Origin of the sequence: Pseudomonas nitroreducens TX1 (genome assembly GCF_000313755.1) — a bacterium.
GTDB lineage: Bacteria > Pseudomonadota > Gammaproteobacteria > Pseudomonadales > Pseudomonadaceae > Pseudomonas > Pseudomonas nitroreducens_A.
In genome coordinates, this window is the sequence record NZ_AMZB01000118.1 from 1 (window position 1) to 115,343 (window position 115,343).

Consider the following 115,343-nt stretch of genomic DNA (forward strand, 5'->3'; position numbering starts at 1 on the left):
TTCGAAGAACTTCTGGATGTCGGCAGTCTGGAAAATCTTCACGGTCATGGTGCGATCCTCAAGTCTTGTTCTTGTTGAGTCGTACGGAACGACAATCAGCGGTCGTCGGAATGGATCGAGGACGGATGGCGGCAGAGTCCGTCGACCTCGATGTCCATGTAGGGGAACAGCGGCAGCTGCATCAGGGTGTCGTGCAGCTCCTCGACACTGGCGAGGTCGAACACGCTGTAGTTGGCGTAGTGCCCGGCAATGCGCCACAGGTGGCGCCATTTGCCTTCGCGCTGCAGGCGCTGGGCCAGTTCCTTCTCGTCGGCCTTGAGCTGGGCGGCTTTCGCCGGGTCCATGTCGACCGGCAATTTCACGGTCATCTTCACGTGGAACAGCATCGGGGGCTTCTCCTCTATCGGGCAGTCGGGAAAGGTTGCAAATCAGGTGCGGCGGAAGCGCGCCAGGCGCTCTTCGTCCAGGGTCAGGCCCAGGCCGGGGGTACGCGGTACGTGCAGTTGGAAGTCGCGGTACACCGGCGGATCGGTGACGATTTCCTCGGTGAGCAGCAGCGGACCGAACAGCTCGGTGGCCCAGGTCAGCTTTTCCAGGGTGAGGAAGGCGTGGGCCGAGGCCAGGGTCCCGACCGCACCTTCGAGCATGGTCCCGCCGTACAGCGCGATGCCGGCGGCTTCGGCGATCTGCGCGGTGCGCAGCACGGCGCGCGGGCCGCCGTTCTTGGCGATCTTCAGGGCGAAGATGCTGGCCGCGCCGTCAGCGGCGAGGCTGAAGGCATCGGCCACGCCCTCGATGGATTCGTCGGCCATGATCGGTGCCGGGCTGCGCTGGTTCAGGCGCACCTGGCCGCTGCGGTTGATCCGCGAGATGGGCTGCTCGATCAGGTCGATGCCATTCTCGCCGAGCACCTGGCAGCCACGGATAGCCTGGGATTCGTCCCAGCCCTGGTTGACGTCCACACGCACGCTGGCGCGCTCGCCCAGGGCCTGCTTGATCGCCACCACGTGCTTGAGGTCCTGCTCCAGCGGGTTGGCGCCGATCTTCAGCTTGAAGATGCGGTGACGACGGATGTCCAGCATCTGCTCGGCTTCGGCGATGTCGCGGGCGGTATCGCCGGAGGCCAGGGTCCAGGCCACTTCGAGGCTGTCGCGCACGCGACCGCCGAGCAGTTCGCTGACCGGCAGGCCGAGGCGCTTGCCCTGGGCGTCCAGCAGCGCACTCTCGATGCCCGAACGGGCGAAGGTGTTGCCCTTGATCGCCTTGTCCAGGCGCTGCATGCAGGCGTTGATGTTGCTCGCGTCCTGGCCCTTGAGCAGCGGCGCGAAGTGCGCGTCGAGGTTGGCCTTGATGCTTTCCGGGCTCTCGTTGCCGTAGGCCAGGCCGCCGATGGTGGTGGCTTCACCGATGCCCTCGACGCCGTCGGAGCAGCGCAGGCGGATGATTACCAGCGTCTGCTGCTGCATGGTGTGCATGGCCAGCTTGTGCGGGCGGATGGTCGGCAGGTCGACGATGATCGACTCGATGCGTTCGATGACGGGGCTACTCATGGACGGCGTTCCGGTCTGGGGTTTCATGGGGTGGGTGTCTTTCGATACCCAACAGGTCTTTTCACGGATACAGAAGGATTGCTTCGGGGCCTGCGGAGAGTCCAATATCGTTGCCATCTTGTTGCATACCTTGGAGGTATCATGGAGCTGAGACACCTGCGCTACTTCCGCGAAGTGGCCGGCACCCTCAACTTCACCCGCGCTGCCGAGCGCCTGCACATCGCCCAGCCACCGCTGAGCCGGCAGATCCAGCAGCTCGAGGAACTGCTCGGCGTACCCTTGCTGGAACGCGGCCGGCCGTTGCGCCTGACCGATGCCGGGCGCTACTTCCATGAGCAGACCGGCACCCTGCTTTCGCAGCTGGAAAGCATCTGCGAGAGCACCCGGCGCATCGGCCGTGGCGAGCGCCAGTGGTTCGGCATCGGCTTCGCACCCTCGACGCTGTATGACGGGCTGCCCGAATTGATCCGCGAACTGCGCGGCGACGCCGGGCTGGAGCTGGGCCTGCAGGAAATGACCACGGTGCAACAGGTCGAGGCACTGAAAAGCGGGCGCATCGACATTGGATTCGGGCGCATCCGCATCGACGATGCGGCCATTACCCAGCAGGTATTGCGCGAGGAGCCCATGGTTGCCGTGCTCCCGGCCGGGCATCGCCTGCTCGGCGCGCCGCTGAGCCTTGGGCAACTGGCCGGCGAGGACTTCGTGCTCTACCCCGCCAACCCGCGTCCCAGCTACGCCGACCATGTGCTGGCGCTGTTCGCCAATCACGGCCTGAGCGTGCGCGTGACCCAGTGGACCAACGAGCTGCAGACCGCCATCGGGCTGGTCGCCGCCGGCCTGGGCGTGGCGCTGGTGCCGGCATCGGTGCAGCAACAGCACCGCGCCGACATCGGCTACGCCACGCTGACCGACGCCGAGGCGGTCTCGCCGATCATCCTCAGCCAGCGCCGCGGCGACGTCAGCGCGCCGCTGCAACACTGCCTGAGACTGATCGGCGCGCAGCTGCCGTAAGGGCATCATCGCGGCGCCTCAGCCCAGGTCGCCGCCACCCACCGGCAGGGTCACACCGGTGATGTAGCTGGCCTCGTCGGAAGCGAGGAAGAGGATCGCGCCGACCTGTTCGTCGATGCTGCCGTAGCGCTTCATCAGGCTGCTGTCGATGGTCTGGTCGACGATCTGCTGGTACCAGAGCTTCTCCTGCTCGCTCTGCTGCGCCGCGTTGCGCGGGATGCGCCGTGGCGGCGCTTCGGTGCCGCCGGGTGCGGTGGCGTTCACCCGTACGCCGCGCTCGGCGGTCTCGAAGGCCAGGCAGGCTGTCAGCGCGTTCACCCCGCCCTTCGCCGCACCGTAGGGCACGCGGTTAACGCCACGGGTGGCGATGGACGAAACGTTGACGATGGCACCGGCGCCCTGCTCCAGCATCGGCACCAGTGCCGCGCGGCAGCACCAGAGCGTGGGGAACAGCGAGCGCCGCACCTCGGCCTCGATCTCCTCTTCGGCGTAGTGCTCGAAGGGTTTCGCCCAGATGGTGCCACCGACGTTGTTGATGAGGATATCGAGGCGGCCGAAGCGCGCGAGCGCCTGGTCGACCACGCGCTGGCAGTCGGCGAAACGCTCCAGGTCGGCAGTCAGGGTCAGCACCTCGCCGTGCTGGCCGAGGGCGTCCTGCAGTTCGTGGACGATCTCGGAGCGGTCCACGGCGATGACCCTGGCACCCTCTTCCACCAACCGCTCGGCGACGCGCCGACCGATACCCTGGGCGGCGCCGGTGACGAGGGCGATCTTGTTGTCGAAACGGGACATGACGTTCTCCTGTCAGTGCGCGGCCACGAGCCCGCCCGAAGGCTTCTCGCTGCCGCGGATGAGGGCCACGGCGACCAGCGCCAGCAGCAGGGGAGCGGCCAGCGCCAGGTAGAAACCGGCAACGCCGCCCCATTCGAGGAAGGTTCCGCCCAGGGCCGAACCGATGATGGCGCCCACCCGGCCCAGGCCGATGGCCCAGCCGGTGGCGGTGGCGCGCAGGCGGGTCGGGTAGGCGGAAACCACCAGGTAGTTGAGGGCGATCTGTTGCCCGCCGATACCCAGGCCCGCGGCCCCTACCAGCAGGAACACCAGCACCCAGTTGTCACCACTGAGCGACAGGCCGAGGCTGACCAGCACGCCCAGCGCAAACAGGCCGAGCAGCACGTTGCGGGTATTCAGGCGCGGCAGCAGGATCGACAGCGGGATGGCGCAAAGGATGAACACCGCGTTGACCGTGACGGTGCCCAGCGGCGCCTGCTCCACCGGCAGGCCGGCGGTCTTCAGCACGGTGGGCAGCCAGGAGAGGAACATGAACCAGGCCACCCAGTTGAACAGGTAGGTCAGCCAGACCGCGAGGGTGTTGCGCGCCAGCCCAGGGCCGAAAAGAGCGCGAACGCTGGTGCGGGTAGCGGCTTCCGGTACGCTGAAGCGCACGTCGTCGGCGAGCGCCCGCGAACTGATCCGCGCAAGAATGCGGCGTACCTGCGCCGTCTCGCCCGAGCGGGTGGCGAGGAACTGCAGCGACTCAGGTAGTGCAAAGTACAGCCCCACCAGCAGCACCAGCGGCAGCAGCCCACCGGCAAGGAAAATGCCCTGCCAGCCGATCAGCGGCATGACCTGGGCGGCGAGCAACCCGCCCAGCATGGCACCCGCCGGCAGGCCCAGCAGGATGCCGGTGACGATGGCACCGCGCAGGCGCGCCGGGCCGTACTCGGAGGCCAGCGCCAGCAGTACGGGCGTGGCACCGCCCATGCCGAGGCCGGCCAGGAAGCGCAGCACGAGGATCTGCTCGGCAGTGGTGGCGAAGGCCGTGGCCAGCGTGGCGAGGGCGAACAGCGCAACCGCGCCCATGACAGTGGGACGACGGCCGAAGCGGTCGCCGAACAGGCCCAGCGCCATGGCACCCAGGGCCATGCCGACGATGCCGGCGCTGAGGATGGGCGCCAGGCCGCCGGCAGACAGCTTCAGGCTCTCGATGATCGCCGGCCCCGTGTAGGCAATGGCCTGGGTATCGAAGCCATCGAAGATGGCGACCAGGAAACACAGGGCGAATACGCGCCATTGGAAGGAACTCAAGGCAGCGTGATCTATCACGTCGGGTATGTTGCACGTCTGGCTCATGTGGGTCTCCGCTGCGAGGACTACCCCTCGCTGATTGTTGTTATGCAGGCCCTGCCAGGGGCCCTGCCCGGAGGCTAGGGCGCGGTGGCGCAGAGGAAAAATACTTTGTCGGCATGCCTGCATACCCGCCGGGTATGCAGGCGTGATCCGGGCTCAGGCGGCGCTCGCCGCAAACTTCTCGTAATAGAAATTCGCCGGGGTGATGCCCTGCGCGCGGATGTACTGGCTGACCGCCTCGACCATCGGCGGCGGGCCGCAGAGGTAGAGGTCCACCTCGCCGTCGTTCAGGTGCGCGGGCTCGATGTGCTGGGTGACATAGCCCTTGCGCGGGTAATTGCTCTCCGGGCTGGCCACGCAGGCGCTCCAGGTGAAGTTGGGAATGCGCGCGGCGAAGGCTTCCAAGCGATCCATTTCCACCAGGTCGAAGTCGTGGGTGACGCCGTAGATCAGGTGCAGCGGATGCTCGCTGCCCCGTTCGGCGATCTGCTCCAGCATCGCTGTGAAGGGCGCCAGGCCCGTACCGCCGGCCAGCAGCAACAGCGGCCGCTTGATCTCGCGCAGGTAGAAGCTGCCCAGCGGGCCGGCCAGGGTCATGGCGTCGCCGGCCTTGGCCAGGCCGGTGAGGAAGCTGCTCATCAGCCCGCCCGGAACGTTGCGGATCAGGAAGCTGACTTCGCCGCCCTTCTGCAGCGAGCTGAAGGAATAGGCGCGGGTCTGTTCGCTGCCGGGCACCTGCAGATTGACGTACTGCCCGGGCAGGAAGGCCAGCTTGCTCAGGGCTTCGCCCTTGATCGACAACGAAATGGTGCTCTCGGACAGCTGGCGCACCGCGCTGATGCTGGCCTCGAAACTGGCCTGGGCGGTCTTGCAGACCTGCGAGGACGCCGGCACGCGCACCACGCAGTCGCTCTGCGCGCGCATCTGGCAGGTGAGCACGTAGCCCTGCGCGGCTTCATCTTCGGTCAGCGCGTCCTCGATGTAGTCCTGGCCCAGGTCGTAGCGACCGGCTTCGGCGAAGCACTTGCAGGTGCCGCAGGCGCCATCGCGGCAATCCAGCGGGATATTGATGCCCTGGCGGTAGGCGGCGTCGGCCACGGTCTCGCTGGGGCTGGCGTCGATGAAGCGGGTAACGCCGTCTTCGAAGTTGAGGGCGATCTTGTGGTTCATGGCGTGCACCTCGGCACCGCGCAGGCGGCGACGCGCGCGGCGAATCCACGCGCGCGACGCACTGCCCTGCCGGCTTGATCAGATGTGATAGATGTCGATGACTTGCCGTACGTAGTCGTTCTTCAACACGACCTTCTTCGCCTTCACCAACGGCTGCTCGCCACGCACGTCGAGGGTGTAGAAGCTGGTGCCGAAGTAGCTGTCGACCGTCTTGTAGCGGAAGCTCAGGGTGTGCCAGTTGAAGCGCACCTGGCACAGGCCGTTTTCCTCGCCCAGCACCTCGATGTTGCTCAGGTTGTGCGAGGTGCGGGTGTCCGGGAGAGTCGCGCTGGAGCGCTCGGTCTTGATGCGGAACACGCGGTCTTCCAGGCCGCCACGGCTGCCGTACCAGATCAGCGAGATTTCCCGCTGCGGGTCTTCGGTGAGCTGGTCGCGGTCATCCCAGGCGGGCATCCAGAAGGTGGCGTCGGCGGCGTACAGTTCCAGCCAGGCGTCCCAGTCCTTGTCATCCAGGTAGCGGGCTTCGCGGTAGAGGAAGTCGCGGACGGTCTCGTAGCGGCTCATCACACGCCCTCCTCTTTCAGCGCGATGCGCTTGGCCTGCTCGGCGGCCAGTGCGTCGATCATCGTTTGTTGCCAGTACTGGTGCTGCAGTACGAACAGGCCTTCATCCTCGGTGCGCACGCCGGAGAGCGCAGGCGCCAGGTCGATTTCCCGTGCCGCATCGTCGGCGCCCTGCACCCAGTGCTTCGCCCCGCGCGACATGTCGTTCCAGCCGCCGGCGCTGCCCTGGTAGGCCTGCTGGCAGGAGCGGAATTCCTCCAGGTCGTCCGGCGTGGCCATGCCGCTGACGTTGAAGAAGTCTTCGTACTGGCGGATACGCTGGGCGCGCGCCTCGCTGCTCTCCCCTTTGGGCGCGATGCAGTAGATGGTGATTTCGGTGCGGTTGACGTCGATGGGCCGGGCGATGCGGATCTGCGAGCTGAACTGGTCCATCAGGTAGACGTTGGGGTACAGGCAGAGGTTGCGCGAGTTCTCGATCATCCAGTCGGCGCGGGCCTGGCCATGGTCGCGGGCCAGTTCTTCGCGACGCTCGAAGGCCGGGCGCGCCTCGGGGTTGGCCCAGCGAGTCCAGAGCAGCAGGTGGCCGTGGTCGAAGGAGTAGAAACCGCCGCCCTGCTTGGCCCAGCCGCCGGCGCTCATGGTCTTCACCTCGCTTCCGGCCTCACGCTGCTGGCGCTGGTTCTGGGTGGCGGCGTAGTTCCAGTGCACGGAGCTGACGTGGTAGCCGTCGGCACCGTTCTCGGCGGTTAGCTTCCAGTTGCCTTCATAGATGTAGCTGGAGGAACCGCGCAGCACTTCCAGGCCTTCGGGGGACTGGTCGACGATCATGTCGATGATCTTCGCCGACTCGCCCAGGTGCTCCACCAGCGGCTTGACGTCGGCCTTCAGGCTGCCGAAGAGGAAGCCGCGATAGGACTCGAAGCGCGCGACTTTCGTGAGGTCGTGGGAGCCTTCGCAGTTGAAGCCTTCCGGGTAGCCGGCCTCGGCCGGGTCCTTGACCTTGAGCAGCTTGCCGGAGTTGTTGAAGGTCCAGCCGTGGAAGGGGCAGGTATAGCTGGAACGATTGCCGGACTTGTGCCGGCAGAGCATGGCGCCCTTGTGGCTGCAGGCGTTGAGGAAGGCATTGAGCTGGCCTTCCTTGTTACGCGCGATGAAGGCCGACTGGCGGCCGATCATGGTGGTCAGGAAGTCGTTCTTCTCGGGGATCTGGCTTTCATGGGCGAGGTAGACCCAGTTGCCTTCGAAGATGTGTTTCATCTCCAGGTCGAACAGGCGCGGGTCGGTGAACATCTCCCGCCGGCAGCGGTAGACGCCCTTCTCGGGGTCTTCTTCGAGCAGCGAACGCAAGTAGTCGATACCCAGGGACATGGCCGGGGCCTCCGTTGTTATTGTTCAGGCAGGCTCAGGTTATGGCTGGGTTGGCGGGGGCAATATCCGCTTTGTGCAGAGTGCTATCCGTTTTGTGCAGAGGTGTTGGAGAGACGTTACGGCAGCACGCCTTGCCGGCGTTTTTCTTGCTTGCGCTCAGGTATTTCTGCGCCGCTTCTGCGTATGCGCGGACATCTTGTTTCGCCCCCTCGGGCGAGTCACTTTCTCAAACGCGAGAAAGTAACCAAAGCGCTTGCCCCTCCATCCGGTTTTTCGCTTAGGCGAAAAATACCCTCGTTGAATCGAAGTTTCAGGGGCCCGCCGCGAAGGGCCATCCCTGGCCCATCGCGGCTCTCGCGACATCCATGTCGCTCAACCCCCGAAACTCCAATTCAACGAGGCCTCCTGAAAGGGGCGCTCCGGAGTGCGCTGGGACTTTTCTGGAAATCAGTAAAGCGAAGAGCGTGGCGTGCTCTCGTAGGAGCGGACTCCGTCCGCGATTGACTACTCGCCATGCAGGTCTCGGCAGGTCTGAGTCGACTCACCCGCGGCGTTTGAAGGTCTCCGACGGCAGCTCCCCGAACTGCTGCCGATACCCCTCGGCAAACCGCCCAAGGTGCAGGAAGCCGTAGTCCAGCGCCAGCTCGGTCACGCTGCGGACGTTGCAGGCCGGGTCCGCCAGGCAGGCGCGGATGCGCTCCAGCTTGAGACGGCGGATGTACTGGCGCGGTGTGGCGCCGGCATGGCGCTCGAACAGCGCATAGAGCGATCGCAGGCTCATGGACGCCTGCCGCGCCAGGGCCTCGACGTCGATGTCCTCGCGCAGGTGGCCTTCGATGTAGGCTTCGATGCGTTCGAAGGAAGCACTGGCACCCGCGATGGGCTCGCGGCTGACGTTGGTCTTGAGCAGGGTCAGCAGTTTGCTGGCGACTATCTGCTGGTAGTGCTCGTCTACCCGCGCCAGGCGCTCGCCGGCTTCGGACTCCTGGCAGACCATCGACAGCAGGTTGACGAAGCCTTCCAGCTCGCCCAGCCGGTAGCGGTTTTCGGTGAAGCGCACACCGGTGCGCGGAGGGTTCCAGCGCTGCTCGGCGCAGATGGCTTCGAGCAGGGTCACCGGAATCTTCAGGATGAATTTTTCGCAATCGTCCGAGTAGGTCAGGTCGACCGGATCGTCGGGGTTGATCAGCAGCAGCTCGCCCGGTGCCAGGTAGTGCTCCTGGCGCTGGCCGCGCCAGAGGCAGTGGCCGCTGAGGAGAATCTGCAGGTGGAAGATGCTCTCCAGCGCTGGCGAAGTGACGCGCACCGCGCCGCCGTAGCTGATGCGGCACAGGTCGAGGCTGGCGAAACGGCGATGATTGAGGCTGGCCCGGGGATGGCCGTGGGCCGGCAGGCGCAGGTCGTGGGTGCCTACATGCTGGTTGACGTAGCCGGACACCGCATAAGGGTCGGCGCGCTCGAACACGCGGCTGCGCTCGCTCAGCAGGCTTTGCATACAGGCACTCACTCTTGTGTGTGGCCGCGCTCTTCGTCGCGGCTCGTGCGCCCAGTCTATGCCGTGGCCCGGAATACGGGCACGGGCCGGGATGGACGGTCGTGCGGGCACTCCGGCTGCAAGGCAGGCCCGCGAATCGACTTCACCCTAGGGGCAGGCAACGGCAGGCGCAATTCGACTTGTGGCTCAGTGTCCGCCAATCGCACGCTTTCTCTACGCACTCACTGCCAGCAGGTGGTGCCGGTTCCGGTGCCGGTATTGCCACGGGTACCGGCCTGGTCGAGGGTCAGGGTCAGGCACTCCTTGTCGGCGGCCTGGGCGCCCTTGGCCGTGGCGGTCAGGGTGTAGGTGGTGGCAGTGACGTTGGAGATGGTCAGGCTGTAGTACTGCAGGCCGTTGACGTTACCGGTCATGTTCAGCGCGGCAGCGGTGCTGGCATAGGCATTGTTCTGCGAATAGTAGCGCTCCTGGCGGGCGGCCGCCTCGCTGAGCAGCGCCTGCGCTTCGACCCGGTGGCTGCGCAGCACGTAGCGCTGGTAGCTGGGGAATGCGATGGAGGCGAGGATCGCCACTATCACCACCACGATCATCACTTCGATCAGGGTGAAGCCACGCGGGTGTCGCCGGTTGTGTGTCATCGCCTACTCCTTCGCTTGGCGTCAGGGGTTGGCCGGCTGCACCTGCCAGGTGCGCCTGCCGCTCACGCTGCCAAGATTGGTGCTGATGCCGTCCAGTGTGTTGTTGGGGGTGTCCGAGTTGCCCCAGGTGTAGCCGCCGGACAGGGTGATGTCGCCACCACCGGTGATGAAGCCGGAGAGGCTGTCGAAGCGGCCATCGCCATTGAGGTCGAAGACATTGAAGTCGGTACGCCCGCCGCTTTCCGGATTGACCGCGTAGATAGCGCCGGTCAGCCCCGCCGTGCAGGTGCCGGTCTGCGGGGTGATGGTGTTGAAGATCAGGCTGGAGCCGTACAGCGTCATGTCGTAGATCATGCGCTCGCCACCCTGGGTGAAGTCGAAGTACCAGCCCCACTTGGCGACGTTGGCGTCGGCGCTGTTGCCCGAGTTGTCGTACCAGGCCACGGCGCTGGTGCTCAGGTTGTAGGTCGTCACCCCGCCCGTGGTCGAGCGGCTGAGGGTTTGCGCCTGCAGGTTGCTGCGGGTGCGCGAACCGGTCAGCGAGGAGCTGGTGGCTTCGCCGGCGGTCTTGCGATCCCAGATGCCGTAGAGACTCTGCACGCCTGTGGAGGTCTTGTCGGCCGTGACCAGGTAGCGCCCGGTGCCGAAGCTGACGATGTAGCCGATGCCGCTGGGGTGCTCGAGCAGCGAGGGCGCGGCGGTGATCGGCTGGCGCACCCCGTCCGCGTTGCGCGCCACGTACAGCGGGCTGCCGCCGAAGGACAGGGCATAGCGCGACTCGGCCGCGCTGGTGTTGAGCGGGTCGGCCGCGCCAGTGTCGATCAGGTCGAAACGCCAGAGGTTGCCCAGCAGGTCGCCGCCATAGGCGTAGTCGGCAATGCCATCGCTGTTGAGGTCGGCGACGAACAGCCGTGACAGGCCGTTGCCGACGGCATCCAGGCCGCTGGTTTCGGCGGCGGTCAGGCTTGGCGTAGCGGTGATCTTCCTCAGCAGCGCGCCGGTCTGGATGTCGATGATCAGCAGCGAGGCGGTGCTGCTGCCGGTGTCGTAGCCATTGGGTACAAGCGCCGCCCACTTGCCGTTGTGCAGGCGAGCGATGGTCGGGCGTGCGGCGGTGTAGCCCAGGCTGCTGTCGTTGTCGCTGGTGAACTCCCACAGCAACCTGGGCGAGGCCGGGTTGCTGACATCCAGGGCGAAGACCTCGCGCCCGCCGGCGCCCAGGCTGCCGAGCAGGACCTTGTGCCAGTCGGCCCCGTAATAGACATCGGCGACCACCGGGCTGCCGTCGACGAAGTAGCGGTGCTCGGTGCCCTGGTTCTGTCCGTAGTCCGAGGCGGTGAGCGCATTGAGAGCGGGAATCACCGCGCTGGGGATGAAAGCGAAGAGCTCCGCGCCGGTGCTCGCATTGAACGCGTGCAGCATGCCGTCATTGGCGCCGACATAGACGGCACCGGGCCTGCTGGCCTGGGCCGCGGCGTAAGCGGCGTACTGCGTTGTGCCTTCCAGGGCATCGGCGCGCGAGGCGAGGTAATCGCCGCCGCTGACCAGTGCTGGCGAGGAATTGATGATGTCGCCAATGAGCGAGGCTCGGGTGCGGAAGGTGCTGTTCTCTCCGCGCAGGAAGCCGACGCGGACTTGCCCGAGGTTGTCCACCACCCCGGCCACGCTGCGGTTGAGCTGAGCCTGCTGGGTGCTGGTCAGGTTGGCCCAGTTGAACGGGGTGAGCGCGCCGGCCTTGGCGAACAGGATGTTGCGCGCGCTGGGCGCGCCCAGTTGCGCCGAGGCGCGCCAGACGACGCTGCTGGTAGCGCCGCTGCCAGTGCGGGATTTCTGCCGCTTGATCACATCGCCGGTCCAGTCACTGGAGGTGAAGCTGGTGCCGTAGACGTACTGGCCGCTGTCCAGCGATTGCGAGTCGACCGCCACCGCGGTGACCGAACTGTTGAGCTGGAGGATTTCGTCGAACGCCGATTTCAGCTGGGCCGCGAGCTGGCTCGGGTCGCTGACCAGGAAGTAATTGTCCGGCACGCCATCGCCGTCGCGGTCCCAGGTGTTGAGATCGGTCTTGCCGTACTTGGCGGCGTACCACAGCGGGTCCTGGAGCGTGGTCACGGCGGTGGTCGCCGAAGGCGTGAAGTTGCGCAGGTGATAGGCCGGGCGGCTGCCGCTGAGCGCTCCGCTGCTGCCATTGAGACCGGGCAACAGCGCGCAGCTGACCGAGGCGCAATCGCCAGGAGACCGGCCCTCGGGCGTGTCGAGGCGGAAGCGGCTGCTTCCACTGCCGCCCCCGGTGACTTCCAGGTAGACGCCATCCTTGGTGGTACCGGCCATGGTGTAGCCCATGTGCGACTCGTCGCCGGCTACCGAGTATTCGGTCTGGCTGGTCACGTCCACGGTGCCGTCGCTTTTCGCCGTCACGGTGTAGCGCACGATGGCGTCCATGTCGTAGTCGCGGCCCTGGGCAGAGTCGTCGTAGACCACGCGGAAGGTGATGGACGTCAGGTTGCCGGCGCTGTCGCGGGTCAGGGTGTCGATGTAGAAGCCGGTGATCTGGCTGACCACGTTCTGGCTGACGTTCATGCTGAACGGCACCAGGCGCAGGGTGCCCTTGCTGGTCTTGATGCGGATGTTGGGCAGGGTCGAGGACAGGGCAATGGAGAAACTCTGCACCTTGTTCGCACCCGCTGTGGTGAGGGCAGTCTGGCTGCCGAAGTAGGACACCGCCGAAGCAGCATAACTGCCCTGCCGGGTCGGCTCCTCTGCCAGGCCGCGGATGGTCGCGAAGCTGCTGGCGGACTTGGCGGTGGGCGCCGAGTCGTTGGTGCTGCCGGACTGGCCGACGTTCACCGAGGCGGTGCCGCCGACCTCGCGGCTCCAAAGCGTGGCGCCGATGCTGGCAAAATCGAAGCCGATGTCGGTGGTGGGCCGGCTGTCGGTGCCCAGGCTGCTGCCGGGCACGTCGGAGTCGTAGCTGGGGTTGACGTCGCTCATCAGTGTCATGAACGGGCGGGTGCAGGACGGATAGGTGCTGTAGGGGTTGGTCCAGGAGGAGAGGCTGGAAAGGCCCAGGTTGGTATCGGCAGTGCCGGCGGCATAAGCGCTGTTGGGCGCCTTGCCCGCGTAGTAGCGCAGGGTCTCGTAGCTCATCTCGCCCAGGGGATTGCCCCAGTCGACGCACTTGCCGTTGGTCAGCGGGTTGAGGTTGTAGCCGGTGGAGTCGGTGCAGCCGGCGGAGAACACCAGGCGGTCGAGGTTGGCGACTATGCCGCTGTTGTTCACGTAGCAACGGCCGTTGAAACAGCCGGTGCCGGTGGTGGAGTCGGTCAGGAAGCGGCCCGTGGAGCTGCTGTACTCGTTGCTGAAGGATGCCGCCGCCTTGCGCACCACGCCGCCGCGCAGGTTGTTGGTGTAGGTGCCGGTGACGAGGCCGAAGTACATCTTGTCCGCCGAGCCATAGTCGTGCAGCACGCCGGTGGGTTTGTAGGCGCTGCCGTACTGGGTGCAGTTGCTCTCCAGCAGGCCGGCCACGCAGACGCGCACGCGCACGTTGAGGTCGTAGGCCGGGGTGATGCTCGCATCGCTGTTGGTGGTGCTGGTGAGGGTATTGGTGCCCTGGGCCGACTCCCGCGAGACCCAGCCCCAGATGCGGTAGGTGCCCTGCGTCTGCTGGGTGCTGGTGATGATGCGCAACCTGGGGGTTGCCGAACTGTTGTAGGCCCCCAGCGTGCCGCTCCCGATGGAGGTATTGGCGAAGAGCACGTACTTGCCGTTGGTGGGCACGCTGATCGGGGTGTAGTCGGCCAGGCTGTAGCCGTCGCGGGCGACGCTCAGGTACTCCTTGCCCCAGCTGTGCGCATCGTTGGGAATGAAGGCCCGCTCGAGCACGGTGGAGAGCGCCGTGTCGGTGGAGCGGTAGCCCCCGTAGAGCACCTTGCGCAGCACGTCCTGGCGCGACATGGTCAGGTAGTTGAGGTAGTCGCCGCTCCAGCGGCCCGTGGCGCTGGTGCACTTCTTGTTCGCCGTGGTGCTGGACGGGGCGAACGCGCCGCTGGAGGCGTCGTAGATGTAGCACTTGTAGGAGTCGAAATAGCCTGTGTAGTCGATGCCGGGCTTGTAGTAGGTGTCCAGCTGGCCGTCGCCGTCGATGTCGGAGGCGTCGTTGTAGGCCGGGAAATACAGCTTCTGGTCGCGGCCGACCACCAGCATGTTCATCGGCGGCGCGATGTTGCTGACGAACAAGGGCGTCTGCGCAAGCGAAGCCCCCCAGGCCTGGGCACCGGCCAGGCAGGACAACAGCAGGAGCAGCGTCGCGCGCAGCATTCTCATGGAGCAAACCATGGCGTCGGCATCCTTGTACGGCCAGAACGATTCACGGGATCACCAACCCGAAGGTCGAGCGCAGGCACAGCGCATCGGCGCCGCAGGCTTTGCTGGTGGCGATACCCTTGTAGGCCTGCGAGTTGACCTCGTAGTAGTAGGTGCAGCCCACCTGCCCCTTCGACAGATACGAGTTGCCACTGCCGCCGGCGCCGCCCTTGCAGTTATTGGCGATGTAGCGCAGGTACCAGCGCGCGCTGCGCAGCAGGCTGGTATTGCCGTCCATCCCGGAATACAGGTTGGAGCTGCTGAAATTCGTGGTGTAGTTGGTCGCCTGGGCGGTGAAACAGGGCGTAGTGCCGGACGTGCAATTATCCAGCGCACGGTTGCTCTTGCGCAGGCGCCCTTCCCCTTCGCGCAGGGCGGACTCGGCAGCGCTCATCAATCGCTGCTGCTCCAGGCGATTGCCGGTCATGCGCCCCTCCAGCTGCATGCCACGCATGCCGCCCACGGCGGCCAGGGTGATGAGCAACAGCATCACCAGCGCGACGAACAACACCGCGCCGCGCTGTCGGCGGCAGGACTCCCGGGTCATGGCATCAGATTCCTCAACATGCGGGTGCCGCTGACGATGCGCCGCACAGGGCCATCGCCATCGGTGCACACCTGGCTGCCGTACAGGTCCTGCCAACGCTGGCAGGTGGTGGCGGCCAGGCCACCGCTGACCGAGCCGCTACTGGCCAGCAGCAGGGCGTAGCGCAGGCTGCGCACGGTCTGGCCGCTGGCGGGCGTGGCGACGTACTGCGCAACCTGGCGATTGAACTCGTCGCTGCTGCTGTCCACCCCGAAGTCGAAGCGCACCGCCACCACGCTATCCACCAGCGTGGCGCCGTTGCAGGTCAGCTGGCCGTTGCTCAGGGTGAGCTTCTCGACCACGTTGTTGTTCGGGCTGTAGGTGCTGTAGGGCTTGTTCACCCCGGCCTTGGAGCCCAGCGAAGCGCCGGTGCAGTCGACGTCGCTGGTGTCGCGCGGCTGGTAGCGCAGGCAGATCGTGCTCGCATCGACCCGCACCAGCGCCTGGCCAGCGGCGAAGACGCAGCCGTTGCTGGTCTGCGCGGGAAACGCGGCGGTCATCCGCGAGGACGGCAGGCGCCGGTAGCCGGCTTTCGACAGGCGCTCGTCGAGCATCTGCCGGGCATAGCGTGCATTGTCCTGGTTCTGCGCCTGGCCATCGAAATACCGCGAGCGGTTCTGGCCGTCGAGGAACATCTGGGTCACGCCCAGGATCAGGAACAGGCTCAGCCCCATGGCGATCATCAGCTCGATGAGCGTCACACCGCGCTGCCCACCTGCGCTCGGGCCACGCATCTAGGGTGCCTCCCGCAGCACGTAACGGCAGATGGTGTCGTCGCCGGTGGCGCTGGCATCCAGGCACTCGCCCGCCTTTACCCGCCAGGCCAGCTGGATTTCAATGGCCGACCCGCTGCCGCTGCACGTGCTGCTGCCGTTGGTGCGGCAGACATGGAACTCGCTGGCCAGCTCCGCGGCGCCGGGCAGCGCCTGGTTCACCCGCTGTGCCCAGCACGCCAGGCGCTGGCTGGCCGTCAAGGTCGACAGTGACGCGCAACTGCCCGGAGCCGCAGGAAAGGACGCGCCGGCGGCCTTGTAGTAACCCCAACTGGCCGGCGGCACGACCTGTGCCGCACTGCCGTCCTGGGTCGAGTAGATATCCGCGCGCATCATTTCCATCAGCTCGTCCGCCAGTTCCGCGGCGTTGCTTCTGAGCAGGGTGTCCTGTGCGTAGCCGATGGTGCGTGTCTGCATCGCCAGCATGCCAAGCACCCCGACGCAGGTGACCAGCAGGGCCACCAGCACTTCGATCAGGCTGAAGCCCGCCGTACGCCGGCTCATTGCGCAGTCGCTCCCTGCAGGCTGATGTAGCCCGAAGCGGCCACCTTGATGTTGAACGCCTTGCTCGTGCCGCTGCTGGAAATGCCCAGGTCGACCGCCGCGGCGGTGCCATCGGGTTTGAACGACAGGGCATTGGCACTGCTGCTCACGCTGAGGCTGCCGGGCAGGTCCAGGCGCTGGCTCACCGATGTGCTGGTGAGCGAAACACAGGTGCTGGCGCGCACCACCACCCACTGCAGGTTGCCGCTGCTGGGGCAGAGCGTCAGGGTCTGGCGGCTGTTCACCGCATCGGCGCGGGAGGCCTGCAGCAGGCGGAAAAGCGTGGAGGCGGCACTTTGCACCCGGCTGGATTCGATCAGGTAGCGAAAGCCGGGCAAGGCCACACCGGCGAAGATCGCCAGCAGCGCAACAACCACCATCAACTCCACCAGGGAAAAGCCTTCCTGGCGTCCGGGGCCGCGCCGCAGGTTCGGGCGAGAACATGAGCATCCAACTGCACGAAGAAACATGGACTTTTCCAACGATGGTCAGGTGGCCGGGCCCCGTGTGGAGCCCCCCTTTTGGGGTGCCAGGACAAAGATTGGCTATTGGTCCGACAGCAATTTCTTCTCAGAGTTGAATCAACTTCAGCGAAACGATAGGAAATTTCGACCGCTCATTCCCACTCAGCGACCGTTCATCCCATTGACGCCAGAACAACTGACAGTACGTCGTGCTGCATAGCGCCAGAAACGCCCGCTGGCGGGACAGCCGCGACCCTGCATCGCGGCCCCCATCCGGAACGCGTGTCAGGTGGCGTCCGCGTGGCTCACCAGCCCCTTGATCACCACCGCGGCAGTGGCGATGGCGGCGGGCACCATCAGCGCCGTCAGCACCTGCTCGAAATTCCAGCCCAGGCCCAGCAGGGTGGCACCGATCCAGGCACCGAGGATGGCGCCGAAACGGCCGATACCGAGCATCCAGGACACCCCGGTGGCGCGGCCCTGGGTCGGATAGAAGCGCGCCGCCAGCGACGGCATGGCCGACTGCGCGCCGTTCACGCACATGCCGGCGGCCAGTACCAGCGTCGCCAGCAGCGCCACGGTGCCCAGGCTCTGGCCAACGCAGTAGGCGAATATCCCCGCCAGGCAGTAGAAGATCCCAATCACCTTGTGCGGATTGAAGCGGTCCATCGCCCACCCCACCGCCACCGAACTGAGCACCCCGCCAAGCTGGAACAGCGCGCCGATGAAGGCCGCCTGCTCCATGCTCGCGCCGGCGTCGCGCATCAGGGTCGGCAGCCAGCTGGTGAGCAGGTAGACGATCACCAGGCCCATGAAGTAGGTCAGCCACAGCAGCAGTGTTCCCGCGCTGTAGGTGCCGGCGAAGATAACCTTGAACACGTTGCGGCTCTGCACCGTCTTCTGCTCCGGCACGCTGAAGTCCCGCGCGGCGACCACCTCGGCCGGCGCAATGGGCGCCAGCACGCGCTTGACCTTGTCCGCGCCACGATTGCGCACCACCAGGAAACGCGCCGACTCCGGCAGCCAGACCAGCAGCACCACCGCCAGTGCCAGCGGCAGCACGCCGCCGAGCAACAGCAGACTGTGCCAGCCGTAGGCCGGAATCAGCTTGGCGGAGACGAAGCCGCCCGAGGCCATGCCCAGGTTGAAGCCGCAGAACATGCTGGTCACCAGCAGCGACTTGAGGCGCTCGGGGGTGTATTCCGAGAGTAGCGTGGTGGCGTTGGGCATCGCCGCGCCCAGGCCGATGCCGGTCAACAGGCGCAGCGCCATCAGTTGTTCGAGGTTGCTGCTGTAGGCCGAGAGCAGGCTGAACAGGCCGAAGAGGAACACCGCCACCACCAGCACGCCCTTGCGCCCGAAACGGTCCGCCAGCGGGCCGGAACCCAGGGCGCCGAACACCATGCCGATCAGCGCGGCGCTCATCACCGGGCCGAGGCTGGCGCGGTCGATGCCCCAGTCCTGGGTCAGAGCCGGGGCGATGAAGCCCATGGCAGCGGTATCCAGGCCGTCGAGGAAGACGATGAGGAAGCACAGCAGCACGATGCGGTACTGGTACAGCGACAGCGGCTGGGCGTTGATGAAGGACTGAACGTCGAGGGTGCCGGCAGCGGGCACGTATGCGGAACTGGTCATGCGAAAACTTCCTGCGAAGGCGTCGTCGCGGAAAGGCCGGCTGCATCGCCCTGCACTCCCGCAAGCTGGACAGGAATGAGGCGCGAGCCGATGGTCGCACGGACCGGCGGATGGGGCAGGCATACAGGGGCCATGGCCGACGCTCATTGTTGTTATGGCCCGTCCGGCTGGACGGGTCGAGCCACAGTACGAAGAGACGCTCAGCCGTTCAATTCGATAATCGCGCCTGTGGGCGGTTAACGAACGGGATTACGGCACCCTGCCCGTCACTGGTTAGAATGCGCGCGCAACCTGCAGATTCAGAGGAAGAAATGAACGACAACGAACGGAAATCGATCAGCAAATGGTTAGCGCTGATCCTGCGCCACAGCCCGGAAACAGCGGGCCTGACACTGGATGCCAATGGCTGGGTGACCGTCGACGAGCTCCTGCGCAAATCGGCCGACAAGGGGCATCGCTTCGACCGCGGGATGCTCGAAGAGGTCGTGGTCACCAACGACAAGCAGCGCTTCGCTTTGAGTGATGACGGCCTGCGCATCCGTGCCAACCAGGGCCATTCGGTCAACGTCGACCTGCAACTGGAACCTTGCGAGCCGCCGGAAGTGCTCTACCACGGTACGATTCCCGCCTCACTGGCGGCGATCATCCGTGACGGCCTGAAACCGATGAGCCGCCAGCACGTCCACTTGAGCGCCGACCGCGAGACAGCCAATCGTGTTGGCTCGCGTCGCGGCAAGCCGACCCTCCTCGTGGTGCGCAGCGGCCAGATGTGGCGCGACGGCCACCGCTTCTATCGCTCGGCCAATGGCGTGTGGCTGGCGGACGCCGTACCGCCCGCCTATCTGGAACAGCGCTGAGCGAAGCTCAATGGAACAGCCGCGTACCCAGCTCGCGGCTGGCTTCGAGCAGCACCGGCAGAAAGCGCGTTTCCAGCTCCTGGCGCGACACACGGCCAGCATGGGTGCCGACGTTCAGCGCAGCCAGTACCTGGCCGGCGGAATCCTTCAGCGGCACGGCGATGGAACGCAGGCCGACCTCCAGCTCCTGGTCGATGATCACCCACCCCTGCTGGCGAATCTCGGCGATGCTTGCACGAAGCATTTCCGGGGTGTGCACGGTGCGGCTGGTCTTCACCTGCAGGTCGGCGTGGGCCAGGTAGTCCTCGAGCGCGTCGTCGTTCAGCCCCGCGAGCAGGATGCGGCCCATGGAGGTGCAGTAGGCCGGCAGGCGGCTGCCGACGCTCAGGTCCACCGAAATCAGGCGCTGCGGCGTGGCCGAACGGGCGATGTAGAGAATCTCGTCGCCTTCCAGCGTGGCCATCGAGCAGGCCTCGTGCAACTGTTCGCTGAGGCGGTCGAGGATCGGCTGGGCAGTGACCGCCAGCGGTGTCGAGGACAGATAGGCGTGGCCGAGGGTCAGCACCTTGGGCAGCAGCGAATAAGTGCGGCCATCGGAAGTCACATAGCCGAGCTTCATCAGCGTATGCAGGCAACGGCGCACGGCGGCGCGGGGGATCTCGGTACGGTGGCTGATCTGCGCAATGGTCAGGTGACGCTTGCGCTCCTGGAACGCGTGGATCACCGCCAGGCCGCGGGCCAGGGAGGTCATGAAGTTCGGGTCACCGGTGAACGCCTCGATGCGCTTGGCGGGCGAAGCGATGATTGGCGGCGCGAGGGGTGGCAGGCTGGCACGGGGGGCGTCGGTCATTGTTGTTGTCCTGGCAGGCGAATGCCGGGCGATTATCGACACGCACGGGCGATTATCGCAACACGAATGACCGATTATCGAACGGAGCTTAGCGCTTGCCGGGGAGGTCGCCTGCACGGCTCATCCCTCTCCCCCGCCCTGGCTGCGCGCCCCGCTCGGAAGGGAGAGGGAGCCGCCCGTGCCAACGGACGCCATGGTTTCAGCCGATGCCGATCCAGTCCCCTCTCCCTTCAGGGAGAGGGCAAGCCCCCACAGCAGGCTAACGGACGGCGTAGGAGCGGGCTCCGTCCGCGATGGTTTTCCACGCGCACAACGGCGTCGAGGATTCGTTCGCGAGCACGCTCGCTCCTACGAAGAGCGCAACGGTGCCGGCCTGCAGGAGCGAGCTTGCTCGCGAACAACCCAGCACTGGGAATCCTCAGAGCGGCTCCAGCTTCAACTGCCGCAACCGGCTCAGCGTGCGCGAGAAGTCCAACGCTGCCCCACCCGCCGCCAGGTCCTCCAGCGACACCGTGGCGAACAGCTGCAGCTTGAGCTGGCGGTCATAGGCGATGTCGATGAAGTTGAGGAAACGCATGCTCACATCCGGCGGATAGTTCGCCAACGGGCCGAGGCCGCTCACCGCCATGCGCGGGTAATGCTCGATCAGCCACAGGTAGTCACTGGCCGAGCGCGGGCGTTCGAACATTTCGCTGAAATCCATCCACGCACAATGATCGTCGTGGGCGTGCACCTTCAGCGGGTGATGATTGACGCTCAGCACCTCGTCGAACTTCGCGTCCGCCGCCAGTCCCAGCCGAGAGCCGATCAGATCACGGTCATCGGCGCGCGCGGGCCAGAGGAAGCTGCCCCACTCTTCCAGCGATGTGCTGTGCTCGCGGTAGTCCTGCCCGGCATCCACGGAGATCACGTCGAAGCGTTTCTCGATCAGCTCGATGGCCGGGCGGAAGCGCTCGCGGTACAGCGGGTTCGGACAGAGGTTTTCCGGCTCGTAGTTGGACGTACAGACCAGGCCTACGCCTTCATCCACCAGCACCCTCAGCATCCGCCCCAGCAGCATGGCGTCGCCGATGTCGTGCACATGGAATTCGTCGAAGCACAGCAGCCTGGTTTCTTCGGCGATGGCGCGGGCCACGCGCACCAGTGGGTCGGACTGCCCGGTGATCGCCAGCATGCGCGACTGCAGTTCCTGCAGGAAGGCATGGAAGTGCACGCGGCGCTTGGCCTGGGTCGGCGCGGCGGCGAAGAACTGGTCCATGACAAAGCTCTTGCCGCGCCCTACCCCACCCCAGAGGTAGACGCCCGCCACCGGCTTGCGCAGGAAGCCGTGGCGCCCGGCGAGGAAGTCGTCGAGCCAGGTGGCGAGGTGGCCCACCGCTGTGACCTGTGCATCGTCCGCCCGATAGCCGCGCTCATCGAGCGCGGCGGCAAAGTGCCGCCGGACGCGGTCGGCGACCGGTTCGGCGGATGTTTCCTGGAGTCGTGTGTCAGAAGTCAAAGAACACCGTTTCCGCATTTCCCTGGACGCGGATATCAAACCGATAAGCGAGCCTCCCGTCCACCTCGCAACGCTTTGCAATGAGGGTTTGCCGACGTTCGGGCTGCTCGATGCGGTTGAGCACCGGGTCCACCGCGTTCGCCTGCGCCTCGTCTTCGAAGTACAGGCGGGTCTGCAGATGAATGTTGATGCCACGGGCAAACAGCGAGACGTTGACGTGCGGCGCCATGGGAACGCCCGAGGCGTTCTTTACCACTCCGGGCTTGATGGTCCGCACCTGCCACTCACCGGCGTCGAAGGTGGTGGCTGTCCGCCCGAAACCGTTGAAGGGCTTTTCCAGGTCGTAGGCAGCGTCATACACGCCTTCGTGATTTGCCTGCCACAGCTCCAGGAACGAATCGCGGATCAGGTGGCCGTTGCCGTCGTAGACGTGGCCAATCAGCAAAATGTGTTCGCCGGGCGCGCCGGGCTTGGCCATTTCACTCCAGATTTCCTGGTCACGGGTCGGGTTGCCGGCGGCCGCCAGCGCAAGGCCGATGTGCACGTAGGGGCCGGCAGTCTGCGAAGGGGTTTCCGACAGCAGTTCAATGGGCATGGTCGGTCCTCCTCACTTGTTCTCGAAATGGGTCTTGCGCTGGCCGCGCAGCACGATGTCGAAGCGGTAGGCCAGGCAATCCATGGGATTGGCGTTGCCCATGTCCAGCTTGGCGATCAGGGTTTGCACCGCGTCCGGATTGGCGATGGACTTGACGATGGGGCACATCGGGATCAGCGGGTCACCCTCGAAGTACAGCTGGGTTATCAGCCGGGTGGAGATCGACGGGCCGCTGATGGAGAAGTGCACGTGCGCCGGGCGCCAGTCGTTCGGACCGTTGCCCCACGGGTAGGGACCGGGCTTGATGGTGCGGAAGATGTAGCGCCCTTCGCTGTCGGTCAGCGCGCGGCCGACACCGCCGAAGTTCGGGTCCAGCGGCGCCAGGTAGCGGTCGTTCTTGTGGCGATAGCGGCCGCCGGCGTTGGCCTGCCACATCTCCACCAGGGTATGCGGCACGGGCTTGCCGTACTGGTCCATGACCCGGCCGGAAATCAGGATGCGCTCGCCGATCGGCAGGCCACCGTTGTTGAAGTTGAGCAGCAGGTCGTTGTCGTGCTCGCCCATCTTCAGGTGCGAGAAGTCCGGGCCGCTGGTTTCGGAGATCGACTGCGGAATGCTCACCAGCGCCTGGCGCGGGGAGCGGGTGATAGACGTCTTGTAGTCGGGCGTGAGGGCTTTGGGGTGCCAGTTTCGGTCACGAATGACGAAGCGGCTGTTCTCCGCGTCGGACATGTCGGTCTCCTCTTGTTGGATTTATCGGAGCCTGTTGCATCAGGCAGTGCGACGGAGTGTCGCCCGCCCCCGCCCACGCCGAAAATTGAAAAGATGCCCGAAAACCATAACCAAATGGTTATGGATAACTTCCCTCTCGATACGCTTCCCCGACTTCCCGCAGCACCTCCAGGCACCAGTGCGCGCCCAGGGAAAGCGGCAGCGTGGAATTGCTGCACACCCCCACTGAACCGCCCGGTTCCTGTACATCCAGCGGCAATTCGACCATCTCGCCGGAGCGCAGGTCCAGCCGCACCGAATCCAGCGGGGCGATCCACAGCGCATCGCTGCTCAGCACATAACGGCGGCTGAGTACGGTGGACAGGGTTTCCAGGCGGCGGCGCGGCTGGCCCAGGCCGCTCTGCACCAGCAGGCTGTCGGCGGACTTGCGGATGGTGGTACCGGCCAGCGGCAGCACCAGCGGCCAGTCGTCCAGCGCCGAGGGAGGCAGCGGACGCCCCACCAGCGGGTGCCCGGCGCGAGCCACCAGGGTCATGGACTCGCTGTACAGGTGCTCGAAGGCCAGGCCCTGGATCTGCGGGCTTTCGGTCATGCGGCCGACCACCAGGTCCAGCTCACCCACCCGCAGTTGCGAGAGCAGATGCGCACTTGGCCCGGTGACCACACTGACCACCAGCGCCGGGTGGCGCTCGTGCAGGCGCCGCACCGTCTCCGGCATCAGCAGGCTTTCCACGGTGGAAAGCACGCCCAGGCGCACCGTACTGGAGGCGTATTCGCCGCCACGCAGGCTGTTCACCCCGTCACGCAGCGCCTGCACGCACGGGCCGGCATAACGCAGGAAGGCCACCCCCGCCTCGGTCAGGCTGGAGCCGCTCTTGCCGCGCTCGAACAAGCTGGCTTCAAGCAGGTCCTCCAGCTCCCGGAGCGTCTTCGAGATGGCCGGCTGGCTCACCGCCAGGGCGTCCGCCGCGCGGGCCAGGCTGCCCTGCCGCGCCACTTCGAGGAAACACACCAGGTGACGGAACTTGATACGCGAATCGATATTCATGGCAGCTCAGCGCGGCTCGCGGAACGCGCGGGGCGAAACCCCGGCGTAGCGCTTGAAGAATCGGGAAAAGTAGGCCGGTTCGGAGAAGCCCAGGCTGTCCGACACCTGCTGGATGGTCATGGCTGTGTACACCAGGTTGCGCTTGGCCTCCAGCAACAGGCGCTGGTGGATCATCTGCAACGCCGACTGCCCGGCCAGGCGCCGGCACAGTGCATTGAGGTGCGCGGCGCTGATGCCCAGCGCCGCCGCGTAATGCTCGATGGGGCGGTGTTCGCGGAAATCCTGCTCCAGCAGACGGGAGAACGCATGCACATGCTCGACGCCGCGGTCCAACTGGCTGGCTTGCGCACGGGACAACTCGAGCGCCCGGCGGTTGAGCCAGACCAGCAGCATATTGAGCAGCGAGTGCAGCATCAGGTCCCGCCCCGGCGCCTGCTGGGCGTACTCGCGCTCGATGGACTCGAACAACGCATCCAGCTGGCCCTTGCCCGCGCCCACGGTGAAGCACGCCGGCTGCTCCAGTACCGGGCTCTGCAGCAGTCCGCCGAGTTGCTCGGCCAGCGGCAGGCCCATGCTCAGCACCCAGCCCTGCACATCCTCGGCAAAGCGAAAGCCATGCACCGCCAGCGCCGGCGTGACCTGCAGCGAAGCCTCGCGGACCGGCGTTACCCGCCCCTCGACTTCCAGCTCCGCTGCGCCGGACTGCACATAGAGCAGCTGCACCAGATCGCCATGCCGATGCGGGCGGATTTCCCAGTCATGCAGGCGGCTGCGCGAGGCGATGGATTCGCAGTGGATCAGGTCCGGCGTCGGCCATACCGCCGTTTCGCCATACAGGCGGAACACCGGGACCGGCGTGTCAGCTTGTTGTTCGATCACCGCCCACATCCATGAAAAGTCCAAGAAGACTGTTGGAAATTACCTTCAAAGGCCCTGCTCATCCACAAAAAATGCAGGTGACAAAAACAACAGCGCTCTCCAAGGAGCCACCCCATGAAGACACAAGTCGCCATCATCGGCGCCGGCCCTGCGGGCCTTCTGCTTGGCCAGCTGCTGCACAAGGCTGGCATCGACACCGTGATCCTCGAACGCCAAACACCCGACTATGTCCTCGGCCGCATCCGCGCTGGCGTCCTTGAACAGGGCACCGCCGACCTGTTGCGCGAAGCCGGCGCCGGCGCGCGGATGGACGCCGAAGGCCTGCTGCATGACGGCTTCGAACTGGTCCTCAACGGCCGCCGCGAGCGCATCGACCTCAAGACCCTTACCGGCGGCAAGCAGGTGATGGTCTACGGCCAGACCGAAGTCACCCGCGACCTGATGCAGGCCCGCGCGGCCAGCGGTGCGATGAGCGTATACGAAGCGGCCGACGTGGAACTGCACGACGTCACCCGCGAAAAGCCCTACGTCACTTTCACCCACCAAGGCGAACGCGTGCGCCTGGACTGCGACTACATCGCCGGCTGCGACGGCTTCCACGGCGTGGCCCGGCGCAGCATTCCCGCCGAGCGCCTGAAGGTCTTCGAGCGCGTCTATCCGTTTGGCTGGCTTGGCATGCTCAGCGATACCCCGCCGGTCAACCACGAACTCATCTACGCCAGCAGCGAACGCGGCTTCAGCCTGTGCAGCCAGCGCAGCGCTACCCGCAGCCGCTACTACCTGCAGGTGGGGCTGGAAGAGAACGTGGAGGACTGGTCCGACGAGCGCTTCTGGGAGGAGCTCAAGCGCCGCATCCCCGAGGACGCCGCACGCCAGTTGGTCACCGGGCCATCGCTGGAAAAGAGCATCGCCCCGCTGCGCAGCTTCGTCGTCGAGCCACTGCAGTACGGCCGGCTGTTCCTCGTTGGTGACGCGGGCCACATCGTCCCGCCCACCGGCGCCAAGGGCCTGAACCTCGCCGCCAGCGACGTCGACGCGCTGCACCGCATCCTCGTGAAGGTCTACGGCGAAGGCCGCACCGACCTGCTGGAGCAGTATTCGCCCATCGCCCTGCGTCGCATCTGGAAGGCCGAACGCTTCTCCTGGTGGATGACCTCGATGCTGCACCGGTTTCCCGACAGCGACGCCTTCACCCGGCGCATGCTGGAGACCGAGCTGGACTACTTCGTCGGCTCCGAGGCCGGCCGCACGACCATCGCCGAGAACTATGTCGGCCTGCCGCTCGAGGAAGTGGCCTGACGGCGTTTCCGCAAATCCGTAGGACGCATAACGCAACGGCGTTATCCGCCGCTCAGGAGCCGGCGGATCACCTGTTCCAGGTGATTCGCCCTACGGATTTGCAGGAGCAAGCTCGCCCCTACGGAAAAGCCGGATCTATCCTTAACCTCCAGCCACGCCGCTCGCCGCGACACCGCCGGAGGCGACCATCGACCCGGACGAAGCGAACTTCCTCAGCTACCTGCTCGCCGAAGCCGGCGATGGGGACGCGCGCGCCTTCGCCACGCTGTACCGCTGCACCGCCCCGCGCCTCTACCCACTGGCGCTGAAGCTGAAGACCGACCAGACAGCCGCCGACGCACTGCTGGTCGACACCTTCCTCCGCGTCTGGACCGATGCCGACCGCTACCACCCCACGCGCATCGCTGCGCTGGACTGGATGGTTGCCCTGCTCTGCCGACTCGCCGGCCACCCTTCCCCGCCGCCCAGCGACGAACCCTGGCCGGAACTGCCGCCACCGGACGAGCTCTGGCCCGCCATCCACGCGCGCCTCCCCGATGACGAAGACGACAGCCCGGGCCTGCGCTGGCCGCTGATCATCGCCAGCGTGGTCGGCCTGCTGATCGGCGCGGCGATCTGCCTGAGCCTGCTGCTGGAACTGCGCCCTGGGTGATTGCCGAAAAGACGATGGGTATCGCTTCGCTCCACGCCATCCTACAAAGGCGCGTCACTGCGATCCCCGAGGTTTCCGTAGGATGGGTGGAGCGAAGCGATACCCATGCTGCCGCCGCGCCCATTTTCCGTTAACCCGGAAATCCGGAATCCCCTGCCGCGCCCCGTAGCCCGCCATAAAAACCCTGAATTCCGTACGGCATCACCTTGCCAAGCCGCTGCGTACTTGGCATAAACGTCCGATTCTTTTTCGCACATATAACAAGGAAGTTTCGATGCGCATTCTCGGACGCGTCCTACTTGCAGTCCTGCTGCTCCTCTTGCTCGTCGGCGGCGTCATCGCCTGGTATACCGCGCATCCCAATCTCCCCGAATATTCCAGGCCGGAGAAGATGGTCCATCTCGACCAGTGGAGCTCGGCGGACCGAGAAACCTACTACTACACGCCCCAGGGCACCCAGGTGAAAGGCCTGCGCTACGACTGGTTCACCCACCTCGAGCAGCCCTTCAGCAAGGACAAGTTCGCCAGCCCGGAAAACCTCGCGCGCTTCGGCTTCCTCATCGAGCCCGAGCAGATCGGCCGCGACGCCGACGACACCCTGGCCACCAGCGCAAGGAATCCTGGCAACCTGCCGGTCGGCTTCGCCCGCCACCAGGACGGCGAGACCGGCGCCTGGTACCTCGACATCACCTGCTCCGCCTGCCACACCGGAGAGTTGCGCTACAAAGGTGCCGCCGTGCGCATCGACGGTGGCGCGGCCATGCACTCCATCGCCTCGACCGTGCCTACCCTGCGCGGCGGCGCGTTCGGCCAGGCGCTGGGCGCCAGCCTGGCGTCCACCTACTACGTGCCGTGGAAGTTCGACCGCTTCGCCAAGGGCGTGCTGGGCGACCGCTATCCCAAGGGCAAGGCCGCGCTCAAGCGCGACGTGCGCAACGTCCTCGGCACCCTGCTTTCCACCGCCTGGAACGACACCCACCGCGGCCTCTACCCGACCCTGGAAGGCCCCGGCCGCGCCGACGCCTTCGGCCGTATCGCCAACAGCGTCTTCGGTGACGGCATCGATGCCTCCAACTACCGCGTCGCCAACGCCCCGGTGAACTACCCGCAGGTGTGGGACATCTGGAAGTTCGACTGGGTGCAGTGGAACGGCTCCGCCATGCAGCCCATGGCGCGCAACATCGGCGAAGCCCTCGGCGTCGGCGCCACCCTGCGCCTGTTCGAAAGCGACGGCAAACCGGTGATGGGCGATGAGCGCTACGCCTCCAGCGTGCGCCTGCGCGACCTCTACACCCTGGAAGAAACCCTCAAGCAACTGAAACCGCCGGCCTGGCCGAAAGCGGTGTTCGGCGACATCGACCTGAAGAAAGCCTCCCAGGGCCGCGCCCTGTTCCAGGCCAACTGCGTCTACTGCCACGGCCCGCATGTGAAGGAGCCGGGCGCGGCGGACTACATCGCCCCGGCCCGCGTGCCCGAATGGCGCATGAAAATGGTGCCCACCAGCGAGATCGGTACCGACCCGACCACCGCCGACAACATCGCCGACCACACCTTCGACGTGCGCCCGCTCAAGCTCAAGGTCGAAGAACTCACGGCCATGAACGTCCATCTCTACCCCAGGAACGACGTGCCGCTGGACCTCTCGAAGATCTCCGCCGCCAAGGGCCTGGCCTACATCACCGCCTTCGTCGAGCAGCGCGCCTACCGCGACGCGCACATCAGCGAAGCGCAGCAGCAGCAAATGAACGGCTACGGCCTGCCCATCGGCGTACAGGAGCTGCGCGCCTACAAGGCCCGCCCGCTGGACGGCATCTGGGCCACCCCGCCCTTCCTGCACAACGGCTCGGTGCCCAACCTGTTCCAGATGCTCTCTCCGGTGGCCGAGCGCGACGCGCAGTTCTGGGTCGGCAGCTTCGAGTACGACCCCAAGTTCGCCGGCTACCGCACCGAGCGCTTCCCCGGCGGCTTCCTCTACAAGACCAGCGTCACCGGCAACAGCAACCGCGGGCACGAATTCCGCGACGGCTGCCGCAAGGACGGCGTCATCGGCCGCGCCCTGTCGCCGGAAGAGCGCTGGGCGCTGGTGGAATACCTGAAGGTGCTGGGCAACGCCGAGTACGAAAACCAGCTCGACCCGAACGTCCCCACCCCGCCGTGGACGCCCGGGCCGAAGTGCGAATGACCGGCCAGCGCTGAACAGCTTTTCGCTTTTCGTAGGAGCGAGCTTGCTCGCGAACGGATTTTCCGTTGACGCCTGAGCTGGGCGGGTTCGCGAGCAAACTCGCTCCTACAGGTAAAGCTCCGGAGCACCACCGAATCACCGACCCCATCCCCTCTCCCTTCAGGGAGAGGGCTAGGGAGAGGGAAACGCCCCACAGCAAGCCCCCACGGGCCAGGGAACGGAATCCCCTCCACAAAAAGAAAACACCAAAGGACCCCGTGCCATGCGCTCCCTGCTCACCCGAATCTGGCTCTTCCTCGGCAAATGGCTCGGCCGTCTGCTGCTCGCCATCGCCGCCATCGGCCTGCTCGGCTGGGGCCTCGGCAGCCTCTACTACGCCTGGAAATTCTCCGGCCCCGTTTCCGCCCAGGAAGAAATCCCGCCGGGTGAAGCGCAGCTCACCCAGGCCATCATCGAAGACGCCGTGCGCATCGTCGAACAGCACCGCGACAACACCCGCGTGCTGCGTGATGCCCACGCCAAGGCTCACGGCTGCGTGAAGGCCGAAGTCACGGTCGCCAGCGACATTGCCCCCGGCCTGCGCCAGGGCGTGTTCGCCGAGCCCGGCCACAAGTGGGAGGCCATGGTCCGCTTCTCCAACGGCAACGCCTACCCGCAGTTCGACAGCGCCCGCGACGCCCGCGGCATGGCCATCAAACTGCTCGACGTCCCCGGCGCCAAGCTGATGCCCGGCAAAGGGCACGACACCGAGCAGGACTTCGTCATGTTCAACCACCCGGTGTTCTTCGTCCGCGACGTCGCCGAATACCGGCAGAACTTCGCCGCGCAAGCAAGCGGCCAGAAAGTGGCCGCCTTCTTCCCCAGCTGGAAGCCCAGCACCTGGGAAATCCGCCACCTGGTCATCGCCCTGCAGACCCTCGCCCCCGCGCCGGACAGCCCCTTCGAAACCGGCTACAACGGCATCGCGCCGTATAAACTGGGCGAGGCCAACAACATCAAGTTCCGCGTCATCCCGCAGGCCGAAGGCTGCCCGGCTTACCAGCTACCCAAGCTCAACGAGAAGCTGCCCAACTTCCTGCGCACCGCCATGTACCAGCAACTCTCGGTCGACCGCGTCCCCGCCTGCTTCGCCCTGCAAGTGCAGAAACAGGACCCGAGCAAATACATGCCCATCGAAGACACCAGCGTCGAATGGAGCGAATCCGACGCCCCCTTCCAGACCGTCGCCACCGTCACCATCCCGCCCCAGGACTTCGACAGCCGCGAGCAGAACCTCGCCTGCGACAACATCTCCTACAACCCGTGGCACGCCCTGCCGGAGCACCGGCCGATTGGTGGCATTAACCGGTTGCGGAAGGCGGTTTATGAAGCGGTGAGTGTTTATCGGCATCAGAGGAATGGGGTAGGAGGGGAATAACGCTGCAAAGAGATACTCCCGATACAAGAATTCCGCCAAAAAGACACAGAGCAGAGATAAGACAACAAGCCCGCAACGTGCGGGCCTGTTGAATCTGAACCACTTAGAGTTCTTTACAGGCCTCCAATTCGGTCTGCGTTTTCAACTCAGTTTCGATACCTAAGCGATATTTGCAGTAGTCACGTACCACAGCCCGCTCCAGAGGGCTCAATTGATCAAGATGCTTGTCGTCCGCATCACTGGCAAAGAGATTTACGAACTCAATTCGCAATGAAGGATATTTCTTTACAAAGAAGACCCTCCTATTATCTTCGGCCCAACGGGTCTCATAGAAGCCCACATATAGATGAGCCACACACAGCATCACAAGAAAAGCGAAAAGTTTTCTCATGATATTGGCGGAGGAAGTAAATCCATTTTCTTGCGAATATTCTTCACAAGCTCCATAGCGATATTCCCCGGACAAATCTTGCCCTCGGACAGTTGATTAGGGTACTCCCGGTGACCGCCAAAATTCTTGATGACGAATACACTCTTCAATGCAGATATCAGGATCAGCAGAGAAGCTATTTGCGCACCCGGAATGGCGTTTATTGTGCTAACACCAAGAAACTCCAACCTTTTTTTGCAGTAATCGAGCGGTGACCGTAGCGAAGAGAGTCGCTGGGAGAATGTAGGACTGCTCCGAAATCATGCGAAGAAGGCTGTTCAAATCAGCTCCAAAATGCGCAAGGAGGAACTCACGCTTCGTACGGCACTCCTCATACGTCCATGGCGAACTCTTGAACGCCTCAACTCAAGCTCCCTACCCTTCACCTGTTCCGTGAAACCGACGGAGCCGGGATTAGCAGCCCGAAACCCTAGAGACAATCGCCGATCTGTTTCGGCGGCCCAACCATTTGGGCCGTCCACCGGAATGCGGCGTGTTGATTCATGTGGCTGCTGATCCAACATCGTCCGTAGGTGGTCTGCCCGCAGTAGAGATGTGACTGCAATGGACGATTCATCCCTGCCAATCCCACTCCCTTTCCTCCGCAATCGCCGCACCCTGCGCGCCCTGCTGATCGACGATCAGGTCTGGTTCCTCCTCCCCGATTTCTGCCACGTGACGGGTTACCACTACGAAGAACGCCTGGCCATGCGCATGGCCGACGACCAGATTCGCCAGGAGCGGTTGCTGACCGAGGACGGGCTGGAGCTCGACTACGTGCTGATCAGCGAATCCGCCGTGTACCAGGCGCTGGTGCTGTTCAACGTGCCGGACTTCGGTTCGCTGAGGCGCTGGATCAGCGGCACGGTGGTGCCGCAGGTGCGCAGCCAGTTCAAGGCCAGCGGCCCGCGCCATGTGCAATTGCAGTTCGAGCGGCACTGCCTGCGGGTGCTGGATTGGCAGGATGACCTCTGGGTGAGCTTCGGCGACCTGCCGCGCGTGCTGGGCGGGCGTTCGCCGATTGCCGGGCGCAGAGGCTGGCGCGCCTGGGCGAAGCGGCTGCGGACGTAGGGCGCATAACGCGGCACGCGTTATCCGCCGTGGCGGTGTGGCGGCGGATAACCGCTTCGCGGTTCTACGGCGCCAAAGGGGTTCATTCGTAGGATGGCGCGGAGCGCAGCGATACCCATCAATAGCCTGCGCACCGGCGGCACGGGTAGCGCTGCGTGCCACCCATCCTACATGCGCCAGGGCCATGACCCGGCGCAGCGGTGTCAGAGCTCCCCGCCCAGCTTGAGGAGGGTCACTATCAGCCCGCCGAGGGTCATGAAGGACGCGAGCAGCGTGCCGAGGATCAGCGGGACAACGCCGCCCGGCGAGACGTAGGGCGTCACTTCCAGCAGGAAGCCGGGGCGGATGTGATACGGGGTCAGGCAGTTGATCCGGTAATCGCCGGGTTCGCTGCAGTGGAATTCGCCCAGCGGGTGGCTGGAGTTGCCACCCATGTCGCTGCGCCGCACGGTGAAGACGTTGAAGCGGCTGTACGCCTCGTAGGGCACGGGGTTGCCGGTGGCACAGGCGGTAATGGCGAAGTCGGCGTCGAAGTGCGCGGTACCGGTGACGACAGTGAAGGGCGGGAAGACGATGTTGACCACGTAGCGACCTGGTTGCGGCAGCGCCACCACTTCCGCGCGGGCGGGGTCGGCCCAGCGGTAGCAGACGTCGGGTGAGACCACCCGGCGCAGCCCGCCGATACAGCGGAACAGCAGGTAGCCACCGAGTAGCATGACCAGCGGTGCGCTCCACAGGAGCATCGAGAAATCTAACTTCATATCAGCCGGGGGCATTGGGAGGAGTGGATGCCCTACTTCCTCTGCGAGGCCATTGTGGAGGGCAGTTGCACGGTGCGTAGCCTGGCGACGTGAGCGGATCGCGGGCGGCGTGCGCTTCCAACCCGGAAGTTTACTCCGCGACTCAACCCTCTCACCCGCCCTCTGCGTTCGAGCGGGACGCGCGGCCAGGGCAGCGGCACGAACAGTCACACCGCCAGGCGGTGCGCTCAGGCGTCAGCCAGCGGGCGCGGCTTGTTGACGTACTTGAAGGTGCCCGACGCGGTTGCAACGATCATCCCCTGGCTGTTGCGCAGTTCGCTTTCACAGAAGGCGATGGAGCGGGTGTGGTGCTGGACCTTGCCGTGGGCCTCGAGCACCTCGCCAACCTCGCCGCCGGGGCGCAGGAAGCTGGTTTTCATCTCCACGGTCACTACTCCGCGATGGGTTTCGTCGGCGTCGCTGGCGCTCAGGGCCATGGCGACGTCGAGCAGGGTCATGATCAGCCCGCCATGGGCGTTGGCCCAGCCATTCACATGCTGAGGCTCGACACGAACCACCAGACAGCCCGGCCCGTTTCCATCCTCCGCCGGCGCATGGCGGAACTGGAGGAAGTCGAGCATGGGAATGGCGATGCCGCGGTGGGCGGTGTAGAGCTTGAGCGAGTCGATATCGAGGGGCATGGGGCTTTCCGGAAGCTTCGAGTGGGGCCCGGCGATGTTCCCCGTTCCAGCCGGCGGACTGCAAGCCCGGCGTCGCTTCATGCATGGCGGAAATGCCCACCGATGGCGGCGCTGGGGCTGCCCGACCGATAGTCAGCGGGACTTGCGGGTGCCGCTCTTCTTTTCCGTCTGGCGCTCGACGGCCTGGACGAAGAGTTCCTCCACCAGTAGCGACTGGATGGGAGTTCGGGTTTCCAGCGACAGGCTCATGGCCTCCAGCTTCTGGTTCACGCCCAGGCGGGCGATGCCGCACAGCAGGATGCGCTGGGCGCCGAAGATGTTGCCTTTGTCGACGACGACTTCCCGAGGCTTTTCGCCGTCCAGGTAACTGATTTTGAGAGCGATTGCAGTGTCGTCGCGCACGGCCAGGTTGAGCCAGGTGGCGACGTTGAACTCGACCACCCAACCCAGTCCCGTTTTCTTGGCCACGGCCTCGCGGACCAGATGAGCAGGGACCGGGCCCAGGGGGGTGCTGTGGTTTTCCATGGGGCTACTTCTGACTGCTGCGGGTAGAGCGAAATGCGCTAACGGAAGACCCGATTTTATGTGAAGCAGTTCAAATTTACAGGGGGATATTTGTAAGACGACGGCTACTGGGTATGCCCGACGTTACAGAAGCGAACCGCTCTGGAATGGCGCTTCTGGCGTGGAAGGCTCTGAAGGAAGCGAAGCGCCAGCGCGAACTATCAGGGACTGGCCGACAAAGTGGGATTACGGCGGGATTCACCTCACACAAGACCGATCCGGCGGGGTACCGAATCGACCTTGCCGAGTCTCCTTGCCTGGCGCTTGCGCCAGCGAGGCAGGGGCTGCGGCCCGTGCACTCATGCCGCGCCAGCGACGCTGCGGAGCCTGTGTTCGCTCGAGCGATTCTTGCGCACTTCCCGGCGCTCTCTGAAATCCAGTTCCTCCAGGGCGTCCGTGCGGTCCTGCAGGTCTTCGATGACCTGCGGGGTCAACAGCTTGCGATGTCGAGCCATACGCACCTCCTGCGTGCTGATGCCTCATTAATTGGACTAGCACGCGCTGAGGAAGACTCAACAGCCAGGCGGGATGGATTGACCGAGCGGTCAAGCGGGCGGGTGTAGGAAAAGGAGCTAGAAAGTCGCGCGGCCAGGGAACATCCGCGCGCGGGATCATCTCTCCCCGCCCCTGGCTACGCGCCCCGCTCCGAAGGGAGAGACGCGCGTAGCCAGGGTTAGTAAAGGACTCATGCCAGGATTCAACGCAACTCGTCGACCAGACTCGCCACCGTCACCAGCACCGCCCCCGCCAGCGCCTTCGAGCGCGCCCCGCTCCACCCGGTGCGCGCATTGGGCGCGAGGTTGTGGTCCTTGAACGGCATCTCCAGGGTCAGCGACAGGCAGTCGTAGGTGCGGCCGACATGGTTGCAGGCCAGGGTCAGGTTGGCCTGGCCCGGCGCATCCTTCGGGTAGCCGTGCACGCTCTGGAATTCGCCGTTGGCTTCCAGGCGCTCGCGGAACAGGCTTTCCAGGCGATCCAGGCGCGGCGTGAACTCGGGGTTGCCTTCGCAGCCGGCGGCGAACACGAAGGGAATTTCCTCGTCGCCGTGCACGTCGAGGAACAGGTCCACGCCGTACCGGGCCATCTGCTCCTGCACGAACAGTACTTCCGGGCTCTCCTCGGCGCTGGGCGCGGCCCAGGCCCGGTTGAGGTCCTTGCCGGCGGCGTTGGTGCGCAGGTGGCCGTGGAAGGCGCCGTCGGGGTTCATGTTGGGCACCAGGTAGAAGTCGGCACGCTCCAACAGGCGCTGGATGTCAGGGTCGCCGGATTGCAGGCGCTCGATCAGGCCTTCCATGAACCATTCGGCCATGTGCTCGCCGGGATGCTGCTGGGCGATCAGCCAGATCCTGGACGCCCCTGCCCTGCCATTGCCGATACGCAGCAGCGGCAATGCGCGATTCTCCAGGCTGTAGCCGGTGGCGAGCAGTTCGGCACCGTTGGCCAGGGCGCGTTTGACCAGCTCGGCGTGGCGCTCGCGGCTGTAAGGCTCGAAGTAGGCGAACCAGGCCTGGGGTTGCTCGGCGGTGAGGCTGAAGTGCAGCCCGTTGGAATCGTAGGTGCTGGGCACGCGGAACCAGTCGCGCTGATCGAAGGAGGCGACAGCGTTGTAGCCCGGCCAGCCGCCGGTGTAGCTGGAGCCGGGGGTATTGGTCAGGCTGAATTGGTAGTGCTGGCCGGGCTGCAGGCCCTCGGCCTTGAAGTGGAACCACTGGAAGTGCGGGCTTTTCGTGTCCGGGCGCAGAGCCAGGCGCACGTGGCGCGGGTCGCTGTCGTCGATGACCTGGATGTTGCCGCTGTCGAAATCGCAGTCGATCTTCATGAATTCTCCGTAGACGCACTAACCTGAGGCGCCAAAGCCCTGCATTTTCGCCCTCCTCGCCGCGCCTGTCATGTCTGCGTGACTTGCGCGGCAGCATATATTATGTTCGTAATATAAATTGAGTAACGCTTATCCCGAGCCTTGCGCTGGTGATCCGGCGAGTGCCGACTAACCTCGATTCACCCCTTTTTCCTACTGCGGAGAACACTGCATGAGCGCATACGATGTGATCGTCATTGGCGGCGGCCCCGGTGGCTACAACGCGGCCATTCGCGCGGGCCAGCTCGGCCTGAAGGTGGCCTGCGTGGAGGGCCGCGAAACCCTCGGCGGCACCTGCCTGAACGTGGGCTGCATGCCATCCAAGGCGCTGCTGCATGCCTCCGAGCTGTATGAAGCGGCTGCCGGCGGCGAGTTCGCCAACCTCGGCATCCAGGTCAAGCCGAAGCTGGACCTGGCGCAGATGATGAAGCAGAAGGCCGAGAGCGTGACCGCGCTGACCAAGGGCGTGGAGTTCCTGTTCCGCAAGAACAAGGTGGACTGGGTGAAGGGCTGGGGCCGCATCGAAGGGCCGGGCAAGGTCGAAGTGACCGCCGCCGACGGCAGCAAGACTGCGCTGAGCGCCAAGGACATCATCATCGCCACCGGCTCGGAGCCCTCCCCGCTGCCGGGCGTGGAAGTTGACAACCAGCGCATCCTCGATTCCACCGGCGCGCTGTCCATCCCGGAAGTGCCCAAGCACCTGGTGGTGATCGGCGCCGGGGTGATCGGCCTGGAGCTGGGTTCGGTGTGGCGTCGCCTGGGCGCGGAAGTGACGGTGATCGAATACCTCGACCGCATCTGCCCCGGCATGGACCTGGAAACCGCCAAGACCTTCCAGCGCACGCTGACCAAGCAAGGCATGAGCTTCAAGCTGGGCTCGAAGGTCACCCAGGCCAAGGTCAGCGGCAAGCAGGTGACCCTGAGCGTGGAGCCGGCCGCCGGCGGCGCGGCGGAGTCGATCCAGGCCGATTACGTCCTGCTCGCCATCGGCCGCCGCCCCTATACCCAGGGCCTGGGGCTGGAGAGCGTGGGATTGACCACCGACAAGCGCGGCATGCTGGAGAACCACGAGCACCGCAGCAGCGTACCGGGCATCTGGGTGATCGGCGACGTCACCTCCGGCCCGATGCTCGCGCACAAGGCCGAAGACGAGGCCATCGCCTGCGTCGAACTGATAGCCGGCAAGGCGGGCGAAGTGAACTACGACGTGATCCCCAGCGTGATCTACACCCACCCGGAAGTCGCCACCGTGGGCAGGACCGAGGAGCAACTCAAGGCCGAGGGCCGCGCCTACAAGGTCGGCAAGTTCCCCTTCACCGCCAACAGCCGGGCGAAGATCAACCACGAGACCGAGGGCTTCGTGAAGGTACTGGCGGACGAGCGCAGCGACGAGATCCTCGGCGTACACATGATCGGCCCGAACGTCGGCGACATGATCGCGGAATACTGCGTGGCCATGGAGTTCCGCGGCGCCGCCGAAGACATCGCGCGTACCTGCCACCCTCACCCGACCCGTTCCGAGGCACTGCGCCAGGCGGCGATGAACGTGGACGGCTGGGCCATGCAGGCCTGACCGCCGGTCGCCTCTGACGAGCGGTAGGTGCGGCGCGACAGCGCACCCGCAACCGCGCTGCAGGCCACGGATGGCGGGGCCTGCAGCGTTTCACTCGGATTAATTTGCGACTAGTTTGTGTACAAACGCGACATGGGCTGTGACTTTCTTCGACTCTGAAACCATCAATTGCGTGAACGAACACGAAAGTGGATGAACCGCTTTCGCCACTTCGCAATGGATTACCGCAGAGAGATCACAACCATGCATGCGACTCTTCGTTTCAACGAGGCTCTGCTGATCACCGGACGAGCCTTCCAACCCTTCCACTGCGTGACCTGGGTTGACCAAGGGGGCGACGGCAGCCTCGACCTGTCCGTCCTCGATCGTACCGGTGCCCGCCTGCTGGGCCTCACCCGCATTCCCAGCTCCGCCTACTCCGACCCGGAGCAGCTCGAGGGCCTGCTGAACCAGGCCCGCGACGAGCTGAACCGCGAAGGCTACCGCCTGCAGGAATGGCACATGCCCGCCTGATCCGCAGACAGGTACCACCGAAAGAGCCCGGCCCCCGCCGGGCTTTTTCATGGGCGCTGCCAGCCGTCGGCAAGCGCTCAATTTCCCGCCTCCACCGCCGATAGCGCATTATCGGTCACTTCTGCTGCTGCATCGTTTCAGCTTCGATTCCGAACCCTGGCTTCCCGCTCGTCCGATTCCACGCGGGTGACGCGGTTTTTGCGGTTCAAGCGACCGACAATGATGGCAATTTGCATCCATCCTGTGCTCTGCTTCGCACCGACTCATTAGTCACCCCATCCACCGGGCCTTCGGCACGCAGTACGGTCTTCGTTCAATGCTCGATCTGCAGCGATATTTCTACAGTGGCGACACCCCTTCGCTGTTGGTTTTCGGCGAGCACAACACCGCGCTGGTGCTGCTCTCCGTGCTCATCGCCATTTTTGCCTCGACCATGGCCCTGCAATTGTCGGGCGTGGCGCGGCTGGCCCGCAGTCCGTACTACCGCCAGTTGGCCATCGGCACTGGCGCCGTGGCGCTGGGCGGCGGCGTGTGGGCGATGCACTTCATCGGCATGCTGTCCTTCCAGCTCTGCGCGGCGGTGCGCTATGACCCGCTGGTTACCCTGCTCTCCGGCTTGCCTAGCCTGTTCGCGTCGTGGATTGCCCTGAATCTGCTGGCCCGGCGCAACGTCAGCCACCTTCAGTTGATCGGCGGGGGCGTGCTGGTCGGCGCCGGGATCGGTGCCATGCACTACAGCGGCATGGCCGCCATGCAGATGGCCCCGCTGTTGCGCTACAACCCGTGGATGTTCGCCCTGTCGATCCTCGTCGCCGTGGTGCTGGCGGTCATCGCGCTGTGGGTCCGATTCGGCCTGCGCGGGCGGATGCGGCCGAACCTGGCAATACTGGTCAGCGGCGTGGTGATGGGCCTGGCCATCGCCGGCATGCATTACACCGGCATGGCCGCGGCGCGCTTCGTCGGCATGGAGGAGTTCGGCACACCCCAGGGCGTACAGGGCAGCTTCTACCTGGCGCTGGCGGTGTCCATGGCCACCATCAGCCTGAGCATCTGCGTGGCCGCGGTGAACGGCCTGTTGCGCTACCGCCAGCTGTTCCAGGAACTCCAGCGTCGACGCAAGCACCTGGATTCGCTGCTCGACGCCGCTGTCGAGGCCATTCTCACCATCGACCACAGCGGCGTGATCCGCTCGGTCAACCACGCCGTACTGCGCCTGTTCGGCTGGGCACCGCACGAGTTGGTCGGGCAGCCCATGCAAGTACTGATGAACGAGGCCTACGGTGAGCAATTCCGCGTGGCGCTTGAAAACTACAAGCGCAGCGGCGAGCGCCAGTTCCACAACTCCGAGCTGGAGCTGGAAGGCCTGACCCGCGAGGGTCGCGAATTCCCCGCACGGGTCAGCCTGGGTGTCACCGACCACGACGGCAAGCCCTGGTTCGTCGTGTTCGTCGCCGACATCAGCGAACGCCGCGAGATGGAGCAGGCCCTGCGCACCCGCGAGGAACAGTACCGCTCGCTGATTCGCAACATGCCCGGCATCGCCTTCCGCGTCCTGCCGGATGACGTCTGGAGCATCCTGTTCGTCAGCGATGCGGTCGAGGCCGTCACCGGCTGGTCGGCGCAGGATTTCATCGATCAGCGCGTCACCTTCAACCAGCTCTACCACCCCGACGACCAGCACGCGGTGAACGAGGAAATCCGCCGCGCCATCGCCGAGGGTTGCAGCTATGTCGTCGAATACCGCCTGTTCGACCGCACCGGCCGCGAGCGCTGGATCTGGGAAAGCGGCAGCGCCTGCTACGACGAGGCCGGCAAGCCGCAGTGGATCGACGGCGTGCTGCTCGACCAGACCGAAACCAAGCTGCTGAGCAACGAGTACGAAGGCAAGGTCACCGCCATTGGCCGCGCCATGGCGCTGATCGAATTCGATCTGGACGGCCGCGTGTTGGCTGCCAACGAAAACATCCTCGAACTCTTCGGCTATACCGAGGCCGAAGTGCTGGGCCAGCACCACAGCCTGTTCTGCCCGCCGGGCACCGCGACCAGCGCCCAGTACCAGATGTTCTGGCAGGGATTGCGCGAGGGCCAGCACAGCGCCGGCGAATACCGCCGCCTGGCCAAGGACGGCCGCGAAGTGTGGATCCACGCCACCTACAACCCGATCCTCGACTTCGATGGCAAGCCGGTAAAGGTGGTGAAGCTGGCCACCGACCTCACCCCCCGCCGGGTCATGGAGCAGGAGCTGCGCAGCGCCCGCGACCGCGCCGAACAGGCCGCCGCCGCTCGCAGCAGCTTCCTCGCCAACATGAGCCACGAGATCCGAACGCCGATGAACGCCATCATGGGCTTCACCGAACTGCTGCTTGACTCGCCGCTGGAAGACAACCAGCGGCGCTACCTGACCACCGTCCAGAATGCCTCGCGCTCGCTGCTGGGGCTGCTCAACGATATCCTCGACACCGCCAAGCTCGACCGTGGCGCCATCGAACTGGAAGCCCTCGACTTCTCCCTGCCGGAGCTGTGCGAGCAGGTCTGCGCGGCGCTGCGACTGTCCGCCGAGCGCAAGGGCCTGAACCTGCAGATCGATTACGGCCAGCGCGCCGGCGATTACTTCCGCGGTGACCCGCTGCGCCTGCAGCAGGTGCTGACCAACCTGCTGGGCAACGCGGTGAAATTCACCGAGCGCGGCGAAGTGCGGCTGGTCATCAGCGGCGAACCGGGCGCGCTGCGCCTGGCTATCCGCGACACCGGGATCGGCATCGCCGCCGACCGCCTGGAGCGCATCTTCGACCCCTTCGCCCAGGCCGACGCCTCCATGAGCCGGCGCTTCGGCGGCACAGGGCTGGGCACCACCATTTCGCGCCAGCTGGTGGAGCTGATGGGAGGCCGCATCAGCGTGGAAAGCGAAGTGGGCCGCGGCAGCGTGTTCACCGTCGACCTGCCGCTGCCGGCCGGTCGCAGCGTGCAATCAACCGCCCGCAGCCACGCGCCGAGCCTGCCGCCGCTGCGCATCCTGGTGGCCGACGACGTACCGCAGAACGTCGAGCTGCTCGAGCTGAACCTGCGCCGCCAGGGCCATCGCCCGCACAGCGTCGGTGATGGCAAGGCCGCCGTGGAAGCCTATAGCGCGCAGGCCTTCGACCTCGTCCTGATGGATGTGCAGATGCCCGGCATGGATGGCCTCGAAGCCACCCGACAGATTCGCGCCATCGAACAGGAACGCGGCATGGAGGCCGTGCCGATCATCGCCCTCACCGCCAGCGTGCTCGACCGCGACCGGCAGAACGCCCTGGATGCCGGCATGAACGGCTTCGCCAGCAAGCCGCTGGATCTTGCCGGCCTGCTCGATGAAATGGCCCGACTGCTCGGCGCGGCGCCGGCTGCATGCAGCACGCCAGTCGCCGAAAGCGCACCGCTGGCGACCCTGGATTGGGACACCGGGGCCCGCCTGTGGGGCGGCCCGTTACCTATGGCACGGGCCGTCCTGCGCTTCCTCAACGAGCAGGAAACCAGTCTGCTCAACTTGGAAAACTCAGTGAAAGAGGGTGATCGTGCCGCCATCACCGCCCTCAGCCACCGTCTGCGCGGCGCCGCCGCCAACCTTGCCCTGCCGCGCCTGGCCGGCGCCATCGGCGCGCTGGAAGGCGCCGCCGACCATGGCACGACTGAACAGCTGGGTACTGCGCTGGAACGGGTCCGTGCCGAATTCTCCGCCGTCCGCGAATCGCTGCCACTGGTGCCGGAAGCCGGCACCGAAGCGGTCAGTGACGTCGTGGGCGAAGTCGCTTCGCAGGACCTGCTCGATGCGCTGCAAGCCCTGCAACTGGCCCTCTCCCGGGGCGGCCTCGATGACCAGGCGCTGGAGCGTCTGCGCCGGGGTACCGCCCAGGGCGAGCACCGCGAGGCTTTCGAGGCACTGCGCTTTGCCATCGACGATTTCGATTTCGATCAAGCCCTCGAATGGGTCCGTACCCTCGGCGCCCGCCTGGAGCAAGCATGACGTTCACCACCCAAGATCATCGCCCCTGCCTGCTGCTGGTGGACGACGAAGCCACCAACCTCCAGGTGCTGCGCCACATCCTGCAGGACGACTACCGCCTGCTGTTCGCCAAGGACGGCGACAAGGCGCTGGAACTGGCCAACCGCGAGCGCCCGGACCTGATCCTGCTGGACGTGATGATGCCCGGCATGACCGGCTTCGAGGTCTGCCAGCGGCTCAAGTCCGAGCAGGCCACCGGCAGCATTCCGGTGATCTTCGTCACCGCCCTGGCCGATGTGCCGGATGAGGCCAGGGGCTTCGAGGTCGGCGCGGTGGACTACATCACCAAGCCGGTCAGCCCGCCCATCGTCAAGGCTCGGGTGCGCACCCACCTGTCGCTGGTGCGCGTGGAGGAGCTACGCGAGACACGCCTGCAGATCGTCCAGCGCCTGGGCAAGGCATCCGAATACAAGGACAACGAGACCGGCCTGCACGTCATCCGCATGAGCCACTACGCACATATCCTGGCGCGCGCCGCCGGCTACCCGGAGAAAGCCGCCGACGATCTGCTCAACGCCGCGCCCATGCACGACGTGGGCAAGATCGGCATTCCCGACGCCATCCTGCAGAAGCCCGGCCGGCTCGACGAGCGCGAATGGCAGGTGATGCGCCAGCACCCGGAGATCGGCGCGCGGATCATCGGCGAGCACGACTCCAACCTGCTGCGCCTGGCCCGCAGCATCGCCCTCACCCACCACGAGCGCTGGGACGGCAGCGGTTATCCCAACGGCCTGCGCGGCGAAGAGATTCCGCCCGAGGGCCGCATCGTCGCCATCGCCGACGTGTTCGACGCGCTGACCAGCGTACGCCCGTACAAACCGGCTTGGAGCATCGAGGAGGCAGTCGAGCTGCTGCGCCGGGAGAAAGGCAGCCAGTTCGACCCGGAGCTGGTGGAGCTGTTCCTCGGCTGCCTGCCCGACATCCTTGCGGTGCGCGAACGCTGGGCCGACGCCGGCTGAGCGGCATCACGCGCGATTCCTGCTTTACTCTCTGACCTCTACCTTTGCCGAGAGCAAGCAAGATGAATGCGAAACAGCACGATGCCCTGCTGGCGACCTTGCAGGCCCGCTTCGAACAGCATCCCGAGCGCCACCGGGGCATCGACTGGGCGGACGTCCAGGCACGCCTGAAGGCCGCCCCGGCCAAGCTCAAGGCCCTGGAGCAGATGGAAGCCACCGGTGGCGAGCCCGATGTGGTCGGCCGCGAGAGCGCCAGCGGCGCCATCCTGTTCTTCGACTGCTCTGCCGAAACCCCGGCCGGGCGCCGCAGCCTGTGCTACGACCGCGAGGCGCTGGACGCGCGCAAGAAAGACAAGCCCGCCGGCTGCGCCACCGAATTGGCCGCGCAGATCGGCATCGAGCTGCTGGACGAGGCGCAGTACCGCCAATTGCAGGAGCTGGGCAGCTTCGACCGGAAGACCTCCAGCTGGCTGCGTACACCGGGCTCCATGCGCAAGCTGGAGGGCGCGCTGTTCGGCGACCGCCGCTACGAGCGGGTTTTCACCTACCACAACGGTGTGCAGTCCTATTACGCTGCACGGGGCTTTCGCGGCGTGCTGAAGGTCTGACGGCCCGCGGCAGACGACCTGGCAAGATTCGTGGGGCGACAGACGTTGCCGCCAGCGTCGGTCACCGCCACACTCGTTGCGTCTATCGAACGAGTCTTGCCATGGAACCGCCGCGCCGCATCGCCAGCCTGCTCTACCCCGAGGTCATGAGCCTGGATATCACCGGGCCGCTGCAGGTTTTCGCCTCCGCCAATGTCGAGCGCGAGCGTCACGGCCTGGCGCCGATTTACGAGCTGCTGGTGCTGGGTGAACAGGCCGGGCCGGTCGCGACCTCCGCCGGCATCCGCATTTGCGCCGATCAGGCTTGGCGCGAGATCGATCCCACCTCGCTGGACACACTGCTGGTGCCCGGCGGGCCGGGCGTGCCGACCCAATGCGAGAACATTGAGCTGCTGCACTGGCTGGCGACCGCCGAACCCCAGGTGCGCCGGCTCGGTTCGGTGTGCTCCGGTGCGCTGATCCTCGCCGCCGCCGGCGTGCTCGATGGCCGCCCGGCCACCACGCACTGGGCGAATGTCGATGAGCTGTGCGCGGGCTTCCCCGAAGTGCTTGTCCAGGGCGATCGCCTGCATACCTACGATCCGCAGCGCCGGGACGGCGACGATCATGTCTTCACCTCGGCGGGTGTGACCGCCGGCATCGATCTGGCCCTGGCGCTGGTGGAGGCAGACCTCGGCCGCGCGCTGGCTTTGGCTGTGGCGAGGCGGCTGGTGATGTTCCTCAAGCGCCCCGGCGGGCAGGCGCAGTTCAGCCACTGGCTGACCCCGGAACCCACCCGCGCGCCACGTCTGGCCGCGCTGCTGGAGTGGATCCCGGCGCACCTGGGCAACGACCTGTCGCTGGAAGCCCTGGCCGAGCAGGCCTGCATGAGCCCGCGCACACTGTCGCGAGTGTTCATCAGCGAACTGGGCATGGGGCCAGGCCGATATGTCGAACGAGTCCGGCTGGAGGCGGCGCGCGCACTGCTGCAGGACGCCCAGGCATCGATCAGCACGGTGTCGCGGCTGTGCGGCTTCGGCCATCCGGAAAACCTGCGCCGCACCTTCCACAAGCACCTGGCGATCAGCCCCCAGGAATATGCCGAGCGCTTCGGCCAGTTGCACTGACAACCCAAACAACCCAAAGGAACATCGCCATGCTCGAACTCCGCCCCGGCTGCGAATGCTGTAACCGCGACTTGCCCGGTGACAGCGCCGACGCGCGCATCTGCAGCTTCGAATGCACCTTCTGCAGCGACTGCGCCGAGCAGGTCTTGCATGGCAAATGCCCGAACTGCGGCGGCGAGCTGGTGCCGCGCCCGCGCCGGCCGCTGTCGAGGCTGACGACCAGTCCGGCCTCGACCCATCGGGTGCTCAAGCCTGCCGGGTGCCAGGGCTGATCCCGGCCCGCATTATCCGCCGCGATCGAGTATATGAGGCGCCGGCGTTGCCGACGGTTCGCCAGCAAGCTCGCCCCTGAAGGGGAAGCACCGTGGTGAATCTCCGGGCAGGAGCGGACTCCGTCCGCGATGGGTCCGCCTGACGCCGAAGAGCACCAGGGAGCGATCTCACGCAACAGACGGGGCCCAGCGCCACGCGGCGAACCCAAACGAAAAAGGCGGCCCGAAGGTCGCCTTTTCGCTGCTCGATCACCTGGGTTCAGTAGTAGGCGTTCTCGCGGTTGCTGTGGTCGGTGACGTCACGCACGCCCTTCAACTCCGGGATGCGCTCGATCAGGGTCTTCTCGACGCCATCCTTCAGGGTCATCTCGACCGCGCCGCAGCCCTGGCAACCACCGCCAAAACGCAGCACGGCGATATTGTCCTCGACCACGTCCACCAGGCTTACCTGGCCGCCGTGGCTGGCCAGGCCGGGGTTGATCTCGGTCTGCAGATAGTAGTTGATGCGCTCGTTGAGCGGGCTGTCCTCATTGACCATCGGCACCTTGGCGTTGGGCGCCTTGATGGTCAGCTGGCCGCCCATGCGGTCGGTGGCGTAGTCGACCACGGCGTCGTCAAGGAACGGCTCGCTGATGGCGTCGATGTAGGCGGTGAAGGCTTTCAGGCCGACCGGGGTGTCTTCCGGCTTCTGCTCGCCCGGCTTGCAGTAGGCGATGCAGGTTTCGGCGTACTGGGTGCCCGGCTGGGTGATGAAGATGCGAATGCCGATGCCGGGGGTGTCCTGCTTGGACAGCAGCTCGGCCAGGTAATCCTGTGCGGCTTCGGTGATGGTGATAGCGCTCATGGCAACTCCTCGCAAACGTGGCGCCAGTTTACGCCATTCGGGGGTAAGGGATAAAGCCCTACCGTTTTAGTAGGAATAATTCGCAGCTGGGCAGCGTGGCTTTTCGTAGGAGCGAGCTTGCTCGCGAACCAACCTCCACAGTTGGGCCGTTCGCGAGCAAGCTCGCTCCTACATGACCTCGGTCACAGGTTCTCGTAGCGGTTCATGTCCAGCACGCCCGCCTCCACCGGCTCGGTTTCACGCAGGTAGGCATCCAGGTCATGGAAGTAGAACCAGAACTGCGGGTGGCTGCGGCGAATCCCCCAGCGGTCGGCAACCTTCTCGAAGTCCGCGGCACCCTTCGCCTGCTCCAGCGCAGCGACGAAGTCGCCCACCTCGGCGGCTTTCAGGTTGAACATGAAGTTCGGGTAGCTCGACAGCACGCCAGGGTAGATGGTCAGGGTATCCAACCCGGGCTGGTAGCGCAGCGACTCGCCCATCATGAAGGCAACGTTGCTGTGCGCGCGGTTGCGCAGCACGGTATAGATCTCGCGCTGGCCGTCCGGCAGTTCCACGCGCAGCAGGGTCGCCTCGGGGAACTGGTCGATGACCGGTAATCCGGCGGCCGGGCGGCTGACCAGGCGGCTGAAGGCCTGTTCGGCATCCTGCAGCGGCGCAGCCACGGTGTTGCGGTAACAGGCACCGTCCTCGCACAGGTTGATCGGGTCAGGGCGCGCATTGAGCGCCACGTAGTGCTTCAGCAGTTGCTTGGCGAAGGCCACCTTGGCGCCTTTTTCCGGCAGGAACAGGCCGGTGGGTGCGTCGCTGCCGGAGTTGTAGTAGTCGGCCCACATCTTCAGCTTGCCGCTGCTCTGGTACCAGTCGTCGAGCAGCTTCTTGCGCTCGCCAACCGGCATCAGGCGCAGGAAGTTCTGCTCGGCGCCGTTGCGGATCAGGTCGAAATACAGCCGTGTCTGCGCCTGGTGGGCGACGTTGCCGAACACGTCGAAGTTCACCACCAGCCCGTAGTAGGTGCGCTCCAGCAGTGGGTAGTCCATCCACCAGATAGTCTGCGGCACGCCGCCGATCAACCCCTTGCGCACCGAGGCGCTGTCGTACTGGCGGAAGATGCTCAGCACGGCGTTGTCGTTGCCGGCCCAGATGTCGGCCCAGGTCGGCGCCGGCGCCTCGTCATAGACGTCCTGGCGCAGCTCTTCGTACTGGTTGCGCTTGTCGCGGTAGGAACGCCACTGCGACAGCATGGTGCCGACGTCATCAATCTGCCCCGGCAGCGCCAGCAGCGGCGAGGCCTGGCGCTGGAACTTCGGATCGGTGACGTAGAGATCGTGGTCCGGGTCCTGGAACACTGCCCAGAAATTGTCGCGGATCACGTCGGTGGCAATCTGCCCGCGGCACACCGGCCCGCGAATGAAGGTGCGGACGAAATACTCGGCGTTGTCCAGCATGAACTGGTAGCGCGCCCGCGCCGGAATCGCCTCGAAGGTCACGAACGGATTGGCGCGATGCTGCAGGCCGTAGCCCGGCACCTTGTCGGTGTCCCAGGCGGAGCCGTAGAACAACTCCTGATTACGCCTGAGGCGGGCCTCGTTGAGCGGATAGGTGATGTGCGTCTTGTGCACGATCACCCCCTGGATGGGCCAGAGGCGGTAGTAGAAGGTGTTGCCCGGATCGTCATTGGGCCGGCGCGTGGCGATAGGGTCGATGGGTTGGCCGCTGGGCGTGCGCGAACGTACCAGTTGGAAGAAATGCCCCGGCTCGCCGTGCTCGGTGAAGTACAGATGGGCGAGGTACAAATGTTCGTAAATCCACCGCTGTACCAGGCTCTGGCGCGCGCCGGCCTGGTTCAGGAAGGCCTCCCATTCGGCGATCTGCCGCGCCTCGCCGCTGCCCGGCTGCCAGGCCTGTTCGTCCACCGGCGCGCCCTGGGCCAGCCAGGTCTTGATGGTGGACAGCTGCTGGTCGGTCAGACCGGTGACGGCGAAGGGCATGCCGCTGCTCGGATTCTTCGCCACGAAATCGTCAATGCTGTCGGGGGTCGGGCATTGGTTGGTACGGTTGATCGACAGGTCCAGCCCATCGGGAATCTTCGCGTTGGGCACCAGCGGATGCTGATGGCCCAGGTCGATCATCCGCGCCATCAGCGCCGCCTGGCTGCCGCGGCCATCGAGCACCGACCAGAAGTCCTTGCGCCGCCAGGCATCCGCGCCGTGAGCATCGAGGAACAGCCGGGTCGGGTCCTGCGCCCTGGTACGGGCACCGTCATACACCGACAGCTTGTTCGCCCCGCGCTGCGCGCCTTCGGCCGCCGTCAGGTTGAGCTGGCAGGGCGAGTCGTAGCAGGCGTGGCAGGCCACGCATTTCTCGGTGAAGATCGGCTGGACATCCTTGGTGTAGGACAGCCCTCCCGCCAAGGCCTGCGCCGAAAACGCCAGGGATGCGATGAGCAACGTGAAACGGGCTCGCAGGGACATGAAGGACTCCAGACATCAGCAAGGAGCGGATTCTAACGGGAGTGCCGCTGCAATGCGCTCCAACCAAAGCCCAAACATGAGTGATTTTCATGCAAAACCTCGCTCGATCAAATTTCCTGCAGCTTTGTTATCATCAGCGACCTTTCGTCACGCCCTTTTCCAGGTATTCCCATGATCGACCGTGCCGCACGCCTGCAAGCCCTCCAGCAAGCCCTCAAGGAGCGCATCCTGATCCTCGACGGCGGCATGGGCACCATGATCCAGAGCTACAAGCTGCAGGAAAAGGACTACCGTGGCGCGCGCTTCGCCGACTGGCCGAGCGACGTGAAAGGCAACAACGACCTGCTGCTGCTCAGCCGCCCGGACGTCATCCAGGCCATCGAAAAGGCCTATCTGGACGCTGGCGCGGACATCCTCGAGACCAACACCTTCAACGCCACCCGCGTGTCCCAGGCCGACTATGACATGCAGGAACTGGCCTACGAGATGAACGTGGAAGGCGCGCGCCTGGCCCGTGAAGTGGCCGACGCCAAGACCGCCGAGACCCCGGACCGCCCGCGCTTTGTCGCTGGCGTCCTCGGCCCCACCAGCCGCACCTGCTCCATCTCCCCGGACGTCAACGACCCCGGCTTCCGCAACGTCACCTTCGACGAGCTGGTGGAGAACTACAGCGAATCGACCCGCGGCCTGATCGAGGGCGGCGCGGACCTGATCCTGATCGAGACCATCTTCGACACCCTGAATGCCAAGGCCGCGATCTTTGCCGTGCAGGGCGTCTATGAAGAGCTGGGCGTCGAGCTGCCGATCATGATCTCCGGCACCATCACCGACGCCTCCGGCCGCACCCTGTCGGGCCAGACCACCGAGGCCTTCTGGAACTCGGTGCGCCACGCCAACCCGATTTCCGTCGGCCTGAACTGCGCCCTGGGCGCAAAGGAACTGCGTCCCTACCTGGAAGAGCTGGCGACCAAGGCCGGCACCCACGTCTCCGCCCACCCCAACGCCGGCCTGCCGAATGCCTTCGGCGAGTACGACGAAACCCCGGCGGAAATGGCGGTGGTCGTGGAAGAGTTCGCCTCCTCGGGCTTCCTCAACATCATCGGCGGCTGCTGCGGCACCACGCCAGCGCACATCGAGGCCATCGCCAAGGCCGTGGCCAAGTACGCACCGCGGGCGATTCCGGAAATTCCCCGCGCCTGCCGGCTCTCCGGCCTCGAGCCGTTCACCATCGACCGCAACTCGCTATTCGTGAACGTTGGCGAGCGCACCAACATCACCGGCTCGGCCAAGTTCGCCCGGCTGATCCGCGAGGAGAACTACGCCGAAGCGCTGGAAGTGGCGCAGCAGCAGGTGGAAGCCGGCGCCCAGGTGATCGACATCAACATGGACGAAGGCATGCTGGATTCGAAGGCCGCCATGGTTCGATTCCTCAACCTGATCGCCTCCGAGCCGGACATCTCCCGCGTGCCGATCATGATCGACTCCTCCAAGTGGGAAGTGATCGAAGCAGGCCTGAAATGCATCCAGGGCAAGGGCATCGTCAACTCCATCTCCATGAAGGAAGGCGTCGAGCAGTTCAAGCACCACGCCCGCCTGTGCAAGCGCTACGGCGCCGCCGTGGTGGTGATGGCCTTCGACGAAGCCGGCCAGGCCGACACCCAGGCGCGCAAGGAAGAAATCTGCCAGCGCTCCTACGACATCCTGGTCAACGAAGTGGGCTTCCCGCCGGAAGACATCATCTTCGACCCGAACATCTTCGCGGTCGCCACCGGCATCGAGGAACACAACAACTACGCGGTCGACTTCATCGAGGCGTGCGCGTACATCCGTGACAACCTCCCCTACGCCCTGACCTCCGGCGGCGTCTCCAACGTGTCCTTCTCGTTCCGCGGCAACAACCCGGTGCGCGAGGCGATCCACTCGGTGTTCCTCTACTACGCCATCCAGAACGGCCTGACCATGGGCATCGTCAACGCCGGCCAGTTGGAGATCTACGACGAGATCCCGCAGGAGCTGCGCGACAAGGTCGAGGACGTGGTGCTCAACCGCAGTCCGGATGCCACCGAAGCCCTGCTCGCCATTGCGGACAACTACAAGGGCGGCGGTGCGGTCAAGGAAGTCGAAGACGAAGAGTGGCGCAGCCATAGCGTCGAGAAGCGTCTGGAACACGCGCTGGTCAAAGGCATCACCACCTTCATCGTCGAAGATACCGAAGAATGCCGGCAGAAGTGCGCCCGCCCCATCGAGGTCATCGAAGGCCCGCTGATGTCCGGCATGAACGTGGTCGGCGACCTGTTCGGCGCCGGCAAGATGTTCCTCCCGCAGGTGGTGAAGTCCGCCCGCGTGATGAAGCAGGCCGTGGCCCACCTGATCCCCTTCATCGAAGCGGAAAAAGGCGACAAGCCCGAGGCCAAGGGCAAGATCCTCATGGCCACCGTGAAGGGCGACGTGCACGACATCGGCAAGAACATCGTCGGCGTGGTTCTGGGTTGCAACGGCTACGACATCGTCGACCTCGGCGTGATGGTTCCGGCGGAGAAAATCCTGCAGACCGCCCGCGAGCAGAAGTGCGACATCATCGGCCTGTCCGGCCTGATTACCCCGTCGCTGGACGAGATGGTCCACGTCGCCAAGGAAATGCAGCGGCAGAACTTCAGCCTGCCGCTGCTGATCGGCGGCGCCACCACCTCCAAGGCGCACACCGCGGTGAAGATCGACCCGCAGTACAGCAACGATGCGGTGGTCTACGTCACCGACGCTTCCCGCGCGGTGGGCGTGGCGACCACCCTGCTGTCCAAGGAACTGAAACCCGAGTACACCCGCAAGCTGCGCGAGGAATATGCGGAAGTCCGCGAGCGTACCGCCAACCGCAGCGCGCGCACCGAGCGCCTGAGCTACGAGCAGGCCATCGCCGCCAAGCCGCAGTTCGACTGGACCGGCTACCAGCCACCGGTGCCCTCCTTCACCGGCGTGAAGGTGCTGGATGACATCGACCTCAACGTACTGGCCAAGTACATCGACTGGACGCCCTTCTTCATTTCCTGGGACCTGGCCGGCAAGTACCCGCGCATCCTCACCGACGAAGTCGTGGGCGAGGCAGCCACCAGCCTGTTCAACGACGCCCAGGCGATGCTGAAGAAGCTGATCGACGAGAAGCTCATTCGCGCCAAGGCGGTCTTCGGCTTCTGGCCGGCCAACCAGGTGCACCACGACGACCTGGAAGTCTATGGCGACGACGGCCACAAGCTGGCGACCCTGCACCACCTGCGCCAGCAGACCATCAAGCCCGACGGCAAGCCGAACTTCAGCCTGGCCGACTTCGTCGCGCCCAAGGACAGCGGCTTGAAAGATTACGTCGGCGGCTTCATTACCACCGCCGGCATCGGCGCCGAGGAAGTGGCCAAGGCCTATGAGGCCCAAGGCGACGACTACAGCGCGATCATGGTCAAGGCCCTCGCCGACCGCCTCGCCGAAGCCTGCGCCGAGTGGCTGCACGAGCGTGTGCGCAAGGACTACTGGGGCTACCAGCCCGAGGAGCACCTGGACAACGAGGCGCTGATCAAGGAGCAATACGTCGGCATCCGCCCGGCGCCCGGCTACCCGGCCTGCCCGGACCACACCGAAAAAGGCACGCTGTTCAAGCTGCTCGACCCGAAAGGTCTGTCCGGCGTGACCCTGACCGAACACTACGCCATGTTCCCCGCTGCCGCCGTCAGTGGCTGGTACTTCGCCCACCCACAAGCGCAGTACTTCGCCGTTGGCAAGATCGACAAGGACCAGATCGAACGCTACAGCGCGCGCAAGGACCAGGAGATCAGCACCAGCGAACGCTGGCTGTCGCCGAACCTGGGTTACGACAGCTAAGCCGCCCGAGGTTCAGGGCAGAACAAGGCCCGGAGGACAGCGATTTTTACCTGTCCTCCGGGCCTTTTTGCTTTGGAACGCCAGAAAATGCCCCGACTACGACGGCGGACTCGCAAGTCCTTCATCGCCCCCCGTTGAGCGTCCCCCCTCCTAACACCTGCCCCCCATGAATATCCCAAAACGTCTATGACTCACGCCGAATGTCGTTCGCAATTACTCAATAACCGACACCCCGAAATCTGACACGTTAAAACATGGATCTAATTTTAACTGGACAAATAGAGTCAGATTATTCCTCGGAACACTCCTACTCAATTAGGAAAACTTTCACCATTGCCAATATAACTTAAAAAAAAGATCATCTCCGCCAATGCATCACCCCAGTAAATTCGAGCTAAATATTGAGTCCCACTCACCTTCTAGCCACCTGAAACACTATCCATCCCCCACCAATTCAACCCATGCGATACCAACAAACGAAATAGCGAAAATTGCGCTAACGAGTGGCTGCGTCAAATTCATTCAAAGGTTCCGCGAAACTCATCAGAGCACTGCGGAGCGCAACCGAGCAACACCGCAACACCCCGATCCAATCGTCATCACTGAAACATCCAGGAAACAGAAATGAAAAAGGTAAATCGCGAAGAACTGATCCGCTCCGAACTGGCTGGCGGCTGCTGCAAGTCGAAGAAGAAGCCGGCTCCCTGCCCGGCCCCGGTTCCGCCGGCTGGCGGCGGTGACGGCGGTGGCACCAACATCGCTCCGTAAGCTGGTAGATCACCGACGCACATGGGTCGAAATTCGCTCATCGCGATAAAATTTCGATACCTGCGTCGGTGATATCCACTGGGAACAGGGCGCTGCCCAATATATAACCGGGCAGCGCTTTCAATTTCATCATTCAAAACTCGAGCAACGGCGGCGTTACTCAAATCCTCATAAATTCGCCGTACTCAGCAAGGTCGAACATTGAGTATCCAAGCAGAAAAGCTGCCACGCTTTTCCGATGTACCGTGGCGCTGGATTGCCTATTTCACCTCTGCCGCAGTGGGCCTGGGTATCTCCTTCGCATTTATCCAGGAGATTGAACTCAAGCGCGATGTGCCCTGTGAAATCATTTCGCCCTCTGAGGTCAAGGTCAAAGGCCTGACTGGCATGGTCACTGCAGCCCTCGTTCACGCTGGCGAGCAGGTTCAACAAGGGCAGCCGCTCTTCCAACTCGCCCGTGACTTCAGTCTATCCAGTGATGGTACACCGCGCCCCGCGTTCGACGAGAAACTGCGCGACGATCAGATTGCAACGGCTCAAGCTCAACATGAAGGTCGGATTGCCGGCCTTCTCGCCCGCCTTACAGCCAGTGAGCTCAACGGCGCCGCCCGTGAGCGCGAACTTGCCGCGCTTGGACAGCAGCAAGCGCGTGCCCGACAGATCGCTGCCGACGCTCAGCGAACGCTGCAGCGCGTCCAGGGCATGGCCACATACCTGACCGCAGATCGAATCGAACAGGCGCGTCTCCAGGCCAACCAGAGCGCAGCCGAAATCGCCCAAGGGGACGTTCGACGCCAATCCCTGCTGGGCGAGATCGAAACCATCCGAGGAACCCAACAGGAATTGAAGGTGCAACAGCGTGAGCTGGACGCGCAACTCGCACGCGAACTGCAAGATATCAATCTGCGTTACGAAGCGGCCCGCCAGAACTCCACCATCTTCGCACCGCATACGGGGCTGGTGACATTCTCCAGCCTCGTCCCTGGCCATACATTGGAGGCTGAAGACGTCGCCCTAGTCATCGACACCGAAGCGGGCAACCCTTTGGTCGCCGCGCTGACAATTCCCTCGCGCCAGCGAGGCTTCATCAAGCCGGGGCAATCCGTCCGCCTCAAGCTGGACGCCTTTCCCTACGCTCGCTTCGGTGCCGTCCAGGCCCGTATCGACACGATCTCGGATACGGCCATGAACAAGACCGAGGGCGCCACTGGCCCGACCGCCACTGCCGGCAAGACCACGGAAATCAACAACTACATGGCCTGGGCAAGCCTTTCCAGCACAACCTTCGGTCCGGTGCACGAGCCACTGCGTATCCTTCCCGGCATGCGCGGCACCGCCAGCGTGATCATCGAGCGCAGGACCATCGCTGAATGGGTGCTGGAACCCCTCTTCCAGATGATCCGGGGTTGATCGTGCGGGTTATCTACCAGAACGAAGTCGCCGACTGCGGCTATGCCTGCCTTGCCATGGTCCTGACCCACCTGGGTCGGGCGACTGAGGTACGTGAAATAACTACGCACCGACCGCTGTCCTCCCACGGCCTGACGCTGATGGACCTGTACGACGTGGCTACCGATTTCGGTCTCGCCGTCCAGGCATTCCAGTTCGACGCCAGCGACCTAGCCAACATCAAACCGGGCTCGATCCTGCATTTCGGCGGAGCCCACTTCGTGGTCTTCGAGAAATGCCGGCGTGGCCATGTGGTCGTCATCGACCCTGCTTCTGGACGTCGGCGCATGGGGCTGGAAATGTTCCTGGCCAATGTCTCAGGCTACCTGCTCGAGTGCACGCCAACGCCGGAACTGCCTCGAATCCGTCATCGTTCAAAGGTACCCGGCGCGCTTGCCCAGGTACGGGCGCTGAATCCCCAGTTGCGCAGCCAGATCGCCAAGCTGATGTTCATCGCCGTCGGCAGTCAGTTCGCCATCCTGGCCATGCCCTACTTCGGTAATCTGGTTCTCGACCATGTCGTCACCAGCGATAACCGAAACCTGCTGCATATCCTGGCGGCCACGTTCGCAAGCATCTTCGCCATCGGCGCCTTCGGCCGCTTCGTCCAGAGCTACCTGACTGCCCTGGCCAATGCCCTGGTCAGTGTGAACGTGACCCAGGGCCTGGTCGGGCAGCTGTTGCGCAACTCCATCGCCTACTTCGAGAAGCGCAACGTCGGCGACCTCTTCGCCCGCCTGAAATCCCAGGACGAAATCAACGAGTACACGGTGCGAACAAGCATCACGCTGCGCATCGACATCACCGTGGCCGTGCTGGCGATTGCACTGATGCTGATGCAAAGCGCGCTGCTGGCCTGCATCGCACTCGCCATCTTCGTCCTGTACCTGGGGACTGCGTTCGCGCTGTACGTTCCGATGCGCGACGCCCACATGCTGGTACTGGAACGCTCGGCCCAGTGCGACGACACGCTGATCGAAACGATTCGCGGCGCCTCGTTGATCAAATTGGCCTGCGGCGAAACACGTCGCACGGCGATTTTCATGTCGAAGTTCCGTGCCAACGCCGCGGCGACGCTACATAGCGCCAAGTTGACGGCGGGCCGCGACGCCGTTCTGAAACTGGTCGAATACGCTGACGTCATCGTCATTACGTGGATGGCCGCTGGACTGATGCTCGACGGCAAGATTTCCGTCGGTGTCTTCTATTCCTTCATGATCTACAAATCCCTGGCCTCCGAACGTATGGCCCAGGCCATCAACGCACTTTTCGGTCGCTTCATGCTGACGGTGCCGGTACAGCGCGTAGCGGACATCGTGGAGCAGGAGCCGGAACGCTACACGTTACCCGCGCAGATCGGCAGAACCGCTGAATTGCAACGTTTCGCCTCGATCCAGGTACGCGATCTGAGCTTCAGCTACGGCATTTCCGACCGCAACGTCCTGTCAGGCATATCACTGGATATCCGGCGGGGCGACAAGATCGTCATCGTCGGGCCATCGGGTGTCGGCAAGTCGACGCTCTTCAAGCTTCTGTGTGCCGCGGAGCCCGTACAAGACGGCGAGATTCGGCTGAACGGCGTGAGCTACACGAACCTCGCGGTCGACGAAGTCCGGAAGCACATGACTCAGATGCGCCAGGGTGACCTGATTCTCAACGGCAGCATCGCCGATAACATCTCGCTGTTCAGTGCCAATCCCGACCACCGCCGCATTAACCAATTGCTCGCGGATGTCGGTCTGCTGAACGACGTCATGCAACTGCCCATGCGCACCCAGACCGTTATCAGCGACTCCATCGCAAATATCTCCGCGGGCCAGCGCCAGCGGCTACTGCTGGCCCGCGCGCTGTATCAGGAGGCCGAGATCCTGCTGCTCGACGAGCCCACCTCCAATCTCGACCCGATATCCGTTGCCGGCATTGCCAGCCTCCTCCAGCAACTGGATCGCACGCTCATCGTCATCACCCATGACCACTCCCTCGCCTCTCGCTTCGAGCGCAGCTACCAGTTGATCGATGGCGCACTCATACAGCGCACCAACCAGATAGGCGCGTCCGAATGAGTATCGGAAAGGCCCCGATTCTTCTGGCCATGAGCCTTGCACTTACCTCCCAGGCTGCCTGGTCCGGAGAGCTGTTGTCAGTCGTCAACGACGCCCTGAGCCACGACGCCGAACTATCAGCGGCGAATGCCGAAATAGCGGTTGGCCGCGAAGAGATTCCCATTGCGAGGTCAGCTCTTCTGCCTAGGCTCGACGGCGGCTGGGGACGCACCTACAACCAGATCAAGACAGATAACCAGCCTACAGCCAAGTACTGGCAGAACGGCTGGATGGTGACGCTGAATCAACCCGTGTTCGATTGGCAACTCTGGGTGGAGCTGCGCCAGGCGAGCATCGCCAGTGCCAAGGCGGAACTTGAATATGCCAGTGCCTGGCAGGATCTGGTCCTGCGCTCCGCGAATGCCTACCTCGACCTGCTGGCCGCTTCGCAGGAGCTGTCTCGTGCCACCGACTACCTGCGCGCTGTCACCGATCAGCATGCGCTGACCCAGCGCCTGCAGGCAGGCGGTGAAGCGACGGTCATCGATGTACAGGAAGCCTTGTCGCGCCTGAGCGAGGCACAACTGCGACAGCAGGAAGCCTCGCGCGAACTGGACTCTCGCCGCCGCATCCTCGAAACCTTGACCGGGCGTGACATCCCGATACCCAACCCGTCTCACATGGAACGCACCCGCCCTTGGCTGAAGTCCAAAAGCGTCCAGCAATGGGTTCGCCAGGCCGAAACGCACAGTTACCCAGTGCAGTTGGGGCAACTGGAGGTCCGCAATGCCGGTGAAGATGCCGCCAAGGCACGCGCCCAGCGCTACCCCGTCGTGAGTCTCAGCGCCAGTCACGCCCCCTCCGGCTCCGCCTCGGGCTACTCCGATCCGACCACCACCAATAGCGCCATGCTGACCATATCGGCGCCGCTGTTTGCCGGCGGCGGCAACCGGGCCCGCATTCGTCAGGCCCTGGCCGGCGAGGAAAAAGCCCAGAGCACTCTGCTGGCAGCACAACGAAAGTCCGCCGCCAACACCCGCGAATGGTTCCAACGTCTCGATTGGGCCCAGGAAAGAAGCCAGGCGCTACAGGAAGTCGTTCGCCTCAACGAGGAATCGCTGAAGGCGACCCGCATGGGTTACAAGGCGGGTAGCCGCTCCAACCTGGATGTACTCCGCGCCCAAGAGTCGCTGTTCACCAGCCGAGGCGAGCAGGCGAAGTCGCAATATGAAGTGCTGTCGGCCTTCCTGGCGCTCAAGGCTGAAGTTGCGTCGCTCAGCCTGGGCGATATTCAGCTTCTCGACGCATGGCTCGCCTCAGATGCGAACGCGCACTAACGTGACGGGGCTGCGCTGGCGCGACCACTGCCTGCTGAGAATGTCGCTCCCGTGGATTGAACGAGTCGGCCTGATTTTGTGGGGAGTCCGGAGCATATTCAGCACAGGCAAGCGCTGGAAGGGTAGATTGCGCTACGAGTGGGGCAGCGACAGCGAATCGCTTGGCCGAGCTGACGCCTGGCGCACCATGGCGAGCGAAGAGATCGAGAACCTGATCGATCGACGCATGCATCTGGGAAGGCTCTATGGCATTGGCAACTACTGGCCGCAACTCGAGTCGGCCGCGCACGAGCTTGCCGCCATCATCTCCGAGCTTCACCGCCAGTTTCCTGCTCGGCCGGTCATTGTTTCGCCGTTTCACTATGTATCCGAGTACGCCAATATCTACGTCGTCGATGCGCTGCGCGCCACGCTGAAGCTGAAGGAAATTGCCGTCGTTTCCGGTAGCCCCCGAGAGGCTTACGGAAGTCGAGAAGACATCCTGATTCCGGGTTTGCGCATACTGCACACCCTCGATAAGGACAATCGCTCGGCCCTGGGGTTGAGGTTGATGCGATCTCTGAAGCAGGACGGCGTGGCAGTCCTGTTCAGCGACGTCCCGCCCTTCATGATGCAGCGCTACCCCATGGATACTGTCGAAGTATCGCTACTCGGACGACCTGCGCGCCTGCACCGCGGAGTGTTCAGTATTGGCAGCCATGCCGACGCCGTGCTTCTGTGCTTCCACCTCACTTTTGGGAAAGGTCGCTTCGGCCACCGGATTTTCCCTGCCATCGAACTACGCCGGCACGACGCCCCACAGCAGGTCGCCAATTTCATCGAGCAGGCATACCAGAATGCCTACCCGAACTGGATTCTCGCCGACCACCCATCTCGCTATGGCTTTGCTCCGGCCAAGTAAGAATTCGCACAAGCTCCTCGCCTGTTGCCCGACAATCTCCCATTGCCTGGCCTTCAGTCCATTCCTTGAAATAACTAAACCCAGCCCCTCATCGCACTCGGATCAAGAAATTTCCACAGAAGCAGGTCTTATTCTCGGACAGACCTTAAACGGCTATATCGGCATTAATTATCGACACCAGCGTCCTACCCGTGCCCTTTGGCGCACCTTTCATGAACTGGATGCCCCAAGTGACGCATGCGCACAAACAAACACGCACCGGCCATCATCTTATCTTCCGGCACAGGAGCCCAACATGGCAATAAACAGCACCAGAAAACGCACATTATCCCGGTCCGTCCAGGCAGTTGCTTTAGGCAACTTGTTTTTAGCGATGGGCGGACTCTGGAGCGCTGATTCCCATGCAGCAGCGACATGCACTTTCAATGGCGCGGCATCTGAGAGTTTTAGTTTTCCGGGCCCGATCTCAGTTCCTCGCGACAATGCCACACCCGTTCCGCTCACTAACTGGGCAATTGGGCAGGCTGTAACAAACATCTACTCCTGCAACATCAATAACGACACCGAAGTGGGTATCGGCATCAAATTTCCCACTCTAGAGCAGGCCGGAACATACTCAGAAGGTGGAATCACCTATAAAGTCTTCAAGACAGGCCTGGATGGCGTAGGAATCATTTATGGGTTCCGTATTTATTCAGGAGGCCAGTATTGCGAAAGGAATGGAGGCGCCAACGGCTGGAACACATATGCCACTGGCTCAGGCACAGTTCCTTATAGCAACCGGTTCTGCCAGAGCATCGAGTCCAATAGTTATAACTTTGGAGCTCAACTACAGTTCCGTTTGATCAAAACGGGAAAGATCGCCGCCGGTTCTACTCCTCCCCTGACACTTACCTTTACAGCACTGGACACAGATACTGTTTTTTCCACCGCCATCGGAAGCAAGACCTACGTCATCAACCCCGTGAATCTCCAGACTCTGGCCTGCACTGCCGAAGGAGGAGACGTCATTCTGGACGACGTCCACAAGGGCGCCTTCGCCTCGGCTACCACCCTCAAGACGAAACCTTTCCAGTTCACCCTGCGAAACTGCCCAGCCGGGATGAATACCATCCAGTATCAATTGGATCCTATCGGCACCATCATCAGCGCCGCGAACGGCACCTTCCAGAACGCCACCGGGGATGAAATGGCCAAAGGCGTCGGGCTGCGCATCACTGATGAAACCAACACCTCGCCCATCCGCTTCGGCGACTCCAGCTATGTGGTGCAGAACTACGATCCGAACGCAGAAAACCAGACACTGCCCATCAAGATGAACGTCTCCTACTTCCGCACCGGCACGGCCGAGCAAGTTACCGGCGGACTGGTCAGAGGCGTTGCGCAACTGACGCTCTTCTATCTCTGAATACGAACGCCGCGATGCACTCGCTCTCCATTGTCCTGCTAGCCAGGGCGCCACGACTGATAGGTGATATGATGGCGGGCTGGCTGTAGCCGATCAGAGCCGCGGCGTCGATTCATTGGACATCAGGGAGCCCCCTATGAAATACCTCACCCCCGAACAAATGGCCAAACCCCGCAAGCGCCGTCTGCTGAAGAAACTGCGCCTGGGCGAGTTCCAGGAGTTCGGCTTCAGCCTGGAAGTGAACTACAGCGGCGAACTGGACGATGTGCTTGACGAGTGGATCGCCTTCGTCGAGTCCGAGGGCTGGGTCTTCGTCGGCGGCGCAACCGAAGAGGGCGAGTTCACCGGCTACCTGTGCCTGAACGCCGTCGGCAGCCTGACCGAGGCCGACCGCGAAACCACCCGTCTGTGGCTGGAAAAGCAATCCTGGGCCAAGTCCTTCGAGCTGGGCGAACTGAGCGACTGCTGGCACGGCCTGTTCGAATAAGGATTCGATTCATCCGGCGCCAGGCCAGGCGTCAGCGCCGGATGGAATCAACAGCGTCGATTCGCCACTGTTGTCAGCACATCCCTGCTCTGCGACCCTGCCCCCGTTCAAACATGGAGCAGGTTACATGGAACACATCGCCATCATCGGTAGCGGATTCTGCGGCACGGCATTGGCTATCCAGTTGCTGCGTGGCGCCAAGGGGCCGTTGCGCCTGAGCCTGATCAATCGATCAGGGCGCCTCGCCCGCGGCCTGGCCTACGGCACGCGTTCCGTGAGCCACATCCTCAATGTGCCTGCCGAGCGCATGAGCCTGTTCCCGGACCAGCCGTCGGACTTTCTCCAGTTCGCCCGCAAGCAGATGCCCGAGGCAAAACCCGGCGACTTCCTGCCGCGCCGTTTCTACGGGGATTACCTGCAGGACCGGCTCGGCCATGCCATCGCCGAAGCCGCTCCGGGGGTGCGCTTCAGCAGCCTCTGCCAGCAGGTGCTGGAACTGACCGAGCACGGCGATCGTCTGCGCCTGCTGCTGGATGACGGCCAGTCGCTGGACAGCCAGAAAGTGATCATCGCCACCGGGAACTTCGCACCCGCGACACCCGGCCCGCTCAAGCTGCTCGAGGACGATACACGTTATCTGCGCGACCCGTGGGCGCCCGGCGCCCTGGAAAGCATCCCGACGCATGCCAATGTGCTGTTGCTGGGCACCGGACTGACCATGTACGACATGGCCCTCGCCCTGGAGGACCAAGGGCACCGCGGCCCTCTATTGGCGCTGTCGCGCCGCGCACTACTGCCACAGGCACACCGGGACAACGCCAGCCATCCCGTGCTGCCCGATCTGCCGCAAGCCTTCCTCCAGGACATGGGCCTGAACGAGCGGCTGCGTGGTTTGCGCGGGTTGATCCGGCAGGCAGCCGAAGACGGGCACGACTGGCGCGACGTGATCGCCGCGCTACGCCCAATCACCCCGCAGCTCTGGCAATCGCTGAACGACACCGAGCGTGGCCGCTTCCTGCGCCACCTGCAAACCTACTGGGACGTCCATCGGCACCGTGCCGCGCCGCCCGTGGCCCAGCGTATCGAAGACTTGCGCAGCAGCGGCCAGTTGCGCGTACAGGCTGGGCGAGTCCTGGCCGCCACGGCGACAGAGAACGGTATCGACCTGGAAATCCGCCCACGTGGCGCCAGGCATTCGCAACGCCGGGTCGTCGATTACCTGATCAACTGCACCGGCCCCTGCACCGACCTGCGGACCGTGAACGAGCCGCTGCTTTGCGGCTTGCTCGACCGCGGCGTCATCCGCCAGGACCGACAAGGCCTGGGACTGGACACGGATGAGGAATTCCGCCTGCTGGACGCCAGCGGCAAGGCCAATCCAGACCTTTATCTGCTCAGCCCGATGTTGCGCGCCAGTCACTGGGAAGCCACTGCGGTGCCGGAACTGCGCGGCCACGCCGCGCGCCTGGCCGAAGTGCTGCTGGCCTGAAACGAAGCTGGCCCGCAAAGGGCCAGCCAGGATTCGTCGACGAGGGCGAGCCTCCCCGCTCCCCTCGCACTCGGGACATCGTCAGATCGCCACCTGTGCCTCCACCTCCTGCAGCTTGCGCCGGGCCAACGCCAGGTTGGCTTTCACCTTATCCAGCACGTAATACATGAACACGCCTTCGTGCTTTGCCATGGGACGGATGATGTGGTACTGGCGGCCGAGCGTGATGAGAATGTCTTCGATCACATCGTTGAGCGCCAGCGACTTCATGGTCTTGAGTTTGGCGCGGACCACCTCGGTATTGCCCGCAGCAGCCAGTTCGAGGTCCACGCCGCCGCCGGCCTGCCCGAGCAGCATGCCGCTCTTGGCATCCACCACGGCCGACGCCAGGGCACCATCCAGGTTCAGCAGTTCGTCCAGCGATTGTTGCAGTGCTGCCATAGCGATTACTCCTTGAGTGCGCGTCCTGTTGTAGTGGCTCCGCAACCGCGCGCGCCGCGAAGCCTTTTGTCTCAGCCGGCCAGCGACAGATCCGCCAGCCGTGTTGCGGTTCGTTTTGCCTGGTAGAGCACCTGACCGAGCATCTCCTCGCGGTCGGCGACCAGGTTTAGGATCATCGGGTGGCTCGGGTGCGGGATGTCGACGATGACGATGTAGCCCTCGCTCGCTTCGACTATCACATTCTGGTGCGGCCCCACTTCGCTCTCCTGGCCGACCATGGCGCCGAGGGCGGAGATCGAGCAGGCCATTGCAGCCAGCTTGGAAACCTCCAGCCCCTTGCCGGCGCGGGAGGCCACTTCGAAACCGTCCGTGGTGGCGATCACCGCCGCGCTCAGCCGGCCCAGGCTGGAGCCGAGTTCGTCCAGCGCCTGTTCAGCGTCCCTGCGCAGTCGTTCCGGCAGGCTCATCAAGGCGTTTTCCATGGTCGACTCCAATGGGTTGTGGGCGTCAGGCCGCCGTGCACTCCAGTTGCAGCAGGAGCAGGTCAAGCAACAGGCGCACCTGCTCCGCTTCACGCACGTCCACCTCAACCACGGGGAAGCTGTATCCGGCTTGCGCCAGGGTGGCGGCGTAGTCGTCCAAGCCGGGATGCGGATGACCGGGCAGGCGACCGACGCCCACCACGCAGGACGTGCGGCCGATGCAGTCGGCGAAGCCATCGAGGTAAATCCGCAGATCGGCCAGCGGGTCGGGCCGCGAGTTGTCGATCAGAATCACCAGCCCCAGTGCGCCGCGGGAAAGAATTCCCCACATGAAGGCGAAGCGCGCCTGGCCGGGGGTGCCATAGAGGCGCAGACGCTCGTCCGGGCCAAGCACCACCTCCCCGTAATCGAGGCCGACCGTGGTGCGCGCCTTGTCCAGGCTGGGGTCGTTGTTCTGCACATCGGTGGTGACCGGCTCGATATCGCTGACCGCGGCGATGGCGGTGGTCTTGCCGGCGCCCATGGTGCCAGTGAAGAGAATCTTGTATTCCCTCATCGGCTGGCCTCCGCCACACCGCCCAGGCCCAAGTGACGGCGGATACGTGCCAGCAGGCCAAGGGGAGCGGCAGTCTGCTGCGCAGGTGCAACCGGAATGGCCTCACTGTGTTGAAGCATCCCCTGCGCCTCCATCAGGCGGGCGAAGTTTTCCGCTACCGGGCGCGGCACGCCGGAGCGCTCGCATAGTTCTTCCAGGCTCATGGCCCGGGCACAGAGCAGCGTGGCCAGGCGTACGTAGCGATGATCGCCCTGGAGCAGAGAAGCCGCTGGCCAGTGCTTCAGGCGTAGCGCAGCGCCAGGTATCTCCACGGGCTGGTGGCCGATGGCGCGGGCGGCGCGCTCCAGGCAGTCGAAGACTTCACCGGCACGCAGCGGCCAGTGCACCCAGAGCGACTCACCCTCGGCTGTGCGCAACTGCACCCTGGGCCCACCTTCCTCACCCTCGACCAGCAAATCGGCCGGGCCGTCGACGTAGGCCCAACTCGCCAATGTGCGGCCGCTTAGCAGGCCGACAATGGACTTGAAGACCACCTGATCTCGTAACGCCATGCGGGCGAACCCGTAGGTGCAATGAAGCTTGTACGGCTGATTCATCGGCGCGCTCCCTTGGGCCAACAAACACCATCAACCTGCACGGGTTGATCAGGAGGCTCACCGGGACGTTGAAGGAAGCCGAGCGCACGCTCGCAGAAGGCTCGGACGAACGTCCGGCCTGCTTGGCAACCCCGCGGTCATGGCCCTTTCGGGCTGTAGATCGGTGGCTTTGCGTCCCTGGCTTTCGCACAGGTTTGCCCTGGTCAATTGAGTCTCAGCGTAGTACGCCGATTTCGTTCGCCAAGGCAAAAAAATGCGAAATGCATCACACAAATATCGGAAATATCACCGGAACGACTTCGCAATATCTGTCGCTACATTTCGATCCAAAAGCGGCGAAAACTGCCTCGTCGGCTAGGATTTCCTACAGCGGCGCCCTACCGGCAGGGGCTCGCCGAATTCCCCTACAAGCCGGAGCTCACTGCCCAGAGACACCATGCTAGAGCGCCAGCGCTTCCTGAATATTCTCAACCTGGGTCTGCCGATCATCGGCGGGATGCTCAGCCAGAGCCTGCTTAACCTGGTGGATGCGGCCATGGTCGGCCACCTCGGGGAAAAGTCCCTCGCCGGAGTCGGCATCGGCAGCTACGCCAATTTCGTCGCCATCTCCCTGGTGATGGGCCTGGGCGCCGGCGTACAGGCACTGGTGGCGCGCCGACGGGGCGAAGGACGCAGCGACGAACTCGCCGCGCCGCTGAACTGCGGGCTGCTGGTGGCGCTGGGCCTGTCGCTGCCGATCACGCTGTTCTGCCTGCTATTTGCCGAGCCCATTGTCCGCGCCCTATCCCATGACCCCGAGGTGCTCGCGGTCGGCATTCCCTACTTCGAATGGCGTGCCTTGTCGGTACTCGCCGTCGGCCTCAACTTTTCCTTCCGCGGCTATTGGAACGGCACCCGGCGCTCGGGCACGTACATGCGTACCCTGGTGGTGATGCACCTGGCCAACGCGGCGATCAGCTACAGCCTGATCCACGGCCTGTTCGGCCTGCCGCGAATGGGCGCCGTGGGCAGCGGCCTCGGCACAACCCTGGCGCTGTATATCGGCTCGCTGATCTATGCCTGGATCACCTGGCGCGACACCCGCGCCCAAGGCGGCCGCCTGCGCCTGCCGAGTGAACGCGATATCCGCACGTTGCTGCGCCTGTCGCTGCCCAACTCACTGCAGCAATTCTTCTTCGCCGCCGGCATCACCCTGCTGTTCTGGATCATCGCCCAGGTCGGCACCCGCGAGCTGGCGGTGGCCCACGTGCTGATCAACCTGGCGCTGTTCCTGATCCTGCCCGGCGTCGGCCTGGGCATGGCGGCGACCACCCTGGTCAGCCAGAGCATGGGCGAGCGCGACTTCGACAGTGCGCACCGCTGGGGCTGGGACGTGGTGAAAGTGGCGGCCTGCGGACTGGCGATGCTGGGCGCTCCGTTCTGGATTTTTCCCGAAACCATCCTGCGGCTGTTCGTCAGCGACCCCGCGCTGATCGAACTGGGCCGCGTACCGCTGATGCTGACCGGCATGGGCATGGTGATCGACGCCACTGCGCTGGTATTGACCCAGGCGCTGCTTGGCGCAGGCGCCGTCCGCACTGTGATGGCGGTCAGCCTGGGCAACCAGTGGCTGTTCTTCCTGCCGCTGGCCTACCTGGTGGGCCCGGTGCTGGGCGGCGGGCTGCTGGCGATATGGAGCATGCAGATTCTGCAGCGCGGGCTGGCTTCGGCGATCTTCGCGGTGATGTGGCAGAAGCGCCAGTGGACGCAGATCGAACTCTAGCGTTCGCGCCCTCAGGAGCTAGGCTTGCAGGCAACAAGGAGGACTAACGATGGACGAGCAACAGAACAAGCCACCGAGCTTCTGGCAGATGCTCCACAGCGTGCTGGCCGCGGCCTTCGGCGTACAGAGCGGACGCAACCGCGCGCGCGACTTCACCCACGGCAAACCCAGTCACTTCATCGCCATGGGCATTCTCTTCACGCTGGCCTTCGTGTTGCTGCTCTATGGGCTGGTGCAATTGGTACTGCATTTCGCCGGGCTGTAGGAAAGCCGACTGGGGGCATGAGGTACCGGCCGGGCCGCAGGACGACCCGCCGGCACTGCCGTCACTGGTGGCTGACCCAGAACACGGCCGTCGCGACCACCAGCAGGATCAGGATGAATGCGGCGCGGGCATCGACGACGCTGTCGCTGGTCTTGTGGGACGTTTCTTCGCTCATGCTTCCCCCATTTTCTCGTTATTGGCTGAAGGACCACAGGCAAGAGTTAAGACCAGGCCAGCCCACCGCTCAAGGAACCGCCCCCTTTTCGCCGCCGCACAAATGTCGGTAGGCTGCCGCTTCGACAAGACAAGCGATATGAAAAAGGTAGGACCATGCACGTGGATTCACTGCAAGACACTGTCGCCCCGGAAGGCGTCTGCTACGGCTGCGGCGGCAGCAACCCGCACGGACTGCACATCAAGAGCCGCTGGCACGAAGACGGCATCCACGTGGTCGCCGAGCACCTGCCCGAAGCCAAGTACTGCGGCTGGCCGGAGCTGGTCTACGGCGGCCTGATCGCCATGCTGGTGGACTGCCATTCGAACTGGACCGCCATGGCCTACCACTATCGAGCCGAAGGCCGCGAGCCGGGCAGCCTGCCGCGCATTGACTGCGTCACCGGCAACCTGGGCATCAAGTACATCAAACCGACGCCCATGGGCGTGCCGCTGACCCTCAGGGCCCATGTCGAGGGTGAGGTCGGGCGCAAGAGCCGGATCATCTGCGAGGTCTACGCCGGCGACGTGCTGACCTGCGTCGGCGACTCGATCTTCGTCCGTGTCGACACCTCGCAACTGCGCGATGCCGCCCACGGTCGCGATGCCTGACTCACTCCCATTGCGGCACCGCCATTAACCCGGCGAAGCGGCGCCACGCAGGAACGGACGTCCGGCTTCGGGTACCCGCCCCGCTTGAGCTTCAGGCCCGGCGGGGCTTAGATCCGAAAGTTCTCGCCATATACTCAAACATCACTTTTGCGCATATTCCCGAACTGGTATCGTGCGCCCCACTCCGCGTGGAGCGCGTTGCCGTGCGCGCTGGGATACGCAATACGCCCTGAGCGCTATAGCCTGACAGCAGGATGATTCATGTACGTATATGACGAATACGATCAGAGGATCGTAGAGGATCGCGTCAAGCAGTTCCGCGATCAGACCCGCCGCTACCTGGCGGGCGAACTGACCGGCGAGGAATTCCGCCCGCTGCGTCTGCAGAATGGCCTGTACATCCAGCGCTACGCACCCATGCTGCGAGTGGCCGTGCCTTACGGCCTGCTGTCTTCGAAGCAGGTTCGCAAGCTGGCGCAGATCGCCCGCGACTACGACAAGGGCTACGCGCACATCAGCACCCGCCAGAACGTCCAGTACAACTGGCCGGAACTGGAAGACGTGCCGGAAATCCTCGCCGAGCTGGCCACCGTGCAGATGCACGCGATCCAGACCAGCGGCAACTGCATCCGCAACACCACCACCGACCAGTTCGCCGGCGTCGCCCGCGACGAACTCGTGGACCCGCGCCCCTGGTGCGAGATCATCCGCCAGTGGTCGACCTTCCACCCCGAATTCGCCCACCTGCCGCGCAAGTTCAAGATCGCCGTCAACGGCGCCGTGAGCGACCGCGCCGCCATTGAGGTGCACGACATCGGCCTGGAAGCGGTGAAGAACGAAGCCGGCGAACTGGGCTTCCGTGTTTCCGTCGGCGGCGGCCTGGGCCGTACCCCGATCGTCGGCAGCTTCATCAATGAATTCCTGCCCTGGCAGCACCTGCTGTCGTACCTGGACGCCATCCTGCGCGTGTACAACCGCTATGGCCGTCGGGACAACAAGTACAAGGCGCGCATCAAGATCCTGGTCAAGGCGCTGACCCCGGAAGTCTTCGCCCAGAAGGTCGACGCCGAATGGGCGCACCTCAAGGACGGTCCGAGCACCCTGACCGAGGCCGAACTGCAGCGCGTGGCCGCCCACTTCGTCGACCCGGCGTACCAAGCCTTGGAAGACCAGGACGCCGCCCTCGCCCAGCTGGACGCCGAACACCCCGGCTTCGCCCGCTGGCGCAGCCGCAACACCTTCGCCCACAAGAAGCCCGGCTACGTCGCCGTGACCCTGTCGCTCAAGCCCACCGGCGTGGCGCCTGGCGACATCACCGACAAGCAACTGGACGTGGTCGCCGACCTGGCCGACCGCTACAGCTTCGGCGAAGTGCGCAACAGCCATAACCAGAACATCATCCTCGCCGACGTCGAGCAGGCGCAGCTGTTCACCCTCTGGGGCGAACTGCGCGAGAACGGTTTCGCTACCCCCAACGTGGGCCTGCTGACCGACCTCATCTGCTGCCCGGGCGGCGACTTCTGCTCCCTGGCCAACGCCAAGTCGATCCCGGTGGCCGAAGCCATCCAGCGCCGCTTCGATGACCTGGATTACCTGTTCGACATCGGCGACATCGACCTGAACATCTCCGGCTGCATGAACGCCTGCGGCCACCACCACGTGGGCCACATCGGCATCCTTGGCGTGGACAAGAAGGGCGAGGAGTTCTACCAGGTCTCCCTCGGCGGCAGCGCCAGCCGCGAGGCGAGCCTTGCGCAGATCCTCGGCCCGTCCTTCGCCCAGGAGCAGATGGCCGACGTGATCGAGAAAATCATCAACGTCTACGTGGAACAGCGCACCGAAGAGGAACGCTTCCTCGATACCTACCGTCGCATCGGCATCGACCCCTTCAAGGAGCGCGTATATGCAGCGAATCATTAAGCACCGCGAGGTCGTCGACGACCGCTGGCATCTGCTGCCCAAGGACGCGACCCTCGAAACCGTGCCCAACTGCGACGACGTGATCATCCCGCTGAACCTGTGGCTGGAGCACGGCCCGGCCCTGCGCGGCCGTGACGGCGGCCTGGGCGTGTGGCTGGATGCGGACGAAGAGCCGGAAGCCATCGCCGAGGACCTGGACAAGTTCAAGGTGATCGCCGTGAACTTCCCCGCCTTCACCGACGGCCGCGGCTTCAGCACCGCGCGCCTGCTGCGCGAGCGTTTCGGCTACAAGGGCGAAGTACGCGCCATCGGCGATGTGCTGCGTGACCAGCTGTTCTTCATGCAGAGCTGCGGCTTCGACGCCTACGCCATCCGTGCCGACCGCGACCCGCAGGCCGCGCTGGCGGGCCTGGATGACTTCAGCGAGGTCTACCAGACCTCGGTGACCCAGCCGCAACCGCTGTTCCGTCGCCGCCAGCTCGCCTGATCCGGCCGATATGAAAAAGCCCCGCATCGCGGGGCTTTTTCTTTGGCTCTTCGTAGGAGCGAGCTTGCTCGCGAACCCCAGCTTCAGCGCCGCCGGTAAATCTGTTCGCGAGCAAGCTCGCTCCTACAGGGAAGCCCCACTCAAGCGCGAACGCTCTCCCAGGCGATCTGCGCCAGCTGATCCCGGCAATCGATCAGGTCCACCTTCGTCCGCCCCGCCAGCCAATTGCGCGCATAGTCCTGGCTCGGGCCGATGACCACCGAATTGAACAGCTCCGGCGCAAGCTCCTTGAAGGCGCCGGCTTTGCGGTGCTCAGAGAGCAGACTGGCAATGCGTCGGCCCTGTTGGCGGTTAGCCTCACGCAACGCCTCGCCCACCTCTCCTGCCTCGACCCGGCCGCGGCTGTGCAGGATGAAACGTGCCCACTCCGGGTTGGCCGCCACCCAGTCGACGTAGCTGGTGACGAACAGCTTCACACAAGCCTCCGCGCTCATTCCCTCCTCCAATCCAGCGTCGAGCAGCGCGGCGTATTGGCCGACGCCCGTCAGGTAGAGCGCGCCGATGATGCGTTCCTTGTTGCCATAGTGGTGGTAGAGACTGCCGATGCTGGCGCCGGAGCGGTCGCGGATCATCTCGATGGTGGTGGCGTCCACACCGAATTCGCTGAAGCAGGCCAGCGCAGCCTGAAGAATGTCATCTTTGCGGGAAGGTCGGGCCATGGGGTTCCTGTGGAGAAAAACCGCTCGAACAGAATTCTAGAATATTTTTCTAGAATTAATTTCTAGTCTTCGTATACTGCCTGGGCGCGCATCCATCTTCAATCCGCCTTACCCCGGAGTTGCCATGAGTCAGATGATGCAAATGTACCAGCAGGCCGGCCCCGCGCAGTTCAGCGCCATGATCGGCCAGGTCGCCCCCTATTTCGCCAGCATCGCCCCGCAGTTCGTCGAGCTGCGCCCAGGCTATGCGGAAGTGACGTTCCCCAAGCGCCGCGAAGTGCTCAACCACATCGGCACCGTGCATGCCATCGCCCTGTGCAACGCCGCCGAGCTGGCCGCCGGAACCATGACCGACGTGTCGATCCCCAAGGGCCGCCGCTGGATTCCCCGCGGCATGACCGTGGAATACCTGGCCAAGGCCGAGGGTGACGTCCGCGCCGTGGCCGACGGCCGCGCGATCGACTGGAACCAGGAAGGCGATGTCGTCGTCCCGGTGCTCGCCTATGTCGGTGACAAAAAGGTCTTCCGCGCCGACATCACCATGTACGTCAGCCAGGCCTGAGGGACCGCGCCATGATCACCCCGCTCCCCCGCCCGCTGGACAACGGCAACGGCCACAGCCTCTCCAGCCACTGGTACTATCCGCCCGGCGAAGCTCGCGGAGCGGTGCTGATCGTCCCCGCCATGGGCGTCGAACAGCGCTTCTACGCGGCCTTCGCCCACTGGCTGGCCGAGCGCGGTTTCCTCGCCGTGACCTTCGACTACACCGGCATGGGCAAGTCCCGCACCGGCCATCTGCGCGACCTGGATATCGACATACTGGCCTGGGGCAACCACGACTGCAGCGCCATGCTCGACGCGGTGGTCGAGGCCGCCGGCGAATTGCCGGTGTACTGGATAGGCCACAGCCTCGGCGGGCAGATCCTGCCCTTCGTGCGCGGCACCGAGCGCATCCACCGTGCCTTCACCATCGCCACCGGCAGCGGCTATTGGCGCGAGAACACCAAGGGCCTGCGGCACAAGGCCTGGCTGCTCTGGTACCTGCTGGCACCAACCATCACGCCCGTGTTCGGCTACTTCCCCGGCAAGCGCCTGGGCGTGGTCGGCGACCTGCCGCGCGGCGTGATCGAACAATGGCGGCGCTGGTGCCTGAATCCCGAGTACTCGGTGGGCGCAGAAGGCGGCGCGGTGCGCGAGGCCTATTCCTCGGTGCGCACCCCCATCACCTCGATCTCCTTCACCGACGACGAGATGATGTCCGGGCGCAACACCGAATCGCTCCACGGTTTCTACCGGGGCTCGCCGAAGTCGCTGAAGCGAATTGCGCCGCAAGACATTGGCGTGAAGCGTATCGGCCACTTTGGCTTCTTCCGCAGCCAGTTCGCCGATTCATTGTGGGCGGATTACCTGCTGCCGGACCTGGGTTGAAGCAACCGCTCTGGTCAGCAAAACAAGGCGTCCCGCGGTTAGCGAACCAGCTCTCCGCTGGACCTTCTGATCTCGTCGATATGGAAACCCAGCCTCGACGACCTTCCCACGAGCAGATACGGAGCACTCTCGGGCAAGGCTTCGAACTGCGCTGGGTCCACACAGAGATAATCGGGCCAGCCGACACGTAGCACCGGCCCTTCGAGCCGGTAGTTGCAAGCCCGCCGACTGTGGACGCGCTCTTTCGTCAACACAGTCTCGATCTGCGTCGAACGTCCAATCCAGCACGAATACAGATCGCCAGCCCCCCGTACCAATCCTAGCCATACAACGAAGTACAGCATCAGCGGCACGCCCAGGATCGCCAGCCATTTGCGCCAGAAGGAGTTCTCGTCCTTCAGGGGAATTCGCCCCAGCGCCAGGTTCACATAGAAGATAAGCGTCACGATTGCAGTGACGGCGGCGGCAATGTAGGTGCCGTTGGAACGCCAAAAGAGATTGGGCACAAAATCGGTGATCGCGCCGTAACCGAACATGCCCAGCGCGAAGTACATGCAGGACACCCAGGCCAGCCGCTCTTTTGAGGGGCTCTCGCTGCCGATAAACGCTGCCTTCCAGCTCATCCCGAGGCCTCCCTGCCCCAGAAGAACAAAGGAGCCCATTGCGGGCCCCTTCGAGTTTCGTCAGTCCAGATTCACCAACACCCGACCGACCAGCTTGCCGGCGAGGATCTGGTGTATAGCGGCCGGCAGGTCGTCGAGCTTGACCTCGCGCACTGCGGCTTCGAGGTTGTCGAGCTTCCACTGCAGGGACAGCTTGTCCCACATGGAAGCCTTGACCACCAGCGGCAGCTCCACCGAGTCCACGCCCAGCAGGTTCACACCGCGCAGGATGAACGGCAGCACGGTGGCCTTGAAGGCGGCGCCGGCGGTCAGGCCGCAGCAGGCGACGCTGCCGCCGTACTGCAGCGACTTGACCACGTTGAAAAGGATGTCGCCACCCACGGTGTCCACAGCGCCGGCCCACTGCTCGCGCAGCAATGGCTTGTCGACGCCATCGGAGACGGTGGCGCGGTCGAGTATCTGCCGCGCACCGAGGCGGTTCAGCAGCTCGGCCTGTTCCAGCTTGCCGGTAGCGGCAGCTACCGTGTAGCCCAGTTGCCCCAGCAGCATCACTGCGATGCTACCCACGCCGCCGGTGGCGCCAGTGACCAGGATCGGTCCGGCGGACGGCGTGACGCCGGCGCGCTCCAGCTTGTCGACGCAAAGGGCGGCGGTCAGGCCAGCGGTGCCGAGGATCATCGACTCGCGCAGCGAAAGGCCCTGCGGGCGCTTGATCAGCCAGGCCGCAGGCACGCGGATGTACTGGCCGAAGCCGCCCGGCGTGTTCATGCCCAGGTCATAGCCGGTGACGATGACTTCATCGCCCGCAGCGAACTCGCCCACCGAAGACTCTTCCACCACGCCGGCGGCGTCGATGCCGGGGGTATGCGGGTATTTGCGGGTCACGCCACGGTTGCCGCTGGCGGACAGCGCATCCTTGTAGTTCAGCGACGAATACTTCACCCGCACCAGCACTTCACCCGCCGGCAGATCGGCAACCTGCCGCTCGGCCACCTGCAGGTCATACACGCCATGCGCGCTCTCCGTGACCCACAACGCCTTGAATGCACTCATCTCGACCCTCCTCTTTCGAATATGGAACGGGCGCGATCCCGGCGCCCGACGACAATCATTGCCAGAAGAGTCACTGCCAGAAGCGGCTGCGGCCCAGGCGATCCCACCAGGTCACCAGCACGCGATCGATCACGCCGCTGACGCCCACGCCGAAACGCTCCTGGATGGACTTCTTCTGCACATAACTGAGCTGGTAGACATCCGCCTCGCGGGCACGTTCGGCCAGGTACTCGTCACTGGTCTTGAGTTCGTCGACCAGCTTCTTGCCCAGCGCCGCCTGGCCCAGCCAGACCTCGCCGGTGGCGATCTCGTCGATGGCCAGTTGTGGACGGTAGTGAACGACGAAGCGCTTGAACAGCTCGTGGGTGGTTTCCAGGTCTTCCTGGAACTTCTCCCGGCCCTTGTCGGTGTTCTCGCCGAACACGGTCAGGGTGCGCTTGTACTCGCCGGCGGTGAGCACTTCGAAATCGATGTCGTGCTTCTTCAGCAGGCGGTTGACGTTGGGCAACTGCGCCACCACGCCAATGGAACCCAGAATGGCGAAGGGTGCGGACAGGATGCGCTCGCCGATGCAGGCCATCATGTAGCCGCCGCTGGCTGCGACCTTGTCCACGCAGACGGTCAGCGGTACGCCAGCCTGACGTATGCGCGCCAGCTGGGAAGCGGCCAGTCCATAGCCATGCACCATGCCGCCGCCGCTCTCCAGGCGCAGCACCACTTCATCGCGCGGGGTCGCGAGGGTCAGCAGCGCGGTCACTTCATGGCGCAGCTGCTCGGTGGCGGATGCCTTGATGTCGCCATCGAAGTCGAGCACGTAGACGCGATTCTTCTCGCCGCCCTTCTTCTTTTTCGCGTCCTTCAGGCTTTTCGCCTCGGATTTGCGCAGGGCCTTGAGCTTGGCCTTTTCCAATACGCTATGTTGCAGGCGCTCGCGCAGTTCCTTGTAGAAGTCGTTGAGCTTGTGCACCTCCAGGTGCCCGCTGCCGCCGCGACGGCCACGGCCGCGCAACGCGGCGACCAGCACCAGGACGATGACGATGGCCACCACCACGGTGAAGGTCTTGGCCAGGAAACCCGCGTAATCCGCTAGAAACTCCACTCACATCCCCTTTTACAATTCTGGTCGAGCCCGCCAGGCGAGCGCAGCGAATCCCGCAAGCATACCCACGCCGCAGGCCCGCCACCAGCGCTGGCAAACCGCTGCATCAGTCCAGCGAATGCCATTCAAACAAGCGTATGTTTTTTCGTTGACAGCCCCAGGTGATCCTCATAACCTCGCCGGAACTTTCAGCCCTGCCGGGATACTGCGCGTGGGAAGCATCTACCTGATTCGACATGGCCAGGCTTCATTCGGCGCCGACGACTACGATGTGCTCTCGGCCACCGGCGTACGCCAGGCGGAAATCCTCGGCGAGCACCTGGCCAGCCTGGGCCTGCGCTTTGACCGCTGCGTCGCCGGCGACCTGCGTCGGCAGCGCCACACGGCCGAAGCGGTGATGGGGCGGCTGAACGAAGCCGGGATCGAAACCCCATCCCTTGAGATCGATTCCGCCTTCAACGAATTCGAAGCCGACGCGGTGATCCGCGCGCACCTGCCGGACCTGCTGGAGATCGAGCCGCAGGCGCTGCACATCATGCGCAACGCCGCCGACCACCGCGCCGAGTTCCAGCGCCTGTTTTCCACAGTGATCGCCCGCTGGGTTTCCGGCGACCATGACAAGGACGGCCTGGTCAGTTGGGCAGAATTCCTCGACACCGTGCACGGCGGCCTCAAGCGCCTGCTGGAGTCGGCCAGCGGCAAGGATAATATCGGTGTCTTCACCTCCGGCGGCACCATCACCGCGGTGCTCCAGCAGGTGACCGGCATCCCGGCGCTGAACGCCTTCGAGCTCAACTGGCAGATCGTCAACACCTCGCTCAACCGCCTGAAGTTCCGCGGCAGCGAAGTGGCCCTGGCTTCCTTCAACAGTCACGTGCATCTGGAACTGTTGAGGGCGCCGGAACTCATCACCTATCGTTGAGTGCCGGCCCATTGCGACGCAAGCGTCGCGCGAGAAAACCTAGAAAAGGAATAGAACCATGAGTGTTGCTGACATCGTTTCCACCATGAAGAGCAAGTTCAACGCCAGCGCGGCCGCCGGTCTGGATCTGGTGTTCCAGTTCAACATCGAAGACGGCGACAACCACTACCTGGTCGTCAAGGACGGCACCTGCGAAGTCGTACAGGGCGACGCCGAGTCCCCCAACGTCACCCTGATCATGGACAGCGAAACCCTCAAGGGCATCACCAGCGGCGAAACCGACGGCATGCAGGCCTTCATGGCCGGCAAGCTGCGCGCCGAAGGCGACATGATGCTGGCGATGAAGCTGGGCGAACTGTTCCCGGTCTGATCCGAGGAAAACCTGCCCACGCAACGCGAAGAACCGGAGTCCATGGCTCCGGTTTTTTTATGCCCGCGCTCCGCTGCAAGGCCCGGATCAGGCAGCCTGATCGGGGCCCAACACGAACGCCAATAACGGCTCCGGCCGCTTGTGACGGGCAGAGGCGGACATTAGATTAGCCAATGATCACCCGGCGCCATCATAGCTTTGCCTGATCCTGCAAGGCGTCACGCCGGCCTGCGCGCACCTCGCCAGGAGCCCTGAGGCCCTCGTGAGGACGACTCGTACAAGCTCGTATAAGAAAGGGACCAGCATGTCGTTGACCGACCAGACCATCCGCTCCCGCGAAGGCGAAGAACTCGATGCCGCCGTGATCGACGGCTACCTCAAGGACCACATCCCCGGCTTGAAGGGTCAGCCGCGCATCAGCCAGTTCCCCGGCGGCGCCTCGAACCTGACCTACCTGATCCAGTACGACAACCAGGAACTGGTCCTGCGCCGCCCGCCGTTCGGCAAGAAGGCCAAGTCCGCCCACGACATGGGCCGCGAATTCCGCATCCTGAACCAGCTCAAGGACGGCTTCCCCTACTGCCCCAAGGCGTACACCTATTGCACCGACGAATCGGTGATCGGTGCCGAGTTCTACGTCATGGAGCGGGTCAACGGCATCATCCTGCGCAGCGACCTGCCCAAGGAGCTGAACCTCGACGCCGAGAAGACCACCGCCCTGTGCAAGAGCTTCATCGACAAGTTCGTCGACCTGCACAACGTCGATTACAACGCCTGCGGCCTGGGTGACCTCGGCAAGCCCGAGGGCTATGTGCAGCGCCAGATCGGCGGCTGGATCGATCGCTACGAGAAGTCGCTGACCCCCGACGCGCCGGCCTGGGAACAGGTGAAGGTATGGCTGCGCGAGAAGATGCCGGCCGACCACCACAAGCCGGGCATCGTGCATAACGACTACCGCTTCGACAACGTCATCCTCGACCCGAACAACCCGATGCAGATCATCGGCGTGCTCGACTGGGAGATGACCACCCTCGGCGACCCGCTGATGGACCTGGGCAACACCCTCGCCTACTGGATCCAGGCAGACGATCCGCAGCCGATGCAGATGCTGCGCCGCCAGCCCAGCCACGAGCCGGGCATGCTGACCCGCCAGCAGTTCGCCGACTACTACGCCGAACGCGCCGGCATCCAGATCGACAACCTCGATTACTACTACACCTACGGCCTGTTCCGCCTGGCCGGCATCATGCAGCAGATCTACTACCGCTTCTTCCACGGCCAGACCCAGGACAAGCGCTTCGCCACCTTCATCCACGCCAACAAGCTGCTGGAACAGGTGAGCCTGCAGGTCATCGGCAAGTCCCGCCTGTAAGAGTCGACTGTCGACCTGGCGAGCTAGAGCCGTACAAGGCGGAAGCCGGACGAAGAGCGGAGTTTACCGATTGTAAATGAGCATCTGAGTCCGGCTTCCAACGCAGTACGGCCGACGCGCAGCCGGTCGCCAGCCGACTCTTGCGGCCCAAAACAAGGAGAATTTCCATGTCCAAGACCCAACTGTTCGACCTCGACGGCAAGATCGCCTTCGTCTCCGGCGCCAGCCGCGGCATCGGCGAAGCCATCGCCAAGCTGCTGGCCCAACAGGGCGCCCACGTGATCGTCTCCAGCCGCAAGATCGATGGCTGCCAGGCCGTGGCTGACGACATAGTCGCCGCCGGCGGCAAGGCCACTGCGATCGCCTGCCACATCGGCGAGATGGAGCAGATCCAGGCCGTCTTCGCACAGATCCGCGAGCAGTTCGGCCGCCTGGACATCCTGGTCAACAACGCCGCCACCAACCCGCAGTTCTGCAACGTGCTGGACACCGACCTGTCGGCCTTCCAGAAGACCGTGGACGTGAACATCCGCGGCTACTACTTCATGTCCATCGAAGGCGGCAAGCTGATGAAGGCCAACGGCGGCGGCAGCATCATCAACGTCGCTTCGGTCAACGGTGTCACCCCGGGCGAGTTCCAGGGCATCTACTCGGTGACCAAGGCCGCGGTGATCAGCATGACCAAGGTCTTCGCCAAGGAATGCGCGCAGTTCGGCATCCGCTGCAACGCCCTGCTGCCGGGCCTGACCGACACCAAGTTCGCCTCGGCGCTGGTGAGCAACGACGCCATCCGCAACGTCGCCCTGCAGCGCATCCCGCTCAAGCGCGTGGCCGACCCGAGCGAAATGGCCGGCGCCGTGCTGTACCTCGCCAGCGATGCGTCCAGCTACACCACCGGCGTGACGCTGAACGTGGACGGCGGTTTCCTCGCCTAAGCGCTGGCGTGGTGACGAAAAAGGGAGCCGATGGGCTCCCTTTTTCTTTGGCAAGGATTGGGCTTTTCATAGGAGCGAGCTTGCTCGCGAACCGCACGGCAACTCCAGCGTGAAGCAGGTTCGCGAGCAAGCTCGCTCCTACAAGGTCACTGCCACTCCTTCAGGGCCTGGTTCGCCGCCGCATTCATCGGTTCGGCGGTCAGCCCGCCGGCCCCATAGCGCACCGCGAACACGGCCTGGTCGGCCATCGGCAGATAGTTCACCCGGCCCGTCTTGGGCACGAAGGTCAGCAGGTCATGCTGGCCGTCGCGCAGCCAGCGCCACAGGTCGATGCCCGGCACGTCATCCGCCAGTGCCACCTTGCGCCCCTGGCTCTGCTGCTCCACGGCCAGAAAGCGGCCGCTGAGATCCTGCAGGCGGTAGCCCGGCGCCATCCCGATCAGCCGCGCCAGCCCCTTCCACTCCAGCACGCGCGCATCCAGCTGCCAGAGGTCGCCGGCCAGCTCCACGCGGCGCTCCTGATCGCCCTGGAGTAGGGTTACCTCGAAGCGTTGGTCAGCGATCTTATGGAAGCTCAGCGTTGCCAGCGGGCGCTCTGCCGGCAGCGGGTCGTAGCTGCGCAGGTCCCAGGCGACCAACGCCACCAGCACGGCGACGGCCACGAACAGCATTCCCGCCGTACCGCGCAACCAACCGAGGAACCAGTGGCGGTCGAACAGAATGCGGGCGGCTACCATCAGGGCCAACAACGCCAAGAAGGCAACGACCCAGGCCAGACCGTCGTACTGCATCGAATGATTTCCTTCCTCGTAGAAATGCCGGCATTATGCGCACCGCATACCTGCGCGGCCAGCCAGACCGTCGCAGCTTTCGGGCCCGTTAACGTTTCCTATGCCGCCGCTCTTTACAAAAGAGCGGCGCCGCGGGCTCCTGATCAAGGCTGACCCAATGCCCTTCGAACTCGTCGTAGACCCAACCACCCTCGTCATTCTCGCCGGCGTCGCCTTTCTCGCCGGTTTCATCGATGCCATCGCCGGCGGCGGCGGCCTGCTCACCATCCCTGCCCTGCTCACTGCCGGCGTCCCGCCGCACCTGGCGCTGGGCACCAACAAGCTGAGCTCGACCTTTGGCGCCGCGGTGGCCAGCTACACCTTCTACCGGCGCAAACTGTTCCAGCCGCGCCAGTGGCGCAACGGCATCATCGCCACAGCCATCGGCGCGGCGCTTGGCGCCTGGGCCGCGCACCTGATGCCGGCGGAATGGCTCAACCGCATGCTGCCGATAGTGGTGTTCGGCTGCGGCCTCTACCTGCTCTTCGGCAAGACGCCCGAAGCGCCGTTGGACGCCACCCCCCGTATCGCCCAGCATCGCCAGTGGCCGCAGGGCCTGGGCCTGGGCTTCTATGACGGCGTGGCGGGCCCCGGTACCGGTGCCTTCTGGACGGTCAGTTCCCTGCTGATGTACCCGCTCGACCTGGTCCGCGCCAGCGGCGTGGCGCGCAGCATGAACTTCGTCAGCAATATCGTCGCACTGGCGGTATTCATCGCTTCGGGCCAGGTGGTCTGGCTGATGGGCCTGTGCATGGGCAGTTCACTGATGATCGGCGCGTACTTCGGCGCGCGCACGGCGATTGGCGGCGGCGCCCAGTTCATCCGTCCGGTATTCATCCTGGTGGTACTTGCATTGACTGTGCGCCTGGCCTGGCAGCACTGGTTCAGCGCCGCGGCCTGAGCAAGGCCGGAGCGGCGCCTGGGTTCAGGCGCCGCCGGGCAGGACAGGATCGGGACGGCCGGCGCGGCGCGCCAGGTAGACCTCGATCAGGTAGCGGGCAATGGAGCGCTCGGCTGGCAGGCGCGGCAGCTCGTCGACGTGGAACCAGCGGGCATCCTCGATCTCGTCCGGCTGCATGACGATTTCGCCGCTGACGTACTCGGCGTGGTAGCCGAACATCAGCGAATGCGGGAACGGCCAAGGCTGGCTGCCCATGTAGCGGATATTGCCGATCTCGACGCCCACCTCTTCGCGCACCTCGCGCGCGACGCAGTGCTCCACCGACTCGCCCGGCTCGACGAAGCCGGCCAGGGTGCTGTACATCCCCGGCACGAAGCGCGGCGAACGCGCCAGCAGCACTTCATCGCCACGGGTCACCAGCACGATCATGCTCGGCGACAACAGCGGGTAGCGCTGGATACCGCAGCTCTCGCAGTGCATGGCACGGTCGCGGGGCATGCGCAGGCTTGGCTGGCCGCAACTGCCGCAGAAGCGGTTCTGCCGCCACCAGATACCGATCTGGCTGGCGAAGCCAAGCATGGCGAAGATGTCTTCCTCAGCCTGCATCATGAACTGGCGCAGGCCGATCCAGCTGGCGCCCTCCAATGGATCAGTGCCGTCGATTTCCAGCAGGTACACCGGCTCGCCGTCGAACTGGCCGACAGCGTGCTCGGAAAGCACCGAAAGGTCCTGGCGCTTGAGCCAGTCGCGGGGGAACAGCACGCCGTTGCTGTCGGCGAGGAACTGCTGCTGGCAGTGGGCGAGCGCCCAGCCACCGTTCGCCGCGACCTCGAACATCGAGGATTCCCAGCGTCCGGTACGCATCAGGCTGCCACCGTCAGGCCCAGGGCCTTGACGCTCTCGCTGGCGACGTCCAGGACGTCAGGTTGGCCTTCAGGCCGCATCATGGCTCCCCCTTCCAGGTAGTACTCCAGGCCGGTCAGCGCATCCGCCAGGGTTTCCAGCATCTGCTCGGACGGCATCTGGGTCGTCTCGATCATCTGCCCCTGAATGTAATCGGCGCAGGCGCCCACGAGCAATGCCGCACGCTCCTGGCCGAGGAACCACAGGCCGCCGCGCACCGCCTGCAGGCTGATCGGGACATTGGCCAGGTGCAGCTTGTCGCCGTTGGATTCCAGGTACGCAGTGATCGCGCGCTTGGCCAGCGCCAGGCCGGCCTGGGCCTCGTCGATCACCACGATGCGCGCTTCGGCGAGCTGGTGCACGGCGAAGGAGTCGTCCTCTCCCATCGGCGCCGGACGCGCGCTCATGCGCTCGCCACGCTCCAGGTTGCCGACCATGCTCTCGACGTACAGCAGCGCGTCTGCCAGCGCGTTGAGCGCCGCAGGTTCATCCACTGCGCCCTTGGCGACCCAACCGGCGACGACACCATGCTGGTGCTGCAGCGAAGTGGCGGCGGAGTTCAGGCCGACCATACCAAGGGTCTTGGCCAGCTTGCCCAGCTGGGTGTGCAGGATGCCCAGGGCATCGGCCTGGGACACGCCTCGCTCGATCAGGTCGAGCTGGTCCTTCACTGCGGTGAGTTCCTCGCGGATCGCCACCGACAGCGAGCGCATCACCGACTGGCCGGGGCCGGACAGGCGCTGCGATTCGTCTTCGAGCAGGTGATCGGTGAACGGCAGCGGTGCCAGGCCAAATACCTGGCGCAATTCGGTAGCGCGTACGCCGCTGGTGTCAGCCAGGGTGGTGAGATACAGCAGCTCCTTGAGCAACTGGCGCGGCGCTTCGTATTGCGGGTTGGCAATCAGTTGCTTGAGTTCGCGGTCCAGCCGCGCGAACACCTGCTTGCGCGTCTTGCGCGGCAGCATCTGCGCGTCCACCAGGGCTTCCAGCGCGCCGGCGCCGACCCAGCACAGGCGGGTGCGCGCGGCGCTGCCCAGCAACACGTCGAGCTTGCCCAGTGCGCGGCCCATGAGCTTGAGGCTGGGGTAGAGATTCTGTTCGCGGATCAGCCCCACCAGACCGACCTGGTACATCTGCCGCAGGCGACGGACTTCGCGGGCCGGGTCTTCCACCTGCGGTGCGGTGACGGCGCGTAGCGGGCGCGGCAGATCCAGGCGCGCACTGAAGAAGAAGCTCTCCGGCAGCGCGGGCTGGCCGGCGGCCTGGCGCACGTCATTGATCGCCGGCAGTAGCAGCTCGGGGATTTCCTGGCGGTGTGCTTCGAGGTTTTCCAGGTAGCGACGCAGCACATAGAGCGCATTGCCGAGCGCGGCCAGTTGGCCGTCGCGGTCCTCGCTGACCCCGGTGGGAATGTCCGTGGCCAGGTCCAGCGCTTCCTGTGCCAGCAACTCGGCACCGGCCAGCTCGATGAGATTGAGCGTGCCGCGAATCTGGCTCAGGCAATCGACGGAATGTTGCAGCAGGCTGCCGTTCTGGCGCTCGGCGATGAAGTGCTCGAGATTCTGCTCGGCTTCCTCCATCGTGGCGAACAGCTCGTCGCGGACCAGACTGAGGGACGTGGCTCCAGTAACCATCGGCCTAGTGCGCCTCCTGCGCGCAAGAAGAGTGGACGGACATCAATCGGCGAACTCGGGGGTCTTCTTGCTCATGTGCGCCATCATGGCGGCCTGCAGGTCGGCAGACTGCAGCATCGCGGCGTTCCAGGTGGCGATGTATTCCAGTCCGTCCTCGACACGGTGGTCGCGGGCATAGCCGATCATTTCCTTTGTGCCGCGGATGGCGATCGGCGACTTGGCGGCGATCTGCCGGGCCAGCTCCATCACGCCATCGAACAGCGCGGCATGGTCGGCGTAGACGCTGTTGACCAGGCCGATGCGCTGCGCTTCCTCGGCGTTGACGTTACGCCCGGTGTAGGCCAGCTCACGCATGATGCCATCGCCGATCAGGCGCGGCAGGCGTTGCAAGGTGCCGACATCGGCCGCCATGCCCATGTCGATTTCCTTGATGGAGAACTGCGCGTCCGCGCTGCAGTAGCGCATGTCGCAGGCAGAGATCAGGTCGATGCCGCCGCCGATGCAGTAGCCCTGGATCGCCGCAAGCACCGGCTTGCTGCACTTGTCCACGGCGTTGAAGGAGCCTTGCAGTTGCAGGATGGTCTTGCGCAATGCGCGGGCGTTGCGGCCGACGTCCTTGCCCAGGTGGCTGGCGGCCTGGGCCAGCAGGGCGAGATCGATACCGGCGGAGAAGTGCTTGCCGGAGCCGCTGAGGACGACAACACGGACCTCATCCGTTTCATCGGCCCACTGGAAGATATCGATGATTTCTTTCCAGAAATCGGCATTCATCGCGTTGAGCTTTTCCGGACGGTTGATCTGCACATGGGCGATCTTGTCCGCCAGTTCAACGCGGAAGGCTTTGTATTCAGTCACGGGAGATGTCCTCGGGAATGCCCTGCTTCTCGTCTGGGGGCGGCGCGCTGCCGCCGGAGCCCGGGCCAACAGTTCTTATGGGTGCGGCTTACAGATTTTTGGCATCGCGCCACTATAACAAGGCAAGACCAAAAGTCGATGCCGCGGTCTGTGACACAGACCACGGCATCGGGCGTGAATTCGCTCGCAATACGCTCACCAACTGCTTGATCTGGCAGGAAGGTGGTCGCCGCGACAATCAGTCGCCAGCAGCCAGCGGCAACCCCTGCGCACGGTTGCGGTACTGGCGCCAGGTGTACATCGGGATACCGGCCATGAACACCAGGAAGCCCCAGAAGATTGCCTGCTCGCCGGTGCCATACAACGCCCAAAGTGAATAGAGGAAGCCCAGGCAACCGATCGCCAGCACCTGCGGCCGCGAGCGCGGCGAGAAGGAGTCCGGCTTGGTCGCCAGCAGTTGCAGTAGCGCGGCGGTGCAGAAGGCATAGGGCACGACACCGGTCATGGTGCCCAGCAGGATGATGACGTTGAACACCTCCACCAACTCGCCATGGCCGTCGACCATCACCAGCGCCGTCACCAGCAGCCCGGAGGACAGCAGGCCATTGGCCGGCGCGCCATTCTTATTGAGCTTGCCCAGGGATTCGGGAAACAACCCATCGCGAGCCGGCGCCACCGGAATCTGTCCCTGCAGCAGCACCCAGCCGTTGAGCGCCCCCAGGCAAGCGATCACCGCGCCGCCGGCGACCAGGTAGTAACCCCAGTTGCCCAGCAGGATGCGCGCGGCATCGGCGAAGGGTGAAGTGGACTTGGCCAGCACTTCCGGCGGCATCAGGCCCTGCACGGCGGTGATCGACAGGATGTACACCGCAGCGGCGGCCAGGGTGCCGAACAGCGTGGCGCGCGGGATGGTCTTCTTCGGGTCGCGCACGTCGTCCGCCGGCACGGTGGCCGATTCCAGACCGATGAAGGACCACAGCGTCAGCGCCGCCGTGGTGGCGATCGCCTGGGCATAGCCCATGTTCGGCAGTTCGCTGGGCGCCGGGATGGTCAGGTAGTCAGGGTTGAAGTGGAACCAGCCAAGGATGCCTACCAGCAGCAGCGGGATCAGCTTGAGCGCGGTCAGGCAGTTCTGCACCACGGCGAAGGCAGTGATGCCGCGCAGATTGATCAGGGTGCACAGCCAGATGGCGCCGATGGCCGTGGCGACCATCAGCAGCGGGTCGGCCAGCGCCGGTATGAACACTCGCAGGTAGCCCACCAGCGTGACGGCGATGGCGGCGTTGCCGATCCACGCGGCTTTCCAGTACGTCCACGCACAGAGATAGCCGGCGAAGCTGCCGAAGCCATCGCGGGTATAGGCGTAAGGCCCGCCAGCACCGGGATTGAGCCGCGCTAGCCGAGCGAAGGTGAAGGCCAGGATCACCGCCCCGGTACTCGACACCAGCCAGCCGAACAGGCTGAGCCCACCGAACGCCGCCAGGCTCGAGGGCAACAGGAAGACCCCTGACCCGACCATGTTGCCGACCACCAGCGCAGTGCAGCTCCAGAACCCCATGCTGCCCTTTTTCGCTTCCGCCATCTGCGCTCCTTAGAAGCCGAGATCCGTATTTTCGTTGTATCGACCTGCCCTCGGAAAAGACGCAGAGCGGCGATCTGTCCTACAGGGTAGACAGCGCCGGGCAAAGGAGGAAACCGTTTTGCAGGACGAGACCGCTCGTTTCGAGCGATTTCGCCCTGCGCGGTCAATACCGTTGCAGAAATTCCGCCGCTCAGGCGGAGCCGAACTGGCGCCTGCCGATCTCGTAGAGCTGCTCGAACTGCAACGACGACATCGGCTTGGCGAACAGGTAACCCTGCCCTTCGGTGCAGCGCTCGGCGCGCAAACGGTCGCGCTGGGCGGAGGTTTCGATGCCCTCGGCGATGGTCTCCAGGTCGAAGCTGCGGGCCATGTCGAGGATCGCGCGGATCACCGACAGGTCCTGCTGTGTCTCCAGCATGCCGATCACGAAGGTGCGGTCGATCTTGATGCGGCTCAGCGGGTAGGTCTTGAGCAGGCTGAGGGAGGCGTAGCCGGTGCCGAAGTCGTCGAATGCGATGCCGACCCCATAGGAACGCAGGCTCTGCAGGGTACTGAGCACGCTGTCGTCGTGATTGAGCACGATGTTCTCGGTGATCTCCAGCTCCAGCGCTTCCGCCGGCAGGCCGTGGCGTTCCAGTGCTTCAAGCACCTGGGTGACCAGGTTGCCCATGCGGAACTGGGCGCCGAACAGGTTCACCCCCATGCGCAGGTCCGGAGCACCGTTGCGCCGCCAGTAGGCAGCCTGGGCGCAGGCTTCATCCAGTATCCAGGCGCCGACGATGGCCGCCAGCGGCCCGCACTCCAGCGATGGCAGGAAAGCTGCCGGCGACAGCAGGCCGCGCTGCGGATGCTGCCAGCGGATCAGTGCCTCGGCCCCGCGCAGGGAACCGTCGCGCAGGCTGACCTGAGGCTGGTAGAACAGCAGGAACTCGCCATTGGCCACGGCACGATGCAACTCCATGCCATACAGATGCCGTGCCGCCGCTTCCATCTTCAGCGCCGGAAGGAACACGAAGGCGTGACTGCGGCCGCTACTCTTGGCCTTGAACAGCGCAAGATCGGCGTCGCCCACCAGATCCAGCGCTTCCTGGGCATGCAAGGGCGCCAGCGCCACCCCGCAGCTGGCGGCCACTCGCACTTCATGGGCATCGATGACGATGGGCTCGGCGATACTGGCTATCACGGCCTGGGCCAAGCGCATGGCGTGCTCCGGCGAAAGCAGGTTGGGCTCGAGGATGGCGAATTCGTCTCCGCCGATTCGCGCGACCGTGGCGTCCGCAGTGGCCAGCCGGTCCAGTCGTTCGGCCACCTGCCGCAGGATGCCGTCCCCCACGGCATGGCCAAGAGAATCATTGACGTCCTTGAAACCGTCCAGGTCGATCATCAGCACCGCCGCCGGCCGGGACTGCACCAGCACCTCCTCGGTGCGCCGGTAGAACTGGCCGCGATTGGCCAGTCCGGTGAGCACGTCGACGCAGGCCAACTGGCGCAACGCTTCTTCTTCCCGATGGCGAGCGGTGAGGTCCTTGAGCACAGCCTCGAACTTGAGTTTGCCCCGCTCCGACCAACTGAACAGGGTCAGGCCGAGGGACACTTCCGAGCCATCCTTGCGCAAACCGGTGATTTCTCCCGGCACGGCCATGCCGTCCAGGGAGGTGGCATCGCTTGCCCCACTGATCAGACTGCGAAAGGACTGGCGGCTGCGCTCGGGCAACAGCAGTTCAAAAGCCTGTCCGCTGCCCTCGGCGAGATCATAGCCAAACAGGTTGGCGGCGGCCTCGTTCCAGGCGCCGATCTCACCCCAGCAGTCGAACCACACGACCGGCGTCGGCGACGTGCCGGCATACTCCTCGAACAGCGGCCGAGTGCGCGCCGAGGCGACCTCGATACGCCTGAGCTCGAGGCGGTCGGCAGCCATTCGCGCCAGCTCCTTCAAGCGCTCGCAGTCATCCCGACTGAAGTCTTCATGGGGCTGGCTATCGATGATGCACAGGGCGCCCAGGGGCTGACCTTCCACTGACAGCAGCGGCACCCCGGCATAGAAGCGCACGCCATTGACCGCGGTCACCAGGGGGTTGTCATGGAAGCGCTCATCGCGGCTGGCATCGCCCACCACCATCACGCCGTCCTGGGCGATGGCATGGGCGCAGAAGGACACGTCGCGCCCCATGTCCACTTCGCCGATACCGGTGGCGGCGGCGAAGAACACATGGTCACTGCCGATCATGTTCACCGCCGCGACCGGCATACCGAACATGCGCACAGCAATCTGCACCACCGGGTCGAGGCTCGGCAGCAGGTTTTCGTCGTCGAATCCGTAATCGGAGAGCGCTGTCAGGCGCTCGCTTTCGTTCGGCAACGTCACGGGACAACGCATGGGGGAAACCTCCCTTTTTCCTCATTTCTCCCTTTACCGATGCGCAGAAGAATAGTTCCACTTTTCAAAAATGGACGTCGGCCCACGAGCGCAGGGGCCGAGCGGTCATTTGCAGCACTCCACGGTGTAGCGTTTTTCTCCCTCGACCTCACGTATCTGCAGTCCATGGACGTCGGAGTCAAAACCGGGGAAGTTGCGCTCGAAACTCTGCGCGAAGGCCAGGTAGTCGAGTATCGAGCGGGTGGATTCGGTGAACCGCTCCCCTGGCATGATCAGCGGTATACCTGGCGGATATGGCACCAGCATCACCGCTGCGACGCGACCTTCCAACCGATCGATAGGCACCGCCTCGACTTCGCCGCGCACCAGCTGCGCATAGGCATCCGCCGGGCGCATGGCGATTTCCGGGAGCACCGTGTACATGCGTTTCATCGCCTTGGCGGTGGCATGGTCCCGGTAGCAGCGGTGCAACTCGTCGCACAGGTCGCGCAGGCCCATGCCCGCATATCGCGCGCCTCCCGCCTGGGCAACGCTGGGCAGCGCGTCCGCCAGCGGCTGGTTGGCATCGTAGCTGCGCTTGAACTCCAGCAACTCGGTGACCAGGGTGCTCCACTTGCCCTTGGTCACGCCCATGGAGAACAGTACCAGGAAGGAGTAGAGCCCGGTTTTCTCCACCACCAGCCCTCGCTCCCAGAGGAAGCGGCTGACCACCGCAGCGGGAATCCCGCGCGAATCGAGGCGCCCGCCGGCGGTAAGGCCCGGCGTGGCCAGCGTGACCTTGATCGGGTCGAGCAGCACGTAGTCTTCCACCGCGTCGCCGAAGCCATGCCAGTCGGCGTTGGGCTCCAGCACCCAATCGCGGGTCTTCACCTCATCGGTACCCTCGACACCCGGCGGCTGCCAGACGCTGAACCACCAGTCGTCCTCGGCGAGATTCTGCCGCACGTTGGCCAGGGCGCGGCGGAAGCTCAGGGCTTCGTCGAAGGTTTCCTGGATCAGCGAGCGGCCCGCGGGGCCTTCCATCATCGCCGAGGCCACGTCCAGCGAGGCAATGATGCCGTACTGCGGGGAGGTGGAGATGTGCATCATGAAGGCTTCGTTGAAGCGCGCCTGCTCGAAGCGCCGCGCACCGGCATCCTGCACGTGGATCATCGAGGCCTGGCTGAAGGCCGCGAGCATCTTGTGCGTGGAGTGGGTAGTGAATACCAGTGGGCCGCTGTCATCGCGATGGGTGCCCATGCCATAGCGGCCGTCGTAGAACTCGTGGAAAGCCGCGTAGGCATACCAGGCCTCGTCGAAATGCAGCACCTCGACACTGTCGCCCAGTGCCTGCTTGATCATCTGTGCGTTGTAGCAGAGGCCGTCGTAGGTGGAATTGGTCACCACCGCCAGCCGCACCCTGGGCTCGCGGCCGCGTGCCAATGGGCTGGCCTCGATCTTGGCGGCAATGGATTCGCGGCTGAACTCCGACAGCGGGATCGGCCCGATGATGCCCAGCTCGTTGCGCTCCGGCGTCAGGTACAGCGGGATGGCGCCGGTCATGATGATCGCGTGGAGGATGGACTTGTGGCAGTTGCGGTCCACCAGCACCAGGTCGTCGCGGCAGACCATCGAGTGCCAGACGATCTTGTTCGCCGTGGAGGTGCCGTTGATCACGAAGAAGGTGTGGTCGGCGCCGAAGTTGCGCGCGGCGCGGGCCTCCGCTTCGGCGAGCGGGCCAGTGTGGTCGAGCAGCGAGCCCAGCTCGGGCACCGAGACGGAGAGGTCCGAACGCAGGGTGTTTTCCCCGAAGAACTGGTGAAACGCCTGCCCCACCGGGCTCTTGCGATAGGCGACACCGCCGCCGTGGCCGGGCGTGTGCCAGGAGTAGTTGGACTGCGCGGTGTGCTCCACCAGCGCGCGGAAGAACGGCGGCAGCAGGCCCTCCAGGTACTTGCGCGCGGCGCGGCTGACCTGGCGGGCGAGGAAAGGCACGGTGTCTTCGAACAGGTAGAGAATGCCGCGCAGCTGGTGCAGGTCGGCCATGGATTCGGCCGGTGCGTTCTCGATGGTCATCTGCTCGCCCAGAGCGAAGATCGGCAGCTGCGGCGCGCGCACCCGGGCCATGCGGATCAGTTCCACCACATCCTGCAGAAGGCGCTGGTTCTCCCCCGCCCCCTCGGCGGCGACCAGGATGCAGGCCAGCCCATGGTGAGTCGAGGCGACGATGCGCCCCTCGGCGGAGCTGGCAGTGGAAAGGATGCTGAAGCCGTCCTGCTCCAGTTCCCGCGCGATATCCCTGACCCGGTCGCCGGCCACGGTATCGGCCTTGATGTCGCGGTGAACGATGAGGATGGGGAATTTTAGATCTTTGTACATTGTGAACCCCTGAAAAGACGTACGACTGGCGTCGATCCTCTCCAGAGTATGGACTCACGGAATGTAGGGGAATGCGCCCGGCTGACGGCTGTAATAAAACGTCGCGTGGCTGACAGGTGCGTACACCTAGAGCGTCTGGCTCTGGCGACTGTTCGCAGAAATGAAAAAGGCCCCAGTTCGGGGCCCTCTTCAAGCAGCGCGGAGGATCACTCCTTCGGTGCTTCCATCTGCGCCCACAGTGACGGGCCGCCAGCGGACTTCTCGATCACCGCCAGGCGCGCGATATGCGCTTCGATCTCTTCATCGGTGGCACGGATCACGCGGGTCAGCGCGCGATCCGCCGCGAGGCGACGGATCGCCGTAGCCGTAGCACGGCCGCTGCCGTCACCCTCGGCGCCGTTGCCCGCCAGCGACAGGCTGGTCTGGCCACCGGTCATCGCCAGGTAGACGTCGGCAAGAATCTCGGCATCGAGCAAGGCGCCGTGCAGGTCACGGCCGGAGTTGTCGACGCCATAGCGCTTGCACAGGGCATCGAGGTTGTTGCGCTGGCCCGGATGGCGCTCGCGGGCCATCAGAAGGGTATCGAGGATACTGCAGTAATCGGCGACGTCCGCGCGCTCACTCTGTCCCAGCAGGGCGAATTCGTTGTTGATGAAGCCAACGTCGAACGCCGCGTTGTGGATGATCAGCTGGGCGCCCTTGATGAACTCGAAGAAGTCATCCGCCACTTCGCGGAAGCGCGGCATGTCCTTGACGTATTCATTGGTGATGCCGTGGACCGCGATGGCGCCCTCGTCGATCTCGCGATCGGGCTGCAGGTAGACATGGAAGTGCCGGCCAGTCAGGCGACGGCCTTCGAGCTCGACGCAACCGATCTCGATGATCCGGTGGCCGTCGGTGACCGGCATACCGGTCGTTTCAGTATCGAGTACGACGCTGCGCATTCTCTGTGAAACCTTCTTGCGGTTGATGCGCCCGAAGCTTTCCGGGCGCTCATGATTCTCAGCGCGGCAGTTCGCTCACGCCACGGTTGGCGAGCATGTCGGCGCGCTCGTTGCCGGGGTGGCCGGTGTGACCGCGCACCCAGCGCCACTCGACATTATGCCGGTTCACCTGCTCGTCCAGCGCCTGCCACAGGTCGGCATTCTTCACCGGCTGCTTGGCAGCGGTCTTCCAGCCGCGCTTCTTCCAATTGACCATCCACTCGGTGATGCCCTGCATGACGTACTGCGAGTCGGTGACGATGCGCACGTCGCAATGCCGCTTGAGCGCAGCCAGGGCCATGATCGCGGCCATCAGTTCCATGCGGTTGTTGGTGGTTTCCGCCTCGCCGCCCCACAGTTCGCGCTCGGCGCCCTTGTAGAACAGCACGGCGCCCCAGCCACCCGGACCCGGATTGCCCTTGCAGGCGCCGTCGGTGTAGATCTCGACTTTCTCTTCGCTCATTTGGCTCGCTTTCAGGACTCGGAATCGCGGCGACTGACCTTGGCCACCGGCAGCGGCACCAGTTGGCCGCGCGGCTCGCGACGGGGCTGACGCAGGGGCCGCAGACCGACCACCAGCTTGCGCGCCACCAATAGATAGAAGCCGGCGCCGGAGCCCTGCAGGACGGGGCCCCAGGTCTCCATGCGGGCCAGGCGGCCCTGCCACTTCGCCGATGCAAGCGGCGGACGATAACACCCGAAGCGGCGTTTCTCCAGCGCGAAGCCCAGCAGGTTGAGCCAGTCGCAGACTCGGTTCGGCGAGATGCAGCGGGCGCGGCGCAGGGCGTCGCGGGCGAAATAATGGCGGATGCCCCAGGCACTCCAGGGATTGACCCCGACCACCAGCAGGTGTCCACCCGGACGCACGCTGCGCGCGGCTTCACGCAACAGGCGGTGCGGCGACAGGCAGAAATCCAGGCCGTGGTGCAGCAGCACCACGTCGGCGGCATGCTCGCCCAGCGGCCAAGCCGCTTCGTCGCAGGCGATCTCCACGCCGGGCAAGGGTGGCCCGAGGCGCACGCCACGCTGGATATTGCCGACGCTGGCCGGCAGCTGCGCATGCGGTCCGTAATGCACAAGGTAACCGCCGAAATAGCGCTCCAACTCGTCGATCAGCAGTTGCTGCTCTTCGGCGAGCATCATCCCGCCGATCGGCCCGGACAGCCAATGGCGGGCCTGGTCGATCAGCTCGAGCCAGTCGGCATCCGCCTGGGCGAAGGGTTCTTCAATCATCACTACCCCCTGTGGGACAGCGCGACACAAAAGTGCGTATCCGCACTACTATGCGCCAATGCCCACCACTTGGCGACTTTCCACCCATGATACAGATAGATGCTCTGCCCGCCTTTTCCGACAACTACCTCTGGCTGTTGCAGGATGTGACCCGCCGTGAATGCGCGGTGGTCGACCCGGGTGACGCCGCGCCGGTCGAGCGATGGCTGCTGGCCCATCCCGGCTGGAAGCTGACCGACATCGTCATCACCCACCACCACGCCGACCACGTCGGCGGTGTCGCCCGCCTCAAGGCCGAAACCGGCGCCCGTGTACTGGGCCCGGCGGGGGAAAAGATTCCCGGGCGCGACGTGGCGCTGGAGGACGGCGACCGTGTCGCAGTGCTCGGCCTGGAGTTCGAGGTCATCCACGTGCCCGGCCATACCCTCGGCCACATTGCCTATTTTCATGCAACGAACCGCCATGACGATGAAAGCCTGCCACTGTTGTTCTGCGGCGACACTCTGTTCGCCGCCGGTTGCGGCCGACTGTTCGAAGGCACGCCGGCACAGATGCATGCGTCGCTGAGCCGTCTGGCCGCCCTGCCCGGCCACACCGCCGTGTACTGCGCCCACGAATACACCCTGAGCAACCTGCGCTTTGCCTGTGCAGTCGAACCGGGGAACCCGGAAGTGCTCGCCCGTTTCGAGGAAGTCAGCCGCTGGCGCGAACAGGGAAAGATCAGCCTTCCTTCTTCCATAGCTTTAGAGCGAGCGACGAATCCTTTCCTTCGCGTGTCGGAAACATCCGTTAAGAAAGTCGCCGACGAGCGGAACGGCCAGCAAATCCGCACGCCGGAAGAGGTCTTTGCGACCATTCGCCGCTGGAAGGATCAGTTCTGAGGGCTGGCGAAATCTTGACCAGGATGGGCCCGGTTTCTAGAATCGCCGAAATTTTTGCCCCGGACATAGTCATCAGCCAATGCCGCCCAAGACCAGAAAGACCTCCGATCTAGACGCATTGGCACGCGCCATCCGAGTCTCCATTGTCCTGCTCGCGGCGGGCCTGGCAGGCTGCCAGTCGACCCAGCAGACCGCCAGTGACAGCCAGGTCCGCAGCGCTTCCCGCGCCGTCGACGTGCAGTTCAACCCAGCCTGGAACCAGGCCCAGAACGATATCTGGGAACGCATGCGTGGCGGCTTCCAATTGCAGGACCAGCTCAATACCAACCCGCGTATCGAGCGTCAGCGCCTGTGGTTCATGAGCAACCAGTCGTTCCTGGAGAACGCCAGCGAGCGCGGTGCGCCGTACATGCACTACGTCGTCGAGCGCTTGGAAGAGCGCGATATGCCGCTGGAGCTGGCGCTGCTGCCGATGATCGAGAGCTCGTACAACCCGATGGCCGTGTCGCGCGCCCAGGCCGTTGGCCTGTGGCAGTTCATCCCGAGCACCGGCACGCACTTCAACCTGCGCCAGACCAACTTCTATGACGGCCGTCGCGACATCACCGCGTCGACCAACGCCGCGCTGACCTATCTGACTCGCCTGCACGACATGTTCAACGGCGACTGGCTGCTCGCACTGGCCGCCTACAATGCCGGTGAAGGCACCGTCAGCCGCGCGATCGAGCGCAACGAGCGCCTCGGCCTGCCCACCGACTACTGGAACCTTCCGCTGCCCCAGGAAACCCAGGACTACGTACCCAAGCTGCTGGCCCTGTCGCAGTTGGTGAATGCCCCGACCATCTACGGCATCAACCTCAGCCCGATCGCCAACCAGCCCTACTTCACCTCGATCCGCGTCAAGCCGGGCCTGGATCTCTCCCAGGTCGCCGCGGTCGCCGACCTGGACCAGGACGAACTGCAACAGCTCAACCCGGCCTTCAAACGCGGCGTGACCCTGGACGGTCCGCACCACCTGCTGGTGCCGCTGGCCAAGGCCGACTCCCTTAAAGCCGGGGTCGCGAACCTGCAGCCAGTCGAGCTCAAGCCCCTGGCGGCAACCGTGGCCAGCTCGGGCAGCCGCTACCGTGTACGCAAGGGCGATAGCCTGCACAGCATCGCCCAGCGCTACCGCCTGAGCGTGGCCGAGCTCAAGGCCGCCAACCGCCTGAGCGCGAACCGCCTGCGCAGCGGCCAGACCCTGGTCATCCCCGGCCAGCCCGGCCGCCCGACCATCGAGCCGGAAAGTCCGCGCCAACTGGCACAGGTGGAAAGCTCGAAGACCATCGCCAGCGCCCGCGTCGCTACGCGCAGCTACACCGTGAAGAACGGCGACACCCTGTGGAACATCGCCAAGAAGAACGGCGTCGACGTTGCCGATCTCAAGCGCTGGAACGGTCTGGACAGCCACGGCGTCAAGCCCGGCCAGACGCTCAAGCTGCAGAGCGCCGCTGCCACCCAACTGGCTTCCAGCAGCAGGAGCAAGGCCAAACAGGACACCGCGACCTACTACAAGGTCAAGCAAGGCGACTCGATATCCATGATCGCCAAGCGCTTCAATGTCGAGACGCAACATATCCAGCGGTGGAACCCGCGCACCGGCAAGGCCCTGAAGCCCGGCCAGACGCTGACCCTGTACCTCGGCACCGCCAGCCGCTGAGTTTCAGGCTGCGCCGGGGCGCACAGCCCCGGCCGCATGTCTTCTGGCAGCACGGACAAGCTGCTACTGTACGACGCAACTCTCCTTCAGCCAGCCAGGATCGGATCCTACGCCTGATGCGTCGCTTGTCTCTGATGCTCCTGGGACTTTTCCTGGGCCTTCCCGCCTCCGCCCAGATCACCGAGAGTCACGGCTACGCCCAGTTCGGCGACCTCAAGTACCCGGCCAGCTTCGATCATTTCGACTGGGTCAACCCCAAGGCTCCAAAGGGCGGCGTGCTGCGGCTGATGGGCCTGGGCACCTTCGACACGCTTAACCCCTACACCTTCAAGGGCAGCCCGCCGGTCAGCACCGCGGACTTCCTGCAGTACGGCGTCAGCGAGCTGAACGAGCCGCTGATGGTCGGCACCGGCCTGTACGACCCCTCCGGCGACGAGCCCGCCTCCAGCTACGGCCTGATCGCCCGCAGCGTGGAGTACGCTGAAGACCGCAGCTGGGTGGTGTTCAACCTGCGTCCGGAAGCACGCTTCCACGACGGCAAACCCATCACCGCCTACGACGTGGCGTTTTCCTACCGCACGCTGCTCAAGCATGGCCACCCGATGTACCGCACCAACCTGCAGGAAGTGCAGCGGGTCGACATCCTCTCGCCGCAGAGCATCCGCTTCGTCTTCAAGCGCCACGACAACCCCCTGCTGATCCTGCGCCTGGGTGAGATGCCGGTGCTACCGCAGCACTACTGGAAAGGCCGCGACTTCCAGGCCACCACCTTCGAACCGCCGCTGGGCAGCGGCCCCTACCGGATCACCGAGGTGGTGCCGGGGCGCCGTCTGGTGTTCGAGCGGGTCAAGGACTGGTGGGGCAAGGACCTGCCGGTAAACCGCGGCAAGTACAACTTCGACCGCGTCGAGGTGGACTTCTACCGTGACGCCGGTATTGCCTTCGAAGCCTTCAAGGCCGGCGAGTTCGACATCTACATCGAGCACCAGGCGAAGAACTGGCGCAGCAACTACCGCTTCCCGGCGGTACGCCGTGGCGACGTGGTGAAGGCTGAAATTCCCCACCAGATCCCCACCCAGACCCAGGCGCTGTTCCTCAATACCCGCCGCGCGACCTTCGCTGATCGTCGCCTGCGCGAGGCGCTGGGAATGATGTTCGATTTCGAGTGGACCAACCGCGCGCTGTTCAACGACGCCTATGTACGCGCCAGCAGCTACTACCCCAACAGCACCTTCGCCGCCACCGGTGTACCCCAGGGCCAGGAATGGCTGCTGCTTTCACCGTATCGTCAGCAGTTGCCCGAAGCGCTGTTCAAGCGTCCTTTCACGGTACCGGTGACCAAGGGAGCCGGCATCCCGCGGGAAACCCTGCGCCACGCATTGGGTCTATTGGCCGAAGCCGGCTGGAAGCTTTCCGGCGACCGACTGCTGGACGCCACCGGCACGCAGCTGCGCTTCGAGATCCTGCTGGTCAACCCCAGCCTGGAACGCATTCTCCAGCCGTATCGCGAGAACCTTGCCAGCATCGGCATCGATACGAGCTTGCGCACCGTGGACCGCGCCCAGTACAAACAGCGTCTGGACCAGTTCGACTACGACATGATTCTGATGACCCTGCCCCAGACCCTGAGCCCCGGCCTCGAACAATGGCAGTACTTCCATTCCAGCCAGGCGGCGGTGAAGGGCAGCAAGAACTATGCGGGCATCGCCAACCCCGTGGTGGACGCGATGCTCGAGAAACTCCTCGGCGCCACCGACCGCGACCAGCAGCAAGCCGCGGCGCGCGCCCTGGACCGGGTGCTGCTGTGGCAGCACTACAGCATTCCCAACTGGTACCTGAACAAGCACCGACTGGCGTACCGCAACCGCTTCGCCTTCGTCACCACGCCGCCCTACACGCTGGGTCTGCGGGCCTGGTGGCAAAAAGACCAGGAGAAAACCCTATGAAAAGCCCCCGCCGCGCCGCGCTCTGCGCCGGCCTGTTGCTGGGACTGCTGGGCAGTGCGCAGGCCGCGCCGCAGCACGCCATCACCCTGTATGACGAGGCGCCCAAATACCCGGCGAACTTCAAGCACTTCGACTTCGTCAATGCCGATGCGCCCAAGGGCGGTACGCTGCGCCTCTCCGATTTCGGCGGGTTCGACAGCCTCAACCCCTTCATCGCCAAGGGCAACTCAGCGCCGCAGATCAACCTGATCTACGACACCCTGACCTTCCATTCCCTCGACGAACCCTTCACCGAGTACGGCCTGCTCGCCGAGAAGATCGAGAAGGACCCGGAGCACCGCTTCGTCCGCTACTACCTGCGCCCGGAGGCGAAGTTCCAGGACAGCACGCCGGTCACAGCCGAAGACGTGGTGTTCACCTTCGAGACGCTGATGAGGGACGGTGATCCCATGTACCGCAACTACTACGCGGACGTCGACAAGGTGGTGGCCGAAGACAAGCTGCGCGTGCGCTTCGACTTCAAGCACGGCGACAATCGCGAGCTGCCGCTGATTCTCGGCCAGCTATCGATCCTGCCCAAGCACTGGTGGGCCAGCCGCGACTTCAACAAGACCAACATGGAGCCACCGCTGGGCAGTGGCCCGTACCGCATTGCCAAAGTCGAGGCCGGCCGCTCGATCCGCTATGAGAGGGTCAAGGACTGGTGGGGCAAGGACCTTCCGGTGAACCGTGGCTTCAACAACTTCGACGCCGTGGTGGTGGAGTCCTACCGTGACCTCACAGTGGCCCTGGAAGCCTTCAAGGCCGGGCAGTTCGACTTCAATGACGAGCGCATCGCGAAGAACTGGGCGACCGCCTACGATTCGCCCGCCGTGCGTGACGGCCGCATCGTTCGCGAAGAGCCGGTGAACGGCAACCCGTGGGGCATGCAGGCCTATGCCTTCAACATCCGCCGCCCGGTGTTCCAGGACCCGCGCGTGCGTGAAGCCATCACCAACCTGTTCGACTTCGAGTGGACCAACAAACAGCTGTTCTTCGGCTCCTACCTGCGCGATGGCAGCTACTTCGAGAACTCCGAGATGGCTGCCAAGGAGCTGCCCGACGCGGAGGAGCTGAAGATCCTCGAGCCCCTGCGTGACAAGCTGCCGCCAGAGGTCTTCACCCAGGTCTACGTGCCGCCCACCAGCGACGGCAGCGGCATCATCCGCGAGCAAAAGCGCAAGGCCTACCAGCTGCTGCTGGACGCCGGCTACAGAATCGAGAACGACAAGATGGTCGGCCCGGACGGCAAGCAGCTGAGCTTCGAGTTCATGCTCGCCCAGGCCGACTTCGAGCGCGTACTGCTGCCCTTCAAGCGCAACCTCGCCGAACTGGGCATCGACATGCAGCTGCGCCGTGTCGACGTCTCGCAGTACATCAACCGCCTGCGCTCGCGTGACTACGACATGATCGTCAGCAGTTGGCCGCAGTCCAGCTCGCCCGGCAACGAGCAGCGCGAGTTCTGGCACTCCAGCAGCGCCGACAAGCCCGGCAGCCGCAACTTCATCGGCCTGCGCGACCCGGGCATCGACGCCCTGGTGGAAGGCCTGATCAACGCCGGCTCCCGCGAAAGCCTGGTGCGCCACGCCCGCGCCCTCGACCGCGCCCTGCTCTGGGGCCACTACGTGGTGCCCAACTGGTACCTGGGCAACTGGCGCATCGCCTACTGGAACCGCATCGCCCACCCGGAAAAGCTGCCGCCCTACAGCTACGCCCTGCAGACCTGGTGGCAGGCCCGCGACAAGGCCGTACCAACCCATACGGATGCCAAGGCCGCGAGCGAAACGCCGGCTGACGGCACCGTCGCCCAAGGGTCCAACTGATGCTGGCCTACATCCTGCGGCGCCTGCTGCTGATCATCCCCACCCTGTTCGGCATCCTGCTGATCAACTTCATCATCATCCAGGCCGCCCCCGGTGGCCCGGTCGAGCAGATGATCGCCAAGCTGGAGGGCTTCGATGCTGCCAGCGGCGGCGCCACCGGGCGTATCTCCGGCGGCGGTGGTGAAGTCGCCTCCGCCGGCACGCACTACCGCGGCGCCCAGGGCCTGGACCCGGAGCTGGTGAAGGAAATCGAGAAGATGTACGGCTTCGACAAGCCGGCCCCCGAGCGCTTCTGGATCATGCTCAAGAACTACGTGCACCTGGACTTCGGCCAGAGCTTCTTCCGCGACGCCAAGGTCACCGACCTGATCGTCGAGAAGCTGCCCGTGTCCATCTCCCTGGGGCTATGGAGCACGCTGATCATGTACCTGGTCTCGATCCCGCTGGGTATCGCCAAGGCGGTGCGCCACGGCAGCCATTTCGACGTCTGGACCAGCTCGGCAATCATCGTCGGCTACGCCATCCCCGCATTCCTCTTCGCCATCCTGCTGGTGGTTCTGTTCGCCGGCGGCAGCTACTGGGACTGGTTCCCCTTGCGCGGGCTGACCTCCAACAACTTCGACGAGCTGACCTGGGGCGGCAAGGTCCGCGACTACTTCTGGCACTTGGCGCTGCCCATCACCGCGCTGGTGATCGGCAACTTCGCCACCATCACCCTGCTGACCAAGAACAGCTTCCTCGACGAGATCGGCAAGCAGTACGTGGTCACCGCCCGCGCCAAGGGCCTGACCGAACGCCGCGTGCTCTACGGCCACGTGTTCCGCAACGCCATGCTGCTGATCATCGCGGGCCTGCCGTCTGCCCTGCTGGGTATCTTCTTCACCGGATCCTTGCTGATCGAGGTGATCTTCTCCCTCGACGGACTGGGCCTGCTCAGCTTCGAGGCGGCGCTGAACCGCGACTACCCGGTGGTATTCGGCACGCTGTTCATCTTCACCCTGTTCGGCCTGATCATGAAGCTGGTCAGCGACGTCCTCTACACGCTGGTCGATCCGCGCATCGACTTCGAGAACCGGGAGTAATCCGATGCGCCTGTCTCCCATCAATCAGCGCCGCTGGGCGCGCTTCAAGGCCAACAAGCGCGGCTGGTGGTCCCTCTGGCTGTTCCTCACGCTGTTCGTCCTGAGCCTGGGCGCCGAGCTGATCGCCAACGACAAGCCACTGGCGATCCGTTATGACGGCCAGTGGTACTTCCCGGTGGTCAAGCGCTACCCGGAAACCGCCTTCGGCGGCGAGTTCCCCATGGAGGCCAACTACAAGAGCCCGTACATGCGCGAGCAGATCGCGCAGAAGGACGGCTGGATTCTCTGGCCGCCGATCGCCTACAGCTACGACACCATCAACTACGACCTGCGGGTGCCGGCCCCCTCCGCGCCCACCTCGGAGAACTGGCTGGGCACCGACGACCAGGCGCGCGATGTCATGGCGCGGGTGATCTACGGCTTCCGTGTCTCCGTGCTGTTCGCCCTCATCCTCACCGTGCTCAGCTCCATCATCGGCGTCGCCGTGGGCGCGCTGCAGGGCTTCTACGGTGGCTGGATCGACCTGCTCGGCCAACGTTTCCTGGAAATCTGGTCGGGCCTGCCGGTGCTCTACCTGCTGATCATCCTCGCCAGCTTCGTGCAGCCAGGCTTCTGGTGGCTGCTGGGGATCATGCTGCTGTTCTCCTGGATGAGCCTGGTGGACGTGGTGCGCGCCGAGTTCCTCCGTGGCCGCAACCTGGAGTACGTGCGCGCCGCACGTGCCCTGGGCATGCGCAACGGGGCGATCATGTTCCGCCACATTCTGCCCAACGCGATGATCTCCACCCTCACCTTCATGCCCTTCATCCTCACTGGCGCGATCGGCACCCTGACCTCCCTGGACTTCCTCGGCTTCGGCCTGCCCGCCGGCGCGCCGTCGCTGGGCGAGCTGGTCGCCCAGGGCAAGTCCAACCTGCAGGCGCCCTGGCTGGGCATCACCGCCTTCGTGGTGCTGGCCGTGATGCTGAGCCTGCTGGTGTTCATCGGCGAAGCCGCCCGCGATGCCTTCGACCCGAGGAAGTGACATGAGCCAGAACGAGAACCTCATCGAAGTCCGCGACCTGTCCGTCGATTTCCGCTGCGGCGACGAACAAGTGCGTGCGGTCGAGCACATCAGCTTCGACATCCGCAAGGGCGAGACCCTGGCGCTGGTGGGCGAGAGCGGCTCCGGCAAGTCGGTCACCGCGCACTCCATCCTGCGCCTGCTGCCCTACCCCACCGCCAGCCATCCCTCCGGCAGCATCCAGTATGCCGGCAAGGACCTGCTCAAGCTGCCCGAGCGCAAGCTGCGCGGCATCCGCGGAAACCGCATCGCCATGGTGTTCCAGGAACCCATGACCTCGCTGAACCCGTTGCACACCATCGAGAAGCAGATCGGCGAAGTGCTCGCGCTGCACAAGGGAATGAGCGGCAATCAGGCCCGCGCGCGCACGCTGGAACTGCTCGACCTGGTCGGTATTCCCAATCCCGCCAGCCGCCTCAAGGCCTACCCGCACGAGCTTTCCGGCGGCCAGCGGCAGCGGGTGATGATCGCCATGGCGCTGGCCTGCGAGCCGGAGCTGCTGATCGCCGACGAACCGACCACGGCGCTCGACGTCACGGTGCAGCTGAAGATCCTCGACCTGCTGCGCGACCTGCAGCAGCGCCTGGGCATGGCCATGCTGCTGATCACCCACGACCTCAACCTGGTGCGGCGCATCGCCCATCGAGTTTGCGTAATGAAGCGCGGCTGCATCGTCGAGCAGGCCGATTGCGACACCCTCTTCGAGGCCCCACAACACCCCTACACGCGCGAATTGCTCGGCGCCGAACCCAGCGGTAGCCCCGCGCAGAACGAGCCCGGCGAGCCGCTGCTGGAGGTCGACGACCTGCGCGTGTGGTTCCCGATCAAGAAAGGCGTGTTCCGCAAGACCGTCGACCACGTCAAGGCGGTGGACGGCATCGACTTCAGCCTGCCGCGCGGCCAGACGTTGGGGATCGTCGGCGAGAGCGGCTCGGGCAAGTCGACCCTGGGCCTGGCCATCCTCCGGCTGATCAACAGCCGGGGCGGCATCCGCTTCGAAGGCCAGGCCATCGAAAGCATGAACCAGGCGGAAGTCAGGCCTCTGCGTCGCGAGATGCAGGTCGTCTTCCAGGACCCGTTCGGCAGCCTCAGCCCGCGCATGTCAGTGGGCCAGATCGTCGGCGAGGGCCTGGAGATCCATGGGATGGGCACCTCCGAGGAGCGCGAGCAGGCGATCATCGAGGCGCTCAAGGAAGTCGGGCTCGACCCGGATACTCGCCACCGCTATCCCCACGAGTTCTCCGGGGGCCAGCGGCAGCGCATCGCCATCGCCCGCGCACTGGTGCTCAAGCCGGCGCTGATCCTGCTGGACGAACCGACCTCGGCGCTGGACCGCACAGTGCAGCGCCAGGTCGTCGAACTGCTGCGCGGATTGCAGGCCAAGTACAACCTGACCTACCTGTTCATCAGCCACGACCTGGCGGTGGTGAAAGCCCTCAGCCACCAACTGATGGTGATCCGCCATGGCAAGGTGGTCGAACAGGGTGCTGCAGAGGAAGTCTTCGCCGCGCCGCAACATACCTATACGCAACAACTGCTGGAAGCCGCTTTCCTGGCTCCAGCGGATGCGTAACCCAGCCTCAGCTGACTGAAGGAGAGCACATGGGTTTTCTCGCCGGTAAACGCGTACTGATAGTCGGAGTCGCCAGCAAGCTGTCGATCGCTTCCGGCATCGCTGCGGCGATGCACCGCGAAGGCGCCGCGCTCGCCTTCACCTACCAGAACGAAAAGCTCAAGGGCCGCGTCGAGGAGTTCGCCGCCGGCTGGGGCTCCAGCGCCGATCTCTGCTTCCCCTGCGACGTGTCCAGCGACGAGGATATCGACGCCGTGTTCGCCGCACTGGCGAAGCAATGGGATGGCCTGGACTGCATCGTCCACTCGGTGGGCTTCGCGCCAGGCGACCAGCTCGACGGCGACTTCACCGAAGTCACCACCCGTGACGGCTTCCGCATCGCCCACGACATCAGCGCCTACAGCTTCATCGCCCTGGCCAAGGCCGGACGCGAGTTGATGCAGGGCCGCAATGGCAGCCTGCTCACCCTCTCCTACCTGGGCGCCGAACGCACGATGCCCAACTACAACGTCATGGGCATGGCCAAGGCCAGCCTCGAGGCCGGCGTGCGCTACTTGGCCGGCAGCCTCGGTCCGGGAGGCACCCGCGTCAACGCCATCTCCGCCGGCCCGATTCGCACCCTCGCCGCCTCGGGCATCAAGAGCTTCCGCAAGATGCTTGCCGCCAACGAACGGCAGACGCCGCTGCGGCGCAACGTGACCATCGAGGAGGTCGGCAACGCTGGCGCCTTCCTCTGCTCGGACCTGGCCAGTGGCATCAGTGGCGAGATTCTCTATGTCGACGGCGGCTTCAACACCACCGCCATGGGCCCGCTGGGCGACGACTGAGCCGCTCTCACAGACAAAGAAAAAGGCCGCATCAGCGGCCTTTTTCTTGTACCGGATAAAACGAGGGCCGCTTGCGCGGCCCCTGTCTTTTACTTCTTGGCGTCGTCAAACTTCTCGATCTTCGCCTGATCCTGCAGATAGCGACGGAAGGCCGAGAAATCGTCCTGGCCGCTACGCGAGGCGAGGAAGCGCTGGTACATCGCCTTCTCCTGCTCGGTCGGCTTGGTCTCCGGCTCGCTCACACCGCTGAGCTTGACCACCACGAAGTCGCCGTTCTGCAGCGCGACACCGCCCAGGCTGGGCTTGCCGGCACCGTCCGGGCGAGCCATGCGGAACACACTCTGCAGCACGACCGGATCAACCCCTTCCTGGCCACGGGCAGCCGCTTCCACGACGTTCCAGTCCTGGCCTTCATGAGCCTGGGTCAGCGGGATCTTGCCATCGCGCAGCCCCGCCAGCAGCGCTTCGCCACGAGCCTTGGCATCGGTGGCGGCGTGCTCGACCTGCAGACGCTTGAGGATATCGCCACTGACCTGTTCCAGGGTTTCCTGTTGAGGCTTGTGGTGCTCCTTCACGCGCAGCACGACTACGGTGTCGGGGTCCAGTTCGATGGCGCCGCTGTTGGCGCCCTCTTCCAGCACTTCGGGGCTGAAGGCGGCCTGGATGACCTGGCGGTTGGCAGTCACGCCCTCGCCACCTTCCTTGCCGAACGGCTTGCTGGTCTGCACCTTCAGGCCCATGTCCTGGGCCGGCTGGCCCAGATCGGAAGCTTCGTAGGCGGAGCTTTCCAGCTGCTTGGTGGCATCGACGAAGCGTTGTTCGACCAGTTGGGCCTTGGCTTCATGCTCAAGCTTGGCCTTCAGGCTGTCGAAGGTCGGGACTTCCGGCGCTTCGACTCCCAGCAGCTTGATCAGGTGCCAGCCGTAGGAAGTCTTCACCGGCGCGGAGACTTCGCCCTTCTTCAGCGCATACAGCGACTCTTCGAAGGCCGGGTCATACACGCCACGACCGGCAAAGCCGAGGTCACCACCGTTGGCGGCAGAACCGGTGTCGTTGGACAGCTCCTTGGCCAGCTTGGCGAAGTCTTCACCCTTGTCCAGGCGCGCCTTGATCTCGTCGATCTTGGCCTTGGCCTGCTGGTCGTTCTGCTTGTCGTTCACCTCGATCAGGATGTGCGCGGCGTCGCGCTGCTCGGCCAGGCCGGCGATTTCCTTCTGATAGAGGGCGTCGAGGTCTTCCTTCTTCACCTCGACCTGGTCGAAGAAGGCAGACTTCTTCAGCTCGACGTAGTCGATGGTGACCTGTTCGGGTGTCATGAACTCGGCGCTATGGGCGTCGTAGAAGGCCTTGATCTCGCTGTCCTCGACCTTGCTCTTGGCCGGGTCGGCCTTGAGGGTCAGGGTGGCGAAGTCACGGGTCTGCTTCTCCAGGCGGGCGAAGGCATTGAGCTCGTCATCGGTGACGAACCCGGTACCTGCGATGCCGGCGCGCAGCTGACCAATGAGCATTTCCTCGCCGAACATGCGGCGGAACTGCATGCGGTCATAGCCCATCTGGCGGATGACCTGGTCGAAGCGCTCAGCACTGAACTTGCCGTCCACCTGGAATTCGGGGGTCGACAGGATCAGTTGGTCCAGCGCCTGCTGGGAGAAGGCGAACTTGTCGTTCTGGGCGGCTTGCAGGACCAGCTTGCGCTCGATGAGCGACTTCAGCGCGGAGTCCTTGAGCAGCTTGTCGTCGAGCATGGACGAATCGAAGTCCTTGCCCAGACGCTGCATCAACTGGCGACGCTGCATGTCCGCAGCCTGCTGCAGTTCCGGCAGACCAATGTCTTCACCGTTGACCTGAGCAGCGACGTTCTCGTGGTGGGTTGCGCGAATGATCTGATCGAACCCGGTCAAAGCCATGAGGACAACGATCACGCCCAGGATGGTCTTGGTGATCCAGCCTTGGGAATTGTCCCTGATGTTTTGCAGCATGCGGCCCCCGACGCGGCCACGGCCCACCGTCAATGGCGGCGCGGCGTGGAAAAAAGGCGGATATAAGAAAGGCGCATCCGAGGATGCGCCTTCTCGTAACTGGTGGAGCTTGCGGGCTTTGAGCCCGTGACCCCTGATGATTCCAACCGACCTACGCCAGCCGGGTCACCGCTCCATGGCCGGCCCAACCGAGGTTGAACCGATCCAGGTCAAGTCCAAAAAGACGCTTAGTTGACAGCGTCCTTGAGAGCTTTACCGGCCTTGAAGCCCGGGATCTTAGCAGCAGCGATCTTGATCGGCTTGCCGGTTTGCGGGTTGCGACCGGTGCGAGCAGCGCGCTCTTTGACAGCGAAGGTGCCGAAGCCTACCAGTACGACGGAGTCACCAGCCTTCAGGGCGCCAGTTACGGACTCGATCACCGCGTCCAGAGCGCGACCGGCAACAGCTTTCGGGATATCAGCAGATGCGGCGATAGCATCGATCAGTTCCGACTTGTTCACTCTAAGTCCCCTTATTTCTGTTGAGTATGTTTCTATGTGTTAGGTGTAAGCAAAAGCAGGTGCTGGTTTGCCAACTGACAAAGCAAGTGCCGCTTTATAACAAGGGCTCAAAAACAGTGTCAAGAAAGCCCCCCAACTAATGCGTGCTGATTCGCTCCTTGGAATCAGACTCGCGCTTCTCATCCTTTGCAACCATCTCGGGAGCCGCATCGGGCAAGGGCTCCGGGGCGTATTGCAGCGCAATTTGCAGGACTTCGTCAATCCATTTAACCGGTTTAATAACGAGATCAGCCTTAATATTATCCGGAATTTCCCTAAGGTCTCGTACATTTTCCTCGGGAATGATCACAGTCTTGATTCCACCCCGGTGCGCAGCCAGAAGTTTTTCCTTCAGGCCACCAATGGCCAGCACTTGACCACGCAGGGTGATCTCGCCGGTCATGGCAACGTCCGCCCGGACCGGGATCTGGGTAATCGCCGAGACCAGCGCAGTGCACATGCCGATACCCGCGCTAGGGCCGTCCTTGGGCGTGGCGCCCTCGGGCACGTGGATGTGGATATCGTGCTTCTCGTGGAAGTCCGGGGCGATGCCCAGGCTCTTCGAACGACTACGAACCACGGTCAGCGCAGCAGTGATGGACTCCGCCATGACGTCACCCAGCGAGCCGGTCTTGGTCAGTGCGCCCTTGCCGGGAACCATGGCCGATTCAATGGTCAGCAACTCGCCACCCACCTGGGTCCAGGCAAGGCCGGTGACCTGGCCGATCTGGTCCTGCTGCTCGGCCAGGCCGTAGCGGAACTTGCGCACGCCCAGGTAGTTTTCCAGCGAATCCGGAGTCACCACCGCTTCGATGCGCTTGGCCTTGCCACCATCCTTGACCGCCTTGCGGCAGACCTTGGCGATCTGTCGCTCGAGGCTGCGCACACCGGCTTCACGGGTGTAATAACGGATGATGTCGCGGGTAGCCGCTTCTTCGAAGACCACCTCGCCCTTCTTGAGACCATTGGCCGCAGTCTGTTTCGGTACAAGATATTTCGAGGCGATGTTGATCTTCTCGTCCTCGGTGTAACCCGGAAGGCGGATGACTTCCATGCGGTCCAGCAACGCTGCCGGAATGTTCATGGAGTTCGCCGTGCAGAGGAACATCACGTCGGAGAGGTCGTAGTCAACTTCGAGATAGTGGTCGTTGAAATTGTGGTTCTGCTCCGGATCGAGCACTTCCAGCAGCGCCGAAGCGGGGTCGCCGCGCATGTCGCTGCCCATCTTGTCGATCTCGTCGAGCAGGAACAGCGGGTTGCGCACGCCGACCTTGGTCATCTTCTGAATCAGACGGCCGGGCATGGAGCCGATGTAGGTACGACGGTGACCACGAATCTCCGCCTCGTCACGCACGCCACCCAGGGCCATGCGCACGAATTTGCGGTTGGTTGCTCGGGCGATGGACTCGGCCAGCGAAGTCTTGCCGACGCCGGGCGGGCCGACCAGGCAAAGCACCGGGCCCTTGAGCTTCTTCACGCGTTTCTGCACGGCGAGGTACTCAAGGATGCGCTCCTTGACCTCTTCCAGACCGTAATGGTCGGCATCGAGGATATCCTCGGCCTTGTCCAGGTCATGGCGCACCTTGCTTTCGGCTTTCCACGGCACATTGACCAGCCAATCGATGTAGGAACGCACTACGGTCGCCTCGGCGGACATCGGCGACATCTGCTTGAGCTTGTTCAACTCGGCGGTAGCCTTGGCCATGGCCTCCTTGGTGAGGCCGGCAGCGTCGATGCGCTTCTTCAGCTCTTCGACTTCGTTGTGACCTTCATCGATGTCACCCAGCTCTTTCTGGATGGCCTTCATCTGCTCGTTCAGGTAGTACTCGCGCTGGCTGCGCTCCATCTGCTTCTTCACGCGGCCGCGGATGCGCTTCTCGACCTGCAGCAGATCGATCTCGGCATCCAGCATCGCCAGCACGTGCTCGACACGGGCAGACAGCTCGGTGATCTCGAGGATTTCCTGCTTCTGCTCGATCTTCAGCGCCATGTGAGCGGCCATGGTATCCACCAGGCGGCCGGGCTCGTCGATGCTGTTGAGTGAGGACAGGACTTCAGCCGGGACTTTCTTGCCCAACTGGACGTACTGCTCGAATTGGCTGAGCAGGCTACGGGTGAAGACTTCGGATTCGCGCTCGCCGACGGAGACCTCGTCAATGATCGACACTTCGGCGCGGCAATAGGCTTCCTCATCGATAAAGCGCTCAACCTGGCCGCGCTGTTCGCCTTCGACCAGCACCTTGACGGTGCCGTCGGGCAGTTTCAGCAGCTGCAGGACGGTGGCCACTGTACCCATGCGGTACAGGCCGTCGGCGCCCGGATCGTCGTCGGCCGGGTTCTTCTGCGCCAGCAACAGGATCTGCTTGTCGCGGGTCATGGCGGCCTCGAGGGCCTCGATGGATTTCTCTCGCCCCACGAAAAGCGGGATGACCATGTGCGGATAGACCACTACGTCACGCAGGGGGAGCAGGGGCAACTCGACGAGTGTTTTCATGATATTCGGCTCTACAGCGGCACTTGGCCAAAACGATGGGATTGGACCCTTCGGGCTAAGATGGGGTTAGGACTGGGAAAAAACAAGCGCGGTAGATGGGAAGAAAAAAGGGGCCCTAGGGCCCCTTCTGGTTTCAGGCGTCAGGTGCAGCCTTGGCCGGCTGCTCGCTGTTCTCGTAGATCAGCAGCGGCTGGGAGGAACCCTCGATGACGCTTTCGTCGATCACCACCTTGCTGACGTCGTTCTGCGAGGGGATTTCGTACATGGTGTCGAGCAGGATGCCTTCGAGGATCGAACGCAGGCCACGGGCGCCGGTCTTACGCTCCAGAGCGCGACGAGCGACGGCCTTGAGCGCGTCCGGCCGGAACTCGAGGTCCACACCTTCCATTTCGAAGAGCTTGGCGTACTGCTTGGTCAGCGCGTTCTTCGGCTCGGTCAGAATCTGCATCAGCGCAGGCTCGTCCAACTCGTCAAGGGTCGCGATGATCGGCAGGCGGCCGACGAACTCGGGGATCAGACCGAATTTCACCAGATCTTCCGGCTCGACCTCACGCAGCGCCTCACCCACTTTCTTGCCCGCTTCCTGGCTGCGGACTTCGGCGTTGAAGCCGATGCCGCCCTTGGTGGAGCGGTTCTGGATGACCTTTTCCAGGCCTGCGAACGCGCCACCGCAGATGAACAGGATGTTGCGGGTGTCGACCTGCAGGAATTCCTGCTGCGGGTGCTTGCGGCCGCCCTGGGGCGGTACGGAAGCCACGGTGCCTTCGATCAGCTTCAGCAGGGCCTGCTGAACGCCTTCGCCGGACACGTCGCGGGTGATCGACGGGTTGTCGGATTTGCGCGAGATCTTGTCGATTTCGTCGATATAGACGATGCCCATCTGAGCCTTCTCGACATCGTAGTCGCACTTCTGCAGCAGCTTCTGGATGATGTTCTCGACATCCTCGCCCACGTAGCCCGCCTCGGTGAGGGTGGTGGCATCGGCGATGGTGAAGGGAACATTGAGCAGACGCGCCAGGGTCTCGGCGAGCAGGGTCTTGCCCGAGCCGGTCGGCCCGATCAGCAGGATGTTGCTCTTGCCGAGCTCGACGTCGTCCTTGCGCTCACGCTGGTTCAGGCGCTTGTAGTGGTTGTACACCGCTACAGCGAGCGTTTTCTTGGCACGTTCCTGGCCGATCACGTACTGATCGAGGATGGTGCGGATCTCTTTCGGCGCCGGTAGCTTGTGCGCACTGCTCTCCGCCTGTGCTTCCTGCACCTCCTCGCGGATGATGTCGTTGCACAGGTCGACGCACTCGTCGCAGATAAAGACCGAGGGGCCGGCAATCAACTTGCGCACTTCGTGCTGGCTCTTGCCGCAGAAGGAGCAATACAGCAGCTTGCCGTTGTCCTCGCCGTTGCGGGTGTCAGTCATTCGATCGTTCCAATCGGGGATATACGTGAAGGACAAGATGAAGGCATTCGCAGGCATTTTCAAGCCCGCGAAGCGGCCGGATCACCGGCCGCGGTATTGCGGAGAGACTCAGCTCGCAGCAGGACGCTGAGTGAAGACCTGGTCGATCAGACCGTATTTGACGGCCTCTTCGCCGCTCATGAAGCGGTCACGGTCGGTATCGCGGGCGATGATATCCAGCGGCTGGCCGGTATGGTGCGCCAGCACCTGGTTCAGGCGCTCCTTGATGAAGAGGATTTCCTTGGCGTGGATCTCGATATCCGAGGCCTGGCCCTGGAAGCCGCCCAGTGGCTGGTGGATCATCATCCGCGAGTGCGGCAGGCAATAGCGCTTGCCCGCGGCGCCGCCAGCCAGCAACAAGGCACCCATGCTGCACGCCTGGCCCACGCAGATGGTGGACACGTCGGGCTTGATGAACTGCATGGTGTCGTAGATCGACATGCCAGCGGTCACCGAACCACCCGGGGAGTTTATGTAGAGGTGGATATCCTTGTCCGGGTTCTCGGCTTCGAGGAACAGCAACTGGGCAACCACGAGGTTGGCCATGTAGTCCTCGACCTGGCCGACCAGGAAGATGATCCGCTCCTTGAGCAGGCGCGAATAGATGTCGTAGGAACGCTCACCGCGGGCGGACTGCTCCACCACCATCGGCACCAGACCACCAGCGGCCTGAATGTTCGGAACTTGCGGCATATAAGGATTATGCATGTCCGACGATCACTCCCTAATAAAAAGTCATGTCTCTATAGACGCACAAGCCAGCCCGAAGGCTGGCTTGTGACAATCGAACGAAGCGCTGGATCAGGCCGCTTGCGGAGCTTCTGCAGGCTTGACCGCTTCTTCGTAGGATACCTGCTTGTCGGTCACATTGGCCTTCTGCAGGACAGTATCTACAACTTGTTCTTCCAGTACAACCGAACGAACTTCGTTCAGTTGCTGGTCGTTCTTGTAGTACCAGGAAACAACCTGTTCCGGCTCCTGATAAGCGGAAGCCATCTCTTCGATCATTTCGCGAACGCGGGCTTCGTCAGCCTTCAGCTCATGCTGCTTGACCAGTTCGGCGACGATCAGACCCAGCACCACGCGGCGCTTGGCTTGTTCTTCGAACAGCTCGGCCGGCAGTTGGTCGGGCTTGATGTTGCCACCGAACTGCTGAACAGCCTGAACGCGCAGACGATTGACTTCGTTGCCGATCAGGGCTTTCGGAACTTCGATCGGGTTGGTCTCGACCAGACCTTCCATCACCTGGTTCTTCACCTTGGACTTGATGGCCTGACGCAGCTCACGCTCCATGTTCTTGCGAACTTCGGTGCGGAAGCCTTCCAAGGTGCTTTCCTTCACGCCGAACAGAGCGAAGAATTCTTCGTTCAGTTCCGGCAGCTTCGGCTCGGCGACGCTGTTGACGGTAACGGTGAACTCGGCGGCTTTGCCGGCCAGGTCCAGATTCTGGTAGTCCTCGGGGAAGGTCACGTTCAGCACGCGCTCTTCACCGGCCTTGGCGCCAACCAGGCCCTCTTCGAAGCCCGGGATCATGCGGCCGGAGCCCAGCACCAGCAGGGTGCCCTTGGCGGAACCGCCAGCGAAGGCTTCGCCGTCGATCTTGCCAACGAAGTCGATGTTCACCTGATCGTCGTTCTGAGCGGCGCGATCAACGGCTTCGAAGCGGGTGTTCTGCTTGCGCAGGATTTCCAGCATGTTGTCGAGATCGGCGTCAGCCACGTCGGCCTGCAGGCGCTCGACCTTGATGCCGTCGAAACCGGCAACCTTGAATTCCGGGAAGACTTCGAAGGTCGCGATGTACTCGAGGCCCTTCTCTTTCTCGAACACTTTCGGTTCGACAGAAGGAGCACCCGCCGGGTTCAGCTTCTGCTCGACCACGGCTTCGTAGAAGGTTTCCTGGATCAGGTCACCGAGGGCTTCCTGACGAGCGGCGGCTTCGTAGCGCTGACGGATCACGCTCATCGGCACCTTGCCGGGACGGAAGCCAGGAACCTTGGCGCGACGAGCGGTCTGCTGCAGACGCTTGTTGACTTCGGTCTCGATACGCTCGGCCGGCACGCCAACGGTCATGCGGCGCTCAAGAGCGGAGGTGCTTTCAACGGAAACTTGCATGGATATTCCTCGTGGCACAGACGTAAGCCGGTCCTTCCGGCTCCCAGAATCAAGGGCAAGCATTCTAGTAGCTAGAAATGCAGAAGTCACCCTGAGTGGAAGCTGCAGAAATTCACGGATGCGAGAGCTTATGGAAAGAAGATGGTGCGGACGGAGAGACTCGAACTCACCACGGGGTGCCCGGTCTCGCTGGGGGGCGCATTCTGCCTGAGCCCTGGAGCGAGTGTCACCGTGTTTTTGTTCCCAAAGTGTTCCCAGCGCCAGAGAGTGTGGCGGTGGAGAAGCAGCCCAAACCAGCCCGGCCGGGGCTTTCCGTCGATTTCATGTTGACCCATAAAAATGGGGTAATTTTGGTAATTTATTTTCAAAACAGCCTGAAAACCCTTTTTGATCAAGGCGTTAGAAGACCTCCCAAAGGTAATTTATTGGTAATTTTGAGGTAATCGAATTACCGTCCAGCAGGGTAAGCTCTGGGAAAAATAAATATCAATAAAATCAGCTACTTACTGAAAAATTACCTTTCACATTACCCCAAATTACCATTCAAGGTAATCGCTCAAACCTAGAGGCGACGCGCGCTCCAGGGGCGTTCTGAGCGGGAATTACCGAAATTACCCTTTTCTGAGATGTCACCCGGAAACAGCAGATCGGGAGGCCATCTGCCGCCACCTGTAAAAGGCCTCTCAGCGCAGGGATTCGCAGGCATTCCACCGCCTCAGAACGGGCAAACAGCGCACAGTCTGGGCCGCTTGGAGACCTCCGCAGGGGTGAAGAAAAAGTGCCACCTTTAGCCCGCAGGCGTGGCGGGGGGACGACCGCGCGCGCCGGGTGCTGTCCGGGGCCGATTTTGGCGGATATACTGTACCGATATACAGTACTTTTCAGCCTGCCATGACACCCCCTCAACCCCCCGATCTGGCTTGCTGGTACCGCCGCCTGAACGACTCCAGCGAGCGCATGCGCAACCCTGACCGCTACCACCAGGCTGTCACGGCAGCCGCGGCCGACCTGCTCGCCCGGCGCGTCATCAACCACCACGAGCACCAGGACATGGCCGACCTTGCCGACGCCGCACTCATGCATGCCCGAGAAGAGCTGGCCACTCAGCTGTTCGAGCTGACGGCTATCTATGACGTGGTCGACCCATCCACCGCTGAGCTGGCAGGCTCGATCGTCACCGGCACCTACCTGTGCAGTGGGCGCGAGCTGCCAGGGTCCCGAACCTCGATCGAGGGAGTGGTCCGCTACAACAGCGCCGGCCAGCTCAGCATGGTCACAATGAGCAGTGACGACCTTGGGCCGATCAGAGGGCTGACGTGGACAACGAGGCAAGGTCGCGCTCTGAACCTGATGAAGGTTGCTCAGTACCACCAGGGGCGCAGCATCCCGTACCTGTGGGACCCTGACTCCTGCCGACTGGCCTTGGATCAGTTGCGCGCACTCCGCGAGGACGGCCAGGACCAGGCTTGTCGGGAGCTGCAGCGGGTGCTCGCCATCGCCCCGTTCGGCCTGTGCCCGAGCTGCTGCGATCGCTTCGACCTGGTCGATGACTGCGAAAGGTGCCTGGGCCGAGGCATCATCCGCCGTATCAGCTGCCGCTTGTCGCAAGACCAGTAAATACGCGGCTTCCAGGCCGATTAAGCTGGCTTGGACTGACTAAAAATGGTATGTTTTGATGGGGCTTTTCATACTGGAGACAGGCAAAAATCCTTGCCTGCAGACGTAAAAAAGCCGCCTCGCAGGCGGCTTTGATATGGCAGGTCAGCGCTTGCCCGGCGGCGGCGGCTCGACGTCCTTGAATCGAATCACTTCCTCCCCTGCCCATTCGTTCACCTGGCGCAACCGCGCCTGCATCGGCTCCAGTTCGTTGGTGGTCCACACCTCCGACGCCTCCTTGATGGACCCGAAGCCCCCGGCGTTCTGCGGCACCACCCCCAGCAGCTGCGGATAGACACGCAACGCCGCGAGCTGGTCGTCGCGGCTGATGTTCTTGATCGCCCCAAAATCATCCTTGGCCGCCACCTCGCTGACCGGAATCAACTGGATGCCCTCCTTCTTGCCGTTGGGCGCGTAGACGAACAGGTTGCGGAAATTGCCCGGGCCCTTCGCGTTCTTCAGCGCGGTGCGCAGGTTGTCGATATCCGCCTGATCCTGGGCGGCGTCGGTCATGTAGAGGATGAAGCCGGCGTGACTGCCGTTGTTGTAGTACTTGCGGCGGAACAGCGTGGCCGATTCATTGAGCAGCGCGCTCTGCAGGGCGCAGAACCACTCCGGGATGCCATACAGCTCCTGATTGACGTCCGCCTCGCGGAGCTGGAACACGCTTCCGGCCTCAAACTCATGCTCATCCTTCCAGCCCAGCACCTGGAAGAAGACGCCCTCTTCCACCCCACGGCGCATGTACTTGGCCAGCGGCGGCTGCAGAGCCAGCATGCCCTGCAGCCTGCTGCGCCGCCTCTCGAGGTAGCTGTTACCGAAGGTCAGCCAGTCCAGGCTGAACTGCTCGAACGCCGCCAAGCTCAGCAGGCGGTGCGGGATGAAGCTCTTCGCCAGCATGTTGCGCTTGAACATCAGCGCCGACTGGACGTAAGGGCTCGACCGCATGCCCTTGGCCAAGCCGTACATCGACAAGGGCGGCTCATACCAGCGGCCATTGGACCAGCACTCCAGGTAATCGAGGATGCCGCGGCTATCCAGCACCGGGGTCGGCTCACCAAAGGTGAAGGCCTCCATGGACGCCTGCGGCGATAGTACTTCGCCCTCGGCGACGGTCGATTGGGTAGCCAGTTCCTGGCGCGTTGCGGTGCTCATCAGTAGCTCTCCATGAATCCGGTGTTGGCCTTGGTCTGGCCCTCAAGCGGTTCGTTGTGCAGGGCGTGGAACAGGGCCCACGCCAGGTCGGCGTGGCCGGTGTTGTCGTTGCGACCGGCGGTATACGTGAACTGCCGCCCGCCAGCGGTCATGGTCTTGCGGATCGCCATCAGCGACGACGCCAGGTCCGTCCAGCCAGCATCGAACTCAAGCCGGCCGTTCTTGATCACGTCCCAGGCTTTCATCACCAAGCGGACCTTCACTTCGGGGGAGTAGCTGAAGGTGGTCACGGCCGGGAAGAAGCTGCGCACCAGTTGGGCGACGCCAGTCCCCATCCCGGTGATGTCGATGCCGATATAGGTCACCCAGTAGCGCTCGGTGACCTTGCGGATGAACTGGGCTTGTGCGGCGAAATCCATCCCGCGGAACTGGTGCCGCTCGAGCACACGGAACTTGCCACCAGCCACCATCGGCGGCGCCACCACTACCAGGCCGGCGCTATCGCCATTCTCAGCAGGGTCATAGCCGACCCAGACCTGGCGGTCGCCAAACGGGCGCAGGGCGTGCGGCTTGTAGTCCTCATTCCACTCGAGCCAGCTGTCGACCATGCCAGGCTGCAACATGGCCAGCGGGAAGATGCTCGCGCCGTCGTCGACGAACTCGCACATCAGCAGGTTCTGGAAGGCCTCGGCATCGTACTCATGGCGCAACTCTTCGAGGTCGAACAGGTCGCAGCCCCGAGCCTCTGCGTCCCGGATAGTCACGATCTGCCGCCACAGCTTGTCCTCGCAGAGCCTTCCCTGTGCCAGGGCGTCGTGGCTCACGTCGATCTTGATGTGCTGCGCTGTGGGTTTGCCGCGGTTGAATCGCTCCCCCGTCCAGAACGTGTACGCCTCATGCGCCATGCTCGAGGGCGTCGAGAAGTAGGTCCGGCGGTAGCGCTTCTGCATGGCCATGCCCGACGCGACCTTGTTCAGTTCCTTGAACTTGTAGGTCCAGAAGAATTCGTCGAAATAGAAATTTCCGTGGTAGCCCTGGGCCGTCCGGGCGTTGGTACCCAGGAAGTGCAGCTCGGCGCCGTTGGGCAGAATGATCGGGTCGCCGGTCAGGTCCACGCCAACCACGTCCCGGGCAAACGCCTGGATGTAGGCCTTGAAGATGTGCGCCTGGTTCTTCGACGCCGACAGGAAAATTTGATTGCGCCCAGTCACCAGGGCGTCGATCAGTGCCTCGCGGGCAAAGTAGAACGTGGCACCGATCTGGCGCGACTTGAGAATCACCCGCGTGCGCATCTCGCCAGCGCGGTACCAATCCTTCTGGTAGTCGAAACTCTCGTCGAGGAAGGCCTCGAGCAGCTTCTCGACCAGTTCCTCGTCGATGTCGTTTCGCTTGGGCTTGCGCTTGGGCGCCGCGTTGCGCTTCGCCAACTCGGGGTTCAGGTCAGTCTCACTGCCGCCGCCTTGGTAGCGCTGGATGCGTGCCTGACGCTCCAGTTGGCGATGCAACAGGTCGATTTCCTTGAAGTCGCCGCCGGTCTTCGCGTCCTTCAGGATCAACTGGACGAGACGGGCTTCCAGCGCCCCACCAATCCGTTCTACGCTGTCGGCCCGGTCCCAGCTGTCGCGATCCTTCCAGCTGTGAAGGGTCTTCTCCTTCTCGTCCAGGAAGTCGGCGATATCGCAGACACGCCAGCCCATCCAGTACAGGAATTTGG

Annotated in this window: 100 protein-coding genes and 1 riboswitch (1 of these 101 running past the window's edge); of the genes, 45 read left to right on the forward strand and 55 right to left on the reverse strand. The window is 64.1% G+C overall.

Features of this window, described 5'->3' with window-relative positions; genetic code table 11:
* Positions 1-95 precede the first annotated feature (95 nt).
* Both catC and C167_RS0116850 read right to left on the reverse strand, forming a co-directional pair.
* The gene (gene catC / locus C167_RS0116845; protein ID WP_017519458.1) at positions 96-386 is read right to left on the reverse strand and encodes a muconolactone Delta-isomerase; all 291 of its coding nucleotides are present in this window, start codon (positions 384-386) and stop codon (positions 96-98) included.
* Positions 387-428: 42 nt separating this feature from the next.
* Complete coding sequence (locus C167_RS0116850; protein ID WP_017519459.1) at positions 429-1,550, reverse strand: muconate cycloisomerase family protein; 1,122 nt, start codon at positions 1,548-1,550, stop codon at positions 429-431.
* 141 nt (positions 1,551-1,691) lie between these two features.
* Between C167_RS0116850 and C167_RS0116860 the strand changes: the two genes are divergently transcribed.
* A complete protein-coding gene (locus tag C167_RS0116860) occupies positions 1,692-2,564 on the forward strand; it encodes a LysR family transcriptional regulator (RefSeq protein ID WP_017519461.1) in 873 nt (290 codons plus the stop codon).
* An 18-nt stretch (positions 2,565-2,582) separates the two neighbouring features.
* Here the strand turns inward: C167_RS0116860 and C167_RS0116865 are convergent, their stop codons facing one another.
* The 13 genes from C167_RS0116865 to C167_RS0116925 all read right to left on the reverse strand — a co-directional run bounded on the left by C167_RS0116865 (position 2,583) and on the right by C167_RS0116925 (position 18,294).
* On the reverse strand, positions 2,583-3,356 hold the full coding sequence (locus tag C167_RS0116865; protein ID WP_017519462.1) for a 1,6-dihydroxycyclohexa-2,4-diene-1-carboxylate dehydrogenase: 774 nt from the start codon (positions 3,354-3,356) through the stop codon (positions 2,583-2,585).
* A gap of 12 nt (positions 3,357-3,368) precedes the next feature.
* On the reverse strand, positions 3,369-4,697 hold the full coding sequence (locus C167_RS0116870; RefSeq protein ID WP_017519463.1) for an MFS transporter: 1,329 nt from the start codon (positions 4,695-4,697) through the stop codon (positions 3,369-3,371).
* Positions 4,698-4,850: 153 nt separating this feature from the next.
* The gene (gene benC / locus C167_RS0116875) at positions 4,851-5,864 is read right to left on the reverse strand and encodes a benzoate 1,2-dioxygenase electron transfer component BenC (RefSeq protein WP_017519464.1); all 1,014 of its coding nucleotides are present in this window, start codon (positions 5,862-5,864) and stop codon (positions 4,851-4,853) included.
* A gap of 78 nt (positions 5,865-5,942) precedes the next feature.
* Positions 5,943-6,428: a benzoate 1,2-dioxygenase small subunit gene (gene benB / locus C167_RS0116880; RefSeq protein WP_017519465.1), complete on the reverse strand. Its 486-nt coding sequence runs from the start codon at positions 6,426-6,428 to the stop codon at positions 5,943-5,945.
* A complete protein-coding gene (gene benA, locus C167_RS0116885) occupies positions 6,428-7,795 on the reverse strand; it encodes a benzoate 1,2-dioxygenase large subunit (protein WP_017519466.1) in 1,368 nt (455 codons plus the stop codon). Before benA ends, benB begins: the two co-directional genes overlap by 1 nt.
* Before the next feature lie 541 nt (positions 7,796-8,336).
* Entirely contained in the window at positions 8,337-9,290 is a 954-nt protein-coding gene (locus tag C167_RS0116890; protein WP_017519467.1) for an AraC family transcriptional regulator, read from the reverse strand.
* A 221-nt stretch (positions 9,291-9,511) separates the two neighbouring features.
* Positions 9,512-9,928: a type IV pilin protein gene (locus C167_RS0116895; RefSeq protein WP_017519468.1), complete on the reverse strand. Its 417-nt coding sequence runs from the start codon at positions 9,926-9,928 to the stop codon at positions 9,512-9,514.
* 21 nt (positions 9,929-9,949) lie between these two features.
* Entirely contained in the window at positions 9,950-14,254 is a 4,305-nt protein-coding gene (locus C167_RS0116900) for a pilus assembly protein (RefSeq protein WP_100227285.1), read from the reverse strand.
* A 43-nt stretch (positions 14,255-14,297) separates the two neighbouring features.
* Complete coding sequence (locus tag C167_RS33335) at positions 14,298-14,840, reverse strand: pilus assembly PilX family protein (protein ID WP_017519470.1); 543 nt, start codon at positions 14,838-14,840, stop codon at positions 14,298-14,300.
* Entirely contained in the window at positions 14,837-15,613 is a 777-nt protein-coding gene (locus tag C167_RS0116910) for a PilW family protein (protein WP_017519471.1), read from the reverse strand. The genes C167_RS33335 and C167_RS0116910 overlap by 4 nt, the downstream gene beginning before the upstream one ends.
* Positions 15,614-16,156 carry a type IV pilus modification protein PilV gene (gene pilV, locus C167_RS0116915; RefSeq protein ID WP_017519472.1) on the reverse strand — a complete coding sequence of 181 codons (543 nt, stop codon included), beginning with the start codon at positions 16,154-16,156 and terminating at the stop codon, positions 15,614-15,616.
* Positions 16,153-16,665 (reverse strand): GspH/FimT family pseudopilin, encoded by a 513-nt coding sequence (locus tag C167_RS32665; protein WP_081596687.1) that lies wholly within the window; start codon positions 16,663-16,665, stop codon positions 16,153-16,155. Before C167_RS32665 ends, pilV begins: the two co-directional genes overlap by 4 nt.
* Before the next feature lie 279 nt (positions 16,666-16,944).
* The gene (locus C167_RS0116925) at positions 16,945-18,294 is read right to left on the reverse strand and encodes an MFS transporter (RefSeq protein WP_017519474.1); all 1,350 of its coding nucleotides are present in this window, start codon (positions 18,292-18,294) and stop codon (positions 16,945-16,947) included.
* Positions 18,295-18,605: 311 nt separating this feature from the next.
* Between C167_RS0116925 and C167_RS0116930 the strand changes: the two genes are divergently transcribed.
* Complete coding sequence (locus C167_RS0116930) at positions 18,606-19,151, forward strand: RNA 2'-phosphotransferase (protein WP_017519475.1); 546 nt, start codon at positions 18,606-18,608, stop codon at positions 19,149-19,151.
* A gap of 7 nt (positions 19,152-19,158) precedes the next feature.
* Here the strand turns inward: C167_RS0116930 and C167_RS0116935 are convergent, their stop codons facing one another.
* The 6 genes from C167_RS0116935 to C167_RS0116960 all read right to left on the reverse strand — a co-directional run bounded on the left by C167_RS0116935 (position 19,159) and on the right by C167_RS0116960 (position 24,750).
* The gene (locus C167_RS0116935; RefSeq protein WP_017519476.1) at positions 19,159-20,001 is read right to left on the reverse strand and encodes an IclR family transcriptional regulator; all 843 of its coding nucleotides are present in this window, start codon (positions 19,999-20,001) and stop codon (positions 19,159-19,161) included.
* A gap of 418 nt (positions 20,002-20,419) precedes the next feature.
* Positions 20,420-21,499 (reverse strand): cell division protein ZapE, encoded by a 1,080-nt coding sequence (zapE, locus tag C167_RS0116940; protein WP_026079117.1) that lies wholly within the window; start codon positions 21,497-21,499, stop codon positions 20,420-20,422.
* A complete protein-coding gene (gene pcaG / locus C167_RS0116945; RefSeq protein ID WP_017519478.1) occupies positions 21,489-22,094 on the reverse strand; it encodes a protocatechuate 3,4-dioxygenase subunit alpha in 606 nt (201 codons plus the stop codon). Before pcaG ends, zapE begins: the two co-directional genes overlap by 11 nt.
* Positions 22,095-22,106: 12 nt before the next feature.
* Positions 22,107-22,826, reverse strand: coding sequence for a protocatechuate 3,4-dioxygenase subunit beta (gene pcaH / locus C167_RS0116950; protein ID WP_017519479.1), 720 nt, complete (start codon positions 22,824-22,826; stop codon positions 22,107-22,109).
* Positions 22,827-22,944: 118 nt separating this feature from the next.
* Positions 22,945-23,874 (reverse strand): pca operon transcription factor PcaQ, encoded by a 930-nt coding sequence (gene pcaQ / locus C167_RS0116955; protein WP_017519480.1) that lies wholly within the window; start codon positions 23,872-23,874, stop codon positions 22,945-22,947.
* A gap of 6 nt (positions 23,875-23,880) precedes the next feature.
* Positions 23,881-24,750 carry a helix-turn-helix domain-containing protein gene (locus C167_RS0116960; protein ID WP_026079118.1) on the reverse strand — a complete coding sequence of 290 codons (870 nt, stop codon included), beginning with the start codon at positions 24,748-24,750 and terminating at the stop codon, positions 23,881-23,883.
* A 117-nt stretch (positions 24,751-24,867) separates the two neighbouring features.
* Here C167_RS0116960 and pobA point away from each other — a divergent pair, with 117 nt between their 5' ends.
* The 4 genes from pobA to C167_RS0116980 all read left to right on the forward strand — a co-directional run bounded on the left by pobA (position 24,868) and on the right by C167_RS0116980 (position 30,303).
* Positions 24,868-26,052 (forward strand): 4-hydroxybenzoate 3-monooxygenase, encoded by a 1,185-nt coding sequence (pobA, locus tag C167_RS0116965; RefSeq protein ID WP_017519482.1) that lies wholly within the window; start codon positions 24,868-24,870, stop codon positions 26,050-26,052.
* 418 nt (positions 26,053-26,470) lie between these two features.
* Complete coding sequence (locus tag C167_RS35145) at positions 26,471-26,704, forward strand: hypothetical protein (protein WP_017519483.1); 234 nt, start codon at positions 26,471-26,473, stop codon at positions 26,702-26,704.
* Between the two features lie 274 nt (positions 26,705-26,978).
* Positions 26,979-28,886, forward strand: a complete 1,908-nt coding sequence (locus tag C167_RS0116975; RefSeq protein WP_017519484.1) for a di-heme-cytochrome C peroxidase — start codon at positions 26,979-26,981, stop codon at positions 28,884-28,886.
* Between the two features lie 262 nt (positions 28,887-29,148).
* On the forward strand, positions 29,149-30,303 hold the full coding sequence (locus C167_RS0116980; protein WP_017519485.1) for a catalase family protein: 1,155 nt from the start codon (positions 29,149-29,151) through the stop codon (positions 30,301-30,303).
* Positions 30,304-30,406: 103 nt separating this feature from the next.
* Here the strand turns inward: C167_RS0116980 and C167_RS0116985 are convergent, their stop codons facing one another.
* Positions 30,407-30,769 carry a hypothetical protein gene (locus C167_RS0116985; RefSeq protein ID WP_235154328.1) on the reverse strand — a complete coding sequence of 121 codons (363 nt, stop codon included), beginning with the start codon at positions 30,767-30,769 and terminating at the stop codon, positions 30,407-30,409.
* Between the two features lie 528 nt (positions 30,770-31,297).
* On the opposite strand from C167_RS0116985, the gene C167_RS0116990 reads away from it, so the two are divergent.
* Positions 31,298-31,804 (forward strand): BRO family protein, encoded by a 507-nt coding sequence (locus C167_RS0116990; protein ID WP_017519487.1) that lies wholly within the window; start codon positions 31,298-31,300, stop codon positions 31,802-31,804.
* Between the two features lie 203 nt (positions 31,805-32,007).
* Here the strand turns inward: C167_RS0116990 and C167_RS32670 are convergent, their stop codons facing one another.
* From C167_RS32670 to C167_RS0117015, 5 genes are all read right to left on the reverse strand, one after another.
* Complete coding sequence (locus C167_RS32670) at positions 32,008-32,547, reverse strand: hypothetical protein (protein ID WP_017519488.1); 540 nt, start codon at positions 32,545-32,547, stop codon at positions 32,008-32,010.
* Between the two features lie 245 nt (positions 32,548-32,792).
* Complete coding sequence (locus C167_RS0117000) at positions 32,793-33,245, reverse strand: PaaI family thioesterase (RefSeq protein WP_017519489.1); 453 nt, start codon at positions 33,243-33,245, stop codon at positions 32,793-32,795.
* Between the two features lie 132 nt (positions 33,246-33,377).
* The gene (locus C167_RS0117005; protein WP_017519490.1) at positions 33,378-33,770 is read right to left on the reverse strand and encodes a hypothetical protein; all 393 of its coding nucleotides are present in this window, start codon (positions 33,768-33,770) and stop codon (positions 33,378-33,380) included.
* A gap of 338 nt (positions 33,771-34,108) precedes the next feature.
* Positions 34,109-34,264: a hypothetical protein gene (locus tag C167_RS34875; RefSeq protein WP_017519491.1), complete on the reverse strand. Its 156-nt coding sequence runs from the start codon at positions 34,262-34,264 to the stop codon at positions 34,109-34,111.
* 242 nt (positions 34,265-34,506) lie between these two features.
* Entirely contained in the window at positions 34,507-35,628 is a 1,122-nt protein-coding gene (locus C167_RS0117015; protein ID WP_017519492.1) for a M14 family metallopeptidase, read from the reverse strand.
* A 211-nt stretch (positions 35,629-35,839) separates the two neighbouring features.
* On the opposite strand from C167_RS0117015, the gene lpdA reads away from it, so the two are divergent.
* From lpdA to C167_RS0117050, 7 genes are all read left to right on the forward strand, one after another.
* The gene (gene lpdA, locus C167_RS0117020; protein ID WP_017519493.1) at positions 35,840-37,240 is read left to right on the forward strand and encodes a dihydrolipoyl dehydrogenase; all 1,401 of its coding nucleotides are present in this window, start codon (positions 35,840-35,842) and stop codon (positions 37,238-37,240) included.
* Between the two features lie 243 nt (positions 37,241-37,483).
* Entirely contained in the window at positions 37,484-37,753 is a 270-nt protein-coding gene (locus tag C167_RS0117025) for a hypothetical protein (RefSeq protein WP_026079120.1), read from the forward strand.
* A gap of 316 nt (positions 37,754-38,069) precedes the next feature.
* A complete protein-coding gene (locus C167_RS0117030) occupies positions 38,070-41,753 on the forward strand; it encodes a PAS domain S-box protein (protein WP_017519495.1) in 3,684 nt (1,227 codons plus the stop codon).
* Entirely contained in the window at positions 41,750-42,751 is a 1,002-nt protein-coding gene (locus C167_RS0117035; protein ID WP_017519496.1) for a response regulator, read from the forward strand. The genes C167_RS0117030 and C167_RS0117035 overlap by 4 nt, the downstream gene beginning before the upstream one ends.
* Positions 42,752-42,813: 62 nt before the next feature.
* Complete coding sequence (locus C167_RS0117040) at positions 42,814-43,359, forward strand: DUF4256 domain-containing protein (RefSeq protein ID WP_017519497.1); 546 nt, start codon at positions 42,814-42,816, stop codon at positions 43,357-43,359.
* Between the two features lie 101 nt (positions 43,360-43,460).
* Positions 43,461-44,465, forward strand: coding sequence for a GlxA family transcriptional regulator (locus C167_RS0117045; protein WP_017519498.1), 1,005 nt, complete (start codon positions 43,461-43,463; stop codon positions 44,463-44,465).
* 29 nt (positions 44,466-44,494) lie between these two features.
* Positions 44,495-44,737, forward strand: a complete 243-nt coding sequence (locus tag C167_RS0117050) for a DUF1272 domain-containing protein (protein ID WP_017519499.1) — start codon at positions 44,495-44,497, stop codon at positions 44,735-44,737.
* A 259-nt stretch (positions 44,738-44,996) separates the two neighbouring features.
* On the opposite strand, the gene nfuA is transcribed toward C167_RS0117050, so the two are convergent.
* Both nfuA and C167_RS0117060 read right to left on the reverse strand, forming a co-directional pair.
* The gene (gene nfuA / locus C167_RS0117055; RefSeq protein WP_017519500.1) at positions 44,997-45,581 is read right to left on the reverse strand and encodes a Fe-S biogenesis protein NfuA; all 585 of its coding nucleotides are present in this window, start codon (positions 45,579-45,581) and stop codon (positions 44,997-44,999) included.
* A gap of 182 nt (positions 45,582-45,763) precedes the next feature.
* The gene (locus tag C167_RS0117060; RefSeq protein ID WP_017519501.1) at positions 45,764-48,052 is read right to left on the reverse strand and encodes a fatty acid cis/trans isomerase; all 2,289 of its coding nucleotides are present in this window, start codon (positions 48,050-48,052) and stop codon (positions 45,764-45,766) included.
* Between the two features lie 171 nt (positions 48,053-48,223).
* On the opposite strand from C167_RS0117060, the gene metH reads away from it, so the two are divergent.
* The 9 genes from metH to C167_RS0117105 all read left to right on the forward strand — a co-directional run bounded on the left by metH (position 48,224) and on the right by C167_RS0117105 (position 61,797).
* A complete protein-coding gene (gene metH, locus C167_RS0117065; RefSeq protein ID WP_017519502.1) occupies positions 48,224-51,916 on the forward strand; it encodes a methionine synthase in 3,693 nt (1,230 codons plus the stop codon).
* A 624-nt stretch (positions 51,917-52,540) separates the two neighbouring features.
* Complete coding sequence (locus C167_RS34535) at positions 52,541-52,684, forward strand: hypothetical protein (RefSeq protein ID WP_017519503.1); 144 nt, start codon at positions 52,541-52,543, stop codon at positions 52,682-52,684.
* A 201-nt stretch (positions 52,685-52,885) separates the two neighbouring features.
* A complete protein-coding gene (locus tag C167_RS0117075) occupies positions 52,886-54,094 on the forward strand; it encodes an HlyD family secretion protein (RefSeq protein WP_200860159.1) in 1,209 nt (402 codons plus the stop codon).
* Positions 54,055-56,196: a peptidase domain-containing ABC transporter gene (locus C167_RS0117080; protein WP_200860160.1), complete on the forward strand. Its 2,142-nt coding sequence runs from the start codon at positions 54,055-54,057 to the stop codon at positions 56,194-56,196. The genes C167_RS0117075 and C167_RS0117080 overlap by 40 nt, the downstream gene beginning before the upstream one ends.
* Positions 56,193-57,512 carry a TolC family outer membrane protein gene (locus C167_RS32675; RefSeq protein ID WP_081596688.1) on the forward strand — a complete coding sequence of 440 codons (1,320 nt, stop codon included), beginning with the start codon at positions 56,193-56,195 and terminating at the stop codon, positions 57,510-57,512. The genes C167_RS0117080 and C167_RS32675 overlap by 4 nt, the downstream gene beginning before the upstream one ends.
* Positions 57,513-57,639: 127 nt before the next feature.
* The gene (locus C167_RS0117090; protein ID WP_200860161.1) at positions 57,640-58,413 is read left to right on the forward strand and encodes a hypothetical protein; all 774 of its coding nucleotides are present in this window, start codon (positions 57,640-57,642) and stop codon (positions 58,411-58,413) included.
* A gap of 295 nt (positions 58,414-58,708) precedes the next feature.
* The gene (locus tag C167_RS34540) at positions 58,709-59,821 is read left to right on the forward strand and encodes a fimbrial protein (protein ID WP_157791848.1); all 1,113 of its coding nucleotides are present in this window, start codon (positions 58,709-58,711) and stop codon (positions 59,819-59,821) included.
* A 136-nt stretch (positions 59,822-59,957) separates the two neighbouring features.
* Positions 59,958-60,308 (forward strand): 50S ribosome-binding protein YggL, encoded by a 351-nt coding sequence (locus C167_RS0117100; protein ID WP_017519510.1) that lies wholly within the window; start codon positions 59,958-59,960, stop codon positions 60,306-60,308.
* Between the two features lie 127 nt (positions 60,309-60,435).
* On the forward strand, positions 60,436-61,797 hold the full coding sequence (locus C167_RS0117105) for an FAD/NAD(P)-binding protein (protein ID WP_017519511.1): 1,362 nt from the start codon (positions 60,436-60,438) through the stop codon (positions 61,795-61,797).
* An 81-nt stretch (positions 61,798-61,878) separates the two neighbouring features.
* On the opposite strand, the gene C167_RS0117110 is transcribed toward C167_RS0117105, so the two are convergent.
* From C167_RS0117110 to C167_RS0117125, 4 genes are all read right to left on the reverse strand, one after another.
* On the reverse strand, positions 61,879-62,238 hold the full coding sequence (locus C167_RS0117110) for a hypothetical protein (RefSeq protein WP_017519512.1): 360 nt from the start codon (positions 62,236-62,238) through the stop codon (positions 61,879-61,881).
* A gap of 71 nt (positions 62,239-62,309) precedes the next feature.
* Positions 62,310-62,720 carry a roadblock/LC7 domain-containing protein gene (locus C167_RS32680; RefSeq protein WP_017519513.1) on the reverse strand — a complete coding sequence of 137 codons (411 nt, stop codon included), beginning with the start codon at positions 62,718-62,720 and terminating at the stop codon, positions 62,310-62,312.
* 25 nt (positions 62,721-62,745) lie between these two features.
* The gene (locus tag C167_RS0117120) at positions 62,746-63,276 is read right to left on the reverse strand and encodes a GTP-binding protein (protein ID WP_017519514.1); all 531 of its coding nucleotides are present in this window, start codon (positions 63,274-63,276) and stop codon (positions 62,746-62,748) included.
* Positions 63,273-63,872 carry a hypothetical protein gene (locus tag C167_RS0117125; RefSeq protein ID WP_017519515.1) on the reverse strand — a complete coding sequence of 200 codons (600 nt, stop codon included), beginning with the start codon at positions 63,870-63,872 and terminating at the stop codon, positions 63,273-63,275. Before C167_RS0117125 ends, C167_RS0117120 begins: the two co-directional genes overlap by 4 nt.
* Positions 63,873-63,993: 121 nt before the next feature.
* Positions 63,994-64,081: riboswitch (cyclic di-GMP riboswitch) on the reverse strand.
* Positions 64,082-64,308: 227 nt separating this feature from the next.
* Here C167_RS0117125 and C167_RS0117130 point away from each other — a divergent pair.
* The 5 genes from C167_RS0117130 to C167_RS0117155 all read left to right on the forward strand — a co-directional run bounded on the left by C167_RS0117130 (position 64,309) and on the right by C167_RS0117155 (position 69,131).
* A complete protein-coding gene (locus tag C167_RS0117130) occupies positions 64,309-65,634 on the forward strand; it encodes an MATE family efflux transporter (RefSeq protein WP_017519516.1) in 1,326 nt (441 codons plus the stop codon).
* Positions 65,635-65,683: 49 nt separating this feature from the next.
* Positions 65,684-65,899, forward strand: coding sequence for a DUF2970 domain-containing protein (locus tag C167_RS0117135; protein ID WP_017519517.1), 216 nt, complete (start codon positions 65,684-65,686; stop codon positions 65,897-65,899).
* Positions 65,900-66,229: 330 nt separating this feature from the next.
* Positions 66,230-66,724, forward strand: a complete 495-nt coding sequence (locus C167_RS0117145; protein WP_017519519.1) for a PaaI family thioesterase — start codon at positions 66,230-66,232, stop codon at positions 66,722-66,724.
* Between the two features lie 261 nt (positions 66,725-66,985).
* The gene (locus tag C167_RS0117150) at positions 66,986-68,644 is read left to right on the forward strand and encodes a nitrite/sulfite reductase (protein WP_017519520.1); all 1,659 of its coding nucleotides are present in this window, start codon (positions 66,986-66,988) and stop codon (positions 68,642-68,644) included.
* Positions 68,628-69,131, forward strand: a complete 504-nt coding sequence (locus C167_RS0117155) for a DUF934 domain-containing protein (RefSeq protein WP_017519521.1) — start codon at positions 68,628-68,630, stop codon at positions 69,129-69,131. The genes C167_RS0117150 and C167_RS0117155 overlap by 17 nt, the downstream gene beginning before the upstream one ends.
* 140 nt (positions 69,132-69,271) lie before the next feature.
* Here C167_RS0117155 and C167_RS0117160 read toward each other — a convergent pair whose 3' ends face one another.
* Positions 69,272-69,850 (reverse strand): TetR/AcrR family transcriptional regulator, encoded by a 579-nt coding sequence (locus C167_RS0117160; protein WP_017519522.1) that lies wholly within the window; start codon positions 69,848-69,850, stop codon positions 69,272-69,274.
* Between the two features lie 124 nt (positions 69,851-69,974).
* Here C167_RS0117160 and C167_RS0117165 point away from each other — a divergent pair, with 124 nt between their 5' ends.
* Both C167_RS0117165 and C167_RS0117170 read left to right on the forward strand, forming a co-directional pair.
* Entirely contained in the window at positions 69,975-70,412 is a 438-nt protein-coding gene (locus C167_RS0117165; protein ID WP_017519523.1) for a hotdog fold domain-containing protein, read from the forward strand.
* Positions 70,413-70,423: 11 nt separating this feature from the next.
* On the forward strand, positions 70,424-71,278 hold the full coding sequence (locus C167_RS0117170; RefSeq protein WP_017519524.1) for an alpha/beta fold hydrolase: 855 nt from the start codon (positions 70,424-70,426) through the stop codon (positions 71,276-71,278).
* Positions 71,279-71,316: 38 nt separating this feature from the next.
* Here the strand turns inward: C167_RS0117170 and C167_RS33340 are convergent, their stop codons facing one another.
* From C167_RS33340 to sohB, 3 genes are all read right to left on the reverse strand, one after another.
* Complete coding sequence (locus tag C167_RS33340) at positions 71,317-71,901, reverse strand: hypothetical protein (RefSeq protein ID WP_157791849.1); 585 nt, start codon at positions 71,899-71,901, stop codon at positions 71,317-71,319.
* Between the two features lie 60 nt (positions 71,902-71,961).
* Positions 71,962-72,954, reverse strand: coding sequence for a YhdH/YhfP family quinone oxidoreductase (locus tag C167_RS0117180; protein WP_017519526.1), 993 nt, complete (start codon positions 72,952-72,954; stop codon positions 71,962-71,964).
* Between the two features lie 70 nt (positions 72,955-73,024).
* Positions 73,025-74,053: a protease SohB gene (gene sohB / locus C167_RS0117185; protein WP_017519527.1), complete on the reverse strand. Its 1,029-nt coding sequence runs from the start codon at positions 74,051-74,053 to the stop codon at positions 73,025-73,027.
* 211 nt (positions 74,054-74,264) lie between these two features.
* Between sohB and C167_RS0117190 the strand changes: the two genes are divergently transcribed.
* From C167_RS0117190 to C167_RS0117205, 4 genes are all read left to right on the forward strand, one after another.
* Positions 74,265-74,975: a histidine phosphatase family protein gene (locus C167_RS0117190; protein ID WP_017519528.1), complete on the forward strand. Its 711-nt coding sequence runs from the start codon at positions 74,265-74,267 to the stop codon at positions 74,973-74,975.
* A 58-nt stretch (positions 74,976-75,033) separates the two neighbouring features.
* Positions 75,034-75,345 (forward strand): SCP2 sterol-binding domain-containing protein, encoded by a 312-nt coding sequence (locus C167_RS0117195; RefSeq protein WP_017519529.1) that lies wholly within the window; start codon positions 75,034-75,036, stop codon positions 75,343-75,345.
* 304 nt (positions 75,346-75,649) lie between these two features.
* Positions 75,650-76,717, forward strand: a complete 1,068-nt coding sequence (locus C167_RS0117200) for a phosphotransferase family protein (RefSeq protein WP_017519530.1) — start codon at positions 75,650-75,652, stop codon at positions 76,715-76,717.
* Between the two features lie 167 nt (positions 76,718-76,884).
* Positions 76,885-77,652 (forward strand): SDR family oxidoreductase, encoded by a 768-nt coding sequence (locus tag C167_RS0117205; protein ID WP_017519531.1) that lies wholly within the window; start codon positions 76,885-76,887, stop codon positions 77,650-77,652.
* 146 nt (positions 77,653-77,798) lie between these two features.
* On the opposite strand, the gene C167_RS0117210 is transcribed toward C167_RS0117205, so the two are convergent.
* Positions 77,799-78,443, reverse strand: a complete 645-nt coding sequence (locus tag C167_RS0117210) for a hypothetical protein (protein WP_017519532.1) — start codon at positions 78,441-78,443, stop codon at positions 77,799-77,801.
* Positions 78,444-78,600: 157 nt separating this feature from the next.
* Between C167_RS0117210 and C167_RS0117215 the strand changes: the two genes are divergently transcribed.
* Entirely contained in the window at positions 78,601-79,383 is a 783-nt protein-coding gene (locus tag C167_RS0117215) for a TSUP family transporter (protein WP_017519533.1), read from the forward strand.
* Positions 79,384-79,407: 24 nt separating this feature from the next.
* On the opposite strand, the gene nudC is transcribed toward C167_RS0117215, so the two are convergent.
* From nudC to C167_RS0117260, 9 genes are all read right to left on the reverse strand, one after another.
* Entirely contained in the window at positions 79,408-80,247 is an 840-nt protein-coding gene (gene nudC, locus C167_RS0117220) for an NAD(+) diphosphatase (protein ID WP_037006194.1), read from the reverse strand.
* Positions 80,247-81,920: a hypothetical protein gene (locus C167_RS0117225; protein ID WP_017519535.1), complete on the reverse strand. Its 1,674-nt coding sequence runs from the start codon at positions 81,918-81,920 to the stop codon at positions 80,247-80,249. The genes nudC and C167_RS0117225 overlap by 1 nt, the downstream gene beginning before the upstream one ends.
* Positions 81,921-81,962: 42 nt before the next feature.
* Positions 81,963-82,775: a crotonase/enoyl-CoA hydratase family protein gene (locus tag C167_RS0117230; RefSeq protein ID WP_017519536.1), complete on the reverse strand. Its 813-nt coding sequence runs from the start codon at positions 82,773-82,775 to the stop codon at positions 81,963-81,965.
* 238 nt (positions 82,776-83,013) lie between these two features.
* Positions 83,014-84,357, reverse strand: a complete 1,344-nt coding sequence (locus tag C167_RS0117235) for an amino acid permease (RefSeq protein ID WP_017519537.1) — start codon at positions 84,355-84,357, stop codon at positions 83,014-83,016.
* Between the two features lie 190 nt (positions 84,358-84,547).
* The gene (locus C167_RS0117240) at positions 84,548-86,734 is read right to left on the reverse strand and encodes a putative bifunctional diguanylate cyclase/phosphodiesterase (RefSeq protein WP_017519538.1); all 2,187 of its coding nucleotides are present in this window, start codon (positions 86,732-86,734) and stop codon (positions 84,548-84,550) included.
* A gap of 105 nt (positions 86,735-86,839) precedes the next feature.
* The gene (locus C167_RS0117245) at positions 86,840-89,092 is read right to left on the reverse strand and encodes an Orn/Lys/Arg decarboxylase N-terminal domain-containing protein (RefSeq protein WP_017519539.1); all 2,253 of its coding nucleotides are present in this window, start codon (positions 89,090-89,092) and stop codon (positions 86,840-86,842) included.
* A gap of 206 nt (positions 89,093-89,298) precedes the next feature.
* Positions 89,299-90,036: a DNA polymerase III subunit epsilon gene (dnaQ, locus tag C167_RS0117250; RefSeq protein ID WP_017519540.1), complete on the reverse strand. Its 738-nt coding sequence runs from the start codon at positions 90,034-90,036 to the stop codon at positions 89,299-89,301.
* Between the two features lie 58 nt (positions 90,037-90,094).
* On the reverse strand, positions 90,095-90,538 hold the full coding sequence (gene rnhA / locus C167_RS0117255; protein WP_017519541.1) for a ribonuclease HI: 444 nt from the start codon (positions 90,536-90,538) through the stop codon (positions 90,095-90,097).
* 11 nt (positions 90,539-90,549) lie between these two features.
* Complete coding sequence (locus C167_RS0117260; RefSeq protein WP_026079125.1) at positions 90,550-91,305, reverse strand: class I SAM-dependent methyltransferase; 756 nt, start codon at positions 91,303-91,305, stop codon at positions 90,550-90,552.
* An 89-nt stretch (positions 91,306-91,394) separates the two neighbouring features.
* Here C167_RS0117260 and gloB point away from each other — a divergent pair, with 89 nt between their 5' ends.
* From gloB to fabI, 8 genes are all read left to right on the forward strand, one after another.
* On the forward strand, positions 91,395-92,189 hold the full coding sequence (gloB, locus tag C167_RS0117265; RefSeq protein ID WP_017519543.1) for a hydroxyacylglutathione hydrolase: 795 nt from the start codon (positions 91,395-91,397) through the stop codon (positions 92,187-92,189).
* 79 nt (positions 92,190-92,268) lie between these two features.
* A complete protein-coding gene (locus C167_RS0117270; protein WP_026079126.1) occupies positions 92,269-93,888 on the forward strand; it encodes a lytic transglycosylase in 1,620 nt (539 codons plus the stop codon).
* A gap of 116 nt (positions 93,889-94,004) precedes the next feature.
* Positions 94,005-95,834, forward strand: a complete 1,830-nt coding sequence (locus tag C167_RS0117275) for an extracellular solute-binding protein (RefSeq protein ID WP_026079127.1) — start codon at positions 94,005-94,007, stop codon at positions 95,832-95,834.
* Positions 95,831-97,696 (forward strand): extracellular solute-binding protein, encoded by a 1,866-nt coding sequence (locus tag C167_RS0117280; protein ID WP_017519546.1) that lies wholly within the window; start codon positions 95,831-95,833, stop codon positions 97,694-97,696. Before C167_RS0117275 ends, C167_RS0117280 begins: the two co-directional genes overlap by 4 nt.
* The gene (locus tag C167_RS0117285) at positions 97,696-98,778 is read left to right on the forward strand and encodes a microcin C ABC transporter permease YejB (protein ID WP_017519547.1); all 1,083 of its coding nucleotides are present in this window, start codon (positions 97,696-97,698) and stop codon (positions 98,776-98,778) included. The genes C167_RS0117280 and C167_RS0117285 overlap by 1 nt, the downstream gene beginning before the upstream one ends.
* 4 nt (positions 98,779-98,782) lie before the next feature.
* Positions 98,783-99,802, forward strand: a complete 1,020-nt coding sequence (locus tag C167_RS0117290) for an ABC transporter permease (protein WP_017519548.1) — start codon at positions 98,783-98,785, stop codon at positions 99,800-99,802.
* Position 99,803: 1 nt separating this feature from the next.
* Positions 99,804-101,414, forward strand: coding sequence for an ABC transporter ATP-binding protein (locus C167_RS0117295; RefSeq protein WP_017519549.1), 1,611 nt, complete (start codon positions 99,804-99,806; stop codon positions 101,412-101,414).
* A gap of 29 nt (positions 101,415-101,443) precedes the next feature.
* Entirely contained in the window at positions 101,444-102,241 is a 798-nt protein-coding gene (gene fabI / locus C167_RS0117300) for an enoyl-ACP reductase FabI (protein ID WP_017519550.1), read from the forward strand.
* An 89-nt stretch (positions 102,242-102,330) separates the two neighbouring features.
* Here fabI and C167_RS0117305 read toward each other — a convergent pair whose 3' ends face one another.
* The 6 genes from C167_RS0117305 to tig form a co-directional block, all read right to left on the reverse strand.
* On the reverse strand, positions 102,331-104,220 hold the full coding sequence (locus tag C167_RS0117305) for a SurA N-terminal domain-containing protein (RefSeq protein WP_017519551.1): 1,890 nt from the start codon (positions 104,218-104,220) through the stop codon (positions 102,331-102,333).
* 227 nt (positions 104,221-104,447) lie between these two features.
* Positions 104,448-104,720 carry a nucleoid-associated protein HU-beta gene (gene hupB / locus C167_RS0117310; RefSeq protein ID WP_003087931.1) on the reverse strand — a complete coding sequence of 91 codons (273 nt, stop codon included), beginning with the start codon at positions 104,718-104,720 and terminating at the stop codon, positions 104,448-104,450.
* 136 nt (positions 104,721-104,856) lie between these two features.
* Positions 104,857-107,253 carry an endopeptidase La gene (gene lon, locus C167_RS0117315; RefSeq protein ID WP_017519552.1) on the reverse strand — a complete coding sequence of 799 codons (2,397 nt, stop codon included), beginning with the start codon at positions 107,251-107,253 and terminating at the stop codon, positions 104,857-104,859.
* A gap of 133 nt (positions 107,254-107,386) precedes the next feature.
* Entirely contained in the window at positions 107,387-108,667 is a 1,281-nt protein-coding gene (gene clpX / locus C167_RS0117320) for an ATP-dependent Clp protease ATP-binding subunit ClpX (RefSeq protein WP_017519553.1), read from the reverse strand.
* 108 nt (positions 108,668-108,775) lie between these two features.
* On the reverse strand, positions 108,776-109,414 hold the full coding sequence (clpP, locus tag C167_RS0117325) for an ATP-dependent Clp endopeptidase proteolytic subunit ClpP (protein ID WP_037006195.1): 639 nt from the start codon (positions 109,412-109,414) through the stop codon (positions 108,776-108,778).
* A 93-nt stretch (positions 109,415-109,507) separates the two neighbouring features.
* Positions 109,508-110,818: a trigger factor gene (gene tig / locus C167_RS0117330; protein WP_017519555.1), complete on the reverse strand. Its 1,311-nt coding sequence runs from the start codon at positions 110,816-110,818 to the stop codon at positions 109,508-109,510.
* Positions 110,819-110,913: 95 nt separating this feature from the next.
* Between tig and C167_RS34545 the strand changes: the two genes are divergently transcribed.
* Positions 110,914-111,261, forward strand: a complete 348-nt coding sequence (locus C167_RS34545; protein ID WP_157791850.1) for a hypothetical protein — start codon at positions 110,914-110,916, stop codon at positions 111,259-111,261.
* Between the two features lie 448 nt (positions 111,262-111,709).
* Positions 111,710-112,435: a hypothetical protein gene (locus tag C167_RS0117335; protein ID WP_157791851.1), complete on the forward strand. Its 726-nt coding sequence runs from the start codon at positions 111,710-111,712 to the stop codon at positions 112,433-112,435.
* A gap of 144 nt (positions 112,436-112,579) precedes the next feature.
* On the opposite strand, the gene C167_RS0117340 is transcribed toward C167_RS0117335, so the two are convergent.
* Both C167_RS0117340 and C167_RS0117345 read right to left on the reverse strand, forming a co-directional pair.
* Entirely contained in the window at positions 112,580-113,629 is a 1,050-nt protein-coding gene (locus tag C167_RS0117340) for a phage portal protein (protein ID WP_017519557.1), read from the reverse strand.
* Positions 113,629-115,343: the 3' portion of a terminase ATPase subunit family protein gene (locus tag C167_RS0117345; protein ID WP_017519558.1), read on the reverse strand. 46 nt of this gene lie beyond the right edge of the window; the window shows 1,715 of its 1,761 coding nt (coding positions 47-1,761); its start codon lies off the right edge, out of view; it ends in the stop codon at positions 113,629-113,631. The genes C167_RS0117340 and C167_RS0117345 overlap by 1 nt, the downstream gene beginning before the upstream one ends.

What these genes read in the sequence shown, in the direction of transcription:
- catC (WP_017519458.1), bottom strand. Translation starts at nt 386, where the DNA reads ATGCTGTTCCACGTGAAGATGACCGTGAAATTGCCGGTCGACATGGAC.
- C167_RS0116850 (WP_017519459.1), bottom strand. Translation starts at nt 1,550, where the DNA reads ATGAGTAGCCCCGTCATCGAACGCATCGAGTCGATCATCGTCGACCTG.
- C167_RS0116860 (WP_017519461.1), top strand. Translation starts at nt 1,692, where the DNA reads ATGGAGCTGAGACACCTGCGCTACTTCCGCGAAGTGGCCGGCACCCTC.
- C167_RS0116865 (WP_017519462.1), bottom strand. Translation starts at nt 3,356, where the DNA reads ATGTCCCGTTTCGACAACAAGATCGCCCTCGTCACCGGCGCCGCCCAG.
- C167_RS0116870 (WP_017519463.1), bottom strand. Translation starts at nt 4,697, where the DNA reads ATGAGCCAGACGTGCAACATACCCGACGTGATAGATCACGCTGCCTTG.
- benC (WP_017519464.1), bottom strand. Translation starts at nt 5,864, where the DNA reads ATGAACCACAAGATCGCCCTCAACTTCGAAGACGGCGTTACCCGCTTC.
- benB (WP_017519465.1), bottom strand. Translation starts at nt 6,428, where the DNA reads ATGAGCCGCTACGAGACCGTCCGCGACTTCCTCTACCGCGAAGCCCGC.
- benA (WP_017519466.1), bottom strand. Translation starts at nt 7,795, where the DNA reads ATGTCCCTGGGTATCGACTACTTGCGTTCGCTGCTCGAAGAAGACCCC.
- C167_RS0116890 (WP_017519467.1), bottom strand. Translation starts at nt 9,290, where the DNA reads ATGCAAAGCCTGCTGAGCGAGCGCAGCCGCGTGTTCGAGCGCGCCGAC.
- C167_RS0116895 (WP_017519468.1), bottom strand. Translation starts at nt 9,928, where the DNA reads ATGACACACAACCGGCGACACCCGCGTGGCTTCACCCTGATCGAAGTG.
- C167_RS0116900 (WP_100227285.1), bottom strand. Translation starts at nt 14,254, where the DNA reads ATGAGAATGCTGCGCGCGACGCTGCTCCTGCTGTTGTCCTGCCTGGCC.
- C167_RS33335 (WP_017519470.1), bottom strand. Translation starts at nt 14,840, where the DNA reads ATGACCCGGGAGTCCTGCCGCCGACAGCGCGGCGCGGTGTTGTTCGTC.
- C167_RS0116910 (WP_017519471.1), bottom strand. Translation starts at nt 15,613, where the DNA reads ATGCGTGGCCCGAGCGCAGGTGGGCAGCGCGGTGTGACGCTCATCGAG.
- pilV (WP_017519472.1), bottom strand. Translation starts at nt 16,156, where the DNA reads ATGAGCCGGCGTACGGCGGGCTTCAGCCTGATCGAAGTGCTGGTGGCC.
- C167_RS32665 (WP_081596687.1), bottom strand. Translation starts at nt 16,665, where the DNA reads ATGTTTCTTCGTGCAGTTGGATGCTCATGTTCTCGCCCGAACCTGCGG.
- C167_RS0116925 (WP_017519474.1), bottom strand. Translation starts at nt 18,294, where the DNA reads ATGACCAGTTCCGCATACGTGCCCGCTGCCGGCACCCTCGACGTTCAG.
- C167_RS0116930 (WP_017519475.1), top strand. Translation starts at nt 18,606, where the DNA reads ATGAACGACAACGAACGGAAATCGATCAGCAAATGGTTAGCGCTGATC.
- C167_RS0116935 (WP_017519476.1), bottom strand. Translation starts at nt 20,001, where the DNA reads ATGACCGACGCCCCCCGTGCCAGCCTGCCACCCCTCGCGCCGCCAATC.
- pcaG (WP_017519478.1), bottom strand. Translation starts at nt 22,094, where the DNA reads ATGCCCATTGAACTGCTGTCGGAAACCCCTTCGCAGACTGCCGGCCCC.
- pcaH (WP_017519479.1), bottom strand. Translation starts at nt 22,826, where the DNA reads ATGTCCGACGCGGAGAACAGCCGCTTCGTCATTCGTGACCGAAACTGG.
- pcaQ (WP_017519480.1), bottom strand. Translation starts at nt 23,874, where the DNA reads ATGAATATCGATTCGCGTATCAAGTTCCGTCACCTGGTGTGTTTCCTC.
- pobA (WP_017519482.1), top strand. Translation starts at nt 24,868, where the DNA reads ATGAAGACACAAGTCGCCATCATCGGCGCCGGCCCTGCGGGCCTTCTG.
- C167_RS35145 (WP_017519483.1), top strand. Translation starts at nt 26,471, where the DNA reads ATGGTTGCCCTGCTCTGCCGACTCGCCGGCCACCCTTCCCCGCCGCCC.
- C167_RS0116975 (WP_017519484.1), top strand. Translation starts at nt 26,979, where the DNA reads ATGCGCATTCTCGGACGCGTCCTACTTGCAGTCCTGCTGCTCCTCTTG.
- C167_RS0116980 (WP_017519485.1), top strand. Translation starts at nt 29,149, where the DNA reads ATGCGCTCCCTGCTCACCCGAATCTGGCTCTTCCTCGGCAAATGGCTC.
- C167_RS0116990 (WP_017519487.1), top strand. Translation starts at nt 31,298, where the DNA reads ATGGACGATTCATCCCTGCCAATCCCACTCCCTTTCCTCCGCAATCGC.
- C167_RS32670 (WP_017519488.1), bottom strand. Translation starts at nt 32,547, where the DNA reads ATGCTCCTGTGGAGCGCACCGCTGGTCATGCTACTCGGTGGCTACCTG.
- C167_RS0117000 (WP_017519489.1), bottom strand. Translation starts at nt 33,245, where the DNA reads ATGCCCCTCGATATCGACTCGCTCAAGCTCTACACCGCCCACCGCGGC.
- C167_RS0117005 (WP_017519490.1), bottom strand. Translation starts at nt 33,770, where the DNA reads ATGGAAAACCACAGCACCCCCCTGGGCCCGGTCCCTGCTCATCTGGTC.
- C167_RS34875 (WP_017519491.1), bottom strand. Translation starts at nt 34,264, where the DNA reads ATGGCTCGACATCGCAAGCTGTTGACCCCGCAGGTCATCGAAGACCTG.
- C167_RS0117015 (WP_017519492.1), bottom strand. Translation starts at nt 35,628, where the DNA reads ATGAAGATCGACTGCGATTTCGACAGCGGCAACATCCAGGTCATCGAC.
- lpdA (WP_017519493.1), top strand. Translation starts at nt 35,840, where the DNA reads ATGAGCGCATACGATGTGATCGTCATTGGCGGCGGCCCCGGTGGCTAC.
- C167_RS0117025 (WP_026079120.1), top strand. Translation starts at nt 37,484, where the DNA reads ATGCATGCGACTCTTCGTTTCAACGAGGCTCTGCTGATCACCGGACGA.
- C167_RS0117030 (WP_017519495.1), top strand. Translation starts at nt 38,070, where the DNA reads ATGCTCGATCTGCAGCGATATTTCTACAGTGGCGACACCCCTTCGCTG.
- C167_RS0117035 (WP_017519496.1), top strand. Translation starts at nt 41,750, where the DNA reads ATGACGTTCACCACCCAAGATCATCGCCCCTGCCTGCTGCTGGTGGAC.
- C167_RS0117040 (WP_017519497.1), top strand. Translation starts at nt 42,814, where the DNA reads ATGAATGCGAAACAGCACGATGCCCTGCTGGCGACCTTGCAGGCCCGC.
- C167_RS0117045 (WP_017519498.1), top strand. Translation starts at nt 43,461, where the DNA reads ATGGAACCGCCGCGCCGCATCGCCAGCCTGCTCTACCCCGAGGTCATG.
- C167_RS0117050 (WP_017519499.1), top strand. Translation starts at nt 44,495, where the DNA reads ATGCTCGAACTCCGCCCCGGCTGCGAATGCTGTAACCGCGACTTGCCC.
- nfuA (WP_017519500.1), bottom strand. Translation starts at nt 45,581, where the DNA reads ATGAGCGCTATCACCATCACCGAAGCCGCACAGGATTACCTGGCCGAG.
- C167_RS0117060 (WP_017519501.1), bottom strand. Translation starts at nt 48,052, where the DNA reads ATGTCCCTGCGAGCCCGTTTCACGTTGCTCATCGCATCCCTGGCGTTT.
- metH (WP_017519502.1), top strand. Translation starts at nt 48,224, where the DNA reads ATGATCGACCGTGCCGCACGCCTGCAAGCCCTCCAGCAAGCCCTCAAG.
- C167_RS34535 (WP_017519503.1), top strand. Translation starts at nt 52,541, where the DNA reads ATGAAAAAGGTAAATCGCGAAGAACTGATCCGCTCCGAACTGGCTGGC.
- C167_RS0117080 (WP_200860160.1), top strand. Translation starts at nt 54,055, where the DNA reads ATGGGTGCTGGAACCCCTCTTCCAGATGATCCGGGGTTGATCGTGCGG.
- C167_RS32675 (WP_081596688.1), top strand. Translation starts at nt 56,193, where the DNA reads ATGAGTATCGGAAAGGCCCCGATTCTTCTGGCCATGAGCCTTGCACTT.
- C167_RS34540 (WP_157791848.1), top strand. Translation starts at nt 58,709, where the DNA reads ATGGCAATAAACAGCACCAGAAAACGCACATTATCCCGGTCCGTCCAG.
- C167_RS0117100 (WP_017519510.1), top strand. Translation starts at nt 59,958, where the DNA reads ATGAAATACCTCACCCCCGAACAAATGGCCAAACCCCGCAAGCGCCGT.
- C167_RS0117105 (WP_017519511.1), top strand. Translation starts at nt 60,436, where the DNA reads ATGGAACACATCGCCATCATCGGTAGCGGATTCTGCGGCACGGCATTG.
- C167_RS0117110 (WP_017519512.1), bottom strand. Translation starts at nt 62,238, where the DNA reads ATGGCAGCACTGCAACAATCGCTGGACGAACTGCTGAACCTGGATGGT.
- C167_RS32680 (WP_017519513.1), bottom strand. Translation starts at nt 62,720, where the DNA reads ATGGAAAACGCCTTGATGAGCCTGCCGGAACGACTGCGCAGGGACGCT.
- C167_RS0117120 (WP_017519514.1), bottom strand. Translation starts at nt 63,276, where the DNA reads ATGAGGGAATACAAGATTCTCTTCACTGGCACCATGGGCGCCGGCAAG.
- C167_RS0117125 (WP_017519515.1), bottom strand. Translation starts at nt 63,872, where the DNA reads ATGAATCAGCCGTACAAGCTTCATTGCACCTACGGGTTCGCCCGCATG.
- C167_RS0117130 (WP_017519516.1), top strand. Translation starts at nt 64,309, where the DNA reads ATGCTAGAGCGCCAGCGCTTCCTGAATATTCTCAACCTGGGTCTGCCG.
- C167_RS0117135 (WP_017519517.1), top strand. Translation starts at nt 65,684, where the DNA reads ATGGACGAGCAACAGAACAAGCCACCGAGCTTCTGGCAGATGCTCCAC.
- C167_RS0117145 (WP_017519519.1), top strand. Translation starts at nt 66,230, where the DNA reads ATGCACGTGGATTCACTGCAAGACACTGTCGCCCCGGAAGGCGTCTGC.
- C167_RS0117150 (WP_017519520.1), top strand. Translation starts at nt 66,986, where the DNA reads ATGTACGTATATGACGAATACGATCAGAGGATCGTAGAGGATCGCGTC.
- C167_RS0117155 (WP_017519521.1), top strand. Translation starts at nt 68,628, where the DNA reads ATGCAGCGAATCATTAAGCACCGCGAGGTCGTCGACGACCGCTGGCAT.
- C167_RS0117160 (WP_017519522.1), bottom strand. Translation starts at nt 69,850, where the DNA reads ATGGCCCGACCTTCCCGCAAAGATGACATTCTTCAGGCTGCGCTGGCC.
- C167_RS0117165 (WP_017519523.1), top strand. Translation starts at nt 69,975, where the DNA reads ATGAGTCAGATGATGCAAATGTACCAGCAGGCCGGCCCCGCGCAGTTC.
- C167_RS0117170 (WP_017519524.1), top strand. Translation starts at nt 70,424, where the DNA reads ATGATCACCCCGCTCCCCCGCCCGCTGGACAACGGCAACGGCCACAGC.
- C167_RS33340 (WP_157791849.1), bottom strand. Translation starts at nt 71,901, where the DNA reads ATGAGCTGGAAGGCAGCGTTTATCGGCAGCGAGAGCCCCTCAAAAGAG.
- C167_RS0117180 (WP_017519526.1), bottom strand. Translation starts at nt 72,954, where the DNA reads ATGAGTGCATTCAAGGCGTTGTGGGTCACGGAGAGCGCGCATGGCGTG.
- C167_RS0117195 (WP_017519529.1), top strand. Translation starts at nt 75,034, where the DNA reads ATGAGTGTTGCTGACATCGTTTCCACCATGAAGAGCAAGTTCAACGCC.
- C167_RS0117200 (WP_017519530.1), top strand. Translation starts at nt 75,650, where the DNA reads ATGTCGTTGACCGACCAGACCATCCGCTCCCGCGAAGGCGAAGAACTC.
- C167_RS0117205 (WP_017519531.1), top strand. Translation starts at nt 76,885, where the DNA reads ATGTCCAAGACCCAACTGTTCGACCTCGACGGCAAGATCGCCTTCGTC.
- C167_RS0117210 (WP_017519532.1), bottom strand. Translation starts at nt 78,443, where the DNA reads ATGCAGTACGACGGTCTGGCCTGGGTCGTTGCCTTCTTGGCGTTGTTG.
- C167_RS0117215 (WP_017519533.1), top strand. Translation starts at nt 78,601, where the DNA reads ATGCCCTTCGAACTCGTCGTAGACCCAACCACCCTCGTCATTCTCGCC.
- nudC (WP_037006194.1), bottom strand. Translation starts at nt 80,247, where the DNA reads ATGCGTACCGGACGCTGGGAATCCTCGATGTTCGAGGTCGCGGCGAAC.
- C167_RS0117225 (WP_017519535.1), bottom strand. Translation starts at nt 81,920, where the DNA reads ATGGTTACTGGAGCCACGTCCCTCAGTCTGGTCCGCGACGAGCTGTTC.
- C167_RS0117235 (WP_017519537.1), bottom strand. Translation starts at nt 84,357, where the DNA reads ATGGCGGAAGCGAAAAAGGGCAGCATGGGGTTCTGGAGCTGCACTGCG.
- C167_RS0117240 (WP_017519538.1), bottom strand. Translation starts at nt 86,734, where the DNA reads ATGCGTTGTCCCGTGACGTTGCCGAACGAAAGCGAGCGCCTGACAGCG.
- C167_RS0117245 (WP_017519539.1), bottom strand. Translation starts at nt 89,092, where the DNA reads ATGTACAAAGATCTAAAATTCCCCATCCTCATCGTTCACCGCGACATC.
- dnaQ (WP_017519540.1), bottom strand. Translation starts at nt 90,036, where the DNA reads ATGCGCAGCGTCGTACTCGATACTGAAACGACCGGTATGCCGGTCACC.
- rnhA (WP_017519541.1), bottom strand. Translation starts at nt 90,538, where the DNA reads ATGAGCGAAGAGAAAGTCGAGATCTACACCGACGGCGCCTGCAAGGGC.
- gloB (WP_017519543.1), top strand. Translation starts at nt 91,395, where the DNA reads ATGATACAGATAGATGCTCTGCCCGCCTTTTCCGACAACTACCTCTGG.
- C167_RS0117270 (WP_026079126.1), top strand. Translation starts at nt 92,269, where the DNA reads ATGCCGCCCAAGACCAGAAAGACCTCCGATCTAGACGCATTGGCACGC.
- C167_RS0117275 (WP_026079127.1), top strand. Translation starts at nt 94,005, where the DNA reads ATGCGTCGCTTGTCTCTGATGCTCCTGGGACTTTTCCTGGGCCTTCCC.
- C167_RS0117280 (WP_017519546.1), top strand. Translation starts at nt 95,831, where the DNA reads ATGAAAAGCCCCCGCCGCGCCGCGCTCTGCGCCGGCCTGTTGCTGGGA.
- C167_RS0117285 (WP_017519547.1), top strand. Translation starts at nt 97,696, where the DNA reads ATGCTGGCCTACATCCTGCGGCGCCTGCTGCTGATCATCCCCACCCTG.
- C167_RS0117290 (WP_017519548.1), top strand. Translation starts at nt 98,783, where the DNA reads ATGCGCCTGTCTCCCATCAATCAGCGCCGCTGGGCGCGCTTCAAGGCC.
- C167_RS0117295 (WP_017519549.1), top strand. Translation starts at nt 99,804, where the DNA reads ATGAGCCAGAACGAGAACCTCATCGAAGTCCGCGACCTGTCCGTCGAT.
- fabI (WP_017519550.1), top strand. Translation starts at nt 101,444, where the DNA reads ATGGGTTTTCTCGCCGGTAAACGCGTACTGATAGTCGGAGTCGCCAGC.
- C167_RS0117305 (WP_017519551.1), bottom strand. Translation starts at nt 104,220, where the DNA reads ATGCTGCAAAACATCAGGGACAATTCCCAAGGCTGGATCACCAAGACC.
- lon (WP_017519552.1), bottom strand. Translation starts at nt 107,253, where the DNA reads ATGAAAACACTCGTCGAGTTGCCCCTGCTCCCCCTGCGTGACGTAGTG.
- clpX (WP_017519553.1), bottom strand. Translation starts at nt 108,667, where the DNA reads ATGACTGACACCCGCAACGGCGAGGACAACGGCAAGCTGCTGTATTGC.
- clpP (WP_037006195.1), bottom strand. Translation starts at nt 109,414, where the DNA reads ATGCATAATCCTTATATGCCGCAAGTTCCGAACATTCAGGCCGCTGGT.
- tig (WP_017519555.1), bottom strand. Translation starts at nt 110,818, where the DNA reads ATGCAAGTTTCCGTTGAAAGCACCTCCGCTCTTGAGCGCCGCATGACC.
- C167_RS0117335 (WP_157791851.1), top strand. Translation starts at nt 111,710, where the DNA reads ATGACACCCCCTCAACCCCCCGATCTGGCTTGCTGGTACCGCCGCCTG.
- C167_RS0117340 (WP_017519557.1), bottom strand. Translation starts at nt 113,629, where the DNA reads ATGAGCACCGCAACGCGCCAGGAACTGGCTACCCAATCGACCGTCGCC.